Source organism: Aeromicrobium sp. MLTX1 (assembly GCF_046452335.1).
Lineage (GTDB): Bacteria > Actinomycetota > Actinomycetes > Propionibacteriales > Nocardioidaceae > Aeromicrobium.
Genome location: NZ_JBKFDN010000001.1, coordinates 680,457 through 792,910 on the forward strand (window position 1 = coordinate 680,457; position 112,454 = coordinate 792,910).

The 112,454-nt window shown below is 70.6% G+C and carries 104 protein-coding genes (2 of these 104 cut by a window edge); 38 read left to right on the forward strand and 66 right to left on the reverse strand.

The features are described from left to right. Positions 1–305: the 3' portion of a hypothetical protein gene (locus ACK99Q_RS03145; RefSeq protein WP_410184784.1), read on the forward strand. It extends 493 nt beyond the left edge of the window; only the last 305 of its 798 coding nucleotides appear in the window; its start codon lies beyond the left edge, outside the window; its stop codon occupies positions 303–305. A 55-nt stretch (positions 306–360) separates the two neighbouring features. Here ACK99Q_RS03145 and ACK99Q_RS03150 read toward each other — a convergent pair whose 3' ends face one another. From ACK99Q_RS03150 to ACK99Q_RS03180, 7 genes are all read right to left on the reverse strand, one after another. Further along, entirely contained in the window at positions 361–1,107 is a 747-nt protein-coding gene (locus ACK99Q_RS03150; RefSeq protein WP_410184785.1) for an enoyl-CoA hydratase-related protein, read from the reverse strand. Positions 1,108–1,236: 129 nt separating this feature from the next. Continuing rightward, positions 1,237–2,400, reverse strand: a complete 1,164-nt coding sequence (locus tag ACK99Q_RS03155) for an acyl-CoA dehydrogenase family protein (protein ID WP_410184786.1) — start codon at positions 2,398–2,400, stop codon at positions 1,237–1,239. After that, a complete protein-coding gene (locus ACK99Q_RS03160) occupies positions 2,397–4,307 on the reverse strand; it encodes a biotin carboxylase N-terminal domain-containing protein (RefSeq protein WP_410184787.1) in 1,911 nt (636 codons plus the stop codon). Before ACK99Q_RS03160 ends, ACK99Q_RS03155 begins: the two co-directional genes overlap by 4 nt. A 133-nt stretch (positions 4,308–4,440) precedes the next feature. Beyond that, the gene (locus tag ACK99Q_RS03165) at positions 4,441–6,039 is read right to left on the reverse strand and encodes an acyl-CoA carboxylase subunit beta (RefSeq protein ID WP_410184788.1); all 1,599 of its coding nucleotides are present in this window, start codon (positions 6,037–6,039) and stop codon (positions 4,441–4,443) included. After that, on the reverse strand, positions 6,036–7,079 hold the full coding sequence (locus ACK99Q_RS03170; RefSeq protein ID WP_410184789.1) for a winged helix DNA-binding domain-containing protein: 1,044 nt from the start codon (positions 7,077–7,079) through the stop codon (positions 6,036–6,038). The genes ACK99Q_RS03165 and ACK99Q_RS03170 overlap by 4 nt, the downstream gene beginning before the upstream one ends. 150 nt (positions 7,080–7,229) lie before the next feature. Next, positions 7,230–8,381, reverse strand: coding sequence for an acyl-CoA dehydrogenase family protein (locus ACK99Q_RS03175; RefSeq protein ID WP_410184790.1), 1,152 nt, complete (start codon positions 8,379–8,381; stop codon positions 7,230–7,232). Then, complete coding sequence (locus ACK99Q_RS03180; RefSeq protein ID WP_410184791.1) at positions 8,378–10,114, reverse strand: acyclic terpene utilization AtuA family protein; 1,737 nt, start codon at positions 10,112–10,114, stop codon at positions 8,378–8,380. The genes ACK99Q_RS03175 and ACK99Q_RS03180 overlap by 4 nt, the downstream gene beginning before the upstream one ends. 110 nt (positions 10,115–10,224) lie before the next feature. Here ACK99Q_RS03180 and ACK99Q_RS03185 point away from each other — a divergent pair, with 110 nt between their 5' ends. Both ACK99Q_RS03185 and ACK99Q_RS03190 read left to right on the forward strand, forming a co-directional pair. Further along, a complete protein-coding gene (locus ACK99Q_RS03185; RefSeq protein ID WP_410184792.1) occupies positions 10,225–10,617 on the forward strand; it encodes a universal stress protein in 393 nt (130 codons plus the stop codon). Between the two features lie 112 nt (positions 10,618–10,729). Beyond that, a complete protein-coding gene (locus ACK99Q_RS03190) occupies positions 10,730–11,110 on the forward strand; it encodes a hypothetical protein (protein ID WP_410184793.1) in 381 nt (126 codons plus the stop codon). Position 11,111: 1 nt separating this feature from the next. On the opposite strand, the gene ACK99Q_RS03195 is transcribed toward ACK99Q_RS03190, so the two are convergent. From ACK99Q_RS03195 to ACK99Q_RS03220, 6 genes are read right to left on the reverse strand one after another with little or no spacing between them, the layout of a single operon-like run. Continuing rightward, positions 11,112–12,578: an NAD-dependent succinate-semialdehyde dehydrogenase gene (locus tag ACK99Q_RS03195; protein WP_410184794.1), complete on the reverse strand. Its 1,467-nt coding sequence runs from the start codon at positions 12,576–12,578 to the stop codon at positions 11,112–11,114. Positions 12,579–12,580: 2 nt separating this feature from the next. Beyond that, positions 12,581–13,693 carry an alcohol dehydrogenase catalytic domain-containing protein gene (locus ACK99Q_RS03200; protein WP_410184795.1) on the reverse strand — a complete coding sequence of 371 codons (1,113 nt, stop codon included), beginning with the start codon at positions 13,691–13,693 and terminating at the stop codon, positions 12,581–12,583. 28 nt (positions 13,694–13,721) lie between these two features. After that, the gene (locus tag ACK99Q_RS03205) at positions 13,722–14,486 is read right to left on the reverse strand and encodes an enoyl-CoA hydratase/isomerase family protein (protein WP_410184796.1); all 765 of its coding nucleotides are present in this window, start codon (positions 14,484–14,486) and stop codon (positions 13,722–13,724) included. Then, complete coding sequence (locus ACK99Q_RS03210) at positions 14,483–15,544, reverse strand: acyl-CoA dehydrogenase family protein (RefSeq protein WP_410184797.1); 1,062 nt, start codon at positions 15,542–15,544, stop codon at positions 14,483–14,485. The genes ACK99Q_RS03205 and ACK99Q_RS03210 overlap by 4 nt, the downstream gene beginning before the upstream one ends. Further along, positions 15,541–16,671 (reverse strand): acyl-CoA dehydrogenase family protein, encoded by a 1,131-nt coding sequence (locus ACK99Q_RS03215; protein WP_410184798.1) that lies wholly within the window; start codon positions 16,669–16,671, stop codon positions 15,541–15,543. Before ACK99Q_RS03215 ends, ACK99Q_RS03210 begins: the two co-directional genes overlap by 4 nt. Further along, positions 16,668–17,912, reverse strand: coding sequence for a CaiB/BaiF CoA transferase family protein (locus ACK99Q_RS03220; protein WP_410184799.1), 1,245 nt, complete (start codon positions 17,910–17,912; stop codon positions 16,668–16,670). Before ACK99Q_RS03220 ends, ACK99Q_RS03215 begins: the two co-directional genes overlap by 4 nt. Before the next feature lie 65 nt (positions 17,913–17,977). Here ACK99Q_RS03220 and ACK99Q_RS03225 point away from each other — a divergent pair, with 65 nt between their 5' ends. The 4 genes from ACK99Q_RS03225 to ACK99Q_RS03240 all read left to right on the forward strand — a co-directional run bounded on the left by ACK99Q_RS03225 (position 17,978) and on the right by ACK99Q_RS03240 (position 21,491). Further along, complete coding sequence (locus tag ACK99Q_RS03225; protein ID WP_269304746.1) at positions 17,978–18,361, forward strand: Zn-ribbon domain-containing OB-fold protein; 384 nt, start codon at positions 17,978–17,980, stop codon at positions 18,359–18,361. Continuing rightward, positions 18,358–19,527, forward strand: coding sequence for an acetyl-CoA acetyltransferase (locus ACK99Q_RS03230; RefSeq protein WP_410184800.1), 1,170 nt, complete (start codon positions 18,358–18,360; stop codon positions 19,525–19,527). Before ACK99Q_RS03225 ends, ACK99Q_RS03230 begins: the two co-directional genes overlap by 4 nt. A 44-nt stretch (positions 19,528–19,571) precedes the next feature. Further along, positions 19,572–20,327, forward strand: a complete 756-nt coding sequence (locus tag ACK99Q_RS03235; RefSeq protein ID WP_410184801.1) for an SDR family NAD(P)-dependent oxidoreductase — start codon at positions 19,572–19,574, stop codon at positions 20,325–20,327. Positions 20,328–21,029: 702 nt separating this feature from the next. Beyond that, positions 21,030–21,491, forward strand: a complete 462-nt coding sequence (locus ACK99Q_RS03240) for a hypothetical protein (protein WP_410184802.1) — start codon at positions 21,030–21,032, stop codon at positions 21,489–21,491. Between the two features lie 243 nt (positions 21,492–21,734). Here ACK99Q_RS03240 and ACK99Q_RS03245 read toward each other — a convergent pair whose 3' ends face one another. The 4 genes from ACK99Q_RS03245 to ACK99Q_RS03260 form a co-directional block, all read right to left on the reverse strand. Further along, a complete protein-coding gene (locus tag ACK99Q_RS03245; protein ID WP_410184803.1) occupies positions 21,735–22,280 on the reverse strand; it encodes a hypothetical protein in 546 nt (181 codons plus the stop codon). Further along, positions 22,273–23,397 (reverse strand): helix-turn-helix domain-containing protein, encoded by a 1,125-nt coding sequence (locus ACK99Q_RS03250; protein WP_410184804.1) that lies wholly within the window; start codon positions 23,395–23,397, stop codon positions 22,273–22,275. The genes ACK99Q_RS03245 and ACK99Q_RS03250 overlap by 8 nt, the downstream gene beginning before the upstream one ends. A 904-nt stretch (positions 23,398–24,301) precedes the next feature. Next, on the reverse strand, positions 24,302–25,414 hold the full coding sequence (locus tag ACK99Q_RS03255) for a HigA family addiction module antitoxin (protein WP_410184805.1): 1,113 nt from the start codon (positions 25,412–25,414) through the stop codon (positions 24,302–24,304). A gap of 9 nt (positions 25,415–25,423) precedes the next feature. Continuing rightward, on the reverse strand, positions 25,424–25,777 hold the full coding sequence (locus tag ACK99Q_RS03260; protein ID WP_410184806.1) for a hypothetical protein: 354 nt from the start codon (positions 25,775–25,777) through the stop codon (positions 25,424–25,426). Between the two features lie 115 nt (positions 25,778–25,892). On the opposite strand from ACK99Q_RS03260, the gene ACK99Q_RS03265 reads away from it, so the two are divergent. The 3 genes from ACK99Q_RS03265 to ACK99Q_RS03275 are packed head-to-tail and all read left to right on the forward strand — an operon-like array spanning position 25,893 to position 28,181. Next, positions 25,893–26,327: a hypothetical protein gene (locus tag ACK99Q_RS03265; protein WP_410184807.1), complete on the forward strand. Its 435-nt coding sequence runs from the start codon at positions 25,893–25,895 to the stop codon at positions 26,325–26,327. Further along, on the forward strand, positions 26,324–26,704 hold the full coding sequence (locus tag ACK99Q_RS03270; protein ID WP_410184808.1) for a hypothetical protein: 381 nt from the start codon (positions 26,324–26,326) through the stop codon (positions 26,702–26,704). Before ACK99Q_RS03265 ends, ACK99Q_RS03270 begins: the two co-directional genes overlap by 4 nt. Before the next feature lie 19 nt (positions 26,705–26,723). Beyond that, a complete protein-coding gene (locus tag ACK99Q_RS03275) occupies positions 26,724–28,181 on the forward strand; it encodes a ThiF family adenylyltransferase (RefSeq protein ID WP_410184809.1) in 1,458 nt (485 codons plus the stop codon). A gap of 216 nt (positions 28,182–28,397) precedes the next feature. Here the strand turns inward: ACK99Q_RS03275 and ACK99Q_RS03280 are convergent, their stop codons facing one another. Continuing rightward, positions 28,398–28,910, reverse strand: a complete 513-nt coding sequence (locus ACK99Q_RS03280; protein ID WP_410184810.1) for a nuclear transport factor 2 family protein — start codon at positions 28,908–28,910, stop codon at positions 28,398–28,400. Between the two features lie 16 nt (positions 28,911–28,926). Here ACK99Q_RS03280 and ACK99Q_RS03285 point away from each other — a divergent pair, with 16 nt between their 5' ends. From ACK99Q_RS03285 to ACK99Q_RS03300, 4 genes are read left to right on the forward strand one after another with little or no spacing between them, the layout of a single operon-like run. Further along, positions 28,927–29,562 (forward strand): hypothetical protein, encoded by a 636-nt coding sequence (locus tag ACK99Q_RS03285; protein ID WP_410184811.1) that lies wholly within the window; start codon positions 28,927–28,929, stop codon positions 29,560–29,562. Between the two features lie 45 nt (positions 29,563–29,607). Continuing rightward, the gene (locus tag ACK99Q_RS03290) at positions 29,608–30,297 is read left to right on the forward strand and encodes a hypothetical protein (protein ID WP_410184812.1); all 690 of its coding nucleotides are present in this window, start codon (positions 29,608–29,610) and stop codon (positions 30,295–30,297) included. Between the two features lie 51 nt (positions 30,298–30,348). After that, positions 30,349–31,377, forward strand: coding sequence for a GIY-YIG nuclease family protein (locus ACK99Q_RS03295; RefSeq protein WP_410184813.1), 1,029 nt, complete (start codon positions 30,349–30,351; stop codon positions 31,375–31,377). Continuing rightward, positions 31,352–31,912, forward strand: coding sequence for a potassium channel family protein (locus ACK99Q_RS03300; protein ID WP_410184814.1), 561 nt, complete (start codon positions 31,352–31,354; stop codon positions 31,910–31,912). The genes ACK99Q_RS03295 and ACK99Q_RS03300 overlap by 26 nt, the downstream gene beginning before the upstream one ends. Here ACK99Q_RS03300 and ACK99Q_RS03305 read toward each other — a convergent pair. Together ACK99Q_RS03305 and ACK99Q_RS03310 are read right to left on the reverse strand one after the other, a co-directional pair. Then, positions 31,909–32,673, reverse strand: a complete 765-nt coding sequence (locus tag ACK99Q_RS03305) for a DUF6036 family nucleotidyltransferase (RefSeq protein WP_410184815.1) — start codon at positions 32,671–32,673, stop codon at positions 31,909–31,911. The two genes, ACK99Q_RS03300 and ACK99Q_RS03305, sit on opposite strands and share 4 nt — an antisense overlap. Further along, positions 32,673–33,185 carry a helix-turn-helix domain-containing protein gene (locus ACK99Q_RS03310; RefSeq protein ID WP_410184816.1) on the reverse strand — a complete coding sequence of 171 codons (513 nt, stop codon included), beginning with the start codon at positions 33,183–33,185 and terminating at the stop codon, positions 32,673–32,675. Before ACK99Q_RS03310 ends, ACK99Q_RS03305 begins: the two co-directional genes overlap by 1 nt. 141 nt (positions 33,186–33,326) lie before the next feature. Here ACK99Q_RS03310 and ACK99Q_RS03315 point away from each other — a divergent pair, with 141 nt between their 5' ends. The 4 genes from ACK99Q_RS03315 to ACK99Q_RS03330 are packed head-to-tail and all read left to right on the forward strand — an operon-like array spanning position 33,327 to position 35,276. Continuing rightward, positions 33,327–33,971 (forward strand): hypothetical protein, encoded by a 645-nt coding sequence (locus ACK99Q_RS03315; RefSeq protein ID WP_410184817.1) that lies wholly within the window; start codon positions 33,327–33,329, stop codon positions 33,969–33,971. A 13-nt stretch (positions 33,972–33,984) separates the two neighbouring features. Continuing rightward, on the forward strand, positions 33,985–34,710 hold the full coding sequence (locus ACK99Q_RS03320; RefSeq protein ID WP_410184818.1) for a DUF6994 family protein: 726 nt from the start codon (positions 33,985–33,987) through the stop codon (positions 34,708–34,710). Further along, positions 34,703–34,981: a hypothetical protein gene (locus tag ACK99Q_RS03325; protein WP_410184819.1), complete on the forward strand. Its 279-nt coding sequence runs from the start codon at positions 34,703–34,705 to the stop codon at positions 34,979–34,981. The genes ACK99Q_RS03320 and ACK99Q_RS03325 overlap by 8 nt, the downstream gene beginning before the upstream one ends. Beyond that, entirely contained in the window at positions 34,968–35,276 is a 309-nt protein-coding gene (locus ACK99Q_RS03330; RefSeq protein WP_410184820.1) for a hypothetical protein, read from the forward strand. Before ACK99Q_RS03325 ends, ACK99Q_RS03330 begins: the two co-directional genes overlap by 14 nt. A gap of 47 nt (positions 35,277–35,323) precedes the next feature. Here the strand turns inward: ACK99Q_RS03330 and ACK99Q_RS03335 are convergent, their stop codons facing one another. The 9 genes from ACK99Q_RS03335 to ACK99Q_RS03375 all read right to left on the reverse strand — a co-directional run bounded on the left by ACK99Q_RS03335 (position 35,324) and on the right by ACK99Q_RS03375 (position 45,562). Then, a complete protein-coding gene (locus tag ACK99Q_RS03335) occupies positions 35,324–36,295 on the reverse strand; it encodes an NAD(P)H-dependent flavin oxidoreductase (protein WP_410184821.1) in 972 nt (323 codons plus the stop codon). A gap of 22 nt (positions 36,296–36,317) precedes the next feature. Next, entirely contained in the window at positions 36,318–37,214 is an 897-nt protein-coding gene (locus ACK99Q_RS03340; RefSeq protein WP_395486761.1) for an enoyl-CoA hydratase-related protein, read from the reverse strand. Next, positions 37,211–37,996, reverse strand: a complete 786-nt coding sequence (locus ACK99Q_RS03345) for an enoyl-CoA hydratase/isomerase family protein (RefSeq protein ID WP_410184822.1) — start codon at positions 37,994–37,996, stop codon at positions 37,211–37,213. Before ACK99Q_RS03345 ends, ACK99Q_RS03340 begins: the two co-directional genes overlap by 4 nt. Before the next feature lie 70 nt (positions 37,997–38,066). Then, a complete protein-coding gene (locus ACK99Q_RS03350) occupies positions 38,067–39,086 on the reverse strand; it encodes an acyl-CoA dehydrogenase family protein (protein ID WP_410184823.1) in 1,020 nt (339 codons plus the stop codon). Further along, positions 39,083–40,243, reverse strand: a complete 1,161-nt coding sequence (locus tag ACK99Q_RS03355; RefSeq protein WP_410184824.1) for an acyl-CoA dehydrogenase family protein — start codon at positions 40,241–40,243, stop codon at positions 39,083–39,085. Before ACK99Q_RS03355 ends, ACK99Q_RS03350 begins: the two co-directional genes overlap by 4 nt. Positions 40,244–40,246: 3 nt before the next feature. After that, positions 40,247–41,776 (reverse strand): tripartite tricarboxylate transporter permease, encoded by a 1,530-nt coding sequence (locus ACK99Q_RS03360; RefSeq protein WP_410184825.1) that lies wholly within the window; start codon positions 41,774–41,776, stop codon positions 40,247–40,249. Positions 41,777–41,778: 2 nt separating this feature from the next. Next, positions 41,779–42,300, reverse strand: coding sequence for a tripartite tricarboxylate transporter TctB family protein (locus tag ACK99Q_RS03365; RefSeq protein ID WP_410184826.1), 522 nt, complete (start codon positions 42,298–42,300; stop codon positions 41,779–41,781). Between the two features lie 74 nt (positions 42,301–42,374). Next, positions 42,375–43,355, reverse strand: coding sequence for a Bug family tripartite tricarboxylate transporter substrate binding protein (locus ACK99Q_RS03370; protein ID WP_410184827.1), 981 nt, complete (start codon positions 43,353–43,355; stop codon positions 42,375–42,377). 50 nt (positions 43,356–43,405) lie between these two features. After that, a complete protein-coding gene (locus ACK99Q_RS03375; RefSeq protein WP_410184828.1) occupies positions 43,406–45,562 on the reverse strand; it encodes an acetate--CoA ligase family protein in 2,157 nt (718 codons plus the stop codon). A gap of 182 nt (positions 45,563–45,744) precedes the next feature. Here ACK99Q_RS03375 and ACK99Q_RS03380 point away from each other — a divergent pair, with 182 nt between their 5' ends. Then, a complete protein-coding gene (locus tag ACK99Q_RS03380; RefSeq protein ID WP_410184829.1) occupies positions 45,745–46,404 on the forward strand; it encodes a GntR family transcriptional regulator in 660 nt (219 codons plus the stop codon). Between the two features lie 3 nt (positions 46,405–46,407). Here the strand turns inward: ACK99Q_RS03380 and ACK99Q_RS03385 are convergent, their stop codons facing one another. Both ACK99Q_RS03385 and ACK99Q_RS03390 read right to left on the reverse strand, forming a co-directional pair. Then, the gene (locus ACK99Q_RS03385; protein ID WP_410184830.1) at positions 46,408–47,634 is read right to left on the reverse strand and encodes an MFS transporter; all 1,227 of its coding nucleotides are present in this window, start codon (positions 47,632–47,634) and stop codon (positions 46,408–46,410) included. Between the two features lie 2 nt (positions 47,635–47,636). Next, positions 47,637–48,092: a MaoC family dehydratase gene (locus ACK99Q_RS03390; protein ID WP_410184831.1), complete on the reverse strand. Its 456-nt coding sequence runs from the start codon at positions 48,090–48,092 to the stop codon at positions 47,637–47,639. 66 nt (positions 48,093–48,158) lie between these two features. On the opposite strand from ACK99Q_RS03390, the gene ACK99Q_RS03395 reads away from it, so the two are divergent. After that, positions 48,159–49,211 carry a zinc-binding dehydrogenase gene (locus tag ACK99Q_RS03395; protein WP_410184832.1) on the forward strand — a complete coding sequence of 351 codons (1,053 nt, stop codon included), beginning with the start codon at positions 48,159–48,161 and terminating at the stop codon, positions 49,209–49,211. A 75-nt stretch (positions 49,212–49,286) separates the two neighbouring features. Here the strand turns inward: ACK99Q_RS03395 and ACK99Q_RS03400 are convergent, their stop codons facing one another. Both ACK99Q_RS03400 and ACK99Q_RS03405 read right to left on the reverse strand, forming a co-directional pair. After that, complete coding sequence (locus ACK99Q_RS03400) at positions 49,287–50,078, reverse strand: TIGR03084 family metal-binding protein (RefSeq protein ID WP_410184833.1); 792 nt, start codon at positions 50,076–50,078, stop codon at positions 49,287–49,289. Continuing rightward, a complete protein-coding gene (locus ACK99Q_RS03405) occupies positions 50,075–50,677 on the reverse strand; it encodes a TetR/AcrR family transcriptional regulator (RefSeq protein WP_410184834.1) in 603 nt (200 codons plus the stop codon). The genes ACK99Q_RS03400 and ACK99Q_RS03405 overlap by 4 nt, the downstream gene beginning before the upstream one ends. A gap of 179 nt (positions 50,678–50,856) precedes the next feature. Here ACK99Q_RS03405 and ACK99Q_RS03410 point away from each other — a divergent pair, with 179 nt between their 5' ends. Beyond that, positions 50,857–52,974, forward strand: coding sequence for an Ig-like domain-containing protein (locus ACK99Q_RS03410; protein WP_410184835.1), 2,118 nt, complete (start codon positions 50,857–50,859; stop codon positions 52,972–52,974). Positions 52,975–53,063: 89 nt separating this feature from the next. Here the strand turns inward: ACK99Q_RS03410 and ACK99Q_RS03415 are convergent, their stop codons facing one another. After that, a complete protein-coding gene (locus tag ACK99Q_RS03415) occupies positions 53,064–54,134 on the reverse strand; it encodes an alpha/beta hydrolase (protein ID WP_410184836.1) in 1,071 nt (356 codons plus the stop codon). A 71-nt stretch (positions 54,135–54,205) separates the two neighbouring features. Between ACK99Q_RS03415 and ACK99Q_RS03420 the strand changes: the two genes are divergently transcribed. From ACK99Q_RS03420 to ACK99Q_RS03435, 4 genes are all read left to right on the forward strand, one after another. Beyond that, positions 54,206–55,528 carry an ATP-dependent 6-phosphofructokinase gene (locus ACK99Q_RS03420; protein ID WP_410184837.1) on the forward strand — a complete coding sequence of 441 codons (1,323 nt, stop codon included), beginning with the start codon at positions 54,206–54,208 and terminating at the stop codon, positions 55,526–55,528. A gap of 86 nt (positions 55,529–55,614) precedes the next feature. Beyond that, the gene (locus ACK99Q_RS03425; protein WP_410184838.1) at positions 55,615–56,904 is read left to right on the forward strand and encodes a bifunctional o-acetylhomoserine/o-acetylserine sulfhydrylase; all 1,290 of its coding nucleotides are present in this window, start codon (positions 55,615–55,617) and stop codon (positions 56,902–56,904) included. Continuing rightward, complete coding sequence (metX, locus tag ACK99Q_RS03430) at positions 56,901–57,884, forward strand: homoserine O-acetyltransferase MetX (RefSeq protein ID WP_410184839.1); 984 nt, start codon at positions 56,901–56,903, stop codon at positions 57,882–57,884. Before ACK99Q_RS03425 ends, metX begins: the two co-directional genes overlap by 4 nt. A gap of 59 nt (positions 57,885–57,943) precedes the next feature. Further along, positions 57,944–58,216, forward strand: a complete 273-nt coding sequence (locus tag ACK99Q_RS03435) for a Rho termination factor N-terminal domain-containing protein (protein WP_410184840.1) — start codon at positions 57,944–57,946, stop codon at positions 58,214–58,216. A gap of 6 nt (positions 58,217–58,222) precedes the next feature. On the opposite strand, the gene ACK99Q_RS03440 is transcribed toward ACK99Q_RS03435, so the two are convergent. Then, positions 58,223–58,774, reverse strand: coding sequence for a GNAT family N-acetyltransferase (locus ACK99Q_RS03440; RefSeq protein WP_410184841.1), 552 nt, complete (start codon positions 58,772–58,774; stop codon positions 58,223–58,225). A gap of 139 nt (positions 58,775–58,913) precedes the next feature. Continuing rightward, complete coding sequence (locus tag ACK99Q_RS03445; protein ID WP_410184842.1) at positions 58,914–59,774, reverse strand: alpha/beta hydrolase; 861 nt, start codon at positions 59,772–59,774, stop codon at positions 58,914–58,916. Between the two features lie 223 nt (positions 59,775–59,997). On the opposite strand from ACK99Q_RS03445, the gene ACK99Q_RS03450 reads away from it, so the two are divergent. Beyond that, the gene (locus ACK99Q_RS03450) at positions 59,998–60,804 is read left to right on the forward strand and encodes an alpha/beta fold hydrolase (protein ID WP_410184843.1); all 807 of its coding nucleotides are present in this window, start codon (positions 59,998–60,000) and stop codon (positions 60,802–60,804) included. Between the two features lie 90 nt (positions 60,805–60,894). Here ACK99Q_RS03450 and ACK99Q_RS03455 read toward each other — a convergent pair whose 3' ends face one another. Both ACK99Q_RS03455 and ACK99Q_RS03460 read right to left on the reverse strand, forming a co-directional pair. After that, the gene (locus tag ACK99Q_RS03455; protein ID WP_410184844.1) at positions 60,895–62,256 is read right to left on the reverse strand and encodes a DEAD/DEAH box helicase; all 1,362 of its coding nucleotides are present in this window, start codon (positions 62,254–62,256) and stop codon (positions 60,895–60,897) included. A 211-nt stretch (positions 62,257–62,467) separates the two neighbouring features. Further along, positions 62,468–63,427, reverse strand: a complete 960-nt coding sequence (locus ACK99Q_RS03460) for a phosphotriesterase (RefSeq protein ID WP_410184845.1) — start codon at positions 63,425–63,427, stop codon at positions 62,468–62,470. 101 nt (positions 63,428–63,528) lie between these two features. On the opposite strand from ACK99Q_RS03460, the gene ACK99Q_RS03465 reads away from it, so the two are divergent. Next, positions 63,529–64,530 (forward strand): NADP-dependent oxidoreductase, encoded by a 1,002-nt coding sequence (locus tag ACK99Q_RS03465; protein ID WP_410184846.1) that lies wholly within the window; start codon positions 63,529–63,531, stop codon positions 64,528–64,530. Positions 64,531–64,583: 53 nt separating this feature from the next. Here the strand turns inward: ACK99Q_RS03465 and ACK99Q_RS03470 are convergent, their stop codons facing one another. Then, positions 64,584–65,393, reverse strand: coding sequence for an alpha/beta fold hydrolase (locus ACK99Q_RS03470; RefSeq protein WP_410184847.1), 810 nt, complete (start codon positions 65,391–65,393; stop codon positions 64,584–64,586). A gap of 75 nt (positions 65,394–65,468) precedes the next feature. On the opposite strand from ACK99Q_RS03470, the gene ACK99Q_RS03475 reads away from it, so the two are divergent. Next, positions 65,469–66,221 carry a nitroreductase gene (locus ACK99Q_RS03475; protein ID WP_410184848.1) on the forward strand — a complete coding sequence of 251 codons (753 nt, stop codon included), beginning with the start codon at positions 65,469–65,471 and terminating at the stop codon, positions 66,219–66,221. Between the two features lie 20 nt (positions 66,222–66,241). Here the strand turns inward: ACK99Q_RS03475 and ACK99Q_RS03480 are convergent, their stop codons facing one another. From ACK99Q_RS03480 to ACK99Q_RS03545, 14 genes are all read right to left on the reverse strand, one after another. Next, positions 66,242–66,931, reverse strand: a complete 690-nt coding sequence (locus ACK99Q_RS03480; protein WP_410184849.1) for a TetR/AcrR family transcriptional regulator — start codon at positions 66,929–66,931, stop codon at positions 66,242–66,244. 43 nt (positions 66,932–66,974) lie between these two features. Beyond that, positions 66,975–67,955, reverse strand: a complete 981-nt coding sequence (locus tag ACK99Q_RS03485) for a cyclase family protein (RefSeq protein WP_410184850.1) — start codon at positions 67,953–67,955, stop codon at positions 66,975–66,977. Continuing rightward, a complete protein-coding gene (locus tag ACK99Q_RS03490; RefSeq protein WP_410184851.1) occupies positions 67,952–69,010 on the reverse strand; it encodes a phosphotransferase family protein in 1,059 nt (352 codons plus the stop codon). Before ACK99Q_RS03490 ends, ACK99Q_RS03485 begins: the two co-directional genes overlap by 4 nt. After that, positions 69,007–69,756, reverse strand: coding sequence for an SDR family oxidoreductase (locus tag ACK99Q_RS03495; protein ID WP_410184852.1), 750 nt, complete (start codon positions 69,754–69,756; stop codon positions 69,007–69,009). The genes ACK99Q_RS03490 and ACK99Q_RS03495 overlap by 4 nt, the downstream gene beginning before the upstream one ends. Beyond that, complete coding sequence (locus ACK99Q_RS03500; protein ID WP_410184853.1) at positions 69,756–70,985, reverse strand: acyl-CoA dehydrogenase family protein; 1,230 nt, start codon at positions 70,983–70,985, stop codon at positions 69,756–69,758. The genes ACK99Q_RS03495 and ACK99Q_RS03500 overlap by 1 nt, the downstream gene beginning before the upstream one ends. Positions 70,986–71,063: 78 nt before the next feature. Further along, positions 71,064–72,062 (reverse strand): ABC transporter permease, encoded by a 999-nt coding sequence (locus ACK99Q_RS03505; RefSeq protein WP_410184854.1) that lies wholly within the window; start codon positions 72,060–72,062, stop codon positions 71,064–71,066. After that, on the reverse strand, positions 72,059–73,699 hold the full coding sequence (locus ACK99Q_RS03510) for a sugar ABC transporter ATP-binding protein (protein ID WP_410184855.1): 1,641 nt from the start codon (positions 73,697–73,699) through the stop codon (positions 72,059–72,061). The genes ACK99Q_RS03505 and ACK99Q_RS03510 overlap by 4 nt, the downstream gene beginning before the upstream one ends. 13 nt (positions 73,700–73,712) lie before the next feature. Further along, positions 73,713–74,678 (reverse strand): sugar ABC transporter substrate-binding protein, encoded by a 966-nt coding sequence (locus tag ACK99Q_RS03515; RefSeq protein ID WP_410184856.1) that lies wholly within the window; start codon positions 74,676–74,678, stop codon positions 73,713–73,715. A 184-nt stretch (positions 74,679–74,862) separates the two neighbouring features. Beyond that, a complete protein-coding gene (locus ACK99Q_RS03520) occupies positions 74,863–75,672 on the reverse strand; it encodes an SDR family oxidoreductase (RefSeq protein WP_410184857.1) in 810 nt (269 codons plus the stop codon). Further along, the gene (locus tag ACK99Q_RS03525) at positions 75,669–77,177 is read right to left on the reverse strand and encodes an AMP-binding protein (RefSeq protein WP_410184858.1); all 1,509 of its coding nucleotides are present in this window, start codon (positions 77,175–77,177) and stop codon (positions 75,669–75,671) included. Before ACK99Q_RS03525 ends, ACK99Q_RS03520 begins: the two co-directional genes overlap by 4 nt. 230 nt (positions 77,178–77,407) lie before the next feature. Beyond that, positions 77,408–78,382 carry a sugar ABC transporter substrate-binding protein gene (locus tag ACK99Q_RS03530; protein ID WP_410184859.1) on the reverse strand — a complete coding sequence of 325 codons (975 nt, stop codon included), beginning with the start codon at positions 78,380–78,382 and terminating at the stop codon, positions 77,408–77,410. A gap of 167 nt (positions 78,383–78,549) precedes the next feature. After that, positions 78,550–79,308 (reverse strand): SDR family oxidoreductase, encoded by a 759-nt coding sequence (locus ACK99Q_RS03535; protein WP_410184860.1) that lies wholly within the window; start codon positions 79,306–79,308, stop codon positions 78,550–78,552. A 16-nt stretch (positions 79,309–79,324) separates the two neighbouring features. Beyond that, complete coding sequence (locus tag ACK99Q_RS03540) at positions 79,325–79,993, reverse strand: histidine phosphatase family protein (protein ID WP_410184861.1); 669 nt, start codon at positions 79,991–79,993, stop codon at positions 79,325–79,327. Between the two features lie 4 nt (positions 79,994–79,997). Continuing rightward, positions 79,998–80,969 (reverse strand): NADPH:quinone oxidoreductase family protein, encoded by a 972-nt coding sequence (locus tag ACK99Q_RS03545; RefSeq protein WP_410184862.1) that lies wholly within the window; start codon positions 80,967–80,969, stop codon positions 79,998–80,000. 70 nt (positions 80,970–81,039) lie between these two features. Here ACK99Q_RS03545 and ACK99Q_RS03550 point away from each other — a divergent pair, with 70 nt between their 5' ends. Further along, positions 81,040–82,440, forward strand: coding sequence for a hypothetical protein (locus ACK99Q_RS03550; protein ID WP_410184863.1), 1,401 nt, complete (start codon positions 81,040–81,042; stop codon positions 82,438–82,440). Positions 82,441–82,598: 158 nt separating this feature from the next. After that, on the forward strand, positions 82,599–84,413 hold the full coding sequence (locus tag ACK99Q_RS03555) for an endonuclease/exonuclease/phosphatase family protein (RefSeq protein WP_410184864.1): 1,815 nt from the start codon (positions 82,599–82,601) through the stop codon (positions 84,411–84,413). On the opposite strand, the gene ACK99Q_RS03560 is transcribed toward ACK99Q_RS03555, so the two are convergent. From ACK99Q_RS03560 to ACK99Q_RS03590, 7 genes are all read right to left on the reverse strand, one after another. Continuing rightward, a complete protein-coding gene (locus tag ACK99Q_RS03560; protein ID WP_410184865.1) occupies positions 84,400–85,149 on the reverse strand; it encodes an enoyl-CoA hydratase-related protein in 750 nt (249 codons plus the stop codon). The genes ACK99Q_RS03555 and ACK99Q_RS03560 overlap by 14 nt on opposite strands. After that, positions 85,146–86,012: an alpha/beta fold hydrolase gene (locus ACK99Q_RS03565; RefSeq protein WP_410184866.1), complete on the reverse strand. Its 867-nt coding sequence runs from the start codon at positions 86,010–86,012 to the stop codon at positions 85,146–85,148. The genes ACK99Q_RS03560 and ACK99Q_RS03565 overlap by 4 nt, the downstream gene beginning before the upstream one ends. Further along, positions 86,009–86,680 (reverse strand): nitroreductase, encoded by a 672-nt coding sequence (locus tag ACK99Q_RS03570; RefSeq protein WP_410184867.1) that lies wholly within the window; start codon positions 86,678–86,680, stop codon positions 86,009–86,011. Before ACK99Q_RS03570 ends, ACK99Q_RS03565 begins: the two co-directional genes overlap by 4 nt. Positions 86,681–86,872: 192 nt before the next feature. Further along, on the reverse strand, positions 86,873–87,316 hold the full coding sequence (locus ACK99Q_RS03575) for an OsmC family protein (protein ID WP_410184868.1): 444 nt from the start codon (positions 87,314–87,316) through the stop codon (positions 86,873–86,875). 95 nt (positions 87,317–87,411) lie between these two features. Continuing rightward, positions 87,412–87,669 (reverse strand): HPr family phosphocarrier protein, encoded by a 258-nt coding sequence (locus tag ACK99Q_RS03580; protein WP_179427112.1) that lies wholly within the window; start codon positions 87,667–87,669, stop codon positions 87,412–87,414. Positions 87,670–87,680: 11 nt separating this feature from the next. Then, entirely contained in the window at positions 87,681–89,744 is a 2,064-nt protein-coding gene (locus ACK99Q_RS03585; RefSeq protein ID WP_410184869.1) for a fructose-specific PTS transporter subunit EIIC, read from the reverse strand. Positions 89,745–89,755: 11 nt separating this feature from the next. Then, the gene (locus ACK99Q_RS03590) at positions 89,756–90,697 is read right to left on the reverse strand and encodes a 1-phosphofructokinase family hexose kinase (protein WP_410184870.1); all 942 of its coding nucleotides are present in this window, start codon (positions 90,695–90,697) and stop codon (positions 89,756–89,758) included. A 165-nt stretch (positions 90,698–90,862) separates the two neighbouring features. On the opposite strand from ACK99Q_RS03590, the gene ACK99Q_RS03595 reads away from it, so the two are divergent. The 4 genes from ACK99Q_RS03595 to ACK99Q_RS03610 all read left to right on the forward strand — a co-directional run bounded on the left by ACK99Q_RS03595 (position 90,863) and on the right by ACK99Q_RS03610 (position 97,600). Continuing rightward, on the forward strand, positions 90,863–92,512 hold the full coding sequence (locus tag ACK99Q_RS03595) for a phosphoenolpyruvate--protein phosphotransferase (RefSeq protein ID WP_410184871.1): 1,650 nt from the start codon (positions 90,863–90,865) through the stop codon (positions 92,510–92,512). A 233-nt stretch (positions 92,513–92,745) separates the two neighbouring features. Beyond that, entirely contained in the window at positions 92,746–93,696 is a 951-nt protein-coding gene (locus ACK99Q_RS03600; protein WP_410184872.1) for a DUF559 domain-containing protein, read from the forward strand. Positions 93,697–93,871: 175 nt separating this feature from the next. Next, a complete protein-coding gene (locus ACK99Q_RS03605; protein ID WP_410184873.1) occupies positions 93,872–95,332 on the forward strand; it encodes an SDR family oxidoreductase in 1,461 nt (486 codons plus the stop codon). A gap of 168 nt (positions 95,333–95,500) precedes the next feature. Continuing rightward, positions 95,501–97,600, forward strand: a complete 2,100-nt coding sequence (locus ACK99Q_RS03610; RefSeq protein WP_410184874.1) for an MMPL family transporter — start codon at positions 95,501–95,503, stop codon at positions 97,598–97,600. A gap of 4 nt (positions 97,601–97,604) precedes the next feature. On the opposite strand, the gene ACK99Q_RS03615 is transcribed toward ACK99Q_RS03610, so the two are convergent. Then, positions 97,605–100,877 (reverse strand): BTAD domain-containing putative transcriptional regulator, encoded by a 3,273-nt coding sequence (locus ACK99Q_RS03615; protein ID WP_410184875.1) that lies wholly within the window; start codon positions 100,875–100,877, stop codon positions 97,605–97,607. Positions 100,878–101,026: 149 nt separating this feature from the next. Between ACK99Q_RS03615 and ACK99Q_RS03620 the strand changes: the two genes are divergently transcribed. Together ACK99Q_RS03620 and ACK99Q_RS03625 are read left to right on the forward strand one after the other, a co-directional pair. Continuing rightward, positions 101,027–102,448 carry an FAD-binding oxidoreductase gene (locus ACK99Q_RS03620; RefSeq protein ID WP_410184876.1) on the forward strand — a complete coding sequence of 474 codons (1,422 nt, stop codon included), beginning with the start codon at positions 101,027–101,029 and terminating at the stop codon, positions 102,446–102,448. 106 nt (positions 102,449–102,554) lie between these two features. Next, positions 102,555–104,018, forward strand: coding sequence for an amino acid permease (locus tag ACK99Q_RS03625; protein WP_410184877.1), 1,464 nt, complete (start codon positions 102,555–102,557; stop codon positions 104,016–104,018). A 3-nt stretch (positions 104,019–104,021) separates the two neighbouring features. Here the strand turns inward: ACK99Q_RS03625 and ACK99Q_RS03630 are convergent, their stop codons facing one another. Beyond that, a complete protein-coding gene (locus ACK99Q_RS03630) occupies positions 104,022–104,885 on the reverse strand; it encodes an aldose 1-epimerase family protein (RefSeq protein WP_410184878.1) in 864 nt (287 codons plus the stop codon). Between the two features lie 71 nt (positions 104,886–104,956). Further along, complete coding sequence (locus ACK99Q_RS03635) at positions 104,957–106,399, reverse strand: polysaccharide biosynthesis tyrosine autokinase (protein WP_410184879.1); 1,443 nt, start codon at positions 106,397–106,399, stop codon at positions 104,957–104,959. Between the two features lie 44 nt (positions 106,400–106,443). On the opposite strand from ACK99Q_RS03635, the gene ACK99Q_RS03640 reads away from it, so the two are divergent. Next, positions 106,444–106,968: a hypothetical protein gene (locus tag ACK99Q_RS03640; RefSeq protein WP_410184880.1), complete on the forward strand. Its 525-nt coding sequence runs from the start codon at positions 106,444–106,446 to the stop codon at positions 106,966–106,968. Here the strand turns inward: ACK99Q_RS03640 and ACK99Q_RS03645 are convergent. Both ACK99Q_RS03645 and ACK99Q_RS03650 read right to left on the reverse strand, forming a co-directional pair. After that, positions 106,965–108,740 carry a DUF4012 domain-containing protein gene (locus ACK99Q_RS03645; protein ID WP_410184881.1) on the reverse strand — a complete coding sequence of 592 codons (1,776 nt, stop codon included), beginning with the start codon at positions 108,738–108,740 and terminating at the stop codon, positions 106,965–106,967. The genes ACK99Q_RS03640 and ACK99Q_RS03645 overlap by 4 nt on opposite strands. A 5-nt stretch (positions 108,741–108,745) precedes the next feature. After that, complete coding sequence (locus ACK99Q_RS03650) at positions 108,746–109,342, reverse strand: LPXTG cell wall anchor domain-containing protein (protein WP_410184882.1); 597 nt, start codon at positions 109,340–109,342, stop codon at positions 108,746–108,748. 163 nt (positions 109,343–109,505) lie between these two features. On the opposite strand from ACK99Q_RS03650, the gene ACK99Q_RS03655 reads away from it, so the two are divergent. Continuing rightward, entirely contained in the window at positions 109,506–111,020 is a 1,515-nt protein-coding gene (locus ACK99Q_RS03655; protein WP_410184883.1) for a sugar transferase, read from the forward strand. A 64-nt stretch (positions 111,021–111,084) separates the two neighbouring features. Here ACK99Q_RS03655 and ACK99Q_RS03660 read toward each other — a convergent pair whose 3' ends face one another. Then, positions 111,085–112,454: the 3' portion of a 3-hydroxyacyl-CoA dehydrogenase NAD-binding domain-containing protein gene (locus tag ACK99Q_RS03660; protein WP_410184884.1), read on the reverse strand. Its footprint extends 823 nt past the window's final position; only the last 1,370 of its 2,193 coding nucleotides appear in the window; its start codon lies beyond the right edge, outside the window; the stop codon is at positions 111,085–111,087.

A 112,454-nucleotide genomic window follows, 5' to 3' on the forward strand; every position in this document is an offset into this window, starting at 1 on the left:
TCTACTTCAACACCGCTGGCAAGTGCACCACGCTGCGCGGCTCCGTCGGCGCCCCCGACGCGGAGAACGGCGAGCTGCTCGTGATCTCGATCCCGACCAGCGACACCGACGAGGCCCAGGAGTTCCGCACGGCCGCGGTGGCCGGTGCCGCGCCGAAGGCCGCGAGCTACGACGTCACGAAGCGCCCGATGATCGCGTTCGGCCACGGTGACGCCGACGGCCGCGTCTCGTTCGTCGCGCCCCAGGTCCGCTGCTCGGTGAACGCACTGGCCGCGGTGCCGGAGGATTCGCCCATGGCTCCCTGAGCCACCCACGACGAACGCCCCCTCCTCGATGGGAGGGGGCGTTCGTCGTTCCGGGTCAGCGCTTGCGGGACAGGAACGCGAGCATCGCCTCACGCGCCTCGTCGCTCCCGAACAGGCGCGCCGACTGCTCGGCCAGCTGGTCGCCGAGGCGGTCGATCCGCTCGACGAGGTCGTGGTTGAGCAGCGCCTTCGTCTCGCGGAAGCCCTGCGGGTAGCCCTGGCCGAGGTCGTCCAGGACCGCCTGCAGACCGGCGTCGAGTGCGTCGTCCTCGACGACCCGCGTGACGAGGCCGATCTCGGCCGCCTCGGCGGCGTCGAACGTGCGGCCGGTGAGGAAGAGGTCGGAGGCGGCCCGCGGGCTCAGCCGCGGCAGCAGCGACAGGCTGATCACCGCGGGTGCGAGCGCGAGTCGGACCTCGGTCAGCGCGAACGTCACCGACCGCGTGGCCAGCACGATGTCGGCCGCCCCGACGAGTCCGAGGCCGCCCGCGCGTACCGGGCCGCCCAGCACGACGACCACGGGCTTGGCGCTCGTGGCGATGCGGCGCTGGAGGCCGATGAGGGTGCTCGCACCCTCCTGCATCGAGCCCTCGGCGGCCTCGGTCAGGTCGGCGCCGGAGCAGAAGACGCGGTGCGCCGAGCGCAGCACGATCACCTTCGCCTCGGCGTCGGACTCCGCGCTGTCGAGGTGTGCTCCCAGTTCGGTGACCAGCTGGCGGCTCAGGGCGTTGCGGTTGTGCTCGCTGTCGAGCGTGATCGTCGCGACGCCGTCCGCGACGTCGAGGTGGACGAGTTCGGTCATGGTGCTCCGTTCGTGGAGGTGGGCCGTGGTTTCGATACGCCGCTCGCTGCGCTCGCGAGCTACTCAACTACCGGTGATCGAGTGGCGGCGAGCGCAGCGAGACGCTGTATCGAGATCACGTTGCCGCGGTCAGTAGGACTTCGGCAGGCCCAGCGAGAACTGGGCGACGAAGTTGAGGGCCATCTGCTTGCTCACCGGCGCGATGTTCGACAGACGCGAGGACGCGAGCGCCTGGACGAGACCGTACTCGTTGGCCAGGCCGTTGCCGCCGTGCGTCTGGATCGCCGTGTCGACCGCCTTGGCCGCGGCATCGCCCGCGGCGACCTTGGCCATGTTGGCGGCCTCGCCGGCGCCCATCAGGTCGCCCGCGGCGTACAGCGCGGCGGCCTTCTGGGTGAGGAGGCGGGTCATCTCGATGTCGATGTGCAGCTGCGCGAGCGGGTGCGCGATCGCCTGGTGCGCGCCGATCGGCCGGCCCCACACGTCGCGGTCCTTGGCGTAGGCGACGGCCTTGTTGAGCGCCCAACGTGCCGTGCCCGTGCCCATCGACGCGGCCATGATCCGCTCGGGGTTCAGGCCCGCGAACAGCTGCTCGAGGCCGGCGTCCTCGCTGCCGACGAGGGCGTCCGCGGGCAGCCGGATGTCGTCGAAGAACAGCGTGAACTGCTTCTCGGGGCTGGTCAGGCCCATGTCGATCTCCTGGGCGTTGAAGCCCTCGGAGTCGGTCGGGACCATGAACAGTGCCGGCTTCAGCTTGCCGCTCTTGGCGTCGGCCGTGCGGCCGACCACCAGCACGTGGCTGGCCTCGTCGACGCCCGAGATGTAGGTCTTGCCGCCCTTGAGGACCCAGCCGCCGTCCTCGGTCTTCGTCGCCGTGGTGACGAGGTTGTGGGAGTTCGACCCGGCGTCGGGCTCGGTGATGCTGAAGGCGTAGGTCTCGGTGCCGTCCGCCAGGCCCGGCAGCCAGCGCTGCTTCTGCTCCTGTGTGCCGTACTGGGCGATCACGGTGCCGACGATGGCCGGTGAGACCACCATGAGCAGCAGCGGGCAGCCGGCGATCGCCAGCTCCTCGCACACCGCGGCGAGGTCGCCGATGTCGCCACCGCCGCCGCCGAACTCCTCGGGGATCGAGACGCCGAGGTAGCCGAGCTTGCCCGCCTCCGACCACAGCTCGGTGGTCTTGCGGCCCTCCTTCGCGGCCTCGTAGAAGTAGTGCTCGCCGTACTTGGCGCCCAGGGCCGCGACGGCCTTGCGCAGCTCGCGGCGCTCCTCGGACTCGGTGAAGTTGCTCATGCCGTTTCCTCCTCGATGACGGCGAGGACCGCTCCGGCCTCGACCTGCTGACCGACGCTCACGGCCAGGCCGCTGACGACGCCGTCGGAGGGCGCCGAGATGGTGTGCTGCATCTTCATCGCCTCGAGGACGACCACGGGGTCGCCCTTCGCGACGCGATCGCCGTCGGCGACCTTGACCGCGGTGACCGCCGCCGGCATCGGCGCCAGCAGCGAGCCCTCGGCCACGACGTCGGCCGGGTCGACGAAGCGCGGGACCGGCGTGAGGCTGGTCGAGCCCGTCGGGCCGTCGACGTCCACGTGGCCCTCGGCCACCACCACGACGTAGCGGCGGGTCACGCCGTCGACCTCGAGCAGGACCTCGGCGCTCGCGTGACCGGTCTCGATCGAGACCACGGTCACGCCGTCGACCGCGAGTCGTCCCTGCCGGCTGCTGTAGGCGACGACCGGGTGGCCCTCGTACTCGCGCGTGAGCGGCTGGCTCGGCACGTTGCGGAAGCCGGCCGGGATGCGGCTGAGCACGCGTGCCGAGGTCGCCGTGAGGCTCGCCTCGGCCAGCGCGGCCGCGACGGGCACCAGCGGGTCGACGGCCTCGTCGCCGAACCACTCGTCGGCGTTCTCCTCCAGCATCGAGGTCCACAGGTCGGCCTCGCGCACCTGCTTCGCCTCGAGGATCTGGCGCAGCGCCGTCGCGTTCGTGGTGACGCCGTGCACGCGCGAGCGGCGCAGCGCGTCGACGAGGGTGCGCAGCGCCGTGCCGCGGTCGGGACCGTGCGCGATGACCTTCGCGATCATCGCGTCGTAGTGGATGCCCACGACGCTGCCGACCTCGACGGCCGAGTCCACGCGGACCGAGTCGGGGAACTCGAACGCACGGATCGTGCCGGTCTGCGGCGACCAGTCGTCGGCCGGGTCCTCGGCGTAGAGGCGGACCTCGATCGCGTGGCCCTGCGGCGCGGCGACCTCACCGGTCAGCGGCTGACCCTCGGCGATCGCGATCTGCGCGGCGACGAGGTCGATGCCGTGCACCTCCTCGGTGACGGGGTGCTCCACCTGGAGGCGGGTGTTCATCTCGAGGAAGAACACGCGGTCGCCGTCGACGAGGAACTCCACCGTGCCGGCGCCGCGGTAGGCCACGGCCTCGGCGGCGTGACGGGCGGCGGTGTGCAGGGTCGTGCGTGCCGTCTCCGAGAGGTTCGGCGCGGGCGCCTCCTCCACGACCTTCTGGTGGCGGCGCTGGATCGAGCAGTCGCGGTCGCCGACGGCCCAGACGGTGCCGTGCGTGTCGGCCAGGATCTGGACCTCCACGTGGCGGGCGCGCGGCAGGTACGGCTCGACGAAGACGGTGCCGTCGCCGAAGGCGGACGCGGCCTCGGCCCTGGCCTTGTCGAGCTCGCCGGGGAGGTCCTCGAGCCGCTCGACGACACGCATGCCGCGGCCGCCGCCACCGGCGCTGGCCTTCACCAGCAGCGGCAGGTCGGACTCGCTGACGGCGTCGACGTCGACCGAGAGGATCGGCACGTCCGCGGCCGCCATGATCTCCTTCGCGCGGATCTTGCTGCCCATTTGGTCGATGGACTCCGGGCTCGGGCCGATCCAGGTCAGCCCCGCGGCCTCGACGTCACGGGCGAAGTCGGCGTTCTCCGACAGGAAGCCGTAGCCGGGGTGGATCGCGTCGGCGCCGCTGCGGCGCGCGGCCTCGATGATGAGCTCGCCGCGCAGGTACGTGTCCGACGGCGCGCTGCCCGGCAGCCGGACCGCGACGTCGGCCTCGGCCACGAACGGCAGGCCGGCGTCGGCGTCCGAGAAGACGGCCACGGTCTCGATCCCGAGCTCACGACACGTGCGGAACACGCGCCGCGCGATCTCGCCACGGTTGGCGACCAGGACCTTGCGAATCGTGCTCATGCGTGGACTCCAGTTCGGTGATCGAGTGCCGCGGCGAGCGCAGCGAGACGAGGTGTATCGAGATCATGCAGTGGTCTCGATACACGCCGCTCGTTCCTCGCGGCGCACTCGACCACCGGCGTCGGGTTCGCGTTCACAGGCGGAACACCCCGTAGCCCCGGGCGCCCTCGACGGGCGCGTTGGCGATCGCGGACAGGCAGATGCCGAGGATCGTGCGCGTGTCGCGCGGGTCGATGACGCCGTCGTCGTAGCCCAGGCCGCTCGTGAAGTACGCGAGCGACTGCTCCTCGATCTGCGCCTCGACGAGGTCCTTGATGCCCTGGAACCCCTCGGCGTCGAACACCTGGCCCTTTGACTCGGCCGACTGCCGCGCGACGATCTCCATCACGCCGGCCAGCTGCGCCGGGCCCATCACGGCCGACTTCGCGCCGGTCCAGCTGAACATGAACCGCGGGTCGTACGCGCGTCCGCTCATGCCGTAGTGACCCGCGCCGTACGACGCGCCCATGACGATCGAGACGTGGGGGACCTTGCTGTTCGAGACGGCGTTGATCATCTGCGCGCCGTGCTTGATGATGCCGCCCTGCTCGTACTCCGCGCCGACCATGTAGCCGGTCGTGTTGTGCAGGAACAGCAGCGGCGTGTCGGTCTGGTTGGCCAGCTGGATGAACTGCGCGGCCTTCTGCGCCTCCTGGCTGAACAGCACGCCCTGCGCGTTGGCGAGGATGCCGATCGGGTAGCCGTGCAGCTGCGCGAAGCCGGTGACCAGGCTCTGGCCGTAGAGCGGCTTGAACTCGTCGAACTCGCTGCCGTCGACGAGGCGCGCGATGACCTCCCGCGGGTCGAACGGCACCTTCAGGTCAGTGGGCACGATGCCCAGCAGCTCCTCGGGGTCGAGCACGGGCTCGGCGTAGACCGAGGCCGGCACGGGGCCCGCCTTGCGCCAGTTGATGCGGCGGATGATCTGGCGGCCGAGGCGGATCGCGTCGCGCTCGTCCACGGCGAGGTAGTCGGCCAGGCCGGACTGCTTCGCGTGCATCTGCGCGCCGCCGAGCGACTCGTCGTCGGACTCCTCGCCGGTGGCCATCTTCACCAGCGGCGGGCCGCCGAGGAACACCTTCGCGCCACCGTCGACCATGACGACGTAGTCGCTCATGCCGGGCACGTAGGCGCCGCCGGCGGTGGAGTTGCCGAACACGAGGGCCACCGTGGGGCGGCGGTCCTCGCTGGCGTTCGTGATGTTGCGGAAGCTGGCGCCGCCGGGGATGAAGATGTCCTTCTGCGTGGGAAGGTCGGCGCCGCCGGACTCGACGAGGTTGATCGTCGGCAGCCGGTTCTCGGCGGCGATCTGCGCGGCGCGGAAGCCCTTCTTGACCGTGACCGGGTTCGACGAGCCGCCCTTCACGGTGGGGTCGTTCGCGATGATCATGCACTCGACGCCCTCGACGACGCCGATGCCCGTGATGATCGAGCCGCCGACGGCGAAGTCGGTGCCCCAGCCGGCCAGCGCGCCGAGCTCGAGGAACGGCGAGTCCTGGTCGACGAGCAGCTCGATGCGCTCCCGGGCGGTGAGCTTGCCGCGCTGATGGTGGCGCGCGACGTACTTCTCGCCGCCGCCGGCCAGCGCCTTCGCGTGCTGCTCGCCGAGGTCGGCCACGCGCTCGAGCGCCGCCTCCCGGTTCTCCCGGTACGCGGCCGTCGTCGGGTCGACGGCGGTCCTGACTGAGCTCATGGAGCGTCCTTCCACTGGAGGTCGACGGGGATGTCGAGGTGGTCGATGAAGGCGGTCGCATCGGCGTCGATGCGGTCGCGGTCGGCGCGGGTCAGGGCCCGCACGGGGGTGACCTCGAACAGGCCGTTGCCGTCCTTGCGCTTCGGCTTGAGGCTGCGCCAGGTCGCGGCGACCACGCCGTCGAGCAGGACGAGGTTGCCGCCCCACACGTCGATCGTGCCGCCGCCCGCGATCGGGACCTCGTAGTGCGAGCGGTCCTGGTAGGCGATGACGAGCTCGTCGAAGAGGCTGAGGATGAACGCCGTGCCGTCGGAGGTCGCGGGGGCGACCTCGTCGACCTCGACCTGCTCGAACGCGCGCTTCGCGTCGGTGAGGGTGAGGCCGGCCCACCACGCGAAGTCGCGGGCGGTGGCCGGGGCGTGGCCGGCGAGGTACATCGTCGCGAGGCGGACCAGCGCCTCCTCGCGGTCGAGCTCGACCGTCGGGATGCGCGAGGCGAACGGGACGAAGGTGTCCCAGCTGCCGCGGCGCGGGCCGGTGGTGACCACCTTGTCGAGCTCGGCGCTGACGGTGATGTGACCGAGGGCCTGGCCCCTCAGCTCGACGCCGCGCTCGGCGAGGGCCGTGCCGATCTCCTTGCGGGTCAGCGGCGACTCGGCGGACTCGACGATCTCGCCGACGAGGCCGACCAGCCGGTCGCGGTCGTCGAGCACGCCCGTGGCGCGCATCTGCGGACGCGACTGCGCGCGGATGCGGTCGGCGGTGAGGTCGAGCATCCAGCCGAGGTCCTCGATCCGGACGACGTGCCAGGTCGGGCGCAGCACGTGGTGACGGACGAGGCGGCCCTCGGCGATCTCGGCCGCGATCGCGTCACGCGCGGGGCGGTCGTGCGTGCGGCGGGCGAGCGTCCACAGCGAGTCCTCGAACTCCTGGAACTGCACCGCGCCGAGCGTGCCGACGCACGACACGAGGTCGGGGAACGGCTCCCCGACCAGTCGCTGCCGCGCCATCCGCTCCCCGCGGACCTCCGCCGGGCTCACGAGCCGAACCTCGTGGTCTCGATACTCCCCCGCAAGCGGGAGGTGCCCCCACGTCTCGCTGCGCTCGCCGGCACTCGACCACCGGCCCTGGCGATCGAGTAGCTCACGAGCGAAGCGAGGGGCGTATCGAGATCACGCTGGACGGACACGTCAGTACCCCAGCAGCTTCGCGGCGAGGTCCTTCATGACCTCGGTGGCACCGCCGCCGATGCCCAGGATGCGCGCGTCGCGGTAGTGGCGGTCGATCTCGGACTCGCGCATGTAGCCCATGCCGCCGAAGATCTGCACGGCCTCGTGCACGACGAACTCGACGCACGCGACGGCCTCGTTCTTCGCCACGACGGCGTCGAGGATGAGGCTCGGGTCGGACTTCGAGGTGTCGATCGCGCGCTCGACGACGCCTCGGGTCAGGGCGCGGGCGGCCGCGGTGCGCGAGTGCATCTCGACCAGCTTGTGCCGGATCACCTGCCGCGCGATGAGCGGCTTGCCGAACGTCTCGCGCTCCTTCGCGTAGGCGACGGCGAGGTCGAGGGCGCGCTGCGCGGTGGCGTACGCCTGCGTGGCGAGGTTGATCCGCTCGCCGACGAACTGCTGCGCGATGTAGTAGAAGCCGGCGTTCTCGTCGCCGACGAGGTTCTCCGCCGGCACGCGGACGTCCTCGAACGAGAGCTCGGCCGTGTCGGAGCAGTGCCAGCCCATCTTGCGCAGGCTGCGGCCGACGGTGAACCCGGGCGTGCCCTTCTCGATGACCAGCAGGCTGATGCCGCCGTGGCCCTCGCCGCCGGTGCGGACCGCGGTGGTGACGAAGTCCGCGCGGACGCCGCTCGTGATGAACGTCTTGGCGCCGTTCACGACGTAGTGGTCGCCGTCGCGCACGGCCTTCGTGCGGATGCCCGCGACGTCGGAGCCGCCGCCGGGCTCGGTGACGCCGAGCGAGCCGATCAGCTCGCCGGCGAGCGTGGGCCTGACGTACCGGTCGATGAGGTCGGTGTTGAGCGAGTCGATGATGTGCGGCGTCGCGATCGAGTGCGTGAAGAGGCTGGCCTGCAGGCCGGTGGAGCCACCCGCGGACATGATCGCCTCGGTTGCGATGCAGGAGTCGATCATGTCGCCGCCGTCGCCGCCGACCTCCTCGGGGAAGCCGATCGCGAGGAAGCCCGCCTTCGCGGTGGTGCGGTGGAGGTCGCGCGGGAGCTCGCCGTCGTCCTCCCACTGCGCGAGGTGCGGCACGATCTCGGCGCGCGTGAAGTCCTCGACGGCGGTGCGGAGCGCGTCGCGCTCGGGGGTGTTCCAGGCGTTCATGCGAGCAGCTCCTCGGGGATGGACACGACGCGGGCGCGCAGCCACTCGCCGAGCGCCTTGGCCTGCGGGTCGAAGCGGGTCGACGAGGCGACGCCCTCGCCGAGCAAGCCGTGCAGGATGACATTGAGGCCGGCCAGGTTCGGCAGCGGGTGGACCTCGATCTTCAGCTCGGCGGCCTCGGGGAGGAGCTCGCGGAGGCGGTCCTCGGTGAGGAAGCCCGCGAGCCAGGCGTAGGCCTCGTCGCGGCGCGGGTGCGCCGACGGGATCCACACGCCGACGTTCGCGTTGCCGCCCTTGTCGCCCGACCGGGCGTGCACGAGGCGGCCGAGTGGCGCATTCCTGCCCGCGAGTGGCGCGGAATCGCCCGCCACTCGGCGAGTGGCGGGCGATTCTGCGCCACTCGCGGAGAGGAGGTCGGATGGGTCGGAGGTCACGGAGGGCGGGGCGACGTCGGTGCGGGAGCCGTCGGCGTGGACGACGACGTGCGGGACCTCGGCCTGGGGCACGTAGGCGGCGCGGTAGATGCCGTAGGGCGCGCCGCGGCCGGGAGGTGCGGTCATCGTGAAGCCGGGGTACGAGGCCAGCGCGACCTCGACCGCGGCACCGCTGAACGCCCGGCCGACCTTGTCCTGGTCGGCGTCCTTCACGTGGCAGCGCAGCATCGCGGCGGCCTCGGGCTGGGACGCGGGGTCGGTCTTGTCGGTGCGGGCGAGGTCCCAGACGACCTCGGTCGGCGGGTCGGTGAGGGCGGCCTCGATCTGCGCCTTGACCCACGCCGCCTTGTCCTCGATGTCGAGGCCGGTCAGCACGAACTCGACGCTGTTGCGGAAGCCGCCGAACGCGTTGAGGCAGACCTTCGTGGTCGCCGGGGGCGCGCCGCCCCGGACGCCCGAGATCCGCACCCTGTCGTCGCCGTCGGGGGCGAGCTCGATGCTGGTCAGGTCGACGACGACGTCGGGGTTGAGGTAGCGCTGGTCCTGGATCTCGTAGACGAGCTGCGCCGTGACGGTGTCGACCGTGACCGCTCCCCCGGTGTTCGCGTGCTTCGTGATGACCACGCCGCCGTCCTCGCCGATCTCGGCGATCGGGAAGCCGAGCGGCCGACTGGTGTCGATGTCGCGGAAGCCGCTGAAGTTGCCGCCCGTGGCCTGTGCGCCGCACTCGATGACGTGCCCGGCGACGACGGCGCCGGCGAGGCGATCGAAGTCCTCTCGGCCCCAGCCGAGCTCCGCGATCGCGGGCCCGACCACGACGGAGGCGTCAGTGACGCGGCCGGTGACGACGATGTCGGCGCCGGCCTTCAGGGCCTCGGCAATGCCGAACGCCCCCAGGTAGGCGTTGGCGGTGAGCGCGTCGCCGAACCCGAGCTCGGCCGAGCGCGCGAGCAGGTCGTCGCCCTCGACGTGCGCCACGGCGACCTCGATGCCCTGCTCGGCGGCGACCTCGCGGATCGCGGCGGCGAGGCCGGCGGGGTTGAGGCCGCCCGCGTTCGCCACGATCCGCACGCCCCGCTCCTTCGCGAGCGCGAGGTTCTCGGCGAGCTGCTTGAGGAAGGTCTTCGCGTAGCCGAGGTCGACGCTCTTCATCCGGTCGCGGCCGAGGATCAGCATCGTCAGCTCGGCGAGGTAGTCGCCGGTCAGGTAGTCGAGCTCGCCGCCCTCGAGCATCTCGCGCATCGCCGAGAAGCGATCGCCGTAGAAGCCCGAGCAGTTGCCGACACGAAGGGTGCGCACCCCCACAGTGTCGTGCCTCACATAGAAACAGTCAAGTCTGATTGTAAGTGTCTTTGTCAGCGGACCAGCCGATGCATACACTTGGGTATACGTATCTCGAAAGGTGCCCCATGACCGTCCTCCTCTCCTACACCCCGACCCCGCAGGGTGAGGCCGCCGTTCCCGTGGCGATCCGCCAGGCAGAGCTGCGACAGGTGCCGCTCGTCGTGCTGAACGTCGTGCGCGGTGGCGCGCTCGTCGAGTCGACGGCCACCCCCTCGGAGGACCTCGAGAAGATCGTCGCCCGCGCCCGCGAGGCCGGCGTCGACGCGAAGGCCGCGCAGGTCCAGGAGGACGACGTCGTCACCGGCGTGCTCCAGTCGGTCGGCACCCACGACGCCGAGCTCCTCGTCCTCGGCCTCCGCCGCCGCTCCCCCGTCGGCAAGCTCCTCATGGGCAGCATCGCCCAGCGCCTCCTGCTCGAGGCGCCCTGCGAGGTCCTCACCGTCAAGCCCTCCGCCTGACCAGCCTCGCGACTTCACGAGGTTTCCTGTCACTTCACGTGGGTTGCGAACCTCGTGAAGTGACGGTTTCCCCGGTTAACCGGGGAAACTGTCACCGCCCTAGGCTCGCGCCATGGTGACGACCGCCGCGGTAGCGGCCTGCGTGGTCCTGGCGGCGCTCGCGGTGTTCCAGGTGGCCCTGGCTCTCGGTGCGCCGATCGGCCGGTTCGCGTGGAGTGGTCAGCACGACGTGCTGCCGACGCGCCTGCGGATCGGCAGCGCCGTGTCCGTCGTGCTCTACGCCGCGATCGGGGCGATCCTGCTGGCGCGCGCGGGCGTGATCGGCCTCGGCCTGTCCGACCGCACGGTCGAGATCGCCGCGTGGGTCGTCACGGCCTACTTCGCGCTCGGCATCCTCATGAACGCGATCTCGCGCAGCCGGCCGGAGCGCCTCGTGATGACGCCGACCTGCCTCGTCCTCGCCGCGCTCTCGGCCGTGGTCGCCGCCTCCTGACTCAGCGCGCGATGCCGACGTACTGGTACTCGAGGTACTCGTCGATGCCCTCGCGGCCACCCTCGCGGCCGAGGCCCGAGTGCTTCACGCCGCCGAACGGCGCGGCCGGGTCGGACACGACGCCGGCGTTCACGCCGAGCATGCCGAACTGGAGCTGCGGCGCGACGCGCATGACGCGGTCGAGGTCGGGCGTGTAGACGTAGCCCACGAGGCCGTACTCGGTGGAGTTCGCCAGCGCGACGGCCTCGTCCTCGTCGGAGAACACCTGCACCGGCGCGACCGGGCCGAAGATCTCCTCGGTGACGACCCGCGCCTCGGCGGAGACGCCCGCCAGCACCGTGGCCGGGTAGAAGTGGCCGGGACCGTCGGGCAGGTCGCCGCCCACCACGACCCGCGCGCCGCGCTCGACGGCGTCGGTCACGAGGCCGTGCACGCGCACGCGGCTGCGGTCGTCGATCAGCGGGCCGAGGTCGGTGGACGGCTCGTCGCCGGCGCCCACCCTCAACGCGCCCATGCGCGCGGCGAACCTCTCGACGAACTCGTCGTGCACGTCACGGTGGACGAGGAAGCGGTTGGCGGCCGTGCAGGCCTCGCCGATGTTGCGGGTCTTGGCCGCGATCGCGCCCTCGACGGCCGCATCCAGGTCGGCGTCCTCGAAGACGATGAACGGCGCGCTGCCGCCAAGCTCCATCGAGCAGCGCAGCACGCCCTCCGCGGCCTGCGCCAGCAGCGCCTTGCCCACCGGCGTGGAGCCCGTGAACGAGAGCTTGCGCAGGCGCAGGTCGGACAGCAGCGGGCCCGTCGTGGCGGCGGGATCGGTGGTGGTCAGCACGTTGATGACGCCGGCCGGCACACCGACCTCCTCGAAGACCTTCGCCACGGCGAGGGTCGTGAGCGGCGTCAGCTCGGCGGGCTTCACGATCGTGGTGCAGCCGGCCGCGAGCGCGGGACCGAGCTTGCGCGTGGCCATCGCCAGCGGGAAGTTCCAGGGCGTGATGAGCAGCGACGGGCCCACGGCGCGGCGGTCGACCATCATCTGCAGCTTGCCCGACGGCAGCGTGCCGTAGCGGCCGTCGATGCGCACGGCCTCCTCGGAGAACCAGCGCAGGAACTCGGCGCCGTACGCGACCTCGCCGCGCGCCTCCGCGAGCGACTTGCCCATCTCGGCCGTGATCAGCCGGGCGAAGTCGTCGGCGTGCGCGGTGATGAGGTCGAACGCGCCACGCAGGATGTCGGCGCGCTCGCGCGGGGTGGTGGCGCCCCACGCGGCCTGGGCGGCATCGGCGGCGGCGAGGGCGGCCTGGCCGTCGGCGGCGGTGCCCTCGGCGACCTCGGTGATGACCTTGCCCGTGGCGGGGTCCTCGACCGCGAACGTGGCGCCGCCGGACGCGGGGGTCCAGCTGCCGTCGAGGTAGAGGTCGGCCGTGCGGCCGGCGAGCAGGGAGTCGATGAACTCGGCGACGCTCACGGTCACTCCTGGGTGAAGTCGATGATCTGGCGCAGCTCGGACCCGTCGGCGAGGTCGTCCATGGCGCGGTTGATGTCGTCGAGCGCGATCGTCGAGCTGACGAGGTGCTCCAGCGGCAGCTGGCCGGCGCGCCACATGTCGACGAAGACCGGGATGTCGCGCTTCGGAACGGCCGAGCCGAGGTAGCTGCCGACGAGCGTCTTGCCCTCGGCGACGAGCGCGAGCGGCGACAGCTCGATCGTGTCGTCGGGGGCGGGCAGGCCCACGGTGATCGTCTGGCCGCCCGGGGCGGTGAGCGCGATCGCCGAGGCGAACACGCGGCCGCTGCCGACTGCCTCGATCACGGCGTCGGCCTTGAAGCCGGACGCAGCGGCCTCGTCGGGGGTCAGCGCCTCGTGGACGCCGGCCTGGAGCGCGGCCGCGCGCTTGTGGTCGAGCGGGTCGATGCCGACGACGCGCACGCCCTCGAACGCGAGGGCGGTCAGCGCGGCCGCGAGGCCGACGCCGCCGAGGCCCACGACCGCCACGGTCTGGCCCGGCTTCGGCTTCGCGACGTTGATGACGGCGCCGCCGCCGGTGAGCACGGCGCAGCCGAGGACGGCCGCCACGTTCGGGGGCACGTCGTCCTCGACGGGGACGAGCGAGCGGTGGTCGACCACCGCGTGCGTGGCGAAGCCCGAGACGCCGAGGTGGTGCGTGACGGGAGAGCCGTCGCGGCTCAGCCGGCTGCCACCGGCGAGCAGCTCGCCGCCGCCGTTGGCCACCGAGCCGGGCACGCACGGCGCCATGCCGTCGGTGGCGCAGCCGGCGCACTCGCCACAGCGCGGGAGGAAGGTCATGATGACGCGCTGGCCGACCGCGAGGTCCGTGACCTCGGCGCCGACCTGCTCGATCCGACCGGCGGCCTCGTGGCCGAGCAGCATCGGCACGGGACGCGGGCGCTTGCCGTCGACGACGGAGAGGTCGGAGTGGCACACCCCGGCGGCCTCGACCCGCACCAGCACCTCGGTGGGCCCGGGCTCGGCGAGGTCGAGCTCGGCCACCTGCAGCGGGCGGGACTGGTCGAACGGGCTGGGAGCCCCGATGGACTCCAGGACGGCGCCACGAATCTTCACTTCTGCTCCTCGTCGTTCGGGGGGACGATCAACGGCCGGTGAACACGGCGTCGCGACGCTCGAGGTTCGCACTGATGCCTTCGGCGCAGTCCTCGGTCCGCCACAGCCACGTCTGCTCGCTGATCTCGTGGTCCAGGACCTGGGCCACGTCGTCGGCGAGCGACCCACGCAGGGTCTTGCGCATGGACGCTACCGCGAGCGGTGCACGGCTGGCGATGGTGTCCGCCAGCGCGATCGCGGCGTCGCGGATCTGGTCGGGCTCGACGAGCTCGTCGACGAGGCCGATCGCGTGCGCCTGGGTGCCGGTCAGGCGGGCCGAGGTCAGCAGCAGGCGCGAGGCCTGCTGCTCGCCGACGATGCGCGGCAGCGACACGCTCAGGCCGAAGCCCTGGTGGAAGCCGAGGGCCGAGAAGTTGGCGTGGAAGCGGCTCGAGTCGGCGGCCACGCGGAAGTCGGCCGCGCACGCCAGCCCGAGGCCGCCGCCGACGGCGGACCCCTGCACGGCGGCGACCACGGGGATCGGGATGGTGAACATGCGCGCGGCGGCGGCGTAGATGCGTCGCGAGGACTCGACGCGCGCCTCGGCCATGTCGCCCTCGGCGAAGTTCGCGCCGGCGCAGAAGTGCTTGCCCGCGGAGGCCAGCACGATCGCGCGCACGCCCTCCTCGGCCAGGGCGATGCCGGTGTCGGCGAGGAAGGTCAGCACCTCGACGTCGAAGTAGTTCGTCGGCGGCCGGTTCACCTCCAGGATCGCGATGTGGCCCTGGCGGGTGACGTTCACGGCGTCGGTCATGCGACGACTCCTTCTTCACGGTGGCGGGCGATGAGCCCTGAGAGGGACGGGGCCTCGAGCGCCCAGCCGGCGACCGCGTCCTCGACGTCGGCCTGCGACTGCCAGCGCTGGCGCCACGTCTGGACACGGCGGGTGAGGAACTGCAGGGCGTACTCGCGCGTCATGCCGATCGCGCCGTGCGCCTGGTGCGCCGAGCGGGCGCCCTGCACGGCGTTCTGCGCGGTGACGGCAGCGGTGGCCAGCACCTCGAACTCGCCGCCGCCGATGGACAGCGCGCCGGCGGCGCGGTCGACGCAGACCTGCGACATCTCGGCGGCCTGAGCCAGCGTGACGACGTGCAGCTGCACCGACTGGAACGAGCCGACGGGCTTGCCGAACTGGTGGCGCTCGGCGGTGTAGGACTGCGTGAGCTCGAACATCGCGCGGGTGAGGCCGGCGAGCACGGCGCTGCGCAGCAGGAGGGCGCGGCGGTGCACGTCCTCGGCCGTCACCGACAGCGGCGCGACCACGACGGGCGCGTCCGAGGCGACGACGGTCGGGACGGGCGTCCCGTCGATGTCGGTGTGCGGCTCGAGGGTGGCGTCGGCGGGGCGCAGCACGGCCACGACGTCGGCGCCCTCGGACTTCGCGAGCACCACGACGGCGGAGGCGTCGCCGGCGAACGCGACCTCGGGGAGGGTCGCGGTCAGGCGGTCGCCCGAGACCTCGACCGTCTCGGTCAGCCCGGCCACGGTCAGCGGGCCCTCGATGCGGTCGAGGCCGGCCCGCGCCACGAGCCACGCGGCGAGGTGGTGCTCGACGAACGGCGCGGGCGTGGCGCGGCGCGCGGCCTCGGCGACGAGTGTCACGAGGTCGGCCAGCGAGCCGCCGGCGCCTCCGCGCTCCTCGTCGATGCCGATCCACGGCAGGTCGAGCGACTCGGCCTTCTTCCACACGTCGGCGGCATACGTGCCGGCGCGCTCGGCCTCCTCGACGACTACGGGGGTCACCTCGGTGGCGAAGAAGTCCTCCAGCATGTCCCGCAGATCGGGGTCGACTTCGGTGCTGATGTCGCTCATGCGTTCTTCCTCAATCCCTTGGAGATGACCGAGCGGAGGATCTCGTTCGTGCCGCCGCGGATGGTCCAGGCCGGCGCGACCTGGACGGCCGTGGCGAGCAGGCGCTCGTACGGGTCGTCCGAGTCGGGGCGCGGCGTGCGGCCCCAGCGGCGCACCATCAGGTCGGTGCAGTCCTGCTCGAAGCGCGTGGCCATCTCCTTGATGAGCGCGGCCTCGGTGACGGGGTACTGGCCGGCGTCGACCATGCGGGCGACGGCCAGCGACATACCGCGGAACGCCCAGGCCCGGGCGGTCAGCGCGCCGAGCTCGGCCGCGTGGCCGCCGGGACGCTGCGCCTCCTGGCGGACCCAGCGGTCGAGCAGCGCCATGACGCTCATCCAGCGGTCGACGCCGCCGCGCTCGAGCGCGAGCTCGCCCGTGTTCTGCGACCAGCCGGCGCCGACCTCGCCGAGGCGGCGGTCGTCGGGGACGAAGACGTCGACGAACGAGAGCTCGCAGAAGTCCTTGGAGCCGTCGATGAACTCGATCGGCGAGACGGTCAGGCCGGGCGTGTGGCGGTCGATGATGAACTGCGTCATGCCGCGGTGGCGGTCCTCCGACGTGCGCAGCAGCGCCACGATGTGCGTGGCCGTGTACGCGCCGGTGGTCCAGATCTTGGTGCCGTTGATGCGCCAGCCGCCGTCGACCTGCTCGGCCCGCGTGCGCACCGACGCGAGGTCGGACCCGGAGTCGGGCTCGCTCATGCCGATGGAGAAGGAGTACTCCCCCGAGGCGATGCCCGGCAGGAACGTCTCCTTCTGCCACGGCGTGCCGTTGGCGGCGATGCCCGGGCCGAACTGGCGGTCGGCGATCCAGTGGTAGCCCACCGGCGCGCCGCGGGCCAGCAGCTCCTCGACGACGACGAGGCGGTCCACCGCGGTGCGGCCGTGGCCGCCGTACTCACGCGGCAGCGACATGCCGATCCAGCCCTGCGCGCCGAGGTCGCGCGAGAACTCGGGGTCGACGGCGCCACCCATGCCCAGGCCCAGCGGGTACGAGCCCTCGGGCAGGCGCTCGTCCAGCCACTCGCGCACCTCCTGCTTGAGCGCGCGCTCGGCGGGCGACAGCTCGGTCGCGGTCAGTCTCATGCCAGCCCCTTGACCGTGTCGGACTCCCCCGCACCGGACGGCCGGCCGGCGACGGAGTGGACGAGCTCGTCCAGGACTTCGGTGGTGTGCTCGCCGATGAGCGGCGCGGGACGACGCACGCTGGCGGGCGTGCGCGAGAAGTTCGCGAGCTGCGGGATCACGCGCCAGCCGCCGGCGGCGGGGTGCTGCGCGATCTCGAGGTCGTCGACGAGGTCCTGCAGGCTCGCCACGCGGGTGGCGGGGATGCCGACCTCGCGGCAGAACTCCAGCCACTCCTCGGTGGTGCGCTGCGGCGCGACCTTGCGGACGTCGCGGTAGAGCGAGTCGGAGTGGATCAGCGTGGCGCGCTGGTCGACGTAGCGGGGATCGGACTCGGCTCCCGCGACGCCGGCCTCGGCGAACAGCTGCGCGTAGTGGCGCGGCAGGTAGGGGAAGAGGTGCACCATCCCGTCCTTGGTCGGGTGCGGGCGGCGCTCGGGCGAGAGCACGCGCGGGTAGCCCGACGCGGGGCGGCCCTCGTCGTTCACGGGCGGCTCGGCGATAGCGCCGCTGCCGTGCTCGGCGAGCATGAACGCCGCGGTGGCCTGCTGCATCGGCACCTCGATGTGCTGGCCCTCGCCGGTGCGCTCGCGGTGGAAGAGGGCGGCGCTGATGGCCTGCGCCATGACGAGGCCACAGACCTTGTCGGCGAAGATCGTGGGCAGCAGCGAGGGGGTGCCGGTGACGCGCTCGACCATGTCGGCGACGCCGCTGGCGGCCTGGATGATGTCGTCGTACGCGGGCTCCTCGGAGCGGTCGCTGGCCAGCGGGAAGCCCTGGGCCTGGCAGTAGACGAGGTCGGGGCGCAGCTGCTTGAGCGAGTCGTAGTCGAGCCCGAGGCGCGTCAGCACCTGCGGGCGCATCGTGGCGACGACGACGTCGCACTGCGGGACGAGCTCGGCGATGATGCGCCGGCCCTCCTCGGACTTGAGGTCGATGTCGATCGAGCGCTTGTTGCGCAGCAGGTTGAGCGCGATGCCCGAGAGCTCTTTGTGCGGGCCGGGGCCCATCACGCGGTTGGTGTCGCCACCCGGCGCCTCGACGAGGATCACGTCGGCGCCCTGGTCGGCCAGCACCTGGGTGGCCAGGGGGCCCATGACGACACGCGTCAGGTCCAGGACACGGACGCCTGAGAAGGGTCCTGAGGGAGGGGTGTCCTCAGCGGCCATCGTGTTCGCCTTTCGTGGGGTACCGAAGTTCATGCATGAATGTATACTATTGTGAATGCTACCCTCGGAACGTCCGAGAGATCAAGGCGGGAGGCCCGATGACCATCGAGGAATCACGATCCCTGGACGCGACCTTCCGGTCGCGGCTCGAGGCCGGAGCGCTGGCGTTCCAGCGGTGTTCGGAGTCGCACGCGGTGTTCCCGCCGCGGCCCGTGTGCCCCTCGTGCGGATCGACCGAGCTGGCCTGGGGTGACAGCGAGGGTCGCGGCACCATCTACTCCGCCACGACAATCTCCCCGCGCGGGGTGGACCCGTACACGGTGGTCGTGGTCGACCTGGACGAGGGATTCCGCATGATGTCGCGCCTCGACGGCGACGACGCGCTGGCCGCGAAGATCGGCGACCGCGTCGAGACCGAGATCCGCCCGCTGGTCGCCGACGGCGAGCTGCTCCCCTTCGTCCGCCTGGAGGCCACCGCATGAGCACGACCGAGAAGGAGCTGCGCGGCAGCACGTCGATCGTGGGTGTCGCGGAGGCCGGACTGGGCGAGGTCGGCCCGGGCGTCTCGGCCCTGCAGATCGCCGGCGAGGCCTCGCTGGCCGCGCTCGCCGACGCCGGGCTCAAGCCCTCGGACGTCGACGCCGTCTTCTGCCACTCCGCCTTCTTCACGTTCCCCGCGACGACGCTGAGCGAGTACCTCGGCCTCACGCCGCGGTACGTCGACACCACCGCCACGGGCGGCAGCTCGTTCGTCGCGCACCTGCGCCACGCGACCGCCGCCATCAACTCCGGCATGGCCGAGGTCGCGCTGATCGCCTACGGCAGCAACCAGCGCTCGCACTCGGGTGGGCTCGCGACGTCCGGCGCGAACCTCGTGCCGTCCTACGAGAACCCGTTCGGCCCGCGGATGCCCGTGTCGGGCTACGCGCTGGCGGCCGCGCGCCACTTCCACGAGTACGGCACGACCCGCGAGCACCTCGCCGAGATCGCCGTGGCCGCCCGCAAGTGGGCGCAGCTGAACCCGGCCGCGTTCATGCGCGACGAGCTCACCCTCGACGAGGTGCTCAGCGCTCGCATGGTCTCCACTCCCCTGTCGGTGCGCGACTGCTGCCTCGTCACCGACGGCGCGGGCGCCGTGATCGTGACCTCCACCGAGCGGGCGCGCGACCTCGGCAAGCCGCTCGTGCCGGTGCTGTCGGCGGCCGAGGCGTCGCGCCACATGAACATCTCGACCACGCCCGACCTGACGACGACGGCGGCCAAGGAGTCGGGCGCTCGCGCGTTCGAGCTGGCCGGGCTGACGCCTGCCGACGTCGACGTCGTCGAGGTCTACGACGCGTTCACGATCAACACGCTGCTGTTCCTCGAGGACCTGGGCTTCTGCGCCAAGGGCGAGGGCGGCGAGTTCGTGTCGGGCGGCGCGATCGCGCCGGGCGGCCGGCTGCCGGTGAACACGAACGGCGGCGGCCTGTCCTACACGCACCCGGGCATGTACGGGATCTTCCTCATCATCGAGGCGGTCCGGCAGCTGCGCGGCGAGGCGGGCGACCGCCAGGTGGCCGATGCGCACGTCGGCCTCGTCCACGGCAACGGCGGCGTGCTGTCGAGCCAGGTGACGGCCCTGCTGGGCGACGCCACCACCCTCTGACCTCTTCCCACTCTGCACTTTTCACACGACGTAGGAGCACATTCATGACTGGAGTTCTGCAGGACCGCGTCGCGGTCATCACCGGCGCCGGCCAGGGCATCGGCCGCGCGATCGCCGAGCGCTACGCCGCCGAGGGCGCGAAGGTCGCCGTCACGGACATCGACGGCGCCCGCGCGCAGGAGGTCGCCGACGCGATCAACGCGAACGGTGGCACCGCGATCGGCGTGGCCAACGACGTGGCGAGCCGCGAGTCGGTCAACGCCGCCGCGGCCGAGATCGCCGAGAAGTTCGGCACCATCACCATCCTGGTGAGCAACGCCGGCGTCACCCGCCCCGCGATGCTGTGGAAGATGACCGACGAGCAGTGGGACATCGTGCAGCAGACGCACGTCAACGGCTCGTTCTACTGGCTGCAGGCCGTGGTGCCGGGCATGCGCGAGCTGAAGCAGGGCCACATCATCCTGACCAGCTCGGCCGCCGGCATCAACGGCACGATCGGCCAGATCAACTACGCCACCGCCAAGGCTGCGCTCCTGGGCATGGCCCGCTCGGCCTCCAAGGAGCTCGCCCCGGCGAACATCATCGTGAACGCGATCGCCCCCGCCGCGTCCACGCCGATGACCGAGACGATCCGCACCGACGAGCGCTTCAAGGACAAGTACCTCGAGTCCATCCCCATGGGCCGCTGGGCCGAGCCCGAGGAGATCGCCGGCGTCTACGTCTTCCTGGCCTCCCCGGACTGCAACTACATGACCGGCCAGACCTTCTCCGTCGACGGCGGCCGCGTCCCCGTCCGCTGAGCTGTTCGGCTTGAACTAAGCCCGCGACCTTCGGGTCGAGGGCTTAGTTCTACAGTGGATACTGGAGGACAGTGCGGGGCGTCTCAAAGTTCAGCGCGGCCGACCTGTCCGGCACATCGACACTTCGTTCAGCCGATCCCGGGCCCGCAAGACTGACGCAACTTCGCCAAGCACCAAACCGGAAGTGCTCACCGACCGAACCGCTGCAAGACGCCTGTTGACAACGGAGGGGAGCCGGATGACGCCCGTAAAGAACGAAAGCCGCAAACCGGAGCGCTGACCGCGGGCCAGCGATCGACAGGTCTCCTGTACCGTCGTTTGGGCGACCCCGAACGCCGCTCAAGTGACCCCATAACCGACAGGGTGCCCATCGGCGCGAGTGCAGCGGAAGGCTTCCGCGAGCCTCTGCTCCCGTACCGCGATGCTCGCCTCCATTTCAGTCTCGCTCGGCAGGCACTTGGTCATGCCACCGATGCCGCTCACGACTGCATCCGCAAGGGAGTGTCGACCGTGCAGCTTGGTGGCCCGCTGCTACATGCATCTATCGGGTCATCCGGCTCACGTTGAACGAGGGCCACGCCTAGCGGAGCGCAGGCCGAAAAGGCACTGGGCAGCGGCTTGAGTCAGTCGGCGTTTCTGAACATGACCGCGTCTCGTGAAGCCACGGCTCGACTCGGTCACTGGACATGGCACCCTCTCATCATGGAAGTCCTCGACCGCATCCTTCCGATCCTGACCCTGCTACTCGGCGCGGCCTCGACCTTCTTCATACAACGGTCGAACTCGGGCTACTCCCGACGCGTGGCAGCTGGAGACCTCTTGGCCGATTTGAGGCGCCAGGTGTGGTCGAAGGACACTCCCGACGGCTGGGTTAAACTTCAGGTTTACCTTGGCCGGCTGCGAGTCCACCTCCGCGAGGTCGGTGTCCCCGAGCTCATCATCAGCTCCCTGTCAGCGGCCGCCGAAGGTTTCTGGGACTCAACCGAGGAAGAGCCCGAGCACGGCTTAATCTTGGTCGGTGGTGGCGAGATCTCGGCCGAGTTGGATAACGCAGAGTCCAGAGTCCACCTTTGGCTGCGCAATGACTGGAGGAGCCGAGTCAAGCAGCGCAAACAGCGAACGCGAGCCCTTGCGTACGTCACGCGGGCACAGCAGGGGGCGTGACCTCAACTCTTGGGCGGAGCCCACGCGGCGGGGTGCAGAGGATCCGAGTTTCCCGAACCGTGCAGGGGGGACATACGCTGCCCGCCCAAGAAACCGTCGCAGTTGTGTCCAAGCCGCGGGTCATCGATCATCGCGTCCGGCGGAGGTCGACAGCCGCGCTCGTCGAAATTCGCGTGCAGAGCGATCTCTATCCGACTAGCAGCGCAATTGATCGCTGCTATCTCAGACGCCAGGAAGTCCCCCCTACCGCGGCAGGTACCCTTCTTCGTAAGCCCAGACAAAGAGCTCTTCACCGGAGTCGATCGGCAGTCGATCAGTGACCTCGAGAAGCGCATCAACGACAGCCGCTGCGTCAGCGCGTGGATTCTCGAAGATGGACCCGTACGCCTCGATGACCAACCAAAGGGTGTCGCGTGTTGTCACCCCGTGCGCATGAGCTTGCGTTATCGCGGCGCGCTCATCTATTAGGGCGACCATACCGCGGTGTTTGGCGATTGCGATGACCTCGCACTCGCCCAGGTGCTTTGTCTCGTCGCCACCCATTGCTGCCTTAACTTTGAGGGCAGTCCAGCCTTCGACTTCGGTCGGCTGGACGCGCTCAAGCCATTCGAGCGCGTTCATGTCCGGCATGCCCGCGTAGGTGTCTCGACCGTCCTCGATTTCCTTGACCACTGCAGAAGGTACGACTAAGACACTGTCCGGAGCCAATTGCTTTAGGAGCTCGCCGTAACCGGCCATGAACAAGTGCGTAATAACGCTCGTGTCCGTCACCCAGCGGATCTCAGGCATCGTGACGCGAGAACGAGTGACCCTCGAAAGAACCCGCGAGATGTTCGATCGTGCGTGGCTTCCTGCTCGGCAAATCGTCCCTACGCACCAAGCCGCGAAGCAACTCGAGCGTCCTCTCCTCGGTGAGTAGGTCGTCGCTGTACGCGTCCAAGCAGGCAGCCAAGAAGCCCGGCGACAGACTCGGAGCTTCGAGCTCCTCGACTCGTTCCAGTTCTAGCCGGAGCCAGTCGCCCGCCCTAGGAGTGAAGCCAGCCCATTCGTCGTGCGCCCGCCAGCTGATAACACCCAGATTGCGCAACTGGGCGATAGTCGCTGACCAACTCAGGCGGAAATCAAATGCCACGATCAAAGCGCGGTCGCGCTCCGAGTGCGCCGGGTGGCTGTTCCATGACTTCGTGACCCCGGCGCGCGGGGCCAAGAAATGTATCGCGAAAGCATCGATCATCTTTTCGGCCTGAGGACTGGCCTCAGAGTCGTAAGCGTCACCGAAGATCCAGTGACCGAGCTCGTGTGCCAGCGTCATCCGACGACGACCTGTGGGCACCTGGCCGTTTATGACGGTGGCACCGAACTTGGCCGCTCCTGCCTCGACCTCAACACACCCTCCGTCAGAGCCGTTCTCGCCTAGCGCCGCCGCGTACGAGTACAAGCCCAGCGCTTCGCAGATGCGAGCCAGGTTCGTGACGGGCTCGTGAGGCTCGAGGCCAACGAGTTGGCGGAACCTCCCTGCGGCCGCCTCGGCCGACTTCACAGTTCTGGGTGTGTGGCGGTTTGGCAAGTCCACCGGCTCCAACTTGCCCAGTCTGGCGAGCGTTCGCACGTCGCCAGCAAACTGTTCGATTTCGACGTCGAGGTGGGCGCTCGACTCGTGCGTGTCCCGGAACGAAGATCGGCGACTCACTGCCGCCGGGATCGGCTCCTCTACGAAGAAAGAGAGCGGTCGGTCTAGGACGCGCGCGATGGCCACCAACTCAGTGACCTTCAGTGTCCGTTTGCCGCTCTCAAGCGCCACGATCGCGGTGCGATCGAGGTCAACAGCGCGCGCGACACTCTCTTGGGTCTGACCAGCGATGTTGCGAGCTTCGGCCAGCCGCTTGCCTAGGAGAAACCTATCCACAAGTTCGATAATCGCACATGCGTTGACGGCGCATCTCAACAAAGCATGGCGATCAATGCAAAGGCGAATGCCGGGCGAGTCGCGCCAAGCGTGACACTTGCTTCGCCGAACCCGACCCGCCACCGCACGCAGAGGAGGCGAGGGCTTGAGCACCGGGCACAGCGAGCTGGCCGACGCACCGCTGCAGCTTGGCGCAGGGTCTAAGTGTGCGGACGCTCGCTGTCCTTCATCGCCCTCGCGCCCTTGATGAACTCATGGACGCGACGTCCACCACCTGGTCGGGCGTCACGCCAGCTACAGCCCCACTCGCTCCCGGGTGGACTTGGCGAAGCCGTTGGCACCCTCCGGCGCCGAGCCGCAGGAGAACGAGTCGTCATCCGGCCGTCACACCGGTTGAAGCCTTGCGAATCGGCGAGTCCATGAGCCTGTTGCGGGGGATCGAAGCTAGTGTCGAAGTCGCAATGAGGAGGAACCATGGCGCCATTCATTGGGCCCACCGAATTGCTCGATCTCGTTCTGGCGTCTGGAGTCCGGGGGGTCGAAACCCCGAGCAATGCAATCTTGCGCCACTCGGCTGAACTCTTGGCTGTCTCGGAGCCATCCCTGGCCCCGCTCGACGTCAAAACGTATCGGGTGCGTCGGGCTCGGTGGCAATCTGGCGAGGGCCCTTCGCTCACAGGCATCGACAGGTTCATCGACGTCCTGGAGTCGCCGTCGGAGCCCGTCTCGGTTGTCTCTGCGGCAGGCGAGTCGACCACGTATGTGTGCTTGTTGGACGCTGCCAGAACCCGTGGCCTCGCGGTGCTGGCGGTCGACGCCCCACATGCGAATGGTTAGTCTTCCCCGCCAACTGCTTTTCCCGATGTTGTCGAGTGCCGACACGCGGCGAAGCGCAGCAGGCTAGTCACTGGTTCCTTGGGAGTGTCTCTGCCAAGTCAATTCGAGTTCGAAGCCTCGCGATTGGTCCGTTCCATATCCCAGTTCGGAATGCCCATTGCCCCGCGACCAAGCTGGGTGAAACTCCGAGTGTCCTGGCTAGCGACCGAATACCCTCTGGCGATTTCGCACTCATGAGCTGGGACTGATACTTCTCTGGGACTAGGCAGCCCTGCGCAAAAGCGTTCGCTGCCGTCTCTTGCGAGTCGTCGTCGTCATTCGCTAGGGATCCAAGGTCAACGAAGGTGCTTCTCTTGGGATGCAGGAGGACATGGGCAACCTCGTGCAACATCGTGAACCACAACCCATCCAGTGACTTGTAGCGGCTCGTGACGGCGATCATCGGAGTTCCGTTCACCCATCGCGACACTCCGCTGATCCGCGTGGAGTGGATCTCTGGCACAAAGACGAGGACGACGCCTGCGTCTAACAGCGCCCCCTGCGCGCGCCTGAAGGCCTCTCCGACCTCGAAAGTAGTCAGTTTGGGCAACTCAGCGGCCACGGACCGAAGCTTCTGCGCGTCGTAATCGGGGGCTTTTGCTGCAATTGGCAGCGCCTGAAGTTCCGATAGACGCAGCCACACTGCAGTCAGATCTGGATCGATGGTGTGGAATTGGCTCCGTTTGTAAGACGCCTGCGGCTCGAGCCAGGTCTTCGCGTAGGCGTTAGGCGACGCGACGGAGAAGAAGGTCAGTAGCTTCGCGGCGATTTCGGTATCGGCATCGTCGGCGTCGATTACGCCGCGCTCGCGCAGCAATGCTCGCGGGAACCTGGCCGCCCACTCGGTGAAGCCGGAGATTGCTTTGCGCCTGTCGGAACGGGCTTCCTGTGCCTGACGGGAGGCTTCGAGCTGTAGCCAAGTTTCTGCGGATGTGCCGAGAATCTCCTCTAGCGTGACGGCAACATCGGCTGAGAGAGGTGCGGTCCCCTTGATCACCAGATTTATGTGCTTGGTGCTCAGCCCGGTCCGCGCTGCCAGCTGTGCCTGACTGATCGATCGCGCATCTAGCTCCCTTTGGAGTATCCGGCCAGGCGTTGGCGCGAAGTCGAACCTAGTGTCGGTGGCGTTGTATCTGGTCATGGGTGTCTTCTAGCTCGCCAGCCGGGAGACCGACTCGCCGCGAACTCGTAGATCATCGATGACCAGTGCTCGACACGTCGCGTAGTCGGGCAGGGACTTCAGGTCCTGGATCTGCTGAGGAATGCCGTCGGAGTTGAGCGGACGTGTGTGCATGTCAATCTCCTCTATCGAAAAGGTGAGTTTTCCCGCGGCGACGCCGACTCGAACACTTCGAAAGGTGGTGATCGCCGCGAGTCGAGAGGCCCGCGCGACCAAGTTCAGAAGGTCCTCTGCAGCTTCGGCCTGATCGCCGGTGAGCGCCCGCAGACGCGTACCGCAGACGCAGCAGCTCTCCAGTTCGGAGTGCGACCAAGCCAAATGCACGCGTTTACCTCTTTGGTAAAGATGTCTTGTGTTAGGGTTGTGTTTACCCGACAGGTACACACTACTCTCTCGCGGCCGTGAGGGAGAACGACACGCTACAGAAGGAGGGTCCAAGATGGCCCCCGTACACAACCCCCTACAGATCTCAATTGACGGCAGGACGTTCCGGATTCGCGACGAAGACCAGGAGGCGACCAGCCTCTTGCGCCTCGCCGGACGTGAACCGAAAACGTGGGACCTCTTCCTCGTCGACGAAAACGGCGTCGAAGTTAGGATCGAAGACGAGCAGATCGTCAACCTCAAGGACGACGAGCGGTTCGTCACCCGCCAGAAGCTCCGCTTCACGATCGACGGCGAGCCGTACAAGACGTACGACGACGACCAGACGGCGACAGCCCTGCTCCTCCTTGCCGGTCTCGACCCCGCCGCCTATGACCTGACCCGCATCCTCTCCACCGGCGCTCCTGAGCAGTTCGCTGATGAACAGGTCGTCAGAATTCAGAACGGCGACGAGTTCATCACGGCGAAGCGTGTTGGCGGTGTCGCGTGACCGAACGAAACGAGCTGGCCCTGGCGGCCAGCCAGTTCATGGATGACATGGCTGCTGTGGGCGCTCCGGCGCGCATCGATGGCGCCCGGATCCTCTATGAGGTGAAGGCGGTCGGGGGAGCGCTGAGCGGACGGCTCGTCACGACGGGTGTCAGCGTCGCCGAGGTGGAGAGCTGGCCGATGGTGCCGCCTCACTGGATTCACCTCCCCGACTCGGTGATGTTCGAAGCCACCAACGTGGACGATATTGACTGTCCACCCGGGTGGAAACGTCATTCCCGTGACTTCGCCTTCACTGACATGACCATCCCGCCTGCCCTGTCATGGCTTCGCCATGTGCGCGGTTTCGTCTCAATTGCTACCGCGGCAGCTGCCTAGTATGCGCTACTCGGTAGCGATGACCGGCGAGGTCGAAGCCGCGATGCGCGCGCACCTAGTGCGAGACGACGGCCAAGAGGACGTGCTGATCGCCACGTACGTGCTGTCGACCGGAACCGAGCGGACTACGGCTCTGATCAAGTCGGTGATCTACCCGCTCGAGGGCGATCGCCTTGTGCACCGCAACGCGTCATTCACAAGTAGGTACGTCCTTCGAGCATCGAACGAAGCCCGCACACTCGGTCACGGACTGGTGCTGCTTCACTCGCATCCCGGAGGTCGTGGCTGGCAAGGCCTCAGCGCCATGGATCACGAGACGGAGTCTGAGTACGAACGCGTCGCCCGAGCCATCACCTCGAAGCCACTCTTAGGTATGACACTAGGTGTGCGCGACACGTCGTGGTCGGCACGCTTCTGGTTCGAGCGAGAAACTCCGATCTGGGCGGAGTCCGTGCGTTCGGTCTCCTCCAAACTCACAGTGACTTGGAACGACGCAATCCGGCCCGGCCCTCCCGTGACCAACTCGCAGATCCGCACAGTCTCCTCGTGGGGGGAAAGCCGCCAAGCGTCGATCGCACGTCTCCGGGTTCTTGTCGTCGGTGCTGGCAGCGTCGGACTCGATGTTGCCCAACGTCTCGCCGCAACCGGTCTCATGACAGTCGGCGTCATGGACTACGACGCGGTAGAAAGCCTAAACCTAGATCGCATGATCGGCGCGACCAGATTGGATGCCGCGCTTGGTCGATCGAAGGCCGGAGTAGCAGCCCGGTTGATGCGATCATCATCAACTGCTGATCAATTCGAGGTTTGGAAGCATGAGGTCAGCATCAGTGATCCAGTGGGAGTAATGGCCGCCCTCGACTATGACGTGATCTTCTCCTGCGTCGATGCGCCTTGGCCGCGAGCAGTACTGAACGCGATCGCCTACACGGACCTGATTCCGGTCATCGATGGGGGTATCGCAATCGACACCCTTCCTGACGGACGCATGCGCAACGGAATTTGGCGAGCGCACACACTCGCGCCTGGCCGCCCCTGCATGGTGTGCCTTGGACAACTCCTGCTAGGCGAGGTCGCTCTCGACAAGCAGGGCCTGCTCGACGATCCGGTCTACATTGCAGCGGCCGGTCGACAAGCTCCATCTAGACAGAACGTCGCCGCACTCTCAGCGAGCGTCAGTGCCGCCTTACTGGCGCAGTTCGTGAGCCTCGTCGCGCATCCCGGAGGTCGAGGCGTTTCTGCCCCACTCCGGTACGTCTTGTCCACACACACGCTGCAGCACGCAACAGCGACGTCCGGACGCTTCTGCCCCTACGAGGCCGCCACAGCCGCAGGGGACGAGCGCACAAGCATTGCTGAACACCGCGACGACTGGCGGAAGGTCGTCAGCGGCCGAGCCAAGATGAAGCCCCCACTACGCCTTCGGGCGATCGCGGCGGCCGAACGAATCTTGCTGCGGCTCATCTCTCGTCTTTGATCGGTTTACGATCGACGACCTAGCTGACGCGCCGAGGTTGAATTCGCGATCCCGGCCAAGCGCCCGTTCTGTCGGCGGCCGCGCTCTAGTTACCTAGCTCGAGGACTCGGCTCGAATCAGCCGTGCCACCCATCGATCTCCGATTGTCACCGCTGTCTATCTGGGCGGAATGATTCAGCCTCTGGAACTTTCACGCTAGCGCGGGAGGGCGCGGACTCAGCCGACTGGGACGACGTAGGACTCGACCTCGGCGATCAGGTCGCCGCGAAAGGTGAACAGGTCGCTGTAGACGAACGCGAAGCGACCCGCCTGCTTGTGGTGGCCGACGCCCGTGCCCGTGAGGATGAAGACGTCGCCGACTTCGAATGTGCGGTCGACGGTCAACTCCGGGCTGCCCTCGAAGTCCGCGTTCTCGATCTCGGTGTCGAACTCCTCCTTGCCACGCGTCGTCCGGACGCCGTGCACGTGCCACACCACGTCGTCCGTCAGGCAACTCAGCACCAACTCGTGGTCGCTGCGACGGAAGCCCTCCATGTAGCGGTCGAGGACCTCTAGCCTGGGGTTGGTCATGCGCTTCGCCTCCACGACGGCGAGCAAGTCCGGTGGTGGGCACTCTGCCAACGCATCGTCGCTCGCGCCAGACCTTCTCTGCGAATCGGAGTACGGAATCGCGGGTACGCGTCTCTCCACTGGCGACACCAGCGGCTCGCCACGGATGGAGAACGTCATGCCCAGTCACCGCACTTTGAAAACCGAATCCGCCTCCGGGACGAACCGTCGGCGCCGGCGCGGCGTTCTTCTGTCCCTCGCGTTAGTTGTCGGCCTGCTCAGTGCTGCGACGAGCGCCCAGGCGCGTGAGGCCACGACGCCGGACCCCGCGGGCGGTGGGTCGAGTGCCTTCGACCTCTACAAGGTCAAGGTCGTCAACAACGCCAAGGGCGTGCGGGTCACCGTGCGGATGAAGCCGGTCGACTGGAACGCGGAGTCCACTCCGGTCGGCGAGTTCCGCCTCCTCCTCGACACGAACCACAAGTCGGCGGGGGCCGAGTTCGCCGACGAGGTCGGCATCCCCGGCGACGGGGGCTTCCGCGCGCTCAAGGGATCCACGGCCCACCGTGAGAGCTGGGTGACCTACCCGTTCCCCGGCACGTGCGGCAAGACCGTGCGCGAGCGGTACGACCTCGAGAACGGCATCGTCGTGGTCCACGTCAAGCCGAAGAAGGGCTGCCTGTACCACCCGAAGTACGTCCGGGTGAACGTGCGGAGCATCCAGTCCGGGTACATCGACGACTCCGGTTACCACGCGTACACGCCGGCGCGCATCGACCACTTGCCGTACAAGAACTCGTTCACCCCGTGGGTGAAGTACTCGAAGAAGTAGCCGAACCGGCGAACAGGCGGCGAGGACGAACCTAGGCTCACGTGGGTGAAGTCCGTTCTCGCTGCCGTCGCCGTCGCGTCTGCCCTGGTTCTCGCAGCGTGCGGGCCCTCCAGCCCGGACGTCGACCCGCAGAAGTACGGGACCGTCGTCGAGGAGGCCCCCCGCAAGCTCCTCTCGGAGGACCAGATCGAGACGGCGCTGCTCACCGTGAAGGACCTTCCCGACGGGTGGAGCGTCTCCCCCGCCCCTGACCCTGCTGGTGGGTCCGAGGTGCGGAGGGATTCCTCGTACCCGGCGTGCCAGAAGCTCACGAAGACCTTGGACGACGACATCTCGGCGTCCGGCACGGGTGACGTCTACTTCTCGCGGAGCGAGAACGGTCCCTTCCTGAGCCAGTCAGTGCTCTCGCGGCCGAAGCGCGAGGTTCTGAAGGAGATGAAGTCGCTCCGGAAGGTGCTCGCGGACTGCCCCTCCTACACCGAGACAGCCCAAGGCATGACGATCACGTACCAGCCCTCGAGCATGGCCTTTCCGAAACTCGGCGACGACACGGTGGCGCTGAGGCTGCGCTCCAGCTCGGGCGGGCAGGCCATCGACGTCCCGATGGTGATCGTCCGGGTCGGCAGGACTCTCGTCATGCTCGCGTCGTTCGAGGTCGGCCGGAGCATGACGCCTCAGGACTTCGAGGCCGTGGCGCGGACCGCCGTCAAGAAGGCCAAGGCTGCTGCGAAGTGAGCCCTGCCGGAACGCGCCCCGGATGTCCGCCGACGGCCCTAGCCTTTCCTCATGCTTGATCCGGAACCGCCGCTCGGCGGAAGCCTGAAGTTGGGGCACGTCCTCTCGAGCATCGGCGCTGAGCACGATCCACCGATCGTCTTGGAGGACATTCACGTCATCCGCCACAGCTTCAAGCCCGGCGGACACGACGGGCTGCAGGGTCCTGAGGACCTCACACCCGAGCGAGTCCTCGCGTACACGCGGGAACAGGACCTTTCGACCCGACGGTTCCCCGCCGAGCCGCCACGCTACTGGGTGGTGCTGATAGCCGACGGCAAGCGCAGGTCGAGGTTGTACGGGACGTTCGAGAACTCAGGTGAAGTCCTGTCCGAGCGGACCGGCAGCAACCGCTCCTTCGACCTCCGACCCAGCGAGTTCCTTGCTCCGCTCCGCGATCGGCTGGTCGTCGAATGGAGCAGCCCCCGCAACTGGCACCGCCGCGCGACGAGCGCGGCCGGCCTGCCCGTGCTGGAGATCGCGGATCGCGACAAGGTCGCGTTTCCCGGTTTTGACCGCGTGCGGCTCACCTTCCACGAACTTCAAGACATGGTGGACGATCACCGCTACGAGGACTGGCGCGCTGCCCTCAAGGAAGTCCAGGGCATCTACCTGATCACCGACTCGACCAACGGCAAGCACTACGTCGGCAAGGCGGACGGGAGCGAACGCATACTCGGTCGTTGGACCAGCTACGCGAAGGACGGTCACGGCGGAAACGTCGCGCTGAGGGAGTTGGCTTTCGAGAGTGTGGGCCCCGACAGGGTCAGGACGGACCACGCGAGGAACTTCGTCTTCAGCATCCTGCGGGTGTTCGGACCCAGCACCTCCACCTCCGAGGTTGACGCCGCCGAGTCGCACTACAAGAGGGCACTGCTGACACGCGAGTTCGGACTGAACGGAACTGATGAACATGTCTCCCAACGCCGATGCTCGTGTCGCTCAGTGGGAGCGTCGCACGGAGGTTCCGCTCATCTGCCTGGCCTTGGCGTTCCTCATTGCTTACGCATGGCCCGTGCTCGACCCGCGCATGGACAATGATCTTGAAGCCTTCTTCACCGTCGTCACGTGGACGGTCTGGGCGGCCTTTGCCGCCGACCTCGCCATCCGCCTCGCCCTGGTGCCCCGGGGCCACCGCGCCGAGTACGCGATCCGCCACTGGTACGACGTCGCCCTGGTCGTGGTCCCGATGCTCAGGCCGCTTCGCATGCTGCGCCTCCTTGCTCTGGTGCGCATTCTCGACCGTTCCGCGGCGAACTCTCTTGCCGGGCGAGTCCTCGTATACGTCTCCGGCGCCGCCGCCGTCTCGGTCGGACTCGGCGCACTCGCTGTCCTCGACGCCGAGCAGGACGCGACCGGCGCCAACATCACCACCTTCGGCGACGCAGTCTGGTGGGCGTGCACGACCGTCACCACGGTGGGCTACGGCGACCACTTCCCGGTGACCCTCGAAGGACGAGTCGTCGCCGTCGTGCTGATGGTTGTGGGAATCGGAGTGGTCGGAGCGGTCACCGCCTCGGTGGCCACGTGGCTCATCGGTCGGGCTCAGGCGGAGCGCGAGTCTTCCCTCGATTAGCGTCGTGGCATCGGCACAGGTTCTCCGGCTCGCCTCAAGTCCTCGATGACTTCCCGCACCAAACGTTTGAGACCCAAAAGAGCACTCTCCGGCGATGTCGCCGCCCAGGACAGCGACGGGAACTCGGCACACGTGGCGACGAAGGCCGCGTCGTCGGCTGACCATTCCAACCGATAGTCGTAGCGGTCTGCGTCATCGTTTGGCAGCGCCGCGACCCAGTTCGTCGCACGCCCCGCCTCCGGTGCGTGTTCCTCGGGGACCATCCGCAGTCTGTCGATGATCACGTCTGCAGCCACTAAGCGCGCGTCGAGAAGCGCCGCCACGAAGTTGAGGTCCTTCTCGCGGTAGGCACAGAGCTTGGAAACGCACAGGTCCTCCTTGTCCGGACACCAGCCCGTGAACTGCGGCTGACCACCCGGCGCGGCTGTGTTTGCGTTCTGAACCTTGACGAGCCGCTCCCTCCAACCTTGTGGGAGCACGGCCGTGGTCAGGTCGACACCGTCGATGCTGAAGCCGTGCTGTTCCTCGAAGGGCGACCACTCTCCGGCCACGCCCTCGATCTGGTCGGCGAGCTCGGCGATCTCTTCGTTGGTCTCCGCGATCGGGAGAGCGTCGACCTCAACTGACATCGTCGCCGCCGCGGGAAGTTCGTCCTCGTTGAAGGTCCCCAGGATCGCCTGGGAACCGACGATGATGATCTCTGAACTCCCGATGATCTGGCACGCGGTGCGGATCGCGTGCTCCAGCTGATCCCGGCGCATCAGGCTGCAAGCGCCTCCCGGCGCTCCTCCTGACTCAGGATGCCGCCGAGGGGCGAGACCTCGCGCATCTCGATCGAATCCGTGTCGAGTCCGGTCATCACACGGCGGATCCGTGGCAGGTCTCCTTGGCTCACCAACTCACGCCAGCGCTCCAGATTGCGCTCGTGCGGTTGGCCCTGAACGCTGCCGCTCAAGCGACCAAGGTTGCGTTCGATGACGGGCAACCACTCCTCGAAGGAGTCCCGCGTCAGATGAGTCGAGAGCTGACGGTGGAGACGCCAAGAACGCTCCGAGGACCGGGTGAGCTCGGGTCGGACAGGACGCCGAACGACCTCGAGCTGATATCCCAAGCAGGACAGCAGGCGATCGAGCATGTCGTCACTCATATCGACCCTCCCCGACAGGAAGCCGCTGATGCTGGGTTGGTGCACGCCGGACATTCGCGCGAGACCACTTTGCGTCGTGCGCGTCTCGCGCATCGCCCGGCCCAGCGCGTCGCGTCCATCGCTCACGTCACGAGCATAGCACTTTTTGCTATACCCACGGGCGAGTCCTTTGCCGGTGCTGTGTGATCGTGCGGCGAACCGGTCACGGTGCACACCACCACCAATTAGCCTCGAACAACACACCGAGCGAGCGGGGACCAACGACCGATGAGCGAACTAATCGCGTACTACGAAGACAGACCTGTCGACCTCAAGGGTCGAATGGAGCTGCATCAAGTACCTCTGGACTCCGCGAACGGCATCCGTTCCTCGGAAGGTGTGATTCGCCCCGGCCTCGTCTATGTGCCCGTCCAGAGCGAGGCGGGGCCCTTTCTGGTGCCATTCGGCGAGTACGACGAGTGGTCTCTTCGCGACCGGTACAACGAAGCCATACGCATCATGAACACCCTCGGCGCGTCAACGATCGTCTGCGAGACCTTTCAAGAGGTCGTCGTCCGGCGCGGCGTGCGAGCAAAGGTCTTGCGCAAGGGAACGGAACTGAAGCAGCGTCGGGTGGAGAACAGCGGATTCGACTTCCGCCATGAGGGCGCTGGAAGCTCGCCGCGTGACCCGCGCCCCCTGCGTTGGCCGAACGAACCCGGCTTTGCAGCAGCGGTCAGCAGTGTCCTGGAGAACGGCGCCAGGGAGATCGTGATCAACATCAGGAACAGCCGCACGCACTCGGTCGACGGAGCGCTCGGCCTGCAGCTCAAGAAGGTCGGATTCGACCTGGGCGGCGGCACCCAGCGTTCCGATGCGACCAGCCTCCACATCCGTGCGGGGTTCCCACCGGCCCGCAAGATGTGGAAGTAGCGTCGGTCCACGAATGATCGACACCACGTTCGACGTGCGGCTCGACGCTGGCGGCAGGGACCCAGACTCCTTCAGCGCGACGTTGCGCGGCTACCACCAGTTGTTGTGGAGCAGGCCGCTCCCCGACGGCACCGCGTTCGACCTGGACATCAGCACGCCCGGCGTCTACCTTCACCACGACTCGGCGATTGGTGAGTTCTGGTTGTCCAGCGATTCGATCATCCCCACGTTCACGACCCAGGCTGCGATGCAGCCAATCGTCGGACAGTGCGAGGAAGCGGACGTCGCGGACTTCGTCCGGCTCGCCTACACGGTGGGCGGCTTCATCGTTTGGCCTGCACATCGTGTCGGCGGGAAGCAGACCCTGAATGGTGCACGCGGATTCCATCCCCGCATCAAGGACCGCATGGATCTCACCCTGGAGTGCATCCGCCGGCATTACCTGGGACTTCCCAGTCCGCTGTCGGACACGTTGAACAGATACGCGGACTTCTTCAATCTCTTCGCTGAGTTCCGCGGCTACGTGGATTTCTTCCTCTTACAAGACTTGGTGTCGCCAACAGGAGCGGTCGAGTTCTTCCTCCCATTCGACGACTTCCGAACCCCGGCCCTACCGCGCGACCTTGCTGCCTACACCGCTTACCGCGAACGCACCGTGCTGTTCATCACTGGGAGAAATGCGCGCATAGAAATCGCCGCCCTACAGACGCGAGACCAGCAAGACTGGCGGCATGAGTGAGTTCATCGAGGTCTGGGAGCGCATCCGGCGCTGCGCCGGCGAAGAGTTCACGACGACCACCGGGCTGCCCTTCACCTACCGAGCCCCTGGCGACTACCTCCGCGTGACGAGGGACGGTCGCGAGATCAACCGCTCGTTGTCACGCACCAACTTCGCGAAGGCCACCGCCGCGATGCCCGCCGACCGCCCGAGCGACATCAAGGACCGCCAAGGATCGGCGTACACCTGGGCGATCCTCATGGACGAACGGGTTCGCCGTGACGACTGGTAGCGGGCGCGGCGACTCTCGTCACGCCGAGCCGGATGATCTGTTGAAACACGTCATTGATCTCGAGGGCAACTTCGTCGAAGGCGACCCGCGTGAATACGACCCTGTCGAACTCATCAGGTACGCGTTGGCGTGGCCCATGGACTACTGGACTGCCCACGCCATGAAGTGGCTCGAGCGAGGTGTTCCGTCCGAGACGCTCAGCGTTGAGCTCGGCCACATCGCCACGGACGCCCAACGGCCGCAGGCGCTGCGTCATCGCGCTGAGCGACTCCGCAGGTCTCCGCACACGGGTTGAACGACGAAGAGGCCCGGCCGAGAAGGCCGGGCCCTTCGTTCGCAGCGTCAGTTGATGAAGCCGGCCAGGCGGCCGTTGATGATCTGCTCGGCGCCGGAGACCATGCGCTCGACGAGCTCGCGGGCCGAGGGGACGTCCTGGATGAGGCCCTGGACCATGCCGACGGACCAGACGCCGGCGTCCAGGTCGCCGGACTCGTAGACCTCGCGGCCGCGGACGCCGGCGACGAGCTCGCGGATGTCCTCGAACTGGGCGCCCTCGTCGAGCATCGAGACGACCTTGGTGCTGATCTCGTTGCGGGCGACACGCGCGGTGTTGCGCAGCGGGCGGAAGATCAGCGAGGTCTCGCGCTCGGTGGCCTCGACGATGCGGTCCTTGACGTTCTGGTGGATCCACGACTCCTGCGTGCTCATGAAGCGGGTGCCCATGTTCACGCCGTCGGCGCCCAGCGCCAGGGCCGCGACGAGTCCGCGCTCGTCGGCGATGCCGCCCGAGGCGATGATCGGGATCGAGAGCTTGTCGGCGGCAGCGGGGATCAGGACCAGCCCGGGGATGTCGTCCTCGCCCGGGTGGCCGGCGCACTCGAAGCCGTCGATGGAGACGCCGTCGACGCCCACCTTCTCGGCGCGCAGCGCGTGACGGACGCTCGTGCACTTGTGGAGGACCTTGATGCCGTTGTCCTTGAAGAACGGCATGTGCGGCTCGGGGTTCGCGCCCGCGGTCTCCACGATCTTCACGCCCGACTCGGCGATCGCGTGACGGTACTCGTCGTACGGCGGCGGGTTGATCGACGGCAGGATCGTCAGGTTCACGCCGAACGGCTTGTCGGTCAGCTCGCGCGCCTTGGCGATCTCACCGGCCAGCGCCTCGGGGGTCGGCTGCGTCAGCGCGGTGATGATGCCCAGCGCGCCCGCGTCGGAGACGGCGGCGGCCAGCTCGGCGCGCCCCACCCACTGCATCCCGCCCTGGACGATCGGATGGGTGACACCGAACGTCTCGGTGAAACGGGTCTTCAGCATGAGGGCTCCTTCGAGGGGGGAATCAGTCGGCGGCCGGGCGGACCGGCCAGTCGGGAACGGCATCGGGCAGGTCGGTGTCCAACCTGCCGGTGAACACGGCGTCGCGCTTCTCGAGGAACGACGCGACGCCCTCCTTGGCGTCGGGTCCCTGCTTGAGCGCGGCGATCGTCTGGGTCTCGAGCTTGTGGGTCTCCCACAGGTCGTCCTGCGTCAGCTGCGACCAGAGCATTCGACGCGTGGCCGCGACGGCGACGCCCGAGGTGTTGTCGGCGATCTCGCGCGCGATGGAGTGCGCGGTCGGGAGCACGTCCTCGGGCTCCACGACGCGCGACACGAGCCGCCCGCGCAGCGCCTCGTCGGCCTCGAACACGCGACCCGTCAGCGCCCACTCCGAGGCCTGCGAGATCCCGACGACGCGCGGCAGGAACCAGCTGGAGACGGCCTCCGGCGCGATGCCGCGGCGCGCGAACACGAAGCCGAACTTCGCCTTCGTCGACGCGATCCGGATGTCCATCGGCAGGGTCATCGTGATGCCCACGCCGATGGCGGCGCCGTTGATCGCGGCGATGACGGGCTTCGGGAACGAGGCCAGGCGCAGCGTCACCACGCCGCCGCCGTCACGCGGCAGACCCGCGATCTCGTCGGCGTCCGAGCGGTCGTTGCGCATGCCGTCGCCGCTGTAGGAGAAGGGCTTGTCGCCCGCGCCGCCGAGGTCGGCGCCGGCGCAGAACGCCCGCCCCTCCCCCGTCACGATGACGACGCGCACGTCGTCGTTCGCCTCGGCCCAGTCGAGGGCCTCGACCATCTCGGTGCGCATGACCGGGGTGAACGCGTTCATCCGGTCGGGCCGGTTGAGGCGCAACTCCAGGACGCGGTCGGCCAGCGTCAGCGTGATCTGCTCGAACTCGGGAACGCTCACTTGATCGACCACTTCCCCGTGAACTCGGCCTCGGTCTTGTCGGCGAAGGCCTTGAACGCGGCTGGCGCGTCGTCGGTGGCGTAGTTGATCGCCTGCGCGCGGGCCTCGTTGTCGAGCACGTCGCGGAACGACTGGACCACACCGTTGTGCAGCAGGTCCTTGTTCTGGGCGATCGCGATCGGCGGCATCGCAGCGAGGCGGTCGGCGAGGTCGGCGACGAAGCCGTCGATCTCGTCGGGCTCCTTCACCCACGTGACGAGGCCGAGCTCCTTGGCCTCCTCAGGGGTGACGAAGTCGGCGAGGAACGCCAGGCGCTTCGCCTGCTGGAGACCCGCGAGTCGCGGCAGCAGCCACGCGCCGCCGAAGTCGAGGCTCAGGCCGCGCTTGGCGAAGATCTCGGAGAACTTCGCGGTCGACGACGCCACGACGAAGTCGCAGCACAGCGCCATGTTGAAGCCCGCACCGACAGCCGCGCCCTTGACCTTCGCGATCGTCGGCTTGTTCAGGCTGTAGAGGGCCTCGGGCGTGCGGCTGATGTTGCGCACGCGTGTCAGCGGGTGGCCCGCCGCCGGACCGCCGCCGATGTCCGCGCCCGCGCAGAACGCGTCGCCGGCGCCCGTCAGCACCACGGCGCGGATCGAGTCGTCGTACGAGATCGTGCGGAGGTGGTCGTAGAGCAGCGCCCAGCCGTCGGCCGTCTGCGCGTTCTTGCGGTGCGGGCGATTGAGGGTGATCGTCGCGATCTGGTCCTCGACCTCGAGGAGGATGTCGTCGTTGCTCATGCGGTCTTCCTCTCGAACGTGATCTCGATACAACGTCTCGCTGCGCTCGCCGTCACTCGATCGCCGGGGGTCATGCGGAGGCCTTCGCGGAGTCGATGGTGGCGCGGCCGAGGGCCGCGGTGAGCTCGGTGAGGCCGCCGTGGGCCTGCTCGAGCGCCTTGCCGCGCTTGAGCCACAGCTGGAGGTGGTGCTCCCACGTGAAGCCGATGCCGCCGTGCAGCTGGAGCGAGGCGCGGTTGGCCTCGAACTCGGCCTCGACCGCCACGATGCGGGCCGCGAGTGCGGCGGTGAGCGCGTCGGGCGCGCCGTCGGCCACCTTCGCCGCGGCGGCGTGCACCGCGAACGCGGCCAGCTCGACGTTCGCGACCGCGTCCGCCAGCTGGTGCTTCACGGCCTGGAACGAGCCGATGACGCGACCGAACTGCTCGCGCACCTTCGCGTAGGCGACGGTCTCGTCGAGCATCCGGCGGCTGAGGCCGATCAGGACGCTCGCCGACGCCGCGGCCTCGTGGGCGAGGACGGTCTCGACGCCGCCACCGGGCAGCACCTGGGCCGCGCCCTCGGGCACGGTCACCGCGAACTGCCGGCGCGACGGGTCCATCGACCGCAGCGGGGTCAGCTCGCACGCGGACGTCTCGACCAACTTGAGCTCGTCGCCGTCGCGGAAGATCAGCACGTCGCTGACATGCGCGTCCGGCACCGAGGCCAGTCCACGCAGCGCGACCGTCGCCGTGGCCGAGCCGTCGGCCAGCCTCGGCAGCCACGCGGCCTTCTGCTCGGGCGAGCCCGCGACGGTCAGCGCGATCGGCGCGGTGACGAGCGACTCGACCAGCGCATCCGGCACCGCGTGGTAGCCCACGCGCTCCAGCACGAGGGCGAGGTCGACGAGCGTGCCGCCGTAGCCCTCGAACTCCTCGGGCACGAGGATCGTGGTCAGGCCGAGCTGCGCGATCGTCGCGCGGAGCTTCTCCGAGCGACCGGTCTCGGTGGTCCACAGCGCCCGCAGCGCCTCGACGTCGACCTCGGCCGCCACGGCCTGGTCGAACGAGGTCGCGAGGTCCTGCTGCTCGGGTTCGAATGCGATCTTCATCCGCGCGGCTCCTTCGGCAGTCCGAGCATCCGCTCGGAGATGATGTTGCGCTGGATCTCGTTGGACCCGGCGTAGATCTCGGCGCCCCGCCCGTGCCAGTAGTTGCGGCGCATGCCGAACATCTCGCCGTCGGGACCGTGGTCGGTCATGACCTCGGCGCCCGCGCCGAGCACCGCGAGGTGCTGCTCGTGGACCGCCGTGTGGATCTGGGTGTAGAGCATCTTCTGGATGCTGGAGACGTCCGGGCCCGTGCGACCCGTGGCGATCTCGTGCGTCGCCGCGTACGTGGCCTGCTCGTACGCGAAGGTCCACGCCGCCAGCCGGCCGAGCTCCTCGACCTGGCCCTCGGAGCCGCGCTCGCCCGTGTCGCGGGCGAGGTCGACCAGCGCCTGCTCGAGGCGGGTGTGCGTGCCGCGGCCCGTGCCGCGCTCGAGCTGGAGCGACGTGCCGGCCACGCGCCAGCCGTCGCCGACCTCGCCGATCACGTTCTCCATCGGCACCTCGACGTTCTCGAAGAACACCTCGGCGAAGCCCGGGTTGCCGTGCAGCTGGCCCAGCGGGCGGATCTCGACGCCCGGCGAGCGCAGGTCGATGATCACGAACGTCAGGCCCTTGTGGCCCTTCGCGGTGGGATCGGTGCGCACGAGCGCGAACATCGTGGTCGCGATGATGCCCTGCGAGGTCCAGATCTTCTGGCCGTCGACCACCATCGTGTCGCCGCTGATGCGGCCGGTGGTGCGGATCGCGGCCAGGTCGCTGCCGGCGCCGGGTTCGGAGAAGCCCTGGCACCAGATGTCCTCGCAGTTGAGGATGCCGGGCAGGAAGCGCTGCTTCTGCTCGTCGGTGCCGTGCGCCTCGACGGTGGGGCCGCCGTGCACGAGGCCCATCTTGTTGAGGCGCTCGGGCAGCCGGAACCGCGCGTACTCCTCGTCGTAGATCAGCTGGTCCCAGGCATCGGCGCCCATGCCGCCGACCTCCTTCGGCCAGCCCGGCGCGGCGTAGCCGGCCTCGAAGAGCGCCTTCTCCCACTCCAGGTGCTGGCTGAAGCCGGGCTCGGAGTACGGGCTGTCGAGGCGGCCCTTCGGGCCGTTCGCGGCGAACCACTCCTGCAGCTCCGCGCGGAACGCCTGCTGTTCGGGGGTGAAGTTCAGGTCCATGGGTCAGTCCTCCGCGAGCTGCTTGGTCATGTCGATGATCCCGTTGCCCTGACCGCGGCGACGGCGGACGGCGCCGACGACCGAGGTCACGATGACGAGTGCGACGACGGCGATGATGGTGCCCGAGATCGGGCGGGTGACGAAGATCGACAGCGAGCCGTCCGACATCAGCAGCGACTGGCGAAACGCAATCTCCATGACGCTGCCGAGGACGAACGCCAGCACCAGCGGCGCGGGCTCGAAGCCGGTCTTGCGCATGAGGTAGCCGACGAAGCCGGCGATGATCATGACCCACATGTCGAACTGCGTGTAGCTGATCGTGTAGACGCCGATGAGCGTGATCAGCAGCGCGACGCCGCCGATGATGCCGATGCGCACGCGCAGCAGCTGCACGAACAGGCCGACGAACGGCAGGTTGAGCGCCAGCAGGATCAGGTTGCCGATGAACATCGACGCGATGACGCCCCAGAACAGCTCGGGGTGCTCGTCGATCATGCCGGGGCCGGGCGTGATGTCCTGCATCATCAGCGCGCCGAGGATCAACGCGAGGACGGCGTTGGACGGCAGGCCCAGCGTCAGCAGCGGGATGAACGCCGAGATCGACGAGGAGTTGTTCGCGGTCTCCGGACCGGCGACGCCCTCGATCGCGCCCTTGCCGAAGCGGCTCGGGTCCTTCGCGACCTTCTTCTCCACCGCGTACGAGGCGAGCGAGCTCATGACGCCGCCACCGCCGGGCAGGATGCCGATCGGGAAGCCCAGGATCGTGCCGCGGGCGATCGGTCCGCGCGAGTCCTTCCAGTCCTGCTTGGTCGGCAGGATGCGGTCGATCGTGCCGATCGTTCCGGAGCTGGTGAGGCGCTTCTCGAGGTTGTACATGATCTCGCCGATGCCGAACATGCCCATCGCGATGGCGACGAGGTCGAGGCCGGAGATCAGCTCGGGCATGTCGAAGCTGAAGCGCGACGTGCCCTGGATCGGGTCGGGGCCGACGGCGGCGAGCAGCAGGCCGAACAGCGCGGCGATGACGCTCTTCACGGTGGACTTGGTGCCGAGATAGGTCACCAGCACCAGGCCGAGGATCGTGATGGCCGCGTACTCGGGCGGGCCGAAGCGCAGCGCCGCGGCGGCGACGGCCGGGGCGATGAGCGCCAGGCCGATGATCGCGACCGTGCCGCCGATGAAGGAGCCGATCGCGGCGATGCCGAGGGCTGGTCCGCCACGTCCCTGCTTGGTCATCTCGTAGCCGTCGAGCGCGGTGATGGCGCTCGCGGCCTCACCCGGGATGCGCAGCAGGACCGACGTGATCGTGCCGCCGTACATCGAGCCGTAGTAGACGCCCGCGAGCATCATGATCGCGGCCTCGGGGGTGATCGAGTACGTGATCGGCAGCAGCAGCGCGATCGTGGCGGTCGGGCCCAGGCCCGGCAGCACGCCGATGATCGTGCCGATCGTGACGCCGAGGAAGACGAAGAGCAGGTTCTCGGGGGCGAAGACGACGCCGAAGCCCGAGGCGAGGTTGGTCAGGGAGTCCATGGTCAGCGACCTCCCCACAGGCTGGCGACGATGTCCTCGGGCAGCCGCACGCCGAGCGCGGAGACGAAGAGCAGGTAGCTGGCCAGCGGCGCCACGACCGCGATCGCCAGCGACATGCGCCAGCTCTCGCCGTTGAGGCCCTTGAGCCAGAGCATGAGGAAGACGAAGCCCGCCAGGATCGAGCCGGTCTGCTCGAACATGAGGGTGAAGACGACGAGCGTCACGAAGCCCGCGAGCACGCGCGCGGTGGCGCCCAGCTCGAAGGTCTCGATGCCGTCGGTCATGTCCATCACGAAGCCGAGCAGCGAGATGACGATGATGCTGACGATCAGCACGCGGGGCCAGTAGCCGGGGCCGGGCTCGGTGAGCGTGCCGACCTCCATCTCACTGGTCTGCAGGTGGAAGATCACCGCGATCGCGATGGCGACCACCAGCGGCACCTTGGAGGCGAGCCAGCCGGCGCCGCGCGTGGTCGCGGGAGGGGTCTCCGGCACCGCGGCCTGCTCTTCGGTCATGTCGGTCATGTCGAGGTCCTGTCAGGGGGGAAATCGGGAACGGTGGGCCCGGACCGCGCACGGCCCGGACCCACCACGGCTGATCAGCCGAACAGCTGCTTCAGGATCGGCGTGAGGGTCTCGACCTCGTCGTCGATCTTCTGCTGGAGCTCCTCCGAGCCGATGAACTCGGCGGGGATGTTGAGCTCGCCGGCGGCCTTGCGGGTCGCGGGATCCTCCAGCGCGGCCTCGAGCGAGTCCTCGAGCTTCGTGACGATCTCCTCGGGCGTGTCCTTCGGGGCGATGACGATGAAGGACGAGATGCCGTAGGTCAGCTCGTCGAAGCCCGACTCGGCCAGCGTCGGGACGTCGCCGAGGTACTCCTTGCGCTCGGGGCCCATGACCGCGAGCGGGCGGATCTTGCCGGCCTCGTGCTGCGCACGGACCTGCTCGTTGTACGACGGGATGATGACGTCGACGTTGTCGCCGAGCAGACCGGTCAGGGCCGGGGCGTCGCCCTGGAACGGCACGAGCTTGAACTCGGTGTCGTACTCGGTGCCCATGCGCAGCAGCTCCACGGCCTGCGGGGTCTGGGCGCCGGCGGCGCCGACGGTGATCTTGCCCGGGCGCTTCTTGGCGTCGGCCAGGAGGTCCTCGAACGTCTGGTACGGCGAGTCCTCGTTCACGAAGAAGATGCCGGGCGACTCGGTGACGACGCCGATCGGGGTGCCGTCGCCGGCCTCGAAGCCGACCTTCTCGATGGTGGGGACGCGGCTGATGGCCGACGCGGTGGTCGTGCCGAGCGTCAGGCCGTCCGGCTTGCTGTTGATGACCTTCGCCGAACCGACGGCGCCGGAGGCACCCTCGAGGTTCTCCACGACGACCGAGACGCCCAGGTCCTTCTCGAACTGCTTGGCGACGGCGCGACCGGCGAGGTCGGTCGGGCCACCGGCGGCGTACGCGACGACCATGGTGATGTCACCGGCCGGGTAGTCCTCGGCGTCACCGCTGGAGGCCGAGTCGCCGCACGCGGCCATCGACAACGCCAGCACGCCGGCGAGGGCTGCGAAGCTGAGTTTCTTCATCGTGTTTCTCCTGTGATGGGTGGGGGGATCAAGGTGTCGCCGGATGGCGATCAGGGGGTGACGCGCTCGGTGATGAGGGCGTCGAGGGCTGCAGCGCCGTGGCCCTGCGGACGCACGAGGAAGGGGTTGACCTCGATGCTGTCGAAGCGGCTGCGGTGTTCCGCGGCCACGTTCGAGAGGGCGACGAGTGCGCCCGCCAGCGCGTCGACATCGGCCGGGGCCGCGCCCCGCACGCCGTCGAGCATCGCCGAGCCGCGGATCTCGCGGATCATCTCGTGTGCGGTCTCCAGACCGAACGGGGCGAGTCGGTAGGTGACGTCCTTGAGGACCTCGACGAAGATGCCGCCGAGCCCGAACATCACGACCGGGCCGAACGTGGGGTCGTCGACGACGCCCAGGATCGTCTCGATGCCGTCGGTGATCATCGGCGCGACGAGCACGCCGTCGATGCGGGCGTCGGGCTCGTGGCGGCGGGCCGACTCGAGGATCCGGTCGTGCGCCTCCGCGGCCTCCTCGGGGGTGGCCACGCCGAGGACGACGCCGCCGACCTCGGTCTTGTGCGCGATGTCGGGCGAGACCACCTTGAGCACCACGGGACCGCCCACGCGCTCCTGCGCCGCGGCAGCCTCGGCGGCCGACGACACGACGACCTCGGGAGCCACGGGCACGCCGGCCTCGGCGATGAACGCCTTGGCGGTGACCTCGGTGAAGACCTCGGGCAGCGCGGGGACGGACGCTGCCGGGGCCTGCGTGGCCTCGGCGGCACGCGACTTCTCGAAGCGCTGGCGGCGCAGCGCGTAGTCGGTGACGCGGCCCATGATCTGCACGGCCTTGGTGATGTCGTCGAAGACGGGGATGCTCAGCTCCTCCACGGCGCGCTTGACCTCGGGGGTCGAGAGCGTGGTGGCGAAGATCGGCGCGTCGGGGTGCGCCTCGCGGGCCAGCTTGAGCGCGCGGACGACGAGGTCGGTCCACGGCTCGAGCAGGCCCATGTAGGTCAGGCCCATGACGATCGAGTCGAACGCGCCGTCCTTGAGGCACGCGTCGACGAACGAGGGCAGCAGGTTCTCGTCGTTCATCAGCTGCGCGGTGAGGTCGACCGGGTTGCCGACGCCGGCCGGGGGCCAGATCGCCTTGAGCTCGTCCTGCAGCGCCTGCGACGGCGTGGGCACCTGGAGGCCCTGCTCGGCGGCCTCGTCGGCGGCGATGATGCCGATGCCGCCCGAGCCGGTGAGGATGCCGAGACGGTCGCCCTGGGGCAGCTTGCCCACCGAGAGGGCGTAGCAGACGTCGAAGAGTTCGGCCATGGAGTCGACGCGGATGACGCCGTACTGGTCGAACAGCGCGTCGAAGACCTGGTCGGAGCCGACGAGCGAGGCGGTGTGGGAGGCGGCGGCGGTGGCGCCGACCTCGGAGCGGCCGACCTTGAGCACGACGACCGGCTTGCCGTTCTCCTGCGCGACCGCGAGGGCCTGGCGCAGGCGCTCGCCGTCGCGGCAGCCCTCGAGGTAGGCGGCGATGATCTCGACGGAGTCGTCGGCGGCCAGGTGCGCGAGCACGTCGGCCAGCTGGATGTCGGCCTCGTTGCCGGTGGACAGCCACGGGTCGAAGTTCAGGCCGGTCTGCTTGCCGTTGACGACCCACTCGCTGGCGATGGCGCCGCTCTGGCTGACGAGCGCGACCTTGGCCAGCGGCTCGACCGCGAACGGCACGCCCACCGAGGCGGCGAAGGTGCCGACGGCGCCGTTGGCGGCGTTCATGCTGCCGATGCAGTTGGGGCCGAGCACGCGCATGCCGTAGCGGCCCGCGATCTCGAGCACCTGGCCCTGGAGGGCGAGGCCCTCGGCGCCCATCTCGGCGAAGCCGGCGCTGAAGATCGTGACGACCTTGACGCCCTGCTTGCCGCAGGACTCCACCGAGGACAGGACGTGCTTCGCGGGCAGGGCGATCACGGCGAGGTCGACGACGCCGTCGACGTCCTCGATCGAGGCGTAGGCCTTGACGCCCTGCACCTCGTCGGACTTCGGGTTGATCGGGTAGATGCCGCCCGTGTAGCCGGACTCCTTGATGAAGCGCAGCGGACGGCCGCCGATCTTCGTCGGATCGGACGAGGCGCCCAGGATGGCCACGCCGCGCGGGTCGAACAGCGCGTCGAGGCCGCGGGTGTTGGCGGCCGTGGCGGGAGCTTCGGCAACAGGGTGGGGCACTTGGGACGTCCTTCCGTCACGTCTCGGGGTGTGGCTTGGACCACACGATCCGCATTCAACCATGAATGCGTAATGACATGCAAGAATGTATATCCTTGGGATCTGGAAGGTGCCCCGAACCCATGTATACGCTTCGGAATGCACTGACCACCGACCGACCCACCTGCTGAGAGGCCGCTCCGATGGCGAAGACCACCCCGACCGCGACGGGAGTGCAGCGCTGCCTCACCGAGATCCGGCAGATGATCATCTCCGGCACCCTCCTGCCCGGGCAGAAGGTGCACCAGGGTGAGATCGCGGCCCAGCTCAACGTCAGCCGCATCCCCGTGCGCGAGGCGCTGTCGACCCTGCAGGCCGAGGGCGTCCTCGACTACAAGCCCAACACGGGATTCACCGTCGCGCGATTCAGCGGTGAGGACCTCGCCGAGATCTACCTGATGCGCCGCCTGCTGGAGACCGAGGTCGTCCGCACGGTCGACCTCGCGGCAGTCGACGTCGATGAGCTCAAGCGGCTCAACGACCACCTCAAGACCCTCAGCGCGAACACCGACCCGGACGAATGGCAGTCGACGAACTTCGACTTCCACTTCCTGATCTTCGAGCCGAGCCCGCTGAAGCTGGTCCGCGAGGAGATCCGCCGGCTCTGGTACATGTCGAGCTTCTACCGCTCCCTCTACATCCAGCAGGCCGACTCGCGCCTGCGCGTGCACGAGGACCACGACCGGATCATCGAGGCGGTCAAGGCGCGCGACAACGAGGCGCTCATCAAGCTGTCCGACGAGCACCGCGGCACCACCGAGCACCTGCTCACGCAGCGGCTCGGCTGGTCGCGTCCTCGCTGACCCTCAGTCGCGGGTCAGCCGGCGCAGCACCACCGGCAGCGACGCCACCGCGACCGAGCCGACGATCACGGCCATCATCACCATCGCCCAGTCCGGGCCGAGGGTGTCCGCGACGACGCCGTTGAGCACCGACGCGAGCGGGCGCGAGCCCATGAACGCGATGACCCACAGCGACATCACGCGACCGCGCATGTGCGTGGGGACGACGTGGTGCAGCATCGCCGTGCAGCCCGAGAACGCCACGGTGAAGCCGATGCCGGCGAGGAAGAAGGCTACGCAGACCGCGGTCGGCGAGTCGAGGAACGGCACCGCGAGCGAGCCCAGCGCGAGGCCCGTGAGGCCGATGGCGGGGGCACGCTGCACGCGCAGGCCGCCGTTGAAGACGGTGGAGACGCCGCTGCCGATGAGCGCGCCCACACCGAACGCCGAGCCGATGTAGCCGACGAAGGCCTCGGGCGCGTCGAGGTCGTGGGCGATCGCGGGCGCCAGGGTGACGACGGGGTCGGCGCCGAGTCCGACGGCGGTGACGCCCAGCAGCAGCATCGCGACCACGGGGTTGCGGCGGATGTAGCCCAGCCCGGCGCGGAAGCTGCCGCCCTCGCTCGTCGCGGCGATGGGCTTGTCGCCGCGCGCGATGAGCACCGAGATGACGCCGAAGACCACGTGACCGCAGGCCGCCACCCCCAGCGCGGCCGCCGGACCGAACGCGGCCGCCAGGAGCGCGCCGATCGCGGGACCCGCGGCGCGGCCGAACATCGTGGGGACCGAGTCGATCGCGACCGCGCGGCCGACCTCGTTCGGGCGGACGAGGTCGGACACCATCGCCTGCATGGCCGGCCCGCTCACCGCGAAGCCGATGCCGGCAATGAGCGAGAAGATCAGGACGCCCGTGATCCCGGTGCCCTCGGCGCCCCTGAGCCAGAGCCAGAGACCGAGACCTCCGGTGCCGGCGATGCAGAACAGCCGGCCGTAGGCCACGAGCCGGCCGCGGCTCGAGCGGTCGGACAGCGGCCCGATCACCGGCGCCAGGACGACCTGGGGGATGAAGTGGACGACGCTGACCGCGGCCACCCACACGGCCGAGTGGGTGAGCTGCCACGCCAGCACCGCCGTGACGACGTGGTGGATCCACACGCCCGTGAACGCCAGGCCCTTGCCCAGCACGAAGGGGCCGAACCGGCGGTCGGCCAGCAGCTGCCAGGTCGAGCGGGGGGCCGCGGGGGTGCCCACGCTCAGAAGTAGACGCGGGTGATGTTCTCGGCGATGCAGGCCGGGCGGTCCTCGCCCTCGCGCTCGATCGTGACGGCCCAGGTCAGCTGGAGTCCGCCGCCCTTGACCTCCTCGGCGTTCGCCAGCGAGAGGCGGCCGCGCAGGCGCGAGCCCACGGGGACGGGCGAGGTGAAGCGGACCTTGTTGAGGCCGTAGTTGACCGCGTGCTTGCGGTTCTCGACGCGATAGACCTCGAGCATGAACGGGACCATGAGGCTGAGGGTCAGGTAGCCGTGCGCGATCGTCGTGCCGAACGGGCCCTCGGCCGCGGCCTCGGGATCGGTGTGGATCCACTGGTGGTCGCCGGTCGCGTCGGCGAAGAGGTTCACGCGCTCCTGCGTGATCTCGAGCCACTCGCTGACGCCGATCTCCTCACCGACCGCTGCCTGGAGCTCCTCGGGACCTGAGAACACGCGCATTGACTCGACCTCCATCTGATACTTTTTTGTATACATCGGACCATAGCAGACGAAACGGGGTACGCGGTGCGCGCGACCGTCCTGACAGCACCCGGCCGGGTCGGCCTCGAGGAGCGGCCCGACCCCGTCGTCCTCGAGCGCACGGACGCCGTCGTCGAGGTCGTCGCGGCCGCGGTGTGCGGCTCGGACCTGTGGTGGCTCCGCGGCGACAACGCCTTCGACGAGCCGCGCCGGATGGGGCACGAGTTCGTCGGGCGGGTCGTGTCTGTGGGGTCCGCCGTCGCGCTCTCGCCGGGCGACTTCGTGCTCTCGGCGTTCAAGTTCGGCGACAGCACGTGCTCGGCGTGCCGCGAGGGGTTCACCTCGAACTGCGCGCATGGTGGGCACTGGGGTGCTGTCGACGACGCCGGTCGCCCTCTCGACGAGGGCCAGGGCGAGCTCGTGCGGGTGCCGCTCGCCGACGGGACGCTCGTGCGCGTGGATGCTCCGGTGACCGAGGAGCTGCTCCCCCACCTGCTGGCGCTCACCGATGTCATGGCGACCGGCGTGCACGCGGCGCGATGTGCCGGTGTCGTACGCGGCGCCGACGCGGTCGTGATCGGCGACGGGGCGGTGGGCCTGTGCGCGGTCGCCGCGTGCCGTCGCGAGGGCGCGCGGCACGTGACGATCCTGTCGCGGAACCCCGACCGCCTGCGCCTCGCGCGGCTGCTCGGCGCGGACGAGGTGATCGAGGTCCGCGGCGAGGAGGCCGTGCGGCAGCTGCGCGCGACGTACGACGGCGGCCCGGCACACGTGCTGGAGTGCGTGGGCACGTCCGAGAGCCTCGCGACCGCGATCGAGGCCGCGCGCGTCGGCGGCCAGATCGGCATGGTCGGCATCCCGCACGGAGACAACTTCCACCCGCGGCAGCTGTTCGCGAAGAACCTCGGCCTGCGCGCTGGCGGCGCCCCGGCCCGCGCCCTCCTGGACGAGCTCCTGCCCGAGGTCCTCGCCGGCACTCTCCGCCCGGGAGTGGTCTTCGACCGGCAGTACGACCTCGCCGACGTCGCCCGGGCCTACGGCGACATGGCCGACCGCCGCACCACGAAGGCCCTGCTGCGCGTCTCGCCCCTCGACTGAACGAGGTTTCCTGTCACTTAGCGGGGTTCGCGAACCCCGTTAAGTGACAGTTTCCCCGGTTAACCGGGGAAACTGTCAGCGGTCGGCGAGCGGCTTGGGGTCGTTGCCGGGGAGGCCGGCGAAGGCCTGGACGATGTCGAGCCAGTGGTCGGCGGCGGGGCCGGTGGCCGTGACGTCGACGTCGGAGCGGTGGCGGCGGCGCGTGGCCAGCAGCGCGAAGTCCCACCCGTCGCCGGTCACGCGCTCGGCGGCGTCCTCGGGACCCCACGTCCAGAGCTCGCCCGAGGGCGCGGTCAGCTCGACGCGCACCTCGACGGCAGGCACCTCCTCGCCACGCATCTGGTGCGTGAACCCGAACGTCCGGACCCCGATGTGGCACACGTGCTTCGCCCGATCAGTCCGCGGCACCGAGATGCCGAGCGCCTCGGCGACGTCGTACCCATGCGCCCACGTCTCCATGAGCCGAGCCGTCGCCATCGACACCGGGCTCATCGGCGGTCCGAACCACGGGATCTTGTTGCCGTCGGGCACGGACTTCAGAGCCTCGACGAGGTTCGTGCGGCCCTGTCGCCACGCCGGGAGCAGCGACTCGGGCGGCTCCTGCGCGAGCTCGTCCGTGGCCTGGTCGATGTAGCCCTCGGGGTTCTCCAGCGCCGCCAGGATGAGCGCGTCGAACGCCTCCTTGTCGTTGATTGCGTACGTGGAGGTGACGTCGGTCCAGTGCAGGTGCGCGACCTGGTGGGCGACGGTCCAGCCCTCGGGCGTGGTGACGGTGCCCCACTGGTCGGGGGTCAGTCCCGCGACCCAGCCGTCCAGCTGCGCCGACTCGGCGGCGAGGTCGTCGAGGACGGCGTCCAGCTTGTTCATCGTTCCAGCTCTCGGTCGAGGGTGTCGGCCCAGGCGTCGAGGATCGAGGCCCGGCGTGCGGAGTCGTCGGTGAGGGTCGCCGCGAGGCCCAGGCCGCGCAGCAGGTCGAGCGTGGCCTGCACGAGCTGGCGGTTGCGCCCGCGCGACTCGTCGACCTCGAGCAGGGTCACGGCGTGCGCGTGGATCTCGCGACCCACGCGGCGCTCGAACGGCGCCACCTTCGTCAGCAGCGCGGGGTCGGTGCGCGCGGCCACCCACAGCTCCAGCGCGGCGAGGAAGACCGGCGACGTGTACTGGCTCACCAGCAGGTCCAGCACCGCACGCGTCCGGTCCCGCTCGGGCAGCGCGTCGATGTCGACGACCAGCTCCTCGCGGCGCCGCTCGGCGAGGTACTCGACGGCCGCGACCACGAGGTCCTGCTTGCTGGGGAAGTGGTGCAGCTGCGCGCCGCGGCTGACGCCCGCGCGCTGGCTGACCACGGTGGTGGAGGTGCCGGCCCAGCCGACCTCCACGAGCGAGTCGATCGTGGCCTCGAGGAGGCGCTGCCGCATGAGCCGCGTGCGCTCGGGCTGGGGCGTCCTCGTCGGGCTCTCGGTCACCGAGCCAGCATGCTGGACCGCCCATTTACAGTCAAGCCTGTTGGTTTTTTGCATCTCAGTAGCGCCTCTGTAGTCCCTTGTGACGGTTGTGAAGCAAAAGGCCACATGAGGCTGGGGCGAAACCTAGTGTCGCTCCCGCGGGGTGGACGCTCCGCTTCCCCATTTCGAGAGCGAACTCCATGTATCGACGCGTCACCTCCATCGCGACCAGCGCGGCCGTCGGCCTCGCCGCCGCGGTGGCCCTCCTTCCCGCCCCGGCCCAGGCGGCTCCCGAGACCTACACCGGACATCTCCAGGTGGTCGAGGGCGACACCATCATCGGCTGCGCCGAGAACAACGGCAGCCTGGCGAAGCCCACCACCAACCCCGAAGCGGCCTACAAGGTCTCGATCTCGACCGGCGCCCGGCAGGACATGCTGATCGACGGGCAGCCCGGCCGGTTCCTCGGCTTCTCGGACGCCTCCGCCAGCTTCGACCTGTCGCAGACCGGCGGCTACACCTTCCTCCAGGCGGTGGCCGCCGTCCCCGCCGGCTCACCATCCGTCAACAGTGAGCAGAGCGCCGTCTGGTCCATCGACCCCGCGACCCAGAACCTGAGCGTGACCTACGTGTGGCCCGACTCGACGCCGCGCAACCTCACCACCATGTGGTTCAGCGCCGAGGGACTCATCGCGGCCACCCCCGATCTGGCGGCGACCGAAGCGCTCTTCGACTACGCGGATCCCGTGACCTTCCGCATCGGCGAGGCCTGCTCGGGCCCGGTCACGCCGCCGGACGTCGAGCAGACGATCACCTTCACGTCCACGGCGCCCGAGACCGTGCACCCCGGTGACACGTACGACGTCACAGCCACGGGCGGCGAGTCCGGCAACCCCGTGACCTTCTCGTCCTCGACGCGGGACGAGTGCACGATCGAGGGCTCGACCGTGACGTTCCACCGCGCCGGCACCTGCACGATCGTCGCCGACCAGGCGGCCGCCACCGGCTTCCTCGCGGCCGACCCGGTCGAGCAGGACGTCGAGGTCGACGCCTTCGCCACCTCGCTCGACCTCTCGTTTGAACCGGCCAACCCGGTCACGGGGCAGGGCACGACGGCCACCGCGCAGCTCAGCACCGAGGGCTCCCTCGGCGACGCCGGTGGCGTCGTCCAGTTCCGCGTGGACGGCGACATCGTCGACCACGTCGCCTACGACGAGGCCGGCCGCGCCTCCACCGCGCTCGACCTCGGCGTCGGCACGCACCAGGTCGACGCGACATGGTGGCCCGAGGCGAACTACCAGTACGGATACAGCACCGACACCGACACGGTCACCGTCTCGGCCGCCGGCACCACCACGAAGGTCGCGGTGAAGCCGCGCGAGCTGTCCGCCACGGTCGCGCCCATCGCGCCCGGTGCGGGCACGCCCACCGGCGAGGTCACGTTCTTCGTCGACGGCAAGAAGGTCGGCACCGCCGCCCTCGACGACGGCACGGCGAAGCTCGCGCACACCGTCCCGACCGACGGCACGCACGCCGTCTCGGCCGCGTACGCCGGCAGCACCGACTTCACGGCCTCGTCGGGCTCGACCTCGCGCAGCAACCCCGCGATCACGGCCCGCGTGATCTCGTCGCAGAAGTCGCGCGGCGGCTGGTACCGCAGCCCGGTCACGATCTCGTTCGGCTGCGACGCCAAGGGCGCCGAGCTGACCACCGCGTGCCCGAAGCCGGTCAAGGTCTCGCGCCAGGGAGCCAGCACCGTGACCCGCACGATCCACACGGCCGACGGCGGCATCGCGACCGTCACCGCCTCGGTCAAGATCGACCGCAGCAAGCCTCGCGTCGGCATCCGCGGTGTGAAGTCCGGCCGCAGCTACTTCGACGCGCCGAAGCCGACCTGCTCGGCGAAGGACTCGCTCTCGGGCGTGAAGACCTGCAAGGTCACCACGAAGCGCAGCGGCAGCCGGGTCGTCGTGACCGCGAAGGCCACCGACGTCGCGGGCAACGTCCGTACCAAGCGCGTCGCGTACCGCCTCGCGGGCTACAAGATCGAGGGCGCGAAGCTGAAGAACGGCGTCTACCAGGTCCGCCACGGCGAGACCTACACGATCGTCGTCCGCGGCTCGAAGGCCCGCTACGTCTACGCGACGCCGGCGCCCGGCAAGCCGCACCGCGGCTCGGTCCCGTTCAAGAAGGCCGGCCAGGATCGCTGGGCCCTCGGCGTGAAGATGTCGATGACGACGAGCCGCACCCGCTCGTGGAACCTCGGCCACACGCAGAACGGCAAGCTGCACGTCATCAAGGTGAAGGTCGTCGGCTGACCGCCACCCACTGACGGAGGTTTCCTGTCACTTCGCGAGGTTCGCAAACCTCGCGAAGTGACGGTTTCCCCGGTTAACCGGGGAAACCGTCAGGCCATCTCGCCCTCGAGGGTCTCGGGCTGGGCGTCGAGGTCCTCGACCTCGACGGCCGGGGGCTCGCCGATGTGCCGGAGGGCGAACTCGGCGGCGAGCTCGATCGCGAGGTCGGCGTCGGGCAGGTGCCCGGCCATGATCGGGAAGGCGTGCAGCTGCCCGCGCCACAGGTGCACGTCGACCTCGACGCCCTTGTCGTCGAGCAGCAGCGCGAGCGCCTCGACCTCGGGCCGCAGGAACTCGTCCTCCACGGCCACCAGCTGCGTGGGCGAGTGGATGTAGGCGCTCGCGTGCAGGGGGTCGGCGAAGCCCTCGATCGCGGCGCCGTCCTCGGGGAGCCAGAGCCGGCGCAGCGCGGCGACGCGCGCGATCGGCAGCACGGCCTCGCGCACCTTGTCGACGCGCATGACGTTCTTGTCCTGGCGGTCGGGCTCGAGGCTGAGCAGCGGCGAGAACGCGATGAGCGCGGCCGGCGCGGGCAGGCCCCGGCGCGTGGCCAGCTCGGCGACCTTCATCGTCAGGTAGCCGCCGGCGGAGTCGCCAGCGACGACCACCTTGGCGGGATCGGCACCGCGGTCGAGCACGCCGGCGTAGGCGGCGATCGCGTCCTGCACCGACTCGGCGATCCCCGCCTCGGGCAGCTGGCGGTAGTCGATCGCGTAGATCGTGCCGCCCGTGGCACGCACGATCTCCTCGAGCATCGAGCGGTAGGAGTGGACGCTGCCCGTGAAGAAGCCACCGCCGTGCAGGTAGAGCAGGTGCAGCCCGGTGGTGGGCCCGTCCCCCGGTGTCATCACCTCACCGGGAACGCCGCCGATCTCGCACACCTCGACGGCGATATCCTCGGACGCGCCGCGGTTGACGACCTCGGAGAAGCGCTGGATCCGGCGGATGGTGCGGACGTCGACCGGAGCCATCCTCAGCAGGGGCTTCACGGTCATCCGCGCGCCGCGACCGACCATGCGGGCCAGGGGCGTGGGGCTGTCGTGCAGGACCGCCGCGGTGTGCACCGCCCGCATCGGGCGGCGGCGCCCGCGTCCGGATCGGGAACCGGCCTGCGTGTCCACGTCCCGAGTTTAACGACCGGGTGGACATCCGCGTGCCGTTCGCAGATCCCCGGCTCCGATAGCCTGTCTGCGTGGTGACGCTCGAGGAACTGCAGGTCCGCACCCTCGGCGAGTGCACGTACGACTCGCCGTTGGCCGACTACGTCGCGGCCCGGAGCACGAACGCCTACTACGTCGCCGAGACCGACCGGGTCCTCATCGACGACACGATCTCGCTGCTGCAGGCCCGGGGCGACATGCCGCTCGACGAGGTCCCCTCGTTCGAGCCCGGCGGCCCGCGCCGCAAGCTCTTCTTCGACCCGAAGAAGACGAAGGTCGGCATCGTGACGTGCGGCGGCCTGTGCCCCGGCCTCAACGACGTCATCCGCGCGATCGTGCTGGAGCTGTTCGAGCACTACGGCGTCACCGACATCACCGGGTTCAAGAACGGCTACGCGGGCCTGGTCCCCGGCAAGTCGCCCGACCCGATCACCCTGACCCCCTCGTTCGTCGAGACGATCACCGACCGCGGCGGCACGGTCCTCGGCTCCTCGCGCGGCGGCCAGAGCATCCCGCAGATCGTCGACAACCTCGTGCACCGCGAGATCGACATCCTGTTCGTCATCGGCGGCGACGGCTCGATGCGCGGCGCGCACGCCATCGCCGAGGAGGCGCTCGAGCGCAAGCTGCCGATCGCCGTGGTGGGCGTGCCGAAGACGATCGACAACGACATCCCGCTGATCGGCACGAGCTTCGGCTTCCAGACGGCCTACGCGAAGGCCGCCGAGTCCATCAAGGGCGCGCGCGTCGAGGTCGAGGCGGCCATCGGCGGCGTGGGCGTCGTCAAGGTCATGGGCCGCGCCGCCGGCTTCATCGCCTGCTACTCCGCGCTGGCCAACCACGACGCCGACTTCGTCCTGATCCCCGAGGTGCCGTTCAGCCTCCAGGGCGAGAACGGCCTGCTCGCCACGCTGCGCAAGCGCGTGAAGGAGCGCGGCAGCGCCGTGATCGTGCTGGCCGAGGGCGCCGGGCAGGACCTCATCCCCGCCAGCCGGCGCACCGACGCGAGCGGCAACACCGTGCTCGGCGACTTCGCCGGCTTCCTGCGCGCCCAGATCGCGCGCGACTTCAAGGACCACGACGAGCCGCTGACGCTGCGCTACTTCGACCCCGGCTACATGATCCGCTCGGTCCCGGCCGACCCCGCCGACTCGGTCTACTGCACGCGGCTCGCGCAGGCCGCCGTGCACGCCGCGATGGCGGGCCGCACCGACATGGTGATCGGACGCCCGCGCCACCGGTTCGCGCACGTGCCGATCTCGGTGGTCGTGAAGAACACGCAGAACGTGAACCCCGACGGCGACCTGTGGCTCTCGGTGCTCGAGTCCACCGCGCAGCCGTTCGACATGTCCTGAGACCCGCTCTCGCATGATGAGACTCCCGGAAGGACCCACCGAACGGTGACAGGCTCGGGCTCACACCCGACGTCGAAGGAGTACCCATGAGCGAGCACTGGTCGTTCGAGACCAAGCAGATCCACGCCGGCCAGACGCCCGACCCCGCCACGGGTGCGCGCGCGCTGCCGATCTACCAGACCACCTCGTACCAGTTCCGCGACACGCAGCACGCCGCCGACCTGTTCGGCCTGGCAGAGCCCGGCAACATCTACACCCGCATCATGAACCCGACGCAGGACGTCGTCGAGCAGCGCCTCGCGGCCCTCGAGGGAGGCGTCGGCGCGCTGCTCGTGGCCTCGGGCCAGGCCGCCACCACCGGCGCGCTCACCAACGTGGCCGAGGCCGGCGACCACATCGTCGCGTCCGCCAGCCTCTACGGCGGCACCGACTCGCTGCTGCGCCACACGTTCCCGAAGCTCGGCATCGAGGTCAGCTTCGTCGAGGACAACAACGACCCCGAGGCCTGGCGCGCGGCCGCCCGCGAGAACACGAAGGCGTTCTTCGGCGAGACGATCGGCAACCCCAAGGGCGACATCCTCGACCTCGAGGCGATCAGCGCCGTCGCGAAGGAGGTCGGCGTCCCGTTCATCGTCGACAACACCGTCGCCACGCCGTACCTGCTGAACCCGCTCAAGCACGGCGCCGACACGGTGATCCACTCCGCCACGAAGTACATCGGCGGCCACGGCACCGCGATCGCGGGCGTCGTCATCGACGGCGGCACGTTCGACTACGCGGCCCACGGCGACAAGTACCCCGGCTTCAACACCCCCGACGCGAGCTACCACGGCCTCGTCTTCACCGAGGCCCTCGGCCCGGCGGCGTTCATCGCCAAGCTGCGCGTGCAGTACCTGCGCAACGTCGGCCCGGCCGTCTCGCCGTTCAACGCCTTCCTCATCGCGCAGGGCATCGAGACCCTGAGCCTGCGCGTCGAGCGCCACATCGAGAACACCCGCAAGGTGGCCGAGTGGCTCCAGGCGCGCGAGGACGTCGCGAAGGTCACCTGGGCCTCGCTCGACGGCAACCCCTACAAGGAGCTCGCCGACAAGTACACGCCCCGCGGCTCCGGCGCGGTGCTAACGTTCGAGCTGCCCGGCGGCGTCGACGCCGGCCGTCGCTTCATCGACGCGCTCGAGCTGTTCAGCCACGTGGCGAACATCGGCGACGTGCGCTCGCTGGCCATCCACCCGGCCAGCACCACGCACTCGCAGGGCACGCCCGAGGAGCACGCCGCCACCGGCGTCACCCCCGGCCTGGTCCGCCTGGCCGTCGGCCTCGAGGGCATCGACGACATCCTCGCCGACCTGGATGCCGGGTTCCGAGCAGCCAAGTGACCACGATCCAGCCGCTGGGAGACCTCACCCTCGAGGGGGGTGAGGTCCTCCCGCGTCTGGAGGTCGCGTACGACACGTGGGGCGAGTTCACCGGTGACAACGCGGTCCTCGTCCTGCACGCCCTCACCGGCGACTCGATCGTCGCCGGGCCCGACGGGTGGTGGAACCGCGTCGTCGGCCCCGGACTCGGCATCGACACCGATCGCTTCTTCGTCGTGGCCGCCAACATCCTCGGCGGCTGCAAGGGCACCACGGGTCCGGCCTCGCTCGGTCCTGACGGGCGGGTGTGGGGCAACCGGTTCCCCGCGATCACCGTGCGCGACCAGGTCTCGGCCGAGCTGCGGCTGGCCGAGCACCTGGGCATCGACCGCTGGCACGCCGTCATCGGCGGATCCGCGGGCGGCATGCGCGCGGTCGAGTGGGCGGTCACGCACCCCGAGCGCGTCGAGCGGCTGTTCCTGCTCGCCTCGTCGGCCTACGCGTCGGCCGAGCAGATCGCGTGGACCTCGACGCAGGCCGACATCATCCGCGCCGCCGGACCCGAGGCCGGCCTCGAGCTGGCCCGCCGCATCGCCCACACCACCTACCGCAGCGAGGCCGAGCTGGCCGAGCGGTTCGGTCGCGAAGTGCAGTCCGACGGTCGGTTCGCGGTGCAGTCCTACCTGCAGCACCACGGCGACAAGCTGGTGAAGCGCTTCGACGCGTGGTCGTACATCGCCCTCGGCGACGCGATGAACAGCCACGACGTGGGGCGCGATCGTGGCGGTCTCGAGGCCGCCCTCGGACGGGTCACGGCGCGCACGGTCGTCGCCGCGATCGACTCCGACCGGCTCTACCCGCCGTACCAGCAGCAGGAGCTGGCCGACCTCATCCCCACGGCCGAGCCGCTCGCTGTGGTGCACTCGCCGCACGGCCACGACGGCTTCCTCATCGAGCACGACCAGGTGGGCGCGCTCGCCCGCGACCTGCTCGAGCGCTGACGTCGTCCGGTCGCGGGGAGCCGCCGGTCGTGGTGTCGTGGGATCGGAGAGGAGATCCCATGGCACCGAAGAAGAAGACCCCGTCGAGCATCAAGAACCCCGACCTCTACGAGGAGCTGCGCGACGACGGCGCCTCGAAGTCGAAGGCGGCGCGCATCTCGAACGCCGCGGCCCGCGACGGCAAGAAGGCCGTCGGCAAGCGCGGCGGGGAGTCCGGGTCCTACGACGACTGGACGGTCGACGACCTGCGCAAGCGCGCCAAGGAGATCGGCCTCACCGGCTACTCCAGCAAGAAGAAGTCCGAGCTGATCGACATGCTGCGGAACTCCTGACGACGGTCAGCGGAGCATGATCCAGACGTCGGGGCCGGCGCCCTCCACGTGCTCGACGACGCGGAATCCGAGGCGCTCGTAGAGGCGCACGTTCGCGTCCGAGGAGGTCTCGAGCAGGACGCGGGCGTCGCCGAGGTCGGCCAGCGCCGCCTCGAGGACCGTCGTGCCGAGCCCGCGGCCCTGCTGCGCCAGGTCGACGCCCACGGTGGCGAGCAGCCAGTCCGCCTCGGGACGGCGCGGACCGATCGCGGCCTCGTGGTCGACGAGTCGCTGCCACCCCTCGCCGTGCAGGGCGACGATCCGCTCCCCCACCTCGGGTGGCGGGTCCGGCAGCGTCGTCGGGATCAGGACGGCCACGGCGTCGAGCTCCGGCGTCGTCCAGACGCGGCCGCCGTGCGCGGCCGCGTGCGCGAGGTACACGCCCTGGATCTGGGTCAGCCGACCGAGCCGGTCCTCGCCGGGGAGGGTCCAACTGGTCCACGGGTAGTCGTGGAAGGCCTCGCCGAGGACGGCGGCGAGGATGGGCAGGTCGGCGGCGGTGGCGAGGCGGGCGGGCATCGCGCCACCCTACCCAGCGCGCGCGTCGGCTCCACTTCTGGAACGCGTTGAACCGTTCGCGAGAGGAGAACGGTTCAACGCGTTCCAAAAGTGCGGTGGCGTCGGGGCCGTCCCCCCAGTCCGGCCCCGACGCCCTCGCTCACTGGATCCGGTAGTCCGAGATCCCGTTGGTCAGCGACGGGCTCGGGCCCGGGCTGATGAACTGCTCGTAGCGCGTGTCGTCGTCGACGTACCGCTTGAGCCAGGCGATCGTGTACTTCGCGATCGTCGTGTTGCTGGTGTTCGGGGCGAAGTGGCTGGCGCCACGCAGCTCCAGGTACGCGCGCCGCTCGGCGTTCGTCAGGGAGTTGTAGAACGGGATCGCGTGCGAGCCGGGGGGCGCGACCGTGTCGTTCTGGGCACCGATCTCCAGCGACGCGGCCTCGACCTCGGGCCACGTCTTGTCGAGGTTCCACGGCGTGAGGCCGACCGTGGCCTCGATCGAGCGCCGCGACTTGGCGGCCTCGAGCGTGCCGCCACCGCCCATCGAGTGACCGACCACGGCCTGGCGCGAGGCGTCGATCCGCGAGCGGACGGTGGTGTCGGCGATCGTCTGGTCGAGCGCCGCGAGCAGCTGCGTGCCGCGCGAGCCCGGCTGGTCGAGCCGCGTGTTCGTGTCGATCGTGATGACCACGAAGCCCTGCGACGCGATGCGCGGGCCGAGCCACTGGATCGTCGACTGCGCCGCCGTGTAGCCCGGCGAGATCGCCACCACGCCGAACGTGCCGTCGGCCGTCGACGTCGGGTAGTAGATCGTGCCGCCCCCGAAGCCACGCGCGGACAGCGACGAGATCGTCTTGGTGCTCACGGCGTACGGACCGCGGGTGGCCTCGATGCTGCTGTTCGTCGGGGCCGGCCCGCGCTCGTACGGGTTCTCGGCCGCGACGACCGGCTGGATCGCCGTGCCCGCGGTGAGGGCCGCGCCGGCCAACGCCATCGCGATCAGTCTGGACAGTTTCATGCTCGTCTCCTTCGACGGTCTGGATCGAACCGCTGGGACGAGCTCGTCCAAACGCATCGGCTTGCCCCCCGATGACGGGCCGATCCAAGGTATATGCACAGGTAGTGCACATAGTTGGTGGACCCACCATGCGCGAGGGGTCGCGAGCCTGTCAAGAGGTGGATGTGATCCAGCCCACATGTCGCTAAGGTGAGTTCACCTTCAGTTACGACGGGAGTCCCCCATGCCCACGATCGACGTCAACGGCACCACGCTCTACTACGAGGACGAGGGACCGCGCGATGCGCCGGCCCTGTTGATGAGCGCCTCGATGTTCTTCGACGCGCGGATGTTCCAGGCCCAGGCCGACCGGTTCTCCGACCGCTACCGCGTGGTCCGCTACGACCACCGAGGCCAGGGCCTCAGCGCTCGTGCCCCGCGGGAGCAGCTCGACTACGACACCCACACGGCCGACGTCGTGGCGCTCATCGAGGCCCTCGACCTGGAGCCCGTCGTGTTCGTCGGCAACTCCATGGGCGGGTTCATCGGCCTGCGCCTGGCCGCCCGACACGGCGACCTCGTGCGGTCGGTCGTCGTCATGGGCACGTCGGCCGACGTCGAGGAGCAGGCCGACCAGATGGACGCACTCATCGAGGTGCTCGCGGCGCACGGCATGGAGCCGGTGCTCGAGGGCGTCCTGCAGTTCATGATGGGCACCACCACGCTGACCGACCCGTCGCGCGCGGAGACGCTGAAGGGCGTCCGCGAGCTGCTGCTGAGCCGAGGTCCCGAGTACGCCGACGCCGCGTGGAACATCGCGCACCGGCCGGGCGTGCTGGACGAGCTCGGCAAGATCCGGGTGCCGCTCGTCGTGGTCGCGGGCACCGAGGACGCGACCTACCCGCCGGAGAAGTCCGAGCAGATCGTCGCCGGCGTCCCCCATGCCGAGCTGGTCGTCATGGAGAACACCGGACACGTGCACGCCCTCGAGAATCCCGAGGCCGTCAACGAGGTGCTGGAGCGCCACCTCGCGGAGGTCGCCCCCGTCTGAGGGTCACCGCGCGTCCCGAGATGTGCTCCTTTTTCCACCTCTCAACCGGGTTGAAAGGTAGAGATTGGAGCACATCTCGGGAGGCGGCGGTCAGTTGCTGCGGGCCGGGGGGCGCGAGCCGCTGCGGCGGTTCCGGTTGCGGTTGCCCTGCGGGCGGCCGCCCTGCGGACCGCGGTTCTGGCCACCACGGCCCTGACCGCCACGGCCACCACGGGCCGGGGCGGAGCCGCCGCGCGAGCGGTGGTCGGCGGGCAGCTCGGGCGCCTCGGTGCCCGAGGTCGCCAGCGACTCCGCGGTCATCGGCGAGGGCGCCGACGCGGCCTGGTGGTGACGGGCGGTGACGCCGGCCTTGCGCTGCAGGACCATGACGTCCTTGAGGGCGTCGGGCGTGGTCATCGTGACGACCGAGCCCGACTCGCCGGCGCGCGCCGTGCGGCCCGAGCGGTGCAGGTACGCCTTGTGCTCGGCGGGCGCGTCGTAGTGCACGACCAGGCCGATGCCGTCGACGTGGATGCCGCGGGCGGCGACGTCGGTCGCGACGATCACGGTGGCGTCGCCGCGCGTGAACTGGGCGAGGTTGCGCTCGCGGTGACGCTGCGAGAGGTCGCCGTGCATGTCGACGGCTGTGACGCCCTTCTGGGTCAGCTGCTTCGCGAGGCGCGTGGCGCCGCGGCGGGTGCGCGTGAAGACGATGCTGCGCGGGTTGGCGCTCAGCAGCTCGTAGGCCGTGCGGGTCTTCTCGGTCGGCTCGGTGACGAGCACGTGGTGCTCCATCGTCTCGACCTTGTCCTCGACCTGGTCGACCTCGAACAGCGCGTGGTCAGGCAGGTGGCGGCGGACCAGCTTGTCGACGTCGCCGTCGAGCGTGGCCGACAGCAGCAGCCGCTGGCTGTGCTTCGGGGTGCGCGAGAGCAGCGCGTCGATCGGCTTGAAGAAGCCGAGGTCGCACAGGTGGTCGGCCTCGTCGAGCACGGTGATCTCGATGCCGTCGAGCGTGAGGCAGCGACGGTCGAGCAGGTCGGTGAGGCGGCCCGGGGTCGCGATGACGAGGTCGATCGAGCCCTTGAGGGTGTTGATCTGCTTGTTGATCGGCACGCCGCCGTAGACGGTGGTGTGCTTGAGACCCATCTTCTGCGCGAGCGGCAGCAGGGCCGTGTGCACCTGGATCGCGAGCTCACGGGTGGGCAGCAGGATCAGCGCGCGCGGCGCCTTCGGGCGGCTGGTGCCGCCGGCGAGGCGGGCCAGCACGGGCAGGCCGAACGCGAGGGTCTTGCCCGAGCCGGTGCGGGCGCGGCCGAGGACGTTGCGGCCCTCGAGGGCGGCCGGGATGACGGCCTGCTGGATGGGGCTGGGGTTGACGATCTCCTGCTGCGCGAGCTTGCGCACGAGGCCGTCGGGAAGGGAGAGGTCGTTGAAGGTGGGCAGCGAAACGCCGCCGTCAATCTGGGTCAAGGGGTCTCATTACTGATGGTGCCCGCTTGCCAGGGGCGCGATTCTCCGCGCAACGTCGTCGGGCCGGACTGCGCTCGAACGGCGCGTCCACCTGTCGAGCCTAACAGCCGGAGCCCCGCGGGCCCCCATCGCGAGGACGTGACTCCGGACTCCCCGACGCAGCAGGGCCCCGGTGGTTCGCACCGGGGCCCTGCGCTCTCGAGTGGGAGGATCACTCGAAGTATCGGCGCGGGTTCTTCACCAGCATCGTGTCCACGTCGTCCTCGCTGACGCCCTTCTCCAGGAGCATCGGGACCACGTCGTCGGGGATGTGCCGGAAGTTCCAGTTCGGCTGCATCGCGACCTTGTCCTCGGGCGTGAAGTAGTCGATGTAGCACGAGGCGTCGTGCGCCAGCGTGATCTTGTCGACGAAGCCACGGCGCACCAGCTCGACGATCGTGTCGACGCGCTTCTCGGTGCTGAGGTAGACGTCGAGGCCGAAGCGGTCCATGCCCAGCAGCGAGCCGTTCTCGGCCAGCTCGGTCAGGTAGTCGACGTCGTCGGAGTCGCCCGAGTGACCGAGCACGATCTTCTCCGGGGCGACGCCCTCCTCGCCGAGGACCTTCTGGGCCACGAGGCCCGAGCGGGTGTGCGGGTTGGTGTGCACGGTGACGGGCGCACCGGTCTGCGAGCTGGTCTGGCCGACGGCGCGCATGACGCGCTCGACGCCCGGGGTCAGGCCCGGCTCCTCGATGACGCACTTGAGGAAGGCGGCCTTCACGCCGGTGTCGAGGATGCCCTCGGTGATGTCCTTGACGAACATCTCCACGAGCGGCTCGGGCTGGTCGAACAGCAGGCCGGGGCCGCGGTGCTCGAACTGGTGGGGCAGGTCGTTGTACGTGTAGAGGCCGGTGGCCACGACGATGTTGAGGTCGGTCTGGGCGGCGACCTTCTGGATGCGGGGGATGTACCGGCCGAGTCCGAGGACGGTCGGGTCGAAGATCGTGTCGATCCCGGCGGCCTTGAGGTCGTTGAGGTCGCGCACGGCGTCGGCGACCTTCTGGTCCTCGTCCCAGTCGCCGTCGTAGTTGATGCGGAACTCCTCGCCGAGGACGAAGACGTGCTCGTGGACGAGGGTCCGACCCAGCTCGCTGCTGTCGATCGGGCCCTTGACGGTCTGCACGGTGGCCATGGCACTCCTTGGATGCTCAGTTGATGTGGCTTGTGTCACACCCTTAGGATCACAGTACTGAATTTGAGATCGGATTCAACTGCCTTTCGAGAGGATTTTTCGTGACCCACACGAAGCGCATCACCCTGGCCCAGCGACCGACCGGACTGCCGGACGACTCCACCTGGTCGGCCGAGGAGGTCGACCTCCCGGCGCCCGGCGACGGCGAGCTCCTCGTCAAGGTCGACCACGTCTCGCTCGACCCCGCCATGCGCGGCTGGCTGAACGACGTCCGCTCGTACCTGCCGCCCGTCCAGATCGGCGAGGTCATGCGCGCCGCCGGCACCGGAACGGTCGTCGAGTCGAACCACCCCGACTTCGCGGTGGGCGACGCGGTCACCGGCACGCTCGGCGTGACGGAGTACGCCATCACGAACGGCGAGGGCCTGCAGAAGATCGACACCTCGGTCGCCGGACCCGCCACGTGGCTGGGCGCGCTCGGCATGCCCGGCCTCACGGCGTACCACGGCCTGTACGAGGTCGGTGAGATGAAGGAGGGCGACGTCGTCGTCATCTCCGCCGCCGCGGGCGCGGTTGGCAGCGTCGCCGGCCAGCTGGCCAAGGCCAAGGGCTGCACCGTCATCGGCATCGCCGGTGGCGCCGAGAAGTGCGCCTGGCTCAAGGAGATCGGCTTCGACGAGGCGATCGACTACAAGAACGAGAACGTCCTCAAGCGCCTGCGCGAGGTCGCCCCGAAGGGCATCGACATCTACTTCGACAACGTCGGCGGCGACATCCTCGACGCCGCGCTGGCGAACCTGCGTCGCGGCGCCCGCGTCATCATCTGCGGCGCCGTCTCGACGTACAACGACGAGAAGCTGGCTCCCGGCCCGAAGCGCTACATGTCGCTGCTGGTGTTCCGCGCCAAGATGCAGGGCTTCCTGGTCTTCGACTACCCCGAGAAGGACGCCGCGGCGATCGCCGACATGTCCGACCTCATCGGCTCGGGCAAGCTGGTCGCGCGCGAGACCGTGGTCGAGGGCGGCGTAGAGGACTTCGGCCAGACGCTGCTGGGCCTGTTCGAGGGCCGCAACACCGGCAAGCTGGTGCTGAAGATCGCCTGATCTGCACAGCCGAACGGCGCCGGAGCGAGTCCGCTCCGGCGCCGTTCGTCGTCTCAGGCGTGCGCGGCGAGGAAGTCGAGCACCTTCGGCTCGACCGTGTCGGGCGCCTCGAGCAGCGGGCTGTGGCCGACCTTCGGCACCATCACGAGCTCGGAGTTCGGAAGGCCGTCGGCCAGCTCGGCGGCCCAGTCCGGGGGCCGCACGGGGCACTCCTCGCCCGAGACCACCAGCGAGGGGACGGCGATCGCCGGCAGCAGCGGCGTGGCGTCCTTGCGCCGCATGACCCCGACCATGGCGGGCAGGAGCGCGGCGGGCAGCTCGCTCATCCGTCCGGACCACAGGTCGACGACGTCCTTCTTCTGCGGGTCCGCCAAGGTCGACTGACCCAGCATGACCTGCTTCAGGAACTCCAGCGTGTCGCCCACGAAGCCGTCCTGCGCAGCGCTCGTGGCGAACGCGACGTACTCCTCGACCTTCTCGGGGGGCTCCGCCCGCACCGACGAGCCGACGAACGCGAGCGCGCGGACGAGGTCGGGCCGGTAGGCCGCGAGACGGGCCGCGACGTCGCCGCCCATCGAGGAGGCGACGACCAGGGCGTCGCTGATGCCGAGGGCGTCGAGCACGGCCGCGGTGTCGCCGGCGGCCTGCTCCATCGTGACCTCGTCGGTCTCGGCCGGAGCGCTGGCGCCCTGGCCGCGGAACTCGGGACGGACGAAGCGGAACCGGCCGCGGCCTGCCGCGACGAGGCCGTCGAACATGCGGTGGTCGAGGAACAGGGAGTGGAGGCACACCACCGTGGGGAGGTCGTCCTCCCCCGTGTCCTCGACGTGGAACGTGCTGCCTGCTGCGTGGATGGTCGTCATCTGGGGGGATCCTCTCGTGTGACCTGCATCACGGTCTTGGGTCACACTAACCTGAAACCGAATATGATTTCGACTATGAGTTCCGAGAGCGCCCTGTCCCCCTCCCGCCCCGGATCGCTGGAGCAGCAGGCGCTCGGCGCCGGCCCGGAGGCGCCGCTCGGCGACCTGTTGCGCGGTCGGCGCAGCGTCCGCGGCTACCGCCCCGATCCTGTCCCGGCCGACGTCATCCGCGACGTGCTCGCCGACGCGATCCTGGCGCCCTCGTCGATGAACACCCAGCCGTGGAAGTTCCACGTCCTGTCGGGCGAGGTCCTCGACCGCATCCGCGAGGAGAACACGCGGCTCATGCTGGCGGGCGCCCCGATCCAGCGCGACGTGACCGTGGCCGAGCGCTACGAGGGCGTGCACCGCGACCGGCAGGTCGACATCGCGAAGCGCCTGTTCGGCGCGATGGGCATCGCCCGCGAGGACCAGGACGCGCGCCTGGACTGGACCATGCGCGGCTTCCGCCAGTTCGACGCGCCCGTGTCGATCGTCATCGCGCACGACCGCAGCCTCGAGGCCGTGAGCCCGATCGCCCACTTCGACCTCGGCGCCGTCGTGCACGCGCTCGTGCTGTCCGCGTGGTCGCGCGGGCTCGGCACCGTGATCAACAGCCAGGGCATCATGCAGGGCGCCGCGGTGCGTCGGGAGGCGGGCATCCCCGACGACCACGTCATCTTCACCGCCGTCGCGATGGGCTACCCCGACGAGGACTTCGCCGCCAACCACGTGCGCTCGGCACGCGAGTCGGTCGACGAGGTCACTCGCTTCGTGGGATTCGACTGAGCGTGGGATTCGAGTAGGACTCAGGCCCGCTTCGAGCCGTCCAGCGGGACGCCGAGCGCGTCCAGCCAGACCCGCGTGGCCGTGGCGATGATCGCGTCCTCGCTCATGCCCGGCTCCTCCAGGGCGTACACGTGGTACGCCATGCGCCCCAGGATGGGCGAGAGGGCGCGCGCCGTCATGTACGGGTCGAGCTCGGGGTTGGCGTAGCCCGCGTCCTGGAGCCGCTTGATCCACCGCGCGTTGCGCTCGGCGAACGCCTTGCCGCGCTCGAGGCGCAGCTTGCGGAAGTCCGGGTCGATCGTCGCCACCTGCTCGAGCAGCAGGTTGAGCTTCGCGTTGCGCTTGTACGCCTCGACGTACGCGCGGTTGCTGGCCTCGAGGATCGCCGCCACGTTGCTGAGATCGTCGTCGACGCGGGGCAGGCCCGGGTGCAGCATGTCGTCGGCGGCCGCCTGCATCACGGCGGTGAAGATCTCCTCCTTGCTGTCGAAGTAGGTGTAGAAGGTGCCGATCGAGCAGTTCGCCCCGGCCGTGATGTCGGCGAGGCGCGAGTTGATGAACCCGTCGCGCTCGAACACCTGACGGGCGGTGGCGACCAGCGCGGCGCGCGTGCGCACGCCGCGCGCCGTGGTGGGCATCTCCCGGACTCGGGAGGTGTCGACCAGGGTCGGCAGCTCGCGGACGACGTCCTCTGCTTCTGCTTCGCTCATGACGCGTCGATCCTACGGGCCGGTAACCCTTGGTGGCCCGGACTCACCGGATCACCACGGGATTGACGGGCGCTCCGGTGCCGCCGACGACCTTCAACGGGGCCGCCGTGTAGAGGAACGTCCACCGACCGTCGGCCGCGCAGGCCGCCGCCAGGTCGTCGAGCCATGCGATCTCGGTGAACGTCACGCCGAGGTTGCGCATGAGCGCGCTGTGCAGCGGCAGCACGACGCCGTGGTTCGGGTCCATCGTGACCTCGTTGGCGATCGTGTCGGTGACGAGGTTCGGGATCTCCATGCGCTGGAACCACGAGACGAGCTCGGGCGAGTAGGTCAGGCCGGGCTCGCAGAAGTCGGCGTAGAAGTCCTCCGGCGTGGTCTCGTACCAGTGGCCGATGAAGCCGGTGCGGATCAGCAGGACGTCGCGGGGCTGGATCTCCTGGCCCTGTGCCTTCGCCGCCTCGACGAGGTCGACGTGGGTGAACGTCTCGCCCTTGTCGAGGTGGTCCTTGCCGCGGTGGCGGGCCATGTCGATGAGGATGCCGCGGCCGACGATGCCCTTCTGGGCGATGGGCAGGACCGAGGCCTTGCGCATCGCGCCGACGGTCTCGGTGGCGTCGAAGCCGTTCCAGATCTTGCCGCCGTACCAGACGTGGCCGAGGGCGTCGTACTGCGTGGACGCCTGGAGGTAGATCGTCGCCTTGTCGTCGGCGTAGTGCGCACCACCGGGGGTCTCGTCACCCTCACCGCGCTGGAAGAAGCCCTCGTCCATGACGTTCTCACGCTGGATCTGCTCGCGTCCGGGCCACACGGGGTCGCCGTGACCGGGCGAGCCCATCGGCACCTGGAGCGTGAAGGTCTCGCCCGAGACGATCGCCCCGGCTCCGCGGACCGCCTCCTCGGGACCGAGGTAGTTCAGCGAGCCGACCTCGTCGTCCGGGCCCCACTTGCCCCAGTTGGTGGGCGACTCGGCCAGCACCGCCTCGGTGTCGGGCGCGGTGGTCTCGGCGGTGGCGTTCTCGGTCATGGTCGTCCTCTCGGGGTGGTGAGCCGACGGCCGGCCAGTCCGGTCGTCTCGGCGACGTGCCAGGCGTGGTCGATGATCGCCTGGATGCGTTCGGGGGTGGGCGCTCCGCCCTCGGCCGTGTTGGCCGGGTTGTCGAGGGTGCGCCGGTAGACGCCCTCGCAGATGATCGCGACCTTCCACACGCCCAGGACGTGCCAGAAGGCGAGCGTGTCGCCGTCGCGTCCGGAGGCGTCGAGGTAGGCCTGCGCCAGCTCGGCTCGCGTGGGAAACCCGGGCAGGGTCGAGGCCTCGAACAGGCCGCTCTCGGCCTCGCCGGCCTCGGGCCAGTAGGCCAGGGTGCTGCCGATGTCGGCCATCGGGTCGCCGAGGGTGGACAGCTCCCAGTCCAAGACCGTGCGCAGGGCGCCCGTGTCGCCGTCGACGATCACGTTGCGGATGTGGAAGTCGCCGTGGACGAGCGAGAGGTCTCCCGGCGGCGGCACATGGGCCTGCAGCAGGGCGGTCAGCTCGTCGAGGTCGGGCCGGTCGGCGGTGCGGCTGGCCTCGAACTGACGGGTCCAGCGCTTGAGCTGGCGCTCCGCGTACGGGGACCGCGACGCCAGGTCGCCGAGGCCGACCGCGTCGACGTCGACCGCGTGGATCGCCGCGAGGGTGCGCGCGATGCCCAGACCGACCTCACGGCGGACGGCCGGGTCGAGCGACTCGGCGATCTCCATCGTGTCGAGCACGATGCCGTCGACGTGCTCCATCACGACGACCGGCACGTCGGAGACGGCAGGGTCCTCGCAGACCCCCACCATCGTCGGCACCGGGACCGGCGTGTCCTGGAGGGCCGACAGGATGCGGTGCTCGCGCACCACGTCGTGGGCCGAGGCGAGCAGCTCGCCCAGCGGGGGCCGGCGCGCGATCCACGTCCGGCCCTCCTCGTCCCGGAGCCGGTACGTCAGGTTGGACTGGCCGCGGCCGACGCGGGTCGCGGAGATCGTCCCGCCCACGTCGAGACCGCGGCCACGCATCCAGCCCGCGAGGGCGTCCAGCTCCAGGGCGACGGTCACCGTCCGCTCCCCCAGCGCTGGCCGCCGTCGATCACGAGGGTCTCCCCGGTGATCCAGCTCGCGGTCGTGCCGGCGAGGAAGGCGACGGCGGACCCGATGTCCTCGGGCTCGCCGATCCGGCGCAGCGGGGTGTTCGCCGCGACGGCCTCCTCGTGCTCCTTCCACAGCTCCTCGGCCAGGCGCGTACGCACCACGCCGGGAGCCACGGCGTTGACCCGGATGCCCGGGCCCAGCTCCTGCGCCTGGTGGCGCGTCAGGTGCACCAGGGCCGCCTTCGACGCGTGGTAGACCGCCAGGTTCGGGCCCACGGCGAACGCGCCGAGCGACGCGGTGTGCACCACGGAGCCGCCGTGCTCGCCCATCCAGAGCTCGTGCGCCAGCTGGGTCCACAGCGTGGGACCCCACAGGTTCACGTCGAGCGTCTTGGCGAAGCGCGAGTGCTCCTGCTGCACGAGCGAGCCGAAGGCCGGGTTCGTGCCCGCGTTGTTGACGAGGACGTCGATGCTCCCGAACCGCTCCAGCGTGCGCTCGAGGCACGTGCGTGACGCGGCCTCGTCGACGACGTGGGCGCCGATGCCGACGGCACGCTCACCCACCTCGCGAGCGGCGGACTCGGCGTCCTCCTCCTTCCGCGCGGTGAGGACGACGTTCGCGCCCTCGTCGTGCAGGGCCCGGGCGATCGCGAGGCCGATGCCCCGCGACGCACCCGTCACCACGGCGGTCTTGCCGGCGAGTCCGAGATCCATCAGGCGTCACGCTCCGAGGCGCGGCGGCGCAGCTCGACCCGGGCCAGGGTGCGCTTGTGCACCTCGTCCGGTCCGTCGGCGATGCGCAGCGTGCGCTGGTGGGCGTAGAAGCTGGCGAGCGGGAAGTCGTCCGTCACGCCGCCGCCGCCGTGCACCTGGATGGCGCGGTCGATGATCTTCAGCGCGATCTCGGGCGCCTTGACCTTGATCGCGGCGATCTCGGTGCGGGCCTTCTGGTTGCCGACCGTGTCCATCAGGTACGCGGTCTTGAGCACGAGCAGGCGCGTGGCCTCGATCTCGATGCGGGCCTCGGCGATCCAGTCCTGGATGTTCGAGCGGTTCGCGACGGGCTCGCCGAACGTGGTGCGCGCCTGCGCCCGGTCGATCATGAGGTCGAGCGCGCGCTCGGCCATGCCGATCGAGCGCATGCAGTGGTGGATGCGGCCGGGCCCGAGGCGGGCCTGGCTGATCATGAAGCCGTCGCCCTCGCCCGCCAGGAGCGCGGTCTTGGGGACGCGCACGTCCTCGAACAGGATCTCGGCGTGGCCCTCGCGGTCCATGTAGCCGAACACGGGCAGGCCGCGCACCACGGTGACGCCGGGGGTGTCGATCGGGACGACCATCATCGACTGCTGACGGTGCGTCTCGGCCTCGACGTTCGTCTTGCCCATGACGATCAGGACGCGGCAGTTGGCGTGCAGCGCGTTGGACGCGAACCACTTGCGACCGTTCAGGACGTACTCGTCGCCGTCGGCCACCATGCGCAGCTCGACGTTCGTCGCGTCCGAGCTGGCCACGGCCGGCTCGGTCATGCAGAACGCCGACGCCATCTCACCGGCGAGCAGCGGCTTGAGGTACTTCTCCTTGTGCTCGTCGGTCCCGAAGAGCTGGAGCACCTCCATGTTGCCGGTGTCGGGGGCGTTGCAGTTGATGGCCTCGGGCGCCAGGTAGGGGCTGCGACCGGTGATCTCGGCCAGCGGCGCGTACTGCAGGTTCGTCAGGCCGGGCGAGCCCCACTCCTCGTTCTTGTGCGGGTGGAAGAGGTTCCACAGGCCCAGCGAGCGGGCGGTCTTCTTCAGGTCCTCCAGGACCGGCGGGTGGAAGTTCGGGTTGCCCGACTCCGCCATCTGCTGGTGGTACACCGCCTCGGCCGGGTACACGTGCTCGTCCATGAAGGCGTTGAGCTTGTCCTGGTACTCACGCGTCATCGCATCGGGCTCGAAGTCCATCGATCTGTCTCCTCAGGGTGGGGGTGCGGGGCGCCGGCGTCCGGCGCCCCGCGGGAAGGGGTTCGTGAAGGGGCGACGCTAGGCAGCCGCGCGCCGTCGGGCCAGCGTGCCGACGCCGACGCCGAGGATCAGCAGCAGTCCCTGGAAGAAGTACTGCCAGTAGGTCTCGAGTCCGATCAGGGCGATCGAGTTGAATCCGACCGAGACGGTGATGACGCCGACCAGGGTGCCGAGGATGTGGAACTGTCCGTCGCGCAGGACGGCCGAGCCGAAGAACGACGCGGCGAACGCGCTCAGCAGGTAGGTGTCGCCGGCCGAGACCGCCGCGCTGCCCGTGCGGGACGCCAGCAGGAAGCCGGTGACCGCCGCGCACATCGAGCAGACGACGAACGCGATGACGCGCACGCGGTCGACCCGGATGCCCGACAGCTCGGCCGCCACGCGGTTGCCGCCGACGGCCTGCATCGACTGACCCAGCACCGTGCGGTTGAGCAGCCACCACAGCAGCGCCGCGATGACGAGCATGATGTAGACGGGGTACGGGATGCCCAGGAAGCGGCCGAACGTGATCTCCAGGAACGCGTCGGGATCGCCCAGGGCCACCGGGGCGCCGTCGGAGATCATGTAGTTCACGCCGATGACGATCGTGCCGACGCCCAAGGTCGCGACCAGCGCCGACACGTTCATGAACGTGACCACGAAGCCGTTGATCAGGCCGACGATGCCGCCGACGACCAGGATGGCCACCAGCGCGAGCGGGATCGAGAAGTCCTGGTTCACCATGAGCCAGCACGCGGCCACGCCGGCGAGGCTCGCCGTGTTGCCGATGCTGAGGTCGAACTCGCCCGTCACCAGCACGAAGGTCAGGCCCATCGCGATGATGGCCGAGAGCGCGCTCTGGTTCAGGATGTTGATCGCGTTGTCCACCGTCGGGAAGGTGTTCGGCGCCAGGATCGACGTGACGATGATGAGCGCCGCGAGCACGAGCAGCGCGCCGTAGCGGCCGAACCACTCGAAGTAGTGGGACTTCGACGCCGGCGCCCCGGGGGTCGGCTCGTTCTCCATGAGCGTGGTCATGCTTCCTCCGTTTCGGTGGTGCCGGAGCTCTCGTGGCTGCCGAAGCACAGTGCGGTGAGGTGGTCCTCGTCGAATTCGCTGGCCGGGACCTCGGCGACCAGCTGTCCCCCACGCATCACGAGGACGCGGTCGCAGATCGCGAGCTCCTCGAAGTCACTGGAGATGACCAGGACCGAGGTGCCCTCGGAGGCCAGTCCGGTGATGATCCGGTAGATCTCGGCGCGCGCGCCGACGTCCACCCCCACGGTCGGCTCGTCCAGCACGAGCAGACCGGGACTGGTCCGCACGTACTTGCCGACGACGACCTTCTGCTGGTTGCCACCACTGAGGTGGTGGGCGGTGTCCCGGATCGAGCGGGCCTTCACGGAGAAGCGCTCCATGAGGGCCTGCCCGGTGGCCCGGGACGGCTTCGGGCGGAACCGCGCCCGCATGCTCGACGCCGAGCCGTGCTCGGCCATCGCGAGGTTGTTCTCGACCGTGTCGGTCAGGACCAGCCCCTGGCTGCGCCGCTCCTCGGGCACCAGCGCGATGCCCGCGCGCAGCGCGTCGTGCGGCGACCTCGGCGCGTAGGGCGCGTCGTTCAGCGTCATCGTGCCGCCCGTGGCCTTGTCGGCGCCGATGAGCAGCCGCGCGAGCTCGGTGCGGCCCGCGCCGACCAGGCCGGCGATGCCCACGATCTCGCCCTCGTGGACGTCGAACGAGGCACCGACCACCCGGGGCGCACGGCTCAGGTTCCGCACCGACAGGCGCACCGGCCGGGTCTCGGCCACGCTCTCGTCGGCCTCGGCCTCGAGTCGCGACACGAGCTTCTCGACCTCGCGGCCGACGATCTGAGTGGTCAGCTCCTGGCGGTCGGTCTGCGCCGAGTCCAGCGTGGCGACCTTCTGCCCGTTGCGGAACACCGTGATCGTGTCGGAGACCTCGAGCACCTCGTCGAGACGGTGGGAGATGTAGAGGATGCCCACGCCGTCGGACGTCAGCTCCTCGATCACCGCCATCAGCCGGCTGGCCTCCTCGTCGGTGAACGATGCCGTCGGCTCGTCCATCGCGATGAAGCGGGCGTCGCGCATGAGCGAGCGGCCCAGCGAGACCATCCAGCGGTCCGAGACCGACAGCTGCTCGACCTCGACGTCGAGCGGGATGTCGAACCCGAGCCGCTCCTGCACGGCCTTCGCCTCGCGGCGCAGGCGACGCAGGTCGAGGATCCCGAACCGACCGGGATCACCCGACCCCATCGCCATGTTCCGCAGCACCGAGAACTTCGGCACCAGGTTGAGCTCCTGGTGGATGAAGCTCAGGCCGAGGTCGGCCGCGTCGCGCGGGTTGGCGACCTCGACGCGCTTGCCGTCGAGCAGGATCTCCCCCTCGTCGGCCCGCTCGAGGCCGGCGAGGATCTTGACCAGGGTCGACTTCCCGGCACCGTTGGCCCCGCACAGCGCGTGGACCGAGCCGGGCTCGACCTCGATCGAGACGCCGTCCAGAGCCCGACTGCCGCCGAACGACTTGGAGATGCCGCGCATCTGGAGCAGCCCTGTCGCCGTCGGCTCCGGGCCGGGCCGGACGCTGTCGGTGGCACCGGTCATCTTCTCCCCCTCGTCGCCCTGCGCGGGCACGTCGAGCTCTGGACGGATCGTCATGTCAGCCAGCCCTTCAGGACGCGTCCGCGCCGGGGTTGTCCGCGAGGTACTGGTCGAGCGTCTCCGGCGTGATGATCGGGAAGGGGATCTCCTCGGTCTTCGGCTCGGCGTCCACGCCGCCCTCGATCACGTCGGGCGTCGCGTCGAACAGCATCTGGGCCGCGCCCGAGGTGTCCGGTGCGGCGGTCGCCGCGAGCTGGCCGTCCTTGAGCGCCTTCAGCGCGGGCGGGGTGCCGTCGTAGCCGTAGATCTTCACGTCGTCACGGCCGGCCTGCTTGGCCGCCACGATCGAGCCCATGGCCGGGTCGTCGAAGCACGCCCAGATGGCGAGCGGCTCGGAGCCCTTCGGGTTCTTGGCCAGCCACGTCGTGGCGAACTTCTGGCCCGACTCCAGCTGGCCCGGGATCAGGACCTCCTGGCGGTCGACGGTGATGTCGGTGCCCTCGACGGTCTCGTTGAAGGCCTCCTCGCGCAGCTGGCACGGCAGGCCCGGCTTGTAGCCGAGCGCGAGCACGCGGCCGTTGCCGCCCATGTTCTTCACCATGGCCTCGGGGACCTCGGTGCCGGGCGAGACGACCAGGTCGAACGTGACGCCGTCGGCGCCGCCGCCCGCGATCGACGCGACGGGGATGCCGGCGGCCTGGGCCGACTTGAGGCCCGCCGTCAGCGACTTCGACTCGATGACCGAGACGATGATCAGGTCGACGTCCTTCTGCACGAAGTCCTGCATCGCGCCGATGGCCTTGTCGACGGCACCGTCGGGGTTCGCCGTGGTGACCTCCCAGCCCTCGTCCTCGGCGAGCTTCGTGTACTTGTTGATGACGGCCTCGGTCGTGACCTCGCTGGGCGCGAAGCGCACGATGCCCACGGAGAAGTCGTCGTCTCCACCCTCGGATCCGGAGGACGAGCCTCCACAGGCGGCAGCGGTGCCCAGGGCCAGGGCCATGGTCGCTCCCAGTGCGATGCGTCGGAACTTCATCGAGCCTCCTCAAGCTCATGACCACCCGCGGGGTGGTTCACCGGTCCCCCTGTGGCGAGGCCGGATGCGGTGCATCCGGTCGACGCCCGACGGCCGCGAGAGCGGTCGCCGTCGTGCAGTCGTCCGAGCGGGCGGCTCCACGCATGCCGCGACGCGAGGTCGCGGCGATGTCCGAGGTCCCTCGTCACGCGAGGGAGTCCTGATAGCGGCGCATGCCGCGCAGCCAGCGGTCGTAGTCCGACCCCTTGCGGCGGTAGAACTCCAGGACGTCGGGGTGCGGCAGGATCAGGAACTCGTCCGTGCCCAGCGACTCGACGACGATGTCCGCCACTTCGAGCGCCTCCAGGACGAGTCCCGCCTGCGTGACCGCCTTCGCGCCCTGGCGCGCCGCCGCGCTGTCGGAGTCGGCGCCGCTGTTGAGCATCGCCGTGTTGACGCCCATGGGGCACAGGCAGCTGACGCCGATCCCGCGCGACCCGTAGGTGACCGACAGCCACTCCGCGAACGCGACCGCGGCGTGCTTCGTGACCGAGTAGGTGGCCGAGCCGATCTGCGTCAGCAGGCCGGCGGCCGACGCCGTGGACAGGAAGTGCCCGCTGCCGCGCTCGAGCCAGCCCGGGACGAGCAGCTCGGCCGCGCGCACGTGCGCCATGACGTTGACGTCGATCGAGGTCTGCCAGTCCGACGGCGTCGCGTCGAGGTTCTCGCCCAGGCCGACGCCAGCGTTCGCGGCGTAGAGGTCGACGGGACCGAACGCCGACTCGGCGAGCGCGATGGTGGCCTTGATGTGCTCGGCGTCCGAGCAGTCGCCCGCGAGCGCCTCGATCGCGCCGGGGTGGTCGGCGGCGATCGCGTCGACCTCCTCCTTGAGGCGGCCCTCGTCGAGGTCGGTGGCGACGACGCGTGCGCCGTGCTCCACGAAGCGCCGGCACAGGGCCGCGCCGATGCCGCCGCCGGCGCCCGTGACGATGGCGACGCTGCCGTCGAGCCTCATGCGCGGTTCCCCTGCGCGGCCACCGAGCGCAACTCGTCGCGGTCGATCGCCCGCTTGAGGATCTTGCCCGTGGCGCCCTTCGGCAGGGCGTCAACGAACGCGAACAGGTGCGGGACCTTGTAGGCCGAGAGCCGCTCCTTCGCCCACGCGCGGATGCTCTCGGTCGTGGCGTCGGAGCCCTCGGTCAGCACCGTGACCGCGGCGATCTCCTCGCCGTAGTGCTCGTCCGGCACGCCGACCACGGCGACCTCGACGATGTCGGGGTGCTCGTACAGCACCTCCTCGACCTCGCGCGGGTAGACGTTGTAGCCGCCGCGGATGATGAGGTCCTTCACGCGGTCGACGATGCTGAGGTAGCCGTCGGCGTCGAGGGTGCCAATGTCGCCGGTCTTGAGCCAGCCGTCGCGCAGGTCGGCGGCGGTCGCGTCGGGGCGGTTCCAGTAGCCCTTCATGATCGTCGGGCCCTGGATGTAGACCTCGCCGGGCTCGTCGGCGCCGAGGACGTTGCCCTCGGGGTCGCGGACCTCGATCGTCGAGCCGGGCAGCGCGGGTCCGACCGTGCCGGTCTTCTGCTCGCGGTTGATGTCGTTGAAGGTGGCGGCGCCCGTGGACTCGGTCAGCCCGTAGCCCTCGAGGATCGCGCAGCCGAAGCGGTCCTTGAAGGCCCGGATGACCTCGACGGGGAGGCTCGCGCCGCCCGACGTGGCCAGGCGCAGCGCGGCGAAGTCGTCGGCCGTGTAGTCGCCCTCGACGTGGAGCATCGCGTTCCACATCGTCGGCACGCCGGCGAGCGTGGTGAGCTCGTCGGCCACCATCACGTCGAGCATGACCTTCGGGTCGAAGGGGTGCACGAGCGAGAACGAGGCGCCGGTCGACAGCGTCGTGTTCATGCAGACGGCCTGGCCGTAGACGTGGAAGAGCGGCAGCCCGGTGCCGAAGCGGTCGTCGGGGTCGATGTTGAGCACGGGCTGGAACGAGGTGACGGTGTCGACGAGGTTCGCGGCGGTGAGCTCGGCGCCCTTCGGCCGGCCCGTCGTGCCCGACGTGTAGAGGATCAGCGCGGTGTCCTGGGGCGCGTGCTGGTGCGGCTCGGTGAGCGGCTCGGCGTCGAACGAGAAGCCGGCGTCGATCTGCCAGAAGTCCAGGCCCCGGTCGGCGGCGGCGGCGCGGGCGTTGCCGGCGCACTCGTGCCAGGCGATGACGAGCGAGGCGCCCGAGTCGTCGAGCACGTAGCCGATCTCCGGCTCGGTCGACATCGTGTTCATCGTGATGACGGTGACGCCGGCGGCGTGCAGGCCGTAGTAGATCTCGGGGAACTCGGGGATGCTCGGCGCGATGAACAGCACCCGGTCGAGCGGCGCGGCGCCCGCGGCGCGGACGGCACCGGCGACCTGCTCGTTGGTCCGGCGCAGCTGGCCGAAGGTGATGGCGCGGGGCGAGCGGATCGCGACGCGATCGGCATCGGACTCGGCGTGAGCCCAGACATCGGCGGCGATGTTGACCATGCGGGGGGACCTTTCGACGCTGCGTGTGACCTATGTCACCGAGCAACGTATGTGAAACCGATCACAGGTTCAATAGGAATCTGAACTCAATTTCAGAAATCTTTTCGGGCCATGGACAGGCGCCTGCCGGACGGCGTCGATCCCCCACGAGACGCGAGAATGCCCGGCACCGCAGGGGCGGTGCCGGGCACTCCGGCGTGCTCACGGCCGTGAGGCGGGGCGTGACGTCGTCACTTCACCTCGTCCGGGTACTTCTGCGCGAACTCGTCGTAGGACTCCTTCGTGACCACGAACGTGGGGATCGGGATGTCCTCCGGCTCGGCGTCGACGCCGCCCTCGATGACGTCGGGCGTGCGCTCGGCCAGCTCGCGGCCGGCACCCGCGACGTCGATGAACGCCGTGGCGCGCATGGCGCCGGACTGCACCGCCGTCACCGCGGCGGGCGTGCCGTTGATGCCGTAGACCTTCACGTCGGTGCGGTCGGCCGACCGCAGGGCGCTGACCGCGCCGAGCGCCGGGTCGTCGAAGCACGCCCAGATCGCCAGGTTGCCGCTGTCCTTCGGGTTCTTCGCGAGCCAGGCCTGGGTGAACTTCGTGCCGCTCTCGACCTGGCCTGGGATCGCCACCTCCTGACGCGTGACGGTGATGTCGCTGCCCTCGAGGGCCTCGTTCAGCGCCTCCTCGCGCCCGATGCACGGCAGGCCGCTCTTGTAGCCCAGGAGCAGCAGCTCGCCCTCGCCGCCCATGTCCTCGACGAGCTGCTTCGACAGGTCGGTGGAGACCAGCGCGCCGGAGTCGGCGTTGAGCGGCACGCCCTCGCCGGACCCGCCGCTGAACGAGATGATCGGGATGCCGGCCTCGGTGGCGGCGCGGACGCCGCCGGTGATCTGGTCCGTCGGGAAGACGGTGACGATGATGAGGTCGACGCCCTTCTGCACGAAGTCGTTGACCGCGCTGATCGCCTTATCGACCGAGCCCTGCGGATCGACCTTGGTGACGTTCCAGTCCTGCTCGTCGGCGTAGCCGATGTAGGAGTTGATCGCCTTCTCGGCGGTCTCGTCGGTGGCCGAGAACTGGACGATGCCGATGTCGTAGGAGTCGTCTCCCCCGCCACCGTCACCATCGCCTGCCGAGTTCCCGCACGCGGCGGCTGTCGCCAGCGCCGCGGCCATGGTCGCCCCGAGAGCCATGCGTCGAACGTTCATCGAGCCTCCTCAAGCTCGAGTCCGCTCACCGATGGGCGGACTCATGACCTCCTCCCCGGGTCTCGGACGAGCCCGATGTGAGGTAGGTCACGCTGAACCTAAGTGAAGTCAAACTCAACTTCAATAGTGCCGACGAGTCATCCCGCCGCCCATCCGTCGCGCTGCGCTCAGACGAGCTTGCGCACCACCGAGAGCGGGGCGTGCTTCATGACCTGGCCGATCGGCGCCCACGGCCACGCGGGGACAGCGGCGTCGACGACCTCCTTCTCGATGTACTTCACCATCGCGGCGGTGCCCGTCTCGGTGTCGACCATGAGCCGCTGCTCCTGCGCCACCTGCTCGTTCATCTCGCTGACGATGTAGCCGGGGAAGAGCGTCGTGACCTTGATGTCGTGACCCTTGCGGCCGATGAGGTCGGAGCGGATGCCCTCCGCGAGGTGAGCCACGCCCGCCTTCGTCGCGGCGTAGGTGGTCATCGACGACGGCATGCCGCGCATCGCCGACATCGACGAGATCAGCACGAGGTGGCCGGCGTTCCGCTGGTAGAAGTGCTCCATCGCGGCCTCGGACTGCGCGAGCGGGGCGACGAAGTTGGTCATCGCGGTCTGGCGGTTCGCCTCGAACTTTCCGGTGCCGATCCGGCCTCCCTTGCCCAGGCCGGCGTTGACGACCACGCGGTCGAGGCCGCCGAGGGCGTCGGCCGCCTCGCCGAAGACGCGGAACACGGCGTCGTGGTCGTTGACGTCGAGCGGGTGCACCGAGACCTGGATCCCGGGGTGCGCGGCGACGAGCTCGTCGCGCAGCGCCTCCAGTCGCTCGACCCGCCGGGCCGTGATGGCCAGGTGGTGTCCCGACGCGGCCAGGTGTCGGGCCATGCCCTCGCCCAGGCCCGAGCTGGCGCCCGTGATCAGCGTGTTCCGTCGCATGTCGCTCCTCGTGGTGTCAGCGGAAGGTGACGTCGGCCGCGGGCAGGTGCCCGTGGTCGTTGAACGTCAGCACCCGCGGGCCGGTCTTGCCCACCATGAGCGTAGTGACACTGCTGTTCACCACGACGTCGTTCAGCCGCTGGAACGCCGAGTCGTCGCCGGTGATGAGCTGGGACGCGATCATCGCGATGGGTCCGCCCGAGGTGAACACCAGCACGCGGCGGCCTTTGCCCGAGGCGAGCTCGACGGCCTCCTCGAAGCCGGCCAGGACACGCTCGCGGAACAGCTTGTAGGGCTCGGTGAAGTCGCCCTCCCCGCGCCGCCACACGTCGATCGCCTCGTTCAGCGCGGCCTGGAACTCCTTGGAGTTCTTGGTCAGCGCGCTCGGGTCGAAGGCGGTGGCGACGGCGAGGTGGTCGTACTCGTTCCAGCGCGGGTCGATCTCGTAGCCCGAGAGGCCCGGGTCGGCGTCCTCCTCGCCGAGCCCGCTGGCGTCGATCGCGGCGATCGCCGTCTGGGCGTGCCGCAGCATGCCCCCGGCGATGGCGTCGGTGAACACGACGCCCCCGGCCTCCCAGGCCGCGCCGAGCGCAGACGACTGGCGCGTGCCCAGCTCGCTGAGCCGGTCGTAGTCGTCGGTGCCGAACGACGCCTGGCCGTGACGCACCAGGTGGAGCGTTCCCACGTGCTCAGACCTCCAGGACGAGCTTGCCCGTGGCCTGCGCGCGGTCGAGCGTCAGCAGGGCCTCGGAGGCCTTCTCGAGGGGGAACGACTGGCCGACGACCGGCTTGAGCGCTCCCGATGCGAGGTGCTCGGCCATGGCCTCCCACTGCTGCTTGATGAGGCCGGGACGCTTCATCGCGTAGGCACCCCAGCCGACGCCGACGGCCGACAGGTTGTTCAGCAGCAGGCGGTTCGCGGCGATCTTGGGGATCTCGCCCGCGGTGAAGCCGATGATGAGGATGCGGCCGTCGTCGACGAGGCAGCGCAGCGAGTCAGTGAACCGGTCGCCGCCGGACGGGTTGCCCACCGGGTCGACGACGATGTCCACGCCGCCGGACGCCTTGACCGCGTCCTTGAAGCCGTCGGACAGCACGTACTCGTCGGCGCCCGCGGCCACGGCGATCTCGCCCTTGGCGTCGGTGGAGGTCACGGCGATCACGTGGCCGGCGCCGAACGCCTTCGCCACCTGGATCGCGGCGGTGCCGATGCCGCCCGAGGCGCCGTGCACGAGCACGCGCTCGCCCTCGGCGAGGCCGCCGCGGTTGACCAGCGCGAAGTAGACGGTGCCGTAGTTGAAGATAAACGAGGCGCCCTCGGCGAAGGAGACCGAGTCGGGCAGCGGGAAGGTCAGCAGCACGTCGGCGACGACCTGCTCGGAGAAGCCGCCCAGCATCGGCAGCGCGGCCACGCGATCGCCCGGGGCGAAGCCCGAGTCGGCCGGGGCCTCGACCACGACACCTGCGATCTCGGAGCCCGGCGTGAACGGCAGCGGCGGCTTCAGCTGGTACATGCCGCGGCTCTGGAGCAGCTCGGGGAAGGAGACGCCGGCCGCCTTGACGTCGATGAGGACCTGGTCCTCGCCGCGCTTCGGGGCGTCGACCTCGAGGAGTTCGACGGCCTCGGGACCGTCGAGGGACGTGATCTGGATCGCTCGCATGGAGCGAGCGTAGCGGATATCTAAGCGCTTGCTTAGCCCCTCGTCCACAATCTGAGGATATCCTCACGTTATGGCCACCGGAGTCCGCTTCCCCACCGACAGTTCCACCGCAACCGCCCGACACGTCGTCGCCGACGCGCTCCGGAAGGTCGACCCGGTCGGCGCCCGCGCCGCCGAGCACGAGACGAACTGGCGACGCGGCTACCTCACCCACTTCTCGCGTCTCGTCGAGGCGGGACTGGCCGATCCGGCCGACGCCGTGACGATCGCGACCGAGGGTCTGCGCAGCATCTCGGAGCAGATGCGCTGCGGCGACGTCAGCCTGGCCGACGCGCTGGCGGCGCCGGCCGAGGGCGAGCCGTGGACGACCGTCGAGATCGCCGGGGAGGCCGAGCCCGAGACCGAGCTCAGCGTCCCGTACCACGGGCACCGGCTCACCGGGGCCGAGCTGGACGCGCAGCTGGACGACTGGGTCGCGCGTGGCGTCGTCGAGCCCACGTTCTCCGACGCGATCCGCGAGGTCGCCGCACACCCGGAGTGGCTGCGGCTCGAGGGCGACACCGTCGTCGTGCTGGGCGCCGGCGCCGAGATGGGTCCCTACCGCTCGCTGCTGCGCTGGGGCGCCGACGTCGTCGCGGTCGACCTGCCGCGCGCCGACATCCAGAAGCGGATCCGCGACCACGCACGCGAGGGCGCGGGGCGCGTGCGGGTGCCGGTGGGCGGCAAGGAGACCGGTGCCGACCTCCTGCACACGCTGCCCGAGCTGGGCCGCTGGATCGAGGGCCTCGACGGTCGCCTCGTCCTCGGCACGTACTGCTACGCCGACGGCGCCACGCACGTGCGGGTGTCGATGGCCGCGGACGCGCTGGCGGCGCGCCTGCTGTCCCTACGACCCGACACCGCGCTGGCCTACCTGGCCACGCCGACCGACGTGTTCGCCGTGCCGGCGGGTGCCGTGACGACCTCGAACGAGAACTACGCCAGCGGCCGGAGCCTCGTCCGCGCGCCCTTCCGGATGCTCAGCGGCGGACGGCTGCTCCAGCGGAACTACCCGCCGGACGTGGAGATCGGCGTGTGCGACTCGCTCGTGCCGCAGCAGGGACCGAACTACGCGCTGGCGAAGCGCGTGCAGCGGTGGCGCGCCGCGGCCGCCCGCCACGACGGCGCCACGGTCTCCCTCAACGTCGCCCCGGCGACCCGGACGGCCTCGGTCGTGAAGAACCGCGCGCTCGCCGCCGCCTACGCCGGCGCGCACCGGTTCGGGGTCGAGGTCTTCGAGCCGGCCACCAGCAACGTGCTGATGGCGGCGCTGCTCGTGCACGACCTGCGCAGCGGTCACTCGCCCTCGGACGAGCCGTGGCGCGAGGAGGCCTACGCCGCCGCCCACGGCGGACTGTGGACCGCGGCCTACCACCCGCGCTCGGCCCTCGGCCTCGCCGCGGTCCTGGGCTTCGCCGGCTCCCGCGCCTGACCTCCGCCCGCCTCTCCGCGAGTGGCGCAAAGTCGCCCGCCACTCGGCGAGTGGCGGGCACTTTCGCGCCACTCGGAGACCCGGTTTGCGCCAGTCGCGGGATGGCGAGGACCCGGAGGAGCAGCGCGGGAGGCCGCGCAGCCGGTAGAACGGTGGGCATGAGTCGACTCGCGGTCCTGCCCGTCGTCCATCTCGCCGCCGGCACGTGGCTGCTGGTCGACCTGTGGCGGGCGTGGACCCCGACCCTCATCACGATCTTCGGCCAAGCCGCCTCGACCCCGCCCGAGCTGATCGGCGCGTTCGCGCTCGGCTGCCTGCTGGTGCCGGTGGTCGTCGTCGCGATCGCGTCCCCCACCCGGCACGCGCTCGTCGTGGCGACGGCGGCGCTCGTGATCGCGCTCGTCTGCCGGGTCGCGCTCCAGCTCACCGACGGCGGTCGGCCGCACCTCACCGTCGCGTCGATCGGCACGGTGGCGGCGATGACGTGGCTCGCGCTCGCCCTCCCGCGCCTGCGCGAGGCCGCCGTCACCGGTGTCGTCACCGGACTCGCTCTCTCGGTCACCACGCACGCCACCCTGGGCACGTGGGGCGCGGTGTGGCGCGACGACGCGTGGGCGTGGGGGCTCGTGGTCCTCCAGCTCGCGGCCTGCCTGGCCACCGTGCGCGTCGAGGGCGACGGCACGCGGATCGGCCGCCGGCTCGCATGGCTCCTCCTGCCCGGCCTGTTCCTCGCCGGTGTGATCGTGGCCAACGCCGGCCGCGCGTCGGCCACCCTCGGCGAGGCCGGACTCGCCGCCGTGGCGTTCGGGGCCACGGCCGCGATCGCCGCGACGCTCGTCCCGTTGACCCGGTGGTCGTCGATCCTCGCCGCGGTCGCGCTCGTCGCCGCGGTCGGCTCATCCGCCGTGGTCACGGACGCCGACGGGCTGCTCCCCGGCTGGACGGTCGTCGCGTTCGTGGTCGGCATGCCCGCCCTCGCCCACCTCTGGCGCGCCGCCGACCACGGCGACCGGGGCACGTCGGTCGTCGTCGCGCTCGGGGGCGTCCTGTGGGGCGCGCTGCTCTTCGCCTACTACGCCGGCTACGACCTGGGCTACCGCGCGGACTGGCTGCCGGTCGGCCTCGCCGTGGTGATCTGCGTCGTGGCCGCCTCCGCCCCGGCCCGGGACGAGGCGCCGGCGAGCCCGAGGGCCCTCGGCGGGATCGGCGCCGTCGCCGTCGCCGCAGCCCTCCTCGCGGCCTTCGCGCCCGCCCTGACGATCCGGACCTTCCACACCGACGGCCCGCGCGACGGCGAGCTCCGGGTGGCCGCGTACAACCTGCGCATGGGCTACGGCATGGACGGCGACTTCCGGCCCGAGGCAGTGGCCGCGATCCTCGCGTCCGCCGACGTGGGCCTGATCAGCGAGATCGACCGGGGGTGGCTGCTCAACGGCGGCCAGGACCAGCTCGCGATCCTCGAGCGACTCACCGGACGGACGGCGTGGTTCGGCGCCGCCGCCGACCCGGTCTGGGGCGACGCGGTCCTCCTCGACGGCGACGCGGCCGACGTCGAGCGCATCGCACTGCCGTCGCACGGCGCCGTGACCGGGGCGCAGGCGATCGCGGTGCGCCCGAAGGCGCCGTGGGACGCGCGCTGGTTCGTCTCCACCCACCTGCAGCCCGTGGGCGACGACGAGGGCGTGACCGCGCAGTCGGCCGACCTCGCCGTCTGGCTGCGCGGGCTCGGCGGCCCGATGGTGGTGGGCGGCGACTTCAACATGCAGGAGGGCAGCGAGGCCCACTCGCACCTCACGGGCATCGGCCTCGTCGACGCCGCGCCCGGTGGCGCGAGCACGAGCGAGGCCGACGACCCCGTGAAGCGGATCGACTACGTGTTCTCGACGCCCGACCTGGTGGCCGTCGACGTCGACGTGCCCGGCCTACAGGCGTCGGACCACCTGCCGGTGGTGGCGACGCTCAGGACCCGGTGAACTTCGCCTGACGCTTCTCGCTGAACGCGGCGACGCCCTCGGCGAAGTCCCGCGAGGCGCCCAGGACGCCCTGCTCCACCGTCTCGGTGGCGAGCGTCTCGTCCAGGTGCAGCAGGGCCGCGGCGTTGATCGTGGACTTGATCCGCGCGTACGCCATCGTGGGGCCCGAGGCCAGCTTCTCGACGAGGCCGTCGACCGTGGCCTGCCACTCGCCCGCGGGCACGCAGTGCGTGATCAGGCCGGCGGCGTACGCCTCGGGGTTCGGCAGGCGCTCGCCGAGCATCAGCATGCGGGTCGCGCGGGCGCGGCCGATCGAGGCCGCGATCAGCTCGTGCGCGGCGCCGTCGCCCATGAGGCCCACGTTGACGAACGCCTGGAGGAAGTAGTCCTCCTCCTTCGCCACCTGGAAGTCCGAGGCCAGCGCGAGCGACGAGCCGATGCCCGCCGCGAGGCCGTTGAGCGCCGCGACCACGGGGAACGGCGCGCCGGTGAGCGCGTGGATGAGGCGGTCGGCGGCCTCGAGGATGCCGGTGTTCGTCGCGCCGGGCGCCATGACGGCACCCGAGCAGAACGCGCGGCCCTCGCCGGTGAGGACGGCGACGCGGACACCCTCGGCGTCCTCGAGCGCGTCGCTCATCTGCTCGAACATCTCGGTCGTGACCGAGTTGAGACGCTCCGGGGCGTTCAGGGTCAGCGTCAGCACGCCGTCCGTGCGGTCGACCAGTAGATCGGTCATCGTCTCCTCCATTGTCCGAGCAGGGTCTGCAGCACCGCGATGAGCGCGGTGGGCTGGTCCAGCATGATGTGGTGTCCCGAGTCGGGGATCACGGTGACGGGCACGTTGCCGCCGAGCCGCGAGCGGATCTCCTCGGTGATGTCGGTGGTGGCCATGCCGCGCTCGCCGCGCAGCAGCGCGACCTCGCACGCGCTGCGGGCCACGTCGGCGGGCTCCATCCGCGAGCGCAGGAACACGCGCGGGTCGAACTTCCAGGTCCAGCCCGAGCCGTCCTCGCGGACGACGTGCTGGATCGAGCCGCGCGCGATGTGGTCGCGGATGTACGGCAGCGACGAGGCGTCCTCGGGCAGCGTGCGAAAGCGCGCCACCATCGTGCGGGCGTCGGGGTACAGCGGCATCGCGAGGTCGGCGCGGTCGTTGCGCCACGAGCGGGCCTCGGCCGAGACCTCCTTGACCGGCGAGTCGATCGCGGCGGCGCCCAGCATGTCGGCGCCGTGCTCGCGGGCGGCGGTGAGGGCGACGAAGCCGCCCATGCTGTGGCCGAAGACCACGGGCTTGGCGCTGGACTCGGAGGTGGCCACGGCCATGACCTCGCGGGCCCAGGCCTCGAGCGTGTAGGCGTCGCGGCGGCCGCTGTCGCCGTGGCCGCTCAGGTCGAGCGCGAGGACGCGGTGGTCGACCGCGAGGTGCGGGCCGACGTGGTCCCACCATCCGGAGTGCGCGGCGCCACCGTGCACGAGCATCGCCACCGGCGCGCCGGGCTCGCCCCACGCGCGGTAGGCGATCGGGACGTCGTCGACCTCGGTCTCGAGGTGCTGGGGCTTCTGGGCGAGCGCCCACGTGAACCAGTCGGGAACGGTCACCGATGGAACCTCGTCACTTCGTGGAGGGGGGCCCGGCCGGCCCGGAACGAGTTGGCCGGGTGGTCGGGATCGGCGTGGCCGAAGGAGATGCCGCAGACGATCAGGCGGTCCTCGGGCAGGCCGAGCCACTCGCGCAGGAACTGCGACTTCTGCGCCAGCGCGGCCTGGGCGACGGTGGCGACGCCGCGGGCCTGCGCGGCCAGCAGGAACGACTGCACGAACAGGCCGCAGTCGATCGCCGCGTAGACGCCGAGCGGGGCCGGGGCGGAGATGACGGCGACGTGGGGCGCGCCGAAGAACTCGAAGTTCCGCAGCATCTCGCGGGCCGAGCCCTCGCGGTCGCCCTTCGCGACGCCGACGGCCTGGTAGAGCTGCCAGCCGACCTCGCGGCGGCGCTCGGCGTGGACGCCCTCGTAGCCGGGCGGGAACGGGTAGTCCGAGCCGAGCGAGGCGTCGGCCATGAGGTCGTGGCGGAGCCGGACGAGCGCCTCGCCGGACACGATGTCGACGTGCCACGGCTGGACGTTGCACCACGACGGCGTGCGCGACGCGGAGGCCACGATCGCCTCGATCTCGGACTCGGCGACGGGCTCGTCGGTGAAGCCGCGGCAGCTGAAGCGGGAGGCCAGCAGCCGCTCCAGGACCTCGGCGTCCGACTCGTCGACCATGGGGACACCGTACCCGTCGCGAACTTCCCGTCAACCGTGACGGTTTGTCTGCGGGTGTGGCTGGTGGGGCGGTGAGTCCTCAACCCCTCCCGCTGGGGAGCGGTGAGTGATCAACCGATCCGAGGGGTCATGGGGTTGAGAGCTCACCGCTCCACCCGGGGAAGGGTTGATGGCTCACCGCTCTCCGCGGGGTCAGGCCTCGGGGGTGCGGACCTGGACGACGCGGATGGGGGTCGGGGCCTCGACCGTGCGGCTCACGGTGCACAGCTGGTGGTGCGTCCGCTCGAGGGCGTCGGGCACGCGGTCGGCCATCTTCTGGCCCATCTCGTCGTGGTCGAACGAGATGTCCACCGTGACGACGAGGTCCTCCATGATGTTGCCGCCCGAGGCGTCCTTGACCTTGTGACCCTCCACCGAGATGTCGAAGCGCTTCGGCTCGGCGCGCTTGGTCAGCGCCTCGACCGTGACGCCGGTGCAGCCGCCGAGGGCGACCAGCAGCAGCTCGACGGGGGTGAAGTCGGTGTTCTGGCCCTCGCCGAGGGAGATGACGCCGCCGCGGCCGTTCTCGGCCCGGTACTCCATCGGTCCGGTGCGGACCAGGTGGACGCTGCGCAGGGTGGTGGACTCATCGCTCATGTCACGACCCTAGGCCGCCTCGGGACGACCCGCCGGACGGCACGACCGGCCGCCGGGGACGTGGATCCCGGCGACCGGTCATGCGACCCGGCGGGTCAGGCGTCGAGGTCGGCCTCGACGAGCGCGGAGATCTTCTCCAGGACGGCGGCGTCGTCGCTCTCGACGGTCACCTCGGCCCCCTGGCCGGCGCCCAGGGTCATGATCATCAGGGCGGATCCGGCGTCGACGGGCTCGCCGCCGGCGACGGCGAGGGTGACGGGCACGCCGGCCTCGGTGACGGCCGCGGCGATGGTGGCGGCGGGGCGAGCGTGGAGGCCGACGGCCGATCCGACGGTGACGGTCTTGCTGGGCATCTGCTGTCCTCTCAGACGGTGACGGGGGCGTCGGCGGCGGTCGCCGCCTGCTTCTTGTCGTGGCCGACCTGCTTGAGGACGGTCACCAGGAATCCTGCCACCAGTGTCCCGACGATCAGGGACACGAAGAACCACAGGACGTTGTCGACGGCGAAAAACACGAAGATGCCGCCGTGCGGGGCCACGCACGTGACCCCCATGGCCATCGAGAGCGCACCGGTGACGACGCCGCCGGCCATCATCGCGGGCAGCACCCGGAACGGGTCGGCCGCGGCGAACGGGATCGCGCCCTCGGAGATGAACGAGGCGCCGAGCAGCCAGGCCGCCTTGCCGTTCTCGCGCTCGGCCGGCGCGTAGAGCTTCGGCCGCAGCAGCGTGGACAGCGCCATCGCGAGCGGTGGCACCATGCCGGCGAGCATGACCGCGGCCATGATCTTGGACTGCGACGAGCCGGCGTCGAGTGCGCCCGCGGTGGACAGGCCGGTGACCGCGAACACGTAGGCCGCCTTGTTGACCGGACCTCCGAGGTCGAAGCACATCATCAGTCCGAGCACCGCGCCCAGCACGATCGCCGAGCTGCCGGTCATGCTGTTCAGGCCGTCGACGAGGGCCTCGTTGAGCCACGCGAGCGGCTTGGCCAGCACGAGGATCATCGCCATGCCCACCACGAGCGTGGAGACCAGCGGGATCACCACGACCGGCATCAGGCCGGCCAGCCAGCGCGGGACGCCGCGGTGCGCGAACCACGCGGCGACGAGGCCCGCGAGCAGGCCGCCCACGATGCCGCCGATGAAGCCGGCGCCGTTCGGGTTGGTCTCGGTGACGCCGATCTGACCGGCGGCGTAGCCCATCACGAACCCGGGGGCGATGCCCGGGCGGTCGGCGATCGCGTAGGCGATGTAGCCCGCGAGTGCCGGGACGAGGAAGCTGAACGCCCACGAGCCGAGCAGGAACACCAGCGCACCGACGTAGTACAGGAAGGCGCTGCCGAACAGGGCGTGGTCGCCGGCCTCGGGCAGGTTGGTCAGCGAGTTGTTCGCCAGGATGTCGCCGGCCGTGTCGGTGACGTCGTAGCCCGCGAGCAGGAAGCCCAGGGCGATCATCAGGCCGCCGGCCGCGACGAACGGGATCATGTAGCTGACGCCCGTGAGCAGCCAGCGCTGCAGCTTCTTGCCCAGGTGCTCGTCGCCGCCGCCCGCGTCGGCCGCGGGGGCGTCGGCATCGCCCTCGACGCGCTGCGCCGACGGGTCGGTCGCCGCGGCGAGGGCGGCGTCGATCATCGCGCGCGGCTCGTTGATGGCGCGCTTGACGCCGCTGCGCACGACCGGCTTGCCGGCGAAGCGGGCCTGGTCCTTGACGCCCACGTCGGTCGCGAAGATCACCGCGTCGGCGCTCGCGATCTGCTCGGAGGTCAGCGGCGTGCTGCCCGAGGAGCCCTGCGGCTCGACGGCGAAGTCGACGCCCGCGTCGGTCGCGGCCTGCGCGAGCGCGTCGGCCGCCATGTAGGTGTGCGCGATGCCGGTGGTGCAGGCGGTGACCGCCACGACGCGCTGACGCGGGGCGGCCTCGGCCGTGGTCTCGGCGGGAGTCTCGGCGGGGGCGGCGGCGGGCTGCTTCACGTCGACGCCGGAGGTGGCCTCCTCGACGAGCGCGATGACGTCGTCGGCCGACTGCGCGTCGCGCAGGGCCTGCGTGAAGTCCGGCCGCACGAGCGCCCGCGCCAGCGACGAGAGCAGCTTGAGGTGCGCGTTCCCGGCACCCTCGGGCGCCGCGATCATGAAGACGATGTCGGCCGGGCCGTCGGGCGCACCGAAGTCGGCGCGGTTCGACAGGCGCGCGAACGCCAGCGTCGGGGCCGTGACCGTGGCGGTCCGGCAGTGCGGGATCGCGATGCCGCCGGGCACGCCCGTGCCCGCGAGCTCCTCGCGGGCCTTGGCGGCGGCCGCGAGGTCCTCGGCCGAGCCGGCCCGTCCGGCGGCCACCACCTGGGCCGCGAGGGCCTCGATGACGTCGCCGGCCTCGGTGCCGAGATCGACGTCCAGCGACACCAGCTCGGGAGTGATGAGCTGTTCCATGTTGTCCTCCATCAGGCGGGATCCACGGCTTCGACGTGGGGTGCTGCGGGTAGGTCGGTGGGGGTCGGCAGCGCCGACCCGGGCAGGGCCGCGGCTGCGGCCCCGTGGACGGCGGCGCTGGCCAGGCACTCGGCGGGCGAGGCGCCCGCGGCGTGCGCGACGAGGTAGCCGGCGAGCGAGGAGTCGCCCGCGCCCACGGTGCTGCGCACCGAGATCGGGGCGGGCGGGCAGAACCACGAGCCCTCGTCGGTCGCGAGCACGGCACCCGCTCCGCCGAGGGTCAGCAGGACGGCGCCGACGCCGTGCTTGTCGCGCAGCTCGTGGGCGCGGGCGGCGGCGTGCCGCGGGTCGCGCTCGATCTCGTCGGGATCGCACCCGAGCAGCTCGGCGAGCTCGTCGGAGTTCGGCTTCATGAGGTCGGGCGAGGCCTGCTCGACGGTGAGGCCCAGCGCGGCGCCGGACGTGTCGACGGCGACGCGGGCGCCTGCCTCCTGGAGCCGGCGCGTGGTGGTGGCGTACCAGTCGAAGGGCACGCCGGGCGGCAGCGAGCCGCTCAGCACGGCCCAGTCGCCGGCCGAGACCGCACCGGCGAGCGCGTCGGTCAGGGCCGCCAGCTCGGCCTCGTCGAGGCGCGGACCGGGCGAGTTGACCTTGGTCGTGGTGCCCTCGGGCTCGGCGAGGGTGAGGTTCACGCGGAGGCGGCCGCGGACGGGGACGGCGCGGTAGTCCAGGCCGAGGGAGTCGAGGGCGCCGAGCAGCGGCTCGTCGGCCGCGGCCGGAAGCACGGCGGTGACGGGCACGCCCGCGGAGTGCAGCACGCGGGCGACGTTGATGCCCTTGCCGCCGGGATCGTCGTGGGCCGCCTCGCTGCGCACGACGCCGCCGCGCTCGAGCGGCTCGAGCAGACCGACGAGGCGGTCGATCGCCGGATTCGCGGTGACGGTGACGATCACGGACGGCTCCTTCCGGTGCTGGTAACCAGCGTCACACGTCAGGGGTTCGCATGCGCTGTGGGTTCATGTGGCTTTCAATGTTGCCTTGTATTGATTTATGTCACATCGTGGGACCTTGTCAAGGCCGCGGTGTTTCCTGGATCACGCGGGCGTTACCGTCGAGAGGTGAGCACCGTGTACTCCGGAACCGCTGTCGTCCCAGGAATCGGCGTCGGCCCGGTCGTCCGACCGGCCCCCCGTCCCACCGCTCCGGAGCACGAGGACTCCGCCGACGCGTCGGTCACGACCGTCGCCTTCGGAGCCGCTGCCGCGGAGGTCGCGCGGCGCCTGCGGGCACGCTCGCAGTCGGCCAGCGGCGCCGCCTCCGAGGTGCTCGCCGCCACCGCCGGGCTCGCCGAGGACCGAGGACTGGCCACGTTCGTCGCGAAGCACGCGGCGCAGGGCGCGGGTCCCGCCACCGCCACGACGGCCGCGATCGAGGAGCTCGCCGCGATGTTCACCGCGGCCGGGGGCCTCATGGCCGAGCGGGTGACCGACCTCTACGACGTCCGCGACCGCATCGTCGCCGAGCTGCTCGAGCTGCCCGAGCCCGGCATCCCCGTGCCCGACGAGCCCTCGGTGCTGCTGGCCGACGACCTCGCCCCCGCCGACACCGCGGGCCTCGACCCGTCGCGGATCGTCGCGATCGGCACCGAGCTCGGCGGCTCCACCAGCCACACCGCGATCATCGCGCGCCAGCTGGGGATCCCCTGCGTCGTCGCCGTCACCGACCTGGCGGCCGTCGAGGCCGGCGCCCGCGTGGCCGTCGACGGGACCACCGGCACCGTCACCGTCGACCCCGACGAGGCGCAGGTCGCCGAGCTGATCGAGGCCGACCGCCGCACGCGCGAGGCCGCCGCCGGATGGACCGGGCCCGGCCGCACCTCCGACGGCCACGCCGTGCAGATCCTCGCGAACGTGCAGGACGGCGCGGGCGCGCGCGTCGCCGCCGAGCAGCCGATCGAGGGCGTGGGCCTGTTCCGCACCGAGCTGTCGTTCCTCGACCGCGCCACCGAGCCGAGCGTCGACGAGCAGGCCGCGATCTACGCCGAGGTCTTCGAGGCGATGGGCGACAAGAAGGTCATCGTGCGCACGCTCGACGCCGGCTCGGACAAGCCGCTCGCGTTCGCGAACCAGCCCGACGAGCCGAACCCCGCGCTCGGCGTGCGCGGCCTGCGCATCGGCCTGGCGACGCCCGCGATGCTCGACCGCCAGCTCGACGGCATCGCCGCGGCCGCCGAGCGCACCGGCGCCGACGTGCGAGTGATGGCGCCGATGGTCACCACCGAGTCGGAGGCCCAGTGGTTCGCCGAGCGCGTCCGCGCTCGCGGGCTGCAGGCCGGCATCATGATCGAGACGCCGTCCACGGTGCTGCTGGCCGACCGCCTGTTCCGCCACCTCGACTTCGTCTCGATCGGCACGAACGACCTGTCGCAGTACACGTTCGCCGCCGACCGGATGGCGCCCACGCTGAGCGACCTCACCGACCCGTGGCAGCCCGCCCTCCTGGCCTCGATCAAGCTGGTCGCCGACGCCGGCCGCCGCGCGGGCAAGCCCGTGGGCGTGTGCGGCGAGGCCGCGGCCCATCCGCTGCTGGCGTGCGTGCTGACCGGCCTCGGCGTCACCTCGCTGTCGTGCGCGGCCACCGCCGTGCGCCCCGTCGGCGCGAAGCTCGCGCAGGTCACGCTGGCGCAGTGCGAGGAGGCCGCCGAGGCCGCCCTCGCCGCCTTCGACCCCAGCCGCGCCGCCCAGGCCGCCGCCGAGATCCTCGCCTGAACCGGTCCGCAGCACCCCGCTCCGACTTTTGTGACGGCTCTCGCAACTTCTGTGACGCACTTCGCCGCGAACGACCGGATCTGACCGAATCCCGTCACAAAAGTTGGGTGAGCGGCGGGGAGCGGGCTCGATGGCTGCGCCGCCGTCCCCAAGCGGAGTTCGGCCCGCGCGGCCGTCCACAGCCTCCGGCTCCGGGGTTTCGCCCGCTCAGGTGTGACGCGCACGGTTCGGAGGTGCGTCCGACTCCTCGACAGCTGCGCGGCCGTCCGTTCACCACGGCGGAGGCGACCGCGGCAGGCATCTCGCACCACCGACTCCGCGGTCCCGCCTTCTCCCTCCTGCACCGCGGCCGCGGCGTGTGGTGCTTCGCCGACGAGCCCCGCACCCTGACCCTGCTCCTCGCGGCGGACCGCCTCGTGCTGCCACCCGATGCCGCGATCAGCCATCTCACCGGACTTCACCTCCACCTGCCTGACCACTTCCCCGAGTCGCCCGACCTCCACACTCCGCGCCATTGGTCGACGAACACCACGGCACAGACCCGCAGCCCAGACGTGATCCTGCACCGACGGCTCGCTCGCCTCCGGGCGGGAATGCTGGGACCATTGCCGGTGCTGAGCCCGGAACGCTGCCTCGTGGACTCCGCGATCTCGCTCAGCCAGGCAGAGATCGTGAGGTTCGGCGACGCACTCGTGCGATCCGGGCGGATGACCCCCGAGGCGTTCAGCGAGTTCGCGTGGACTCGCCATCTGCACGGCGTGCAGCGCTCGCGAATGACTGCGTGGCGCATGCGCGAGAGGGTCGGGTCCTTCACCGAGACCGACGCCCGACTCGTGCTGAGCGTGTGCGGGATGCCCGAGCCGGAGACGAACGGCGCGATCACCGTCGACGGTCGGACGCTGCACGGCGATCTCGTGCTCCGAAGGTGGAAGGTCGTCGTGGAGTACGACGGTTGGTACCACGAGCGATCGGCCGGGCAGCGACGGATCGACATCATGCGCCGGGAGGCTCTCGAGGCCGAGGGGTGGCTCGTCATCGTCCTGACCGCGGACGATCTCCGCGCACCGGCGACACTCGTAGGACGGGTGTGGCGTGCGCTCACGTCGCGGGGGTATGCCAGGCCGGCTCCGAGGTACGCGAGGGTCGAGCTCGAAGAGCTGTGGCGCCCTCCGAAGCCTCGCTGAGCCCCGCGCTCCCGCCGCGGCCACCGCGACTTTTGTGACGCGGTTCGCCCTCAAACACCGGTGGCGGCGGAATCCCGTCACAAAAGTCGGCGAGGCTGTCACAAAAGTCGGAGCGGGCGGCGCCCCGAGCCGCCAAAAGTCGCGAGGGGCCGCGGCGGGCCGTTGACTGGTGGGCATGCGCTGTCTGGTCACCGGGTCCACCGGCTACGTCGGGGGACGGCTCGTCCCGCAGCTGCTCGAGGCGGGCCACGAGGTGCGCGTGCTGGTGCGCGACGAGCGCAAGGCACGGGCGCACCCGTGGGCCGACCGGGTCGAGATCGTCGTCGGCGACGCGACCAGCCGTGACGACGTCCGCCGCGCGTGCGAGGGCGTCGACGTCTTCTACTACCTGCTGCACTCGATCGGCTCGTCCGGCGACCTCGTGCGCACCGAGCACGAGATGGCGTCGACGATCGCCGAGGCCGCGCAGGAGGCCGGGGTCGGCCGCTTCGTCTACCTGTCGGGCATGGTGCCGCAGGGCGAGGAGCTGTCCGAGCACCTGCGGTCGCGCGACGAGGTGGCCCGCGTGCTGCTCGACTCGGGCGTTCCCACCGCCGTGCTCCAGGCGGGCATCATCATCGGCTCGGGCTCCGCGTCGTTCGAGATGCTGCGCTACCTGACCGAGCGCCTGCCCGCGATGGTCACGCCGCGCTGGGTCGACTCGCGCACGCAGCCGATCGCGATCCGCGACGTGCTCCGCCTGCTCGTCGGCTGCGCCGAGCTGCCGCCCGACGTGAACCGCCGCTTCGACATCGGCGGCCCCGACGTCCTGACGTACCTCGAGATGATGCAGGGCTACGCGAAGGTCGCGGAGCTGCCGAGGCGTCGGATCCTGCGCGTCCCGGTCCTGTCGCCGAGCCTCTCGAGCCACTGGGTCGGCCTCATCACCCCCGTGCCGGCGGGCCTGGCGCGCCCGCTCGTCGAGAGCCTGCGCAACACCGTGGTGGCCCAGGAGGACGACATCTGGCGGTACGTCGAGCGGCCCCCGGGCGGCCTCACCGGCTTCGAGCGCGCGGTCGAGCTGGCGCTCACCAAGATCCGCGACCTCGACGTGCCCACGCGCTGGACGTCGGCCGCCACGCGCGGCGCCCCCTCGGAGCCGCTGCCCGAGGACCCCGACTGGGCGGGCGGCTCGCTCTACACCGACGAGCGCACCCGCGAGGTCGAGGCGACGCCCGAGGACCTCTGGGCCGTGATCGAGGGCATCGGCGGCGACCACGGCTGGTACTCGTGGCCGCTCGCGTGGGAGGTACGCGGGCTGATCGACCGCGCGTTCGGCGGTCCCGGCCTGCGTCGCGGACGCCGCGACCACAGCAAGCTCGTCGTCGGCGACGCCGTGGACTTCTGGCGCGTCGAGGAGGAGGACGAGGGCTCGTTCCTGCGGCTGCGCGCCGAGATGAAGGTGCCCGGCCTGGCGTGGCTCGAGCTGCGCGTCGGCTCGGACGACTCGGGGACGACCTCGTTCCACCAGCGTGCGCTGTTCCACCCGCGGGGGCTGCTGGGACACCTCTACTGGTGGGCCGTGTGGCCGTTCCACGGCATCATCTTCGGCGGCATGCAGCGCAACGTGGCGAAGGCGGCCGAGGCGCGCGCCTGAGCGGAGCCGGAGGAGGGCCCCGCGCCCGCGGTGTATCAGGGCCGCGGCGCCGGGGTCATGGGATGGCGTGCCCGACAGGGCTCCAAGTCACCCCCAAGTCGGGCGCAAGGTCTCGGACCGACAGTCGGTGGCACGGAACGTCCCCTCCCACCGAAGGAACCGAGACACATGTCCACCCTCTTGTACCGCTTCGGCCGCACCACGGCCCTGCACCCCTGGCGCACGCTCGTCGGCTGGCTGATCGTCGCCGCCTGCGTGTTCGCCGCCAGCTCCGCGTTCGGGGGCACCACCCAGGACGACTGGAACGTGCCCGGCGCGGAGTCCCAGCGCGGCATCGACCTGCTGCGCGACCACCTCCCCGACGCCGGCAACGCCTCGGCGAACATCGTCGTCCACGACGACACCGCGATCCCCGCGACCGTGCTGACCTCGCTCGGCGAGCGCCTGCAGGACGTCGCGCACGCCTCCAGCGTGAGCCCGCCCCGCCTCAGCGAGGACGGCCGCACCGCGGTGCTGCACCTCGCCTACGACACCGAGGTCACCCACCCCGACCTCATGGGCGACATCGACCCGCTCGACGAGGCCGTCGAGGCGACGCGCGACGCGGGCTACCAGGTCGAGCTCGGCGGCGACCAGCCCTCGACCGCCTCCGCCCCGATCGAGGGCTACGGCGAGCTCATCGGCGTCGGCGCGGCGCTGCTGATCCTGCTGATCGCGTTCGGCTCGGCCGTCGTCGCGGGCCTGCCCGTGCTGGTGGCGGTGTCCGGCCTCGCGGTCGGCTCGGCGGGCGTCACGCTGCTGGCGGCCACGATGGACGTCTCCACGTCGGCACCCATGGTGGCCACGATGGTCGGCCTGGGCGTCGGCATCGACTACGCCCTGCTGCTGGTGAGCCGGCACGCCGAGTTCCTCGCGCAGGGGCATCCCGTCGAGGAGGCCGCCGGGCGCAGCCTCGCGACCGCCGGCAAGTCGGTCGTGTTCGCCTCGCTGACCGTGCTGATCTCGCTGCTGGGCCTGGGCCTGGCGGGGCTGCCGACGTTCTCGACGTTCGGCTGGGCGACCGCGATCTCCGTCGTGGCCGTCATGCTCACGGCGATGACGCTGGTGCCCGTGCTGTGCCGGTTCGCCGGCCGCAAGGTGCTGGCGCGCGGCCTGCGCCGCGGCGCGGTGCGCACCGAGCGTCCCCTGACGGCTCGCTGGGCCGAGCGCGTCACGCGGCGTCCGCTGCTGTGGGCGCTCGCCGGGACGACGATCATGATCGCCCTCGCGGCTCCCGTGCTCGACATGCGCACGTGGCCGCAGGACGACGGCAACCAGACGACCGAGGCCACCACCCGGCGCGCGTACGACCTCACGGCCGACGCGTTCGGACCCGGTGCCACCGGCCCGATCACGGTGGTCGTCGACCACGCGAAGGTGCCGGCCTCCGAGGTGGCCGACGTCCGTGCCGCCCTGGCGTCCAACGAGGACCTGGTCGCCGTCTCCCCCGCGACGACCTCGCCCGACGGCGCGGTCAGCGTGCTGACGGCCGAGCCGGCGTTCGGGCCCGCCGACGAGCGCACCTCCGGCCTCGTCGAGGACCTGCGCGCCGACCTCCCGGCGGGCGTAGAGGTCACCGGCCAGACGCCGCTGTTCGCCGACATCGCCGAGATGCTGTCGCACCGGCTGTGGGTCGTCATCGCGTTCGTCGTGGCGGTCTCGGTGCTGCTGCTGATGCTCGTGTTCCGCTCGGTCGTCATCCCGCTGAAGGCGGCCGTCATGAACCTGCTGTCGATCGGCGCCGCCTACGGCGTCATGACCGCGGTGTTCCAGTGGGGCTGGGGCGCGGGCCTGCTCGGCATCGACCACGCCGCGCCCGTGTCCAGCTGGGTGCCGATCCTGATCTTCGCGATCCTGTTCGGCCTCTCGATGGACTACGAGGTGTTCCTGCTGAGCCGCATCCGCGAGAAGTGGCTCGACACCGGCGACGCCACCGACAGCGTGGTGCACGGCCTGTCCGCCTCGGGCAAGGTCATCACCGCCGCCGCCGCGATCATGGTGGTCGTGTTCCTCGGCTTCGCGACCGAGGGCGACCTCGTGGTCAAGATGCTGGGCCTGGGCATGGCGACCGCCGTGTTCCTCGACGCGACGATCGTGCGGATGATCCTGGTCCCCGCCACGATGACGCTGCTCGGGAAGTGGAACTGGTGGCTGCCGGGCTGGCTCGACCGGGCCCTGCCCCAGGTCGACGTCGAGGGCGACGAGCGCGCGCTCGAGCCCACCCGCTGAACGGCTAGAAGCCGAACCGGTCCCGCTGGTCGCGCAGTCGCTGCGCGGCCAGCGGGATCTCCCACTGCTCGCACAGCTCCTCGGCGCGGTCGGCGTGGGCGCGCGCCGCCTCGAGGTCGCCGAGGGCCGCGTGGGCGCACGCGATGTAGTGGTCCACCGGGCCCGAGGCGTTGCCCGACCCGGCCGAGCAGCTCGAGCCGGGGAACGGCGCGATCCGCTCCAGCGCCGCGGCCGCCAGCCCGCGGTCGCCGACGTACAGTGCCGCCTCGGCCGCGTTGCACCAGGCCAGCATCGAGAACCAGTCGTCGTGGTCGAGGTCCACGGCGTACCGCCGCAGGTGCTCGCGCGCGTCGTCGACCCGGCCGGCGCGGCACAGCAGCGCGGCCGTGACCGACGTCAGCGGCAGCGGGTCGGTCTCCTCCATCGCGACGAGCACGTCGACGACCTCGCCGGCGTGACCGCTCCACACGGTGAGCACGAGCTCGGCGCCGAGGATCGCGACGTCGGACTGCGGCAGCGTCACGGTCCGCTCGACGCGGCGCATCCGGTCGAGCATCGCCGCGCTCTCCTCGAAGCGGCCGGCCATGGCGAGCCACGGGATCTCGAGGCCGTCGAGGACGAGCTGCGCGTACGCGAGCCGCAGGCGGTCGGCCTCGGCGCGGGCCTGCGCGATGACCGCGCGCATCTCCAGCGGACGTCCGGCCTCGCCGAGCGCGACGGCCTGCAGCGTCGCCGAGATCACCACGTCGCGGTCGCGGCCGAGCTCGCGGGCCAGGCGCACGGACTCCTGCGCCCACTCGGCCCGCTCGGCGGCCGTGTCGGCCTTCCACAGCGCGGCCACGCCGACCTGCGCGACGTCGACCATCAGGCCCGGGTCGCCGAGCTCCTCGGCCATCGCGCGCGCCTTCGCCACGAGCTCGGCGCGCTCGACGAAGGGCGAGGTGTAGTACTGCTCGCTGGCCAGCGCGACCAGGGCGCGACACCGCAGCGACGACGACTCGGGCGGGGGGTCGTCGAGGGCGTCCCGCAGCGCGGTGACCACGACGTCGTTGACCTCGCCGTGGTTGGTGGCCTGCCACAGCGCGCCCTGCGTGGTGGCGAGGGCGGCCGCGGCGAGCAGCTCGGGGTCGCCGATCGCCCGGGCCTCGTCGATGGCGGCCGCGACGCCGGCGGCCAGCTCAGTCCAGCGCGCCGACCAGCGGTGCGCGTCGGCCAGCTCCATCCGGGCGTCGAAGCGGTCGCGGGCGGTGGCGGCGGGGTCGTCGGCCATCGCGGCGAGGGCCGCGGTCAGCAGCTCGGCCCGGTCCTCGTGCGCATGCAGCGCGCGGGCGTCCTCGGCGGCACGCTCCGCCGCGCGCCACGCCGTGGCCGCATGGGCCGGGCCCGCGGCCAGCCAGTGCCGCGCCTCCTCCGACACGCGGTCCGTGCCCGCGAGCGCGGCCGCCACGGCGGCGTGCCGGCGGGCCCGCCGCGAGGCGGAGAGTCCCGCGTAGAGGCTGTCGCGCACGAGCGCGTGGGCGAACGCGTACCGGTCGATGCCCTCCTCCACGACGAGGCCCGCCTCGACCGCCGGCTCCAGCAGGTCGAGCGCCCCGTCCTCGTCCGTGCCGAGGACGGCCGCCAGGGTCGGACCGTCGAACTGACGACCCACCACGGCCGCCGTCGCCAGCGCGGCGCGCGTGTCCTCGGGCAGCCGGGCGAGGCGACGGGTGAGCACGTCGTGCACGGCGCGGGGCGTGTCGTCCTCGGCCAGCAGGGTGGCGAGGTCACCGCGCTCGCCGGCCAGCCGGGCGTACTCGACGAGGAAGAACGGATTGCCGTCGGTGCGCTCGTGCAGGGCGGCCGCCTCGGCGGGCGAGGGCTCCGCGTCGGTGACGCCGCCGACGACCTCGGCGACCTCCTCCGGGCCGAGCCCCGTCAGGTGCAGGCGGAGGGCGTGCCGCCGGGCCAGCGCCTCGGCGGTGTCCGCCAGCAGTCCCGTGGGCTCCGGGTGGTCGCGCCACGTCACCACGACCAGCAGGCGGGCGTCGGTGACCGTCTCGGCCAGCAGCATGAGGCCGCGCAGGCTCGCCGGGTCGGCCCAGTGCAGGTCCTCGAGGACCACGACGACGGGCTCGTCGCCGGCTCTCGCGCGCAGCGCGGCGAGGATCGCCTCGCGCACCCGGAAGCCGTCGGCGGCGTCGGACACGTCGGGGAAGTCGAGGCCGAGCGCCTCCAGGACGGAGCGCCACGGCCACAGCGGGGGCGCTCCCTCGTCGCTGGAGCAGCGGCCCACGGCGACCCGCGCGCCCGCGGCGACCGCCCGGCGGCCCAGCTCGGCCGCGAGCCGGCTCTTGCCGATGCCCGGCTCGCCCGTCACGGCGGCGAACGAGGTCGTCCCGGCGAGGGCGGCGTCGAGGCCGCGCGCGAGGGCGGCGAGCTGCTGGTCGCGGCCCACCATCGGCCACGGAGCCGCGGCCCCCGTCCCGGCCTCGGCCGGGTCCTCCGGGGGCGGGGTCCAGTCCAGGGCGGCGTCCTGGCGCAGCAGCGCCGTCTGGAGGCGTCGCAGCTCGGGGCCGGGCTCGATCCCGAGCTCGTCGTCGAGCACCTCGCGGACCCGCCGGATCACCTCCAGCGACTCCGCCTGGCGACCGGACCGCGCGAGGGCGAGGGCGCGCAACCCCCAGAGCCGCTCACGCAGCGGGTGGGCCGCCGTCAGCGCCTCCAGCTCGGCCGCGGCCGTCGCGTGACGACCGAGGGCGAGCGCCGCGACGGCGCGGCCCTCGAGCGCGACGAGCCGCAGCTCCTCCAGCCGCGCCCGCTCGGCGACCGCAGCGGGGGCGTCGCCGAGCTCGGCGTAGGGCGTGCCGCGCCAGCGCGCGAGGCCGGTGTCGAGCAGCGCGTCGACCGACTCGAGCTCGGCCCGGGTCGGGCGGGGTGACTCCAGCCGGCGGTGCGCGTCGGCAATCGCCTGCTCGAAGGCGTGGGCGTCGACGTCCTCGGGCGGCACGCGCAGGGCGTAGCCGGCCCCGACCGTCACGAGCACCTCCGCGGGCGCCCGGCGGGCACGACCCGGCTCGAGCACCTTGCGCAGCCCCGAGACGTAGGCCTGCAGCGTCGTCGCGACGCCGGGTGGCGGCGTGTCTCCCCAGAGCAGGTCCACGATCGTGTCGACGCCGACCGGCCGCCCGCCGGACAGCGCGAGGGCGGCGACGAGGGTGCGCTGCTTGGGCGTGCCGAGATCGAGCTCGGCACCGTCAGCCGAGACCGCCACGGGCCCCAGCACCCTCAGCTCCACAGTCGCAGCATAGGGACGCGCCGGGGCCCGGCACAGGGGTTCGGCGCGACTCGCGGCGAGCGACTCCAAGTCAGGTCCCAGTCGGTATCAAGCGGTCCGGCCGATGCTCTCGGGGACCGGAAACACCGACAGAACCAAGGAGCACCACCGTGTCCATCCACGAGACCCTCGACCAGCTCGAGCGCCCGGCCGACCGCCTGCGCGGGCTGATCAACGGAGCCGTCCACCTGCCCGGCGACCCCGGGTACGACGCGGCACGATCCGCCTGGAACCTCGCCGTCGACCAGCGTCCCGCCGCCGTCGCCCTCCCTCGCGACGCCGACGAGGTCGCCCGGATCGTCCGCGCCGCCCACGCAGCCGGCCTGCGGGTCGCACCGCAGAGCACCGGCCACAACGCCGGACCGCTCGTCGCCGGCGGCCTGGACGACGTCGTCATCGTCCGCACGAGCGAGCTGGACGACGTGAGCGTCGACCCCGAGCGCCGCATCGTCCGCGTCGGCGGCGGCACCGTCTGGCTGCCCGCGGTGAAGGCGGCGGCCGAGCACGGCCTCACCGTCCTGCACGGCTCGTCCGTCGACGTCGGCATCGCCGGCTACAGCCTCGGCGGCGGCATGGGCTGGTACGCCCGCCGGCTGGGCCTGGCGACGAACAGCCTCACGGCCGTCGAGATCGTGCTGGCGAACGGCGACCTCGTGCGTGCCGACGAGCAGACGAACACCGAGCTGTTCTGGGCCGTCCGCGGCGGTGGCGGCAACTTCGGCATCGTCACGGCGCTGGAGTTCCGCGCGTACGACTTCAGCACCGCGTACGCCGGGATGATGATGTGGGACGTCGAGATGGCGCCCCGCGTCCTGGACATGTGGCGCGCCTGGGCCCCCGTGGCCCCCGACGAGGTCACGACGTCGTTCCGCATCATGAGGATCCCCCCGATCCCCGAGATGCCCGACTTCGTCCGCGGTCGCACGATCGTCGTGATCGACGGCGCCGTGATGGCCGACGACGAGCGCGCCGCCGACGTCCTGGCGCCGCTGCGGGCGCTCGAGCCCGAGCTCGACACGTTCGGCCGCGTGCCCACCGAGACCCTCGTGCACCTGCACATGGATCCGGAGGAGCCCGCGCCGGGCGTCATGCGCTCGACGATGCTGCGCGAGCTCGACGACGCGGGCGCCGACGCGTTCCTGTCCCTCTTCGGCCCCGGCGTCGAGACGCCGCTCATGGTGGCCGAGCTGCGCCAGCTCGGCGGCGCCGTGGGACGCCCGCACGAGGGCGGCGGCGTGCTGACGCACCTCGAGGGCGAGTTCGCCTTCATCTGCGGCGGCATGGCTCCCACACCCGAGCTGGCCGCGATGGTGGCCGCGCTCGGCGAGCAGGCGGTCGCGGCGCTCGGGCCGTGGGCGAACGGGCGGTCGTACCTCAACTTCGCCGAGGAGCCGACCGACGCCCGCACGGGCTACGCCGACGACGCCTGGCTGAGGCTGGCCGCGATCCGCTCGGCCGTCGACCCCGAGGGCGTGTTCGTCGCGAACCACGCGATCCCGCGCCTCTACGAGGACGGCGTGCCGACCCGCTGAGCCGTCCCCCCGAGCCGAGCCCGCCGAGACCCCCGCCGGTCTCGGCGGGCTCGTTCGTCGTGGACCCCACTTGCAGGGCGACGCGCGCGGGTCCAGAGTCGGGGCCATGAGCCTGTTCCGGACGAAGAGCATCGAGCAGTCGATCGCCGAGACCGACGAGCCGGAGCACCAGCTCCGCCGCGACCTCAGCGCCAAGGACCTCATGGTCTTCGGCGTCGGCGTCATCATCGGCACCGGCATCTTCGTGCTGACGGGCCAGGAGGCGCACAACCACGCCGGGCCCGCCATCGTCATCAGCTTCCTCATCGCCGGAGCGGTGTGCGCCCTCGCCGCGCTCTGCTACGCCGAGTTCGCCGCGACCGTCCCCGTCGCCGGCAGCGCGTACACGTTCAGCTACGCCACCCTGGGCGAGTTCATCGCGTGGATCATCGGCTGGGACCTGCTGCTCGAGCTGGCCCTCGGCGCCGCGGTGGTGGCGCGCGGCTGGTCGGGCTACCTGCAGGAGCTGCTGGAGCTGCCCACGCAGATCGCCGGCGACGAGGCCGTGGTCGACGTCGCCGCCATCGGCATCGTCGTGCTGCTGTCGTTCCTCGTGATCGCGGGCACGAAGCTCTCGAGCTCGGTCACGAGCGTCTTCGTCCTCATCAAGGTCTCGGTGGTGCTGTTCGTCGTCGTCGCGGGCCTGTTCTTCATCAAGGCCGCGAACTACACGCCCTTCATCCCCGACGCCCAGAAGCAGGAGCTGGAGAAGGGCGCCGACCAGCCGCTCATCCAGGCGGTCTTCGGCATGGCGCCCACCGCCTTCGGCGTCATGGGCATCATCGCCGCCGCCTCGGTGGTGTTCTTCAGCTACATCGGCTTCGACGTGGTGGCCACGACGGCCGAGGAGACCAAGAACCCGCAGCGGGACGTGCCACGCGGCATCCTCGGCTCGCTGCTGATCTGCACCGTCCTCTACATGGCCGTCTCGTTCGTGATCACGGGGATGCTGCCCTACACCGACGACCGCATGAACACCGGCGCCCCGCTGGCCGAGGCGTTCTCGGCCAACGACATCGACTGGGCCGCCAACCTCATCTCGCTGGGTGCCGTCGCCGGCATGACCACGACGATCCTCGTGCTGCTGCTGGGCCAGTCGCGCATCCTGTTCGCGATGTGCCGCGACGGGCTGCTGCCGCGCGGGCTGGCGAAGGTGCACCCCACCTTCGGGACGCCCTACCGGATCACGATCATCACCACGGCGTTCGTGGCGATCCTCGCGGGCTTCGTGCCGCTGGCCGAGCTGAGCCACCTGGTCAGCATCGGCACGCTGTTCGCGTTCGCCCTGGTCTCGGCGGGCGTGCTGATCCTGCGTCGCACGCGCCCCGACCTGGAGCGCGCGTTCAAGGTGCCGTTCGCGCCGCTCGTCGCCGGCGCGTCGATCCTCACGTGCATCTGGCTGATGCTGAACCTGTCGCTGCTGACGTGGGAGCGCTTCCTCATCTGGATGGCGCTCGGCGTGGTCATCTACTTCGCGTACGGCCGCCGCCACGCGCGGCTCGGGCAGACCGCCAAGGACGACGCGCGCTGAGGGTCAGAGCAGCTCGATCGCGTAGGAGAGCTCCTCGCGGCCTCCGGGTGCCACGACGGCGACGCCCGGCTTGCCGGCGAGCTCGCCCACGTAGTCGGCCGGCGCGGGGCGACCGCGCCAGGGCTCGATGCAGACGAAGCGCGCGCCGGGCACCGACCACAGCGTGATGCCGGTGAAGCCCTCCCACGTCAGGCGGACCTGGCGGCCGGCGCCCGAGGAGTAGACGAGGCCGCGACTGGTGACCTCGGGCAGGATCACGGCGCCCTCGGTGAACCACGAGTCGTTGAGCGTGACGACACGGTCCCACGCGGGGTTGTCGAAGCGCTCGTCGGTCAGGAGGTTGTCCACGACCCGGCGCGCGGGCGCGGTCTCGGGCTCGTCGAACCGCACCTGGTGCATCGACCGCGGCTGGTCGTCCTCGAGCGGCCACACGAAGGCGGGGTGCGAGCCGAGGTCGAACGGCATCGGCACGTCGCCGCGGTTCTCGACCGTGTACTGCACCGAGAGGCTGCGGCCCTCGACCACGTAGGTCACGGCGAGGGCGAAGTCGTAGGGGTAGTGCTCGCGCGTCTCGTCGTCGGCGACGAGCACGAGCGAGGCGCGGTCGTGGCCGCTGTCGACGACCGACCACTCGCGGTCGCGGGCGAAGCCGTGCTGCGGCATCGGGTAGGTCCGGTCGCCCACGCGGACGCGGTCGTCGGGCACGCGGCAGATCACGGGGAACAGCACGGGGGCGTGGCGCCGCCACGGATCCTCGCCCGACCACAGGTACTCGTGGTCGGCCTCGTCGCGGATCGAGACGGGCTCCGCCCCGTGGAGCGCGACGGCGACGCTGATCTCGCGATCGCGCAGGACGAGGGAGGTCATGTCACCGACGGTAGACACCCGACCCCCGCTCGCGCATGCCGAATGCACGCGACATCGCCAACGTCACATCCTCAGTCCGCGCTGGAACCGCGGTCACCCGGCAGCGACCGCCGGCGCGCGCGGCGCGCCGTCTCGGGCTCGTAGCCGTACCCGTAGCCATAGCCATAGCCGTACCCGTAGCCGGAGCCCCGGCGGCGCTTGCGCGGCTTCGGCGACATCGTCACCACCGCGCCGCAGAGCCGGGCGTCCACACTGGCGAGGCGGTCCAGCGCCGAGGCGTACTGGTCGGTCGTGGTCGAGCCGTGCCTGATCACCATGATCGCGCCGTCGGTGGCGGCGGCCAGCGGGGCCGCGTCGGTCACGGGCAGCAGCGGCGGCGCGTCGACGAGGACCACGTCGTAGTCCAGCCGCAGCCGGTCGAGCAGCTTCGTCATCGCGGCCGAGCCGAGCAGCTCGGCGGGGTTCGGCGGGATCCGTCCCGAGGGCAGCAGGTCGAGCGTGCCGCTCACCTTCTGGATCGCGTCCTCGGGCTCGACGCGGCCGAGCAGGATCGTGGTGACGCCGACGCTGCCCTCGAGCGTGAGGTACTCGGCGAGCTTCGGGCGGCGCAGGTCGGCCTCGACGAGCAGCACCCGCTGGCCGCTGTCGGCGATGACCTGGGCGAGGTTGGCCGCCGTCGTCGTCTTGCCCTCCGCCGGCACGGCGCTGGTGACGACGTAGCACCGGTGGCCGGCACCGGCGTCGATGAACTGCAGGTTCGTCCGCAGCACCCGGAAGGCCTCGACCCGCGGGTCGTGCCCCGACCTTCCGCGCACGAGCGGCTGCCTCACGGCTTCGCGGTCGAAGTGGATGTCGCCGAGCACCGGCACCTCGCGGCCCGACACCGCGGTGATGTCCTCCTGCGACGTGATGCGGTTGTCCATCAGCTCGCGCAGGACGGCCAGCCCGTACCCGAGCAGCAGGCCGAGCAGCAGCGCGATGCCGAGGTTGCGCGCCGGCTGGGGCGACACGGGCGAGCCCGACACCGTGGCCCGGTCGACGATCGAGGCCTTGACCGGCGCCTCCTGCTGGCCGTCGGGCGTCTCCAGCTCGCGGACGTAGCCGGCGAAGGCCTCCGCGACCGTCTGGGTGAGCTCCTGGGCGCGCTCGGGCGACGGATCGGTGACCGAGACCGACAGCACCACGGTGTCCAGCTCGATGCTCGTGTCGATCCGCTCCATGAGGTCCTGCGGCGTCTCGTCCAGACCGAGCTTCTCCACGACGCGGCTCGCGACCTCCTCGCCCTTGATGAGGGTCGCGTACGACTTCACGCGCTGCTGGCTGAACTGGCCGCCCTGCTGCAGCTCGCCACCGTCGGCGCTCTGCGGCGTCTTGACGAACAGGCGCGCCGTCGACTGGTACTGCGGCGTCACCGAGACCGTGTAGAAGCCCGCCGCCGCGACCGTCAGGACGGTCACGACGGTGATCAGCAGCCACCGCTCCCGCGCGATGCGCAGGTAGTCCTTCAACTCCATGTGGGCCTCCAGGTGGGAAGACGATCGGCAGTAGGCTCCTGCGCGTGAGCCCCCGGATCCTGGTCGTGTGCACGGCGAACGTGTGCCGCTCGCCGGTGATCGAGGCGATGCTGGGCCAGCGGCTCGGGCCCGGCTTCACGGTGACGAGCGCCGGAGTGCGCGCGCCCGTGGGCCGTCCGATCGACCCCGACTCGGCCGAGCAGCTGCGCCGCCGCGGCCTCGACGTGCCGCAGCACGCCGCACGCCAGCTCACGCGCGAGCTCGTCGCGGAGTCCGACCTCGTGCTCACCGCCACGCGGGCGCACCGCGCCGACGTGCTCGACCTCGAGCCGCGGGCGCTGCGCCGCACCTTCACGACGCTCGAGCTGGCCGGACTCGTCGAGGGCGCGGACGTCGGCAGCGTCGACTCCCTCGTGGCGGACGCCGCCGCGCGCCGGTCGCACGGTCCCGCCGACGTGGACCTCGTCGACCCGATCGGCCGCTCCGAACAGGTGCACAGCGAGGTCGCCACGCGGGTCGAGGCCGCCGTGGCATCGATCGCGGCCGCGCTCAGGCGCGCCTCCTCCTAGGACCGGCGACATGCGCTCGGCACCCTGACGTCGTTGCTCGAGGTGTCGATCCCCGGCGTCTCGAAGTAGCGGGCGTCGCCGTCGGCGCCCGGCGCGGTCTGCACGCGCCACGTCACCGAGATCTCGTCGCCCGGCGGGATCGTGAGGGTGCCGTACTGCACGGGCCGCCCCTCGTACGTGACGTCGCTCGAGGCCAGCGGTCGCTCCTGGCCGTCGATCGTGAAGCCCACGACCCGGCCGCCGCGCGGGGCGAGGAGCCGGTACGTCAGCAGCTGGTTGCCCTTCGCGGTGCGGGTGCCGCGGCCGGTGACGTACCAGGGCGACTCCTCGGGGTCGCCGCTGAACTGGTTGCGGAACGAGGTGGTGACCAGCACGACCTGGCTGCGGTCGGCCCGGCAGGTCGTGGCCTTGGCGCGGGTGTCGTAGCGCAGGAACCACTGCATCTTGGACTGGGCGGCGTCGGTGACGTAGAGGCCGATGTGCGGCGTCTCGTCGTCCTGCGCGACGCGGCCGGCCACGGCCGTGTCGGCGATGACCTGCTGGCTGTCGTCCTCGCGGAACCACACCTGCAGGCGGCGCTCGGACGCGGCCTCGGACAGTGCCGACACGATCCGGGTCCAGTCGCCGCGGCCGTTCATGACGGCCTCGAAGGTGCGTCCCGTGGCGGACTCGAAGTAGGCGTCCTGCGCGGACGGGTCCTCGAAGTCGACGTAGACGCCGTGGAGCAGGCGCTGGACGGCGTTGTCGGCCGTGAGGGTGGGCCCGCCCTCCACCTTGACCGAGCCGACGCCGCGCAGCACGTAGGACATCGCCACGGCGTCCAGGCTGACGACGCCGTCGACGTCCTCGCCGAAGGCCCGCTCGGCGCGGTCGGCCCAGATCCGGGCCACGCGCGGGAAGTCGGGCGAGATGTTCGTCGAGCGCACGTCGTGCCCCATGATCGTGCCGAACGCCGCGCGCTCCTCGCGGGTCAGCCTCGCGTCGGCCTGCCGGGTGCCGTCGGCCGCGAGGTTGAGCTCGCCCGAGGCCGCCTGCGCGGACAGCGTGATCCGTCCGTCCTGCGTGGTGAGCAGGACGAAGACGCCCGCGAGGCCGCCGGTGGAGCGGATCTCGGCGTTGGTCTGGAACACCAGCAGCAGGTGCTGCTCCCCCGTCGCGCCGAGCGCGGCAGGCGCCAGGCGCATGACCCGACCCGCGGCGTCGGCGGCGCGGTCGGCGTCCTCGACCTGGCGCTGCAGGTCGAGCACCGGCCGGACGAGCGGCCCGAGCAGGCGCTCGGCGTCGATCGCGCGGATGTCGTCGGCGTTCTCCGACAGCACCTGACTCGCCTCCGTGACGGCGGGGGCCAGGGTGGCGAGCGCCTTCACGTCGACCTGCCCGTCGCGCGGCTTGAAGCTCTGCACGGACAGCGTCGACCCGGCCTCCACGAGCGGCGGCAGTCCACGGGTGGCGATGTCGTCGATCGACGCCGACGTGACCTGCACGGCCTCGACGTTGCGGCCCAGCCACGGCACCTTCGCCGCGGCGTCCCACAGGCCACCGCTGCTCGTGCGGTGCGCGTGCGACGCGCTGGCCTGCAGCCGCTCGAGGCTCGCGGCGGCCGCCTCGGTCTCGCCGGCCGCCATCTGGTCCTTGAGGGCGACGGCTTGGTCCTGGGCGCGCAGCAGGCTGGACGCCACGTCCTTGGCCTCGAGGGCCAGCGGCACCAGCGCGAGTCCGGCGACCGCCAGCCCGAAGCCGAGCGACAGCCAGACGACGGCCGTCCTCCTCACCGCGGTCAGGCGGACGTGCGGCGTCGGACCGCGACGACGGCGACGCCGCCGCCGATCACGACCAGGGCGCCACCGAGGGCGAGCAGCTGCCAGTTCGAGCCGCCCGTGTCGGCCAGGGCGCCGTTGTCGGCGCTGGCCGGGGTCTCGTCGGCGGCGTCGTCGTCGGCGCCGGCATCACCGGCGTCGCCGGCCACGACGACCGTGAAGGTCTGCGTCGTGGTCTGGTCGCGCGTGGCGGCCCAGGTGGCGTCCTCGCTGAATGAGATCGGGCGGAACGGGCCCTCCGTGGAGTAGCGGCACACGACGCGGCCCGTGTACGTACCGGGATCGGTGGGCGCCGAGAAGGTGGCGGAGTAGTCGAAGTCCACCGAGCCGGGCGCGGTCGTGCCGTTGAAGCGGGCCGACCAGGCGCACTCGACGTTCGAGGAGAACGAGACGGTGAACTCCTCGCCCGGGCGGACCTCCACGCTGGAGTCACCGCCATCCGGGACGATCACCGGGTCGCCGTAGCCCTCCGAGGAGGCGGGCCCGGCGAGGGCCAGCAGGGCGAGCGCCCCGAGGCCGAGCAGGTACGAGAGTGGGCGAATCAGTCGGGCAGCCATGTCGTGTTTCCCCTCGAAGCGGCCAGCAGAATGGTGACGCAAGCCAAATGTAAGTGTTTACTTACAGGTCTGTCGAATGGTTTTCTTGGCGTGTACACCCGGGGAGTCGTCCTCGGATCGGGACGAGGGGGTGCTTCGCGGCGTGACGACTGATGGTTCTGGTGTGACAGGAGTGACTGTCCGGGGGCGCTCCGGACTCGCTCCCGTCGCCCGTGCGGAGGACGCGCTCCAGCGACTCCTGCGGCCCGAGGGGCTCTCGGCGACGCGCCGCCAGTACGTCCGCCGCGTGGCCGTCAGCGACCTGCTCGTCCTGCTCGTGGTGATCTTCTCCTCCGAGTACGCCTGGCTCGGTCGCGAGGCCGACCAGATCGACGCGCAGTTCGGCCTGGGCTACACGAAGTTCGGCGTCCTGCTCGCGCTCGGCTGGTGGCTCGCGCTGCGCCTCGCCGGCACCCGGGAGCGGAACGTCATGGGCTCCGCCGCGGAGTACCAGCGCATCGTGCACGCCACCGTGACCGTCTTCGGCGTCATCGCGATCGTCGCCGTGCTGCTCGAGTTCAACCTCTCGCGCGGCTACCTCGCGCTCGCGTTCCCCTGCGGCCTGCTGGGGCTGCTGCTCACCCGTCGCGCGTGGCGGCGCTGGCGGCGCCGCCAGGTGCTGCGCGGCCGGTTCGTCGAGAACGTCCTCGTCGTCGGACTGCCCGACAACGCGCGCGAGATCGCCGGCTGGTTCTCCAGACATCCGGCCGAGGGCCTGCGGGTGACCGGGGTGTGGCGGCCGGTCGACGCCACCGAGAGCCAGTGGCTGCGCGTGGGCCAGCAGTTCATCCCGGTCATGGGCCGGGCGCGGTCGCTCCAGTCCGCCGTGCACCTGGCCGGCGCCGACGCGGTGATCGTGTCGGCCACGGACGAGCTCGGGCACCACGGCCTGCGCGACCTCACGTGGGAGCTCGAGGCCGCGGGGATCGAGATGCTGCTGTCCCCCAACCTGCTGGCCGTGGCCGGCTCGCGCATCAGCATGCGCGAGGTGGCCGGGATGCCGCTCGTGGCCGTGAAGGAGCCGCAGTACGCCGAGGCCGGCAACTGGCCGAAGCTCGTCTTCGACTGGTGCGGCGCGGCGGCGCTGCTGATCGCGTCCTCCCCGCTCTTCCTCGCGACCGCGCTGGCGGTCAGGCTGTCGAGCCCGGGACCCGTCTTCTACCGGCAGGAGCGGGTGGGCCGCGACGGCGCGCCCTTCCAGATGATCAAGTTCCGCTCGATGCGGGTGGGTGCCGACGCCGAGCTGACCCGGCTGCTCGAGGAGCAGGGCACCGCCGACCAGCCGCTGTTCAAGGTCGACGACGACCCGCGCGTCACCCGGGTCGGACGCTTCATCCGCCGCTGGTCGATCGACGAGCTGCCGCAGCTGCTCAACGTGATCCGCGGCGACATGAGCCTGGTCGGACCGCGGCCCCAGCGCGAGGGCGAGGTGGCGCTCTACGACCGCGCCGCCCTGCGCCGTCTGCGCGTGCGGCCCGGCATGACCGGGCTGTGGCAGGTCTCGGGTCGCTCGAACCTCTCGTGGGACGAGGCGATCGCGCTCGACATGCACTACGTCGAGAACTGGACCCTCATGGGCGACCTGCAGATCCTCACCCGCACCGTCCGTGCCGTGCTGGCGAGGGACGGCGCGGTCTGACCCTCCCCCCAACGACGAAGCCCCGGTCCGAGCGGACCGGGGCTTCGTGCGTGCAGGAGGTCGATCAGGCGATCTTCTCGCCCTTCTCGGCCTTCTCGAGCAGCAGGGCCGGCGGGCTGAAGCGCTCGCCGTACTTCTCGGCGAGCTCCTGGGCGCGCTCGGTGAAGGCCTTGATGCCGATCTCACCGTTCGCGGCCACGTAGCCGTTGACGTACTGCAGCGCGCCACCGTGGACCGGCGGGAAGCCGATGCCGAAGATGGAGCCGATGTTGGCGTCGGCCACCTGGCGGATGACGCCCTCCTCGAAGCAGCGGACCGTCTCGATCGCCATGATGAACGTCAGGCGCTCCTCGATGTCCTCGAGCGGCACGTCGACGTCGTCCTTGACGAACAGGTTCCACAGCTCGGGCCACAGGTACTTCTTGCCGCCCTCCGGGTACTCGTAGAAGCCGGCGCCGCCGGCCTTGCCCGGGCGACCGAGCTCGACGAGCCGGTTGACGACCTCGGACGCGGGCGTGACGGGCAGCTCCTTGCCCTCGGCCGCGGCGGCCTTGCGGGCCTCGCCCTCGATCTTCTGCTGCAGCGTCAGCGAGACCTCGTCGGACATCGCCAGCGGCTGGCCCGGGAAGCCGGCCAGCTGCGCGGCGCGCTCGATGACGACCGGGTCGACGCCCTCGGCCAGCATCTCGACGCCCTCCATCACGAGCGTGCCGAACACGCGCGAGGTGAAGAAGCCGCGGCTGTCGTTGACGACGATCGGGATCTTGCGGATCTGCTTCGTGAAGTCGATCGCCCGCGCGAGCGCCTCGTCGGAGGTCTTCTCGCCCACGATGATCTCGACGAGCTGCATCTTGTCCACGGGGCTGAAGAAGTGGATGCCGATGAAGTCCTCGGGCCGCTGCACGCCCTCGGCGAGGGTCGTGATGGGCAGCGTGGAGGTGTTCGAGCCCAGCAGCGCGTCGCCGTTGACGATCGGCTCGAGCTCGCCGAACACGCTGTGCTTGAGCTCGACCGACTCGAAGACGGCCTCGACGACGAAGTCGCAGCCGGCGAGGTCGGCGTAGTCGGCGGTCGGGTGGATCCGGCCGAGGATCTCGGCCTTCTTCTCCTCGGTGAGGCGACCGCGCTGGACCTGCTTGGCCAGCAGGCCCTCGGAGTAGCCCTTGCCCTTCTCGGCGGCCTCGACGCTGACGTCCTTCAGGACGACCTCGATGCCCGCGCGCGCCGCCTCGTAGGCGATGCCCGCGCCCATCATGCCGGCGCCCAGGATGGCCAGCTTCTCGGCCTGGCGCTCGGCGATGCCGTCGGGGCGCGAGCCACCGGCGTTGATGGCGCCGAGGTCGAAGAAGAACGCCTGCGTCATGTTCTTGAACTGCTGGCCGATGAGCAGGTTGACCAGGTAGCGCGACTCGATCCGGCTGGCGGTGTCGAAGT

Excerpts from the sequence above, each read along its gene's own strand:
- ACK99Q_RS03205 (WP_410184796.1), bottom strand. The coding sequence starts at position 14,486 with ATGACCGACGCCGTGAACGTCACCCGCCAGGGCCACATCGCGATCCTG.
- ACK99Q_RS03360 (WP_410184825.1), bottom strand. The coding sequence starts at position 41,776 with ATGGACTCCCTGACCAACCTCGCCTCGGGCTTCGGCGTCGTCTTCGCC.
- ACK99Q_RS03505 (WP_410184854.1), bottom strand. The coding sequence starts at position 72,062 with ATGACCACGCTCATGGAGAACGAGCCGACCCCCGGGGCGCCGGCGTCG.
- ACK99Q_RS03425 (WP_410184838.1), top strand. The coding sequence starts at position 55,615 with ATGAGCGAGCACTGGTCGTTCGAGACCAAGCAGATCCACGCCGGCCAG.
- ACK99Q_RS03350 (WP_410184823.1), bottom strand. The coding sequence starts at position 39,086 with ATGAAGATCGCATTCGAACCCGAGCAGCAGGACCTCGCGACCTCGTTC.
- ACK99Q_RS03160 (WP_410184787.1), bottom strand. The coding sequence starts at position 4,307 with ATGAGCACGATTCGCAAGGTCCTGGTCGCCAACCGTGGCGAGATCGCG.
- ACK99Q_RS03210 (WP_410184797.1), bottom strand. The coding sequence starts at position 15,544 with ATGAGCGACATCAGCACCGAAGTCGACCCCGATCTGCGGGACATGCTG.
- ACK99Q_RS03275 (WP_410184809.1), top strand. The coding sequence starts at position 26,724 with ATGACCGGCGAGGTCGAAGCCGCGATGCGCGCGCACCTAGTGCGAGAC.
- ACK99Q_RS03470 (WP_410184847.1), bottom strand. The coding sequence starts at position 65,393 with ATGACGACCATCCACGCAGCAGGCAGCACGTTCCACGTCGAGGACACG.
- ACK99Q_RS03235 (WP_410184801.1), top strand. The coding sequence starts at position 19,572 with ATGACTGGAGTTCTGCAGGACCGCGTCGCGGTCATCACCGGCGCCGGC.
- ACK99Q_RS03530 (WP_410184859.1), bottom strand. The coding sequence starts at position 78,382 with ATGAACGTTCGACGCATGGCTCTCGGGGCGACCATGGCCGCGGCGCTG.
- ACK99Q_RS03580 (WP_179427112.1), bottom strand. The coding sequence starts at position 87,669 with ATGCCCAGCAAGACCGTCACCGTCGGATCGGCCGTCGGCCTCCACGCT.
- ACK99Q_RS03625 (WP_410184877.1), top strand. The coding sequence starts at position 102,555 with ATGAGCCTGTTCCGGACGAAGAGCATCGAGCAGTCGATCGCCGAGACC.
- ACK99Q_RS03570 (WP_410184867.1), bottom strand. The coding sequence starts at position 86,680 with ATGGTCGACGAGTCGGACGCCGAGGTCCTGGAGCGGCTGCTGGCCTCC.
- ACK99Q_RS03335 (WP_410184821.1), bottom strand. The coding sequence starts at position 36,295 with ATGCTGAAGACCCGTTTCACCGAGACGTTCGGTGTCACCCATCCGATC.
- ACK99Q_RS03545 (WP_410184862.1), bottom strand. The coding sequence starts at position 80,969 with ATGCGAGCGATCCAGATCACGTCCCTCGACGGTCCCGAGGCCGTCGAA.
- ACK99Q_RS03245 (WP_410184803.1), bottom strand. The coding sequence starts at position 22,280 with ATGCCTGAGATCCGCTGGGTGACGGACACGAGCGTTATTACGCACTTG.
- ACK99Q_RS03500 (WP_410184853.1), bottom strand. The coding sequence starts at position 70,985 with ATGGACTTCGAGCCCGATGCGATGACGCGTGAGTACCAGGACAAGCTC.
- ACK99Q_RS03185 (WP_410184792.1), top strand. The coding sequence starts at position 10,225 with ATGACCGTCCTCCTCTCCTACACCCCGACCCCGCAGGGTGAGGCCGCC.
- ACK99Q_RS03255 (WP_410184805.1), bottom strand. The coding sequence starts at position 25,414 with ATGACCAGATACAACGCCACCGACACTAGGTTCGACTTCGCGCCAACG.
- ACK99Q_RS03410 (WP_410184835.1), top strand. The coding sequence starts at position 50,857 with ATGTATCGACGCGTCACCTCCATCGCGACCAGCGCGGCCGTCGGCCTC.
- ACK99Q_RS03295 (WP_410184813.1), top strand. The coding sequence starts at position 30,349 with ATGCTTGATCCGGAACCGCCGCTCGGCGGAAGCCTGAAGTTGGGGCAC.
- ACK99Q_RS03230 (WP_410184800.1), top strand. The coding sequence starts at position 18,358 with ATGAGCACGACCGAGAAGGAGCTGCGCGGCAGCACGTCGATCGTGGGT.
- ACK99Q_RS03150 (WP_410184785.1), bottom strand. The coding sequence starts at position 1,107 with ATGACCGAACTCGTCCACCTCGACGTCGCGGACGGCGTCGCGACGATC.
- ACK99Q_RS03610 (WP_410184874.1), top strand. The coding sequence starts at position 95,501 with ATGTCCACCCTCTTGTACCGCTTCGGCCGCACCACGGCCCTGCACCCC.
- ACK99Q_RS03480 (WP_410184849.1), bottom strand. The coding sequence starts at position 66,931 with ATGAGCGAAGCAGAAGCAGAGGACGTCGTCCGCGAGCTGCCGACCCTG.
- ACK99Q_RS03365 (WP_410184826.1), bottom strand. The coding sequence starts at position 42,300 with ATGACCGACATGACCGAAGAGCAGGCCGCGGTGCCGGAGACCCCTCCC.
- ACK99Q_RS03630 (WP_410184878.1), bottom strand. The coding sequence starts at position 104,885 with ATGACCTCCCTCGTCCTGCGCGATCGCGAGATCAGCGTCGCCGTCGCG.
- ACK99Q_RS03445 (WP_410184842.1), bottom strand. The coding sequence starts at position 59,774 with ATGAAACTGTCCAGACTGATCGCGATGGCGTTGGCCGGCGCGGCCCTC.
- ACK99Q_RS03280 (WP_410184810.1), bottom strand. The coding sequence starts at position 28,910 with ATGACGTTCTCCATCCGTGGCGAGCCGCTGGTGTCGCCAGTGGAGAGA.
- ACK99Q_RS03305 (WP_410184815.1), bottom strand. The coding sequence starts at position 32,673 with ATGCGCCGGGATCAGCTGGAGCACGCGATCCGCACCGCGTGCCAGATC.
- ACK99Q_RS03650 (WP_410184882.1), bottom strand. The coding sequence starts at position 109,342 with ATGGCTGCCCGACTGATTCGCCCACTCTCGTACCTGCTCGGCCTCGGG.
- ACK99Q_RS03215 (WP_410184798.1), bottom strand. The coding sequence starts at position 16,671 with ATGAGACTGACCGCGACCGAGCTGTCGCCCGCCGAGCGCGCGCTCAAG.
- ACK99Q_RS03605 (WP_410184873.1), top strand. The coding sequence starts at position 93,872 with ATGCGCTGTCTGGTCACCGGGTCCACCGGCTACGTCGGGGGACGGCTC.
- ACK99Q_RS03560 (WP_410184865.1), bottom strand. The coding sequence starts at position 85,149 with ATGACCGATCTACTGGTCGACCGCACGGACGGCGTGCTGACGCTGACC.
- ACK99Q_RS03220 (WP_410184799.1), bottom strand. The coding sequence starts at position 17,912 with ATGAACTTCGGTACCCCACGAAAGGCGAACACGATGGCCGCTGAGGAC.
- ACK99Q_RS03370 (WP_410184827.1), bottom strand. The coding sequence starts at position 43,355 with ATGAAGAAACTCAGCTTCGCAGCCCTCGCCGGCGTGCTGGCGTTGTCG.
- ACK99Q_RS03585 (WP_410184869.1), bottom strand. The coding sequence starts at position 89,744 with ATGGAACAGCTCATCACTCCCGAGCTGGTGTCGCTGGACGTCGATCTC.
- ACK99Q_RS03440 (WP_410184841.1), bottom strand. The coding sequence starts at position 58,774 with ATGCCCGCCCGCCTCGCCACCGCCGCCGACCTGCCCATCCTCGCCGCC.
- ACK99Q_RS03520 (WP_410184857.1), bottom strand. The coding sequence starts at position 75,672 with ATGAGGCTCGACGGCAGCGTCGCCATCGTCACGGGCGCCGGCGGCGGC.
- ACK99Q_RS03390 (WP_410184831.1), bottom strand. The coding sequence starts at position 48,092 with ATGCGCGTGTTCTCAGGTCCCGAGGAGCTCCAGGCAGCGGTCGGTGAG.
- ACK99Q_RS03495 (WP_410184852.1), bottom strand. The coding sequence starts at position 69,756 with ATGGATCTCGGACTCGCCGGCAAGACCGCCGTGGTGACGGGTGCGTCG.
- ACK99Q_RS03175 (WP_410184790.1), bottom strand. The coding sequence starts at position 8,381 with ATGAACGCCTGGAACACCCCCGAGCGCGACGCGCTCCGCACCGCCGTC.
- ACK99Q_RS03510 (WP_410184855.1), bottom strand. The coding sequence starts at position 73,699 with ATGACGATCCGTCCAGAGCTCGACGTGCCCGCGCAGGGCGACGAGGGG.
- ACK99Q_RS03265 (WP_410184807.1), top strand. The coding sequence starts at position 25,893 with ATGGCCCCCGTACACAACCCCCTACAGATCTCAATTGACGGCAGGACG.
- ACK99Q_RS03535 (WP_410184860.1), bottom strand. The coding sequence starts at position 79,308 with ATGCGACGGAACACGCTGATCACGGGCGCCAGCTCGGGCCTGGGCGAG.
- ACK99Q_RS03345 (WP_410184822.1), bottom strand. The coding sequence starts at position 37,996 with ATGAGCAACGACGACATCCTCCTCGAGGTCGAGGACCAGATCGCGACG.
- ACK99Q_RS03320 (WP_410184818.1), top strand. The coding sequence starts at position 33,985 with ATGATCGACACCACGTTCGACGTGCGGCTCGACGCTGGCGGCAGGGAC.
- ACK99Q_RS03355 (WP_410184824.1), bottom strand. The coding sequence starts at position 40,243 with ATGGACCTGAACTTCACCCCCGAACAGCAGGCGTTCCGCGCGGAGCTG.
- ACK99Q_RS03155 (WP_410184786.1), bottom strand. The coding sequence starts at position 2,400 with ATGAGCAACTTCACCGAGTCCGAGGAGCGCCGCGAGCTGCGCAAGGCC.
- ACK99Q_RS03555 (WP_410184864.1), top strand. The coding sequence starts at position 82,599 with ATGAGTCGACTCGCGGTCCTGCCCGTCGTCCATCTCGCCGCCGGCACG.
- ACK99Q_RS03460 (WP_410184845.1), bottom strand. The coding sequence starts at position 63,427 with ATGGCCACCGTGCAGACCGTCAAGGGCCCGATCGACAGCAGCGAGCTG.
- ACK99Q_RS03240 (WP_410184802.1), top strand. The coding sequence starts at position 21,030 with ATGGAAGTCCTCGACCGCATCCTTCCGATCCTGACCCTGCTACTCGGC.
- ACK99Q_RS03325 (WP_410184819.1), top strand. The coding sequence starts at position 34,703 with ATGAGTGAGTTCATCGAGGTCTGGGAGCGCATCCGGCGCTGCGCCGGC.
- ACK99Q_RS03475 (WP_410184848.1), top strand. The coding sequence starts at position 65,469 with ATGAGTTCCGAGAGCGCCCTGTCCCCCTCCCGCCCCGGATCGCTGGAG.
- ACK99Q_RS03435 (WP_410184840.1), top strand. The coding sequence starts at position 57,944 with ATGGCACCGAAGAAGAAGACCCCGTCGAGCATCAAGAACCCCGACCTC.
- ACK99Q_RS03450 (WP_410184843.1), top strand. The coding sequence starts at position 59,998 with ATGCCCACGATCGACGTCAACGGCACCACGCTCTACTACGAGGACGAG.
- ACK99Q_RS03525 (WP_410184858.1), bottom strand. The coding sequence starts at position 77,177 with ATGGTCAACATCGCCGCCGATGTCTGGGCTCACGCCGAGTCCGATGCC.
- ACK99Q_RS03165 (WP_410184788.1), bottom strand. The coding sequence starts at position 6,039 with ATGAGCTCAGTCAGGACCGCCGTCGACCCGACGACGGCCGCGTACCGG.
- ACK99Q_RS03635 (WP_410184879.1), bottom strand. The coding sequence starts at position 106,399 with ATGGAGTTGAAGGACTACCTGCGCATCGCGCGGGAGCGGTGGCTGCTG.
- ACK99Q_RS03485 (WP_410184850.1), bottom strand. The coding sequence starts at position 67,955 with ATGACCGAGAACGCCACCGCCGAGACCACCGCGCCCGACACCGAGGCG.
- ACK99Q_RS03225 (WP_269304746.1), top strand. The coding sequence starts at position 17,978 with ATGACCATCGAGGAATCACGATCCCTGGACGCGACCTTCCGGTCGCGG.
- ACK99Q_RS03515 (WP_410184856.1), bottom strand. The coding sequence starts at position 74,678 with ATGAAGTTCCGACGCATCGCACTGGGAGCGACCATGGCCCTGGCCCTG.
- ACK99Q_RS03550 (WP_410184863.1), top strand. The coding sequence starts at position 81,040 with ATGGCCACCGGAGTCCGCTTCCCCACCGACAGTTCCACCGCAACCGCC.
- ACK99Q_RS03400 (WP_410184833.1), bottom strand. The coding sequence starts at position 50,078 with ATGAACAAGCTGGACGCCGTCCTCGACGACCTCGCCGCCGAGTCGGCG.
- ACK99Q_RS03380 (WP_410184829.1), top strand. The coding sequence starts at position 45,745 with ATGGCGAAGACCACCCCGACCGCGACGGGAGTGCAGCGCTGCCTCACC.
- ACK99Q_RS03190 (WP_410184793.1), top strand. The coding sequence starts at position 10,730 with ATGGTGACGACCGCCGCGGTAGCGGCCTGCGTGGTCCTGGCGGCGCTC.
- ACK99Q_RS03575 (WP_410184868.1), bottom strand. The coding sequence starts at position 87,316 with ATGAGCGATGAGTCCACCACCCTGCGCAGCGTCCACCTGGTCCGCACC.
- ACK99Q_RS03315 (WP_410184817.1), top strand. The coding sequence starts at position 33,327 with ATGAGCGAACTAATCGCGTACTACGAAGACAGACCTGTCGACCTCAAG.